This is a genomic window from Streptomyces canarius (assembly GCF_014650735.1).
In the GTDB taxonomy this organism is placed as follows: domain Bacteria; phylum Actinomycetota; class Actinomycetes; order Streptomycetales; family Streptomycetaceae; genus Streptomyces; species Streptomyces olivaceoviridis.
Map to the genome: position 1 here is coordinate 1 of NZ_BMVN01000016.1, position 111,677 is coordinate 111,677.

The 111,677-nt window shown below is 72.5% G+C and carries 109 protein-coding genes and 6 pseudogenes (1 of these 115 running past the window's edge); 58 read left to right on the top strand and 57 right to left on the bottom strand.

The window, feature by feature from the left end:
* Nucleotides 1-423 (bottom strand): annotated as a pseudogene (locus IE294_RS22540) (hypothetical protein); the annotation flags it as partial.
* Nucleotides 424-808: 385 nt separating this feature from the next.
* Here IE294_RS22540 and IE294_RS22545 point away from each other — a divergent pair.
* The 15 genes from IE294_RS22545 to IE294_RS22615 all read left to right on the top strand — a co-directional run bounded on the left by IE294_RS22545 (nt 809) and on the right by IE294_RS22615 (nt 15,250).
* On the top strand, nt 809-2,374 hold the full coding sequence (locus IE294_RS22545) for a phage tail sheath family protein (protein WP_189888897.1): 1,566 nt from the start codon (nt 809-811) through the stop codon (nt 2,372-2,374).
* A 50-nt stretch (nt 2,375-2,424) separates the two neighbouring features.
* On the top strand, nt 2,425-2,868 hold the full coding sequence (locus IE294_RS22550) for a phage tail protein (protein WP_189820284.1): 444 nt from the start codon (nt 2,425-2,427) through the stop codon (nt 2,866-2,868).
* Nucleotides 2,868-3,308 carry a hypothetical protein gene (locus IE294_RS22555; RefSeq protein WP_189888899.1) on the top strand — a complete coding sequence of 147 codons (441 nt, stop codon included), beginning with the start codon at nt 2,868-2,870 and terminating at the stop codon, nt 3,306-3,308. The genes IE294_RS22550 and IE294_RS22555 overlap by 1 nt, the downstream gene beginning before the upstream one ends.
* The gene (locus IE294_RS22560) at nt 3,305-3,448 is read left to right on the top strand and encodes a DUF6760 family protein (protein ID WP_014671027.1); all 144 of its coding nucleotides are present in this window, start codon (nt 3,305-3,307) and stop codon (nt 3,446-3,448) included. Before IE294_RS22555 ends, IE294_RS22560 begins: the two co-directional genes overlap by 4 nt.
* Before the next feature lie 125 nt (nt 3,449-3,573).
* Nucleotides 3,574-5,193: a hypothetical protein gene (locus tag IE294_RS22565; protein ID WP_229917312.1), complete on the top strand. Its 1,620-nt coding sequence runs from the start codon at nt 3,574-3,576 to the stop codon at nt 5,191-5,193.
* A 25-nt stretch (nt 5,194-5,218) separates the two neighbouring features.
* Complete coding sequence (locus tag IE294_RS22570) at nt 5,219-5,650, top strand: phage tail protein (RefSeq protein ID WP_014671029.1); 432 nt, start codon at nt 5,219-5,221, stop codon at nt 5,648-5,650.
* A gap of 3 nt (nt 5,651-5,653) precedes the next feature.
* A complete protein-coding gene (locus tag IE294_RS22575) occupies nt 5,654-6,451 on the top strand; it encodes a CIS tube protein (protein ID WP_189888903.1) in 798 nt (265 codons plus the stop codon).
* A gap of 8 nt (nt 6,452-6,459) precedes the next feature.
* On the top strand, nt 6,460-8,370 hold the full coding sequence (locus IE294_RS22580) for a VgrG-related protein (protein WP_189888905.1): 1,911 nt from the start codon (nt 6,460-6,462) through the stop codon (nt 8,368-8,370).
* A gap of 76 nt (nt 8,371-8,446) precedes the next feature.
* The gene (locus tag IE294_RS22585) at nt 8,447-8,722 is read left to right on the top strand and encodes a PAAR domain-containing protein (protein ID WP_189888907.1); all 276 of its coding nucleotides are present in this window, start codon (nt 8,447-8,449) and stop codon (nt 8,720-8,722) included.
* 3 nt (nt 8,723-8,725) lie between these two features.
* A complete protein-coding gene (locus tag IE294_RS22590; RefSeq protein WP_014671033.1) occupies nt 8,726-9,133 on the top strand; it encodes a GPW/gp25 family protein in 408 nt (135 codons plus the stop codon).
* The gene (locus IE294_RS22595; RefSeq protein WP_189888909.1) at nt 9,130-11,097 is read left to right on the top strand and encodes a putative baseplate assembly protein; all 1,968 of its coding nucleotides are present in this window, start codon (nt 9,130-9,132) and stop codon (nt 11,095-11,097) included. The genes IE294_RS22590 and IE294_RS22595 overlap by 4 nt, the downstream gene beginning before the upstream one ends.
* The gene (locus IE294_RS22600; protein ID WP_189888911.1) at nt 11,098-11,658 is read left to right on the top strand and encodes a phage tail protein; all 561 of its coding nucleotides are present in this window, start codon (nt 11,098-11,100) and stop codon (nt 11,656-11,658) included.
* A gap of 590 nt (nt 11,659-12,248) precedes the next feature.
* A complete protein-coding gene (locus IE294_RS22605; RefSeq protein WP_189889194.1) occupies nt 12,249-12,773 on the top strand; it encodes an NADase-type glycan-binding domain-containing protein in 525 nt (174 codons plus the stop codon).
* Nucleotides 12,774-13,104: 331 nt separating this feature from the next.
* Nucleotides 13,105-14,475 carry a COG1361 family protein gene (locus tag IE294_RS22610; protein WP_189888913.1) on the top strand — a complete coding sequence of 457 codons (1,371 nt, stop codon included), beginning with the start codon at nt 13,105-13,107 and terminating at the stop codon, nt 14,473-14,475.
* A gap of 250 nt (nt 14,476-14,725) precedes the next feature.
* Nucleotides 14,726-15,250 carry a manganese efflux pump MntP gene (locus IE294_RS22615; RefSeq protein ID WP_229917297.1) on the top strand — a complete coding sequence of 175 codons (525 nt, stop codon included), beginning with the start codon at nt 14,726-14,728 and terminating at the stop codon, nt 15,248-15,250.
* A 5-nt stretch (nt 15,251-15,255) separates the two neighbouring features.
* On the opposite strand, the gene pqqE is transcribed toward IE294_RS22615, so the two are convergent.
* From pqqE to IE294_RS22655, 8 genes are all read right to left on the bottom strand, one after another.
* The gene (gene pqqE / locus IE294_RS22620; protein WP_189888918.1) at nt 15,256-16,359 is read right to left on the bottom strand and encodes a pyrroloquinoline quinone biosynthesis protein PqqE; all 1,104 of its coding nucleotides are present in this window, start codon (nt 16,357-16,359) and stop codon (nt 15,256-15,258) included.
* Complete coding sequence (gene pqqD / locus IE294_RS22625) at nt 16,352-16,681, bottom strand: pyrroloquinoline quinone biosynthesis peptide chaperone PqqD (RefSeq protein ID WP_189888920.1); 330 nt, start codon at nt 16,679-16,681, stop codon at nt 16,352-16,354. The genes pqqE and pqqD overlap by 8 nt, the downstream gene beginning before the upstream one ends.
* 5 nt (nt 16,682-16,686) lie before the next feature.
* Nucleotides 16,687-17,385, bottom strand: a complete 699-nt coding sequence (pqqC, locus tag IE294_RS22630) for a pyrroloquinoline-quinone synthase PqqC (RefSeq protein ID WP_189888922.1) — start codon at nt 17,383-17,385, stop codon at nt 16,687-16,689.
* Nucleotides 17,386-17,491: 106 nt separating this feature from the next.
* Entirely contained in the window at nt 17,492-17,587 is a 96-nt protein-coding gene (pqqA, locus tag IE294_RS22635) for a pyrroloquinoline quinone precursor peptide PqqA (RefSeq protein WP_030651866.1), read from the bottom strand.
* 47 nt (nt 17,588-17,634) lie between these two features.
* Nucleotides 17,635-19,344, bottom strand: coding sequence for a PQQ-dependent dehydrogenase, methanol/ethanol family (locus tag IE294_RS22640; protein ID WP_189888924.1), 1,710 nt, complete (start codon nt 19,342-19,344; stop codon nt 17,635-17,637).
* A gap of 22 nt (nt 19,345-19,366) precedes the next feature.
* Nucleotides 19,367-19,831 carry an MSMEG_3727 family PQQ-associated protein gene (locus tag IE294_RS22645; RefSeq protein ID WP_030651877.1) on the bottom strand — a complete coding sequence of 155 codons (465 nt, stop codon included), beginning with the start codon at nt 19,829-19,831 and terminating at the stop codon, nt 19,367-19,369.
* A 275-nt stretch (nt 19,832-20,106) separates the two neighbouring features.
* Nucleotides 20,107-22,314 carry a catalase/peroxidase HPI gene (katG, locus tag IE294_RS22650; RefSeq protein WP_189889196.1) on the bottom strand — a complete coding sequence of 736 codons (2,208 nt, stop codon included), beginning with the start codon at nt 22,312-22,314 and terminating at the stop codon, nt 20,107-20,109.
* Nucleotides 22,315-22,383: 69 nt separating this feature from the next.
* Nucleotides 22,384-23,724: a DNA-binding protein gene (locus IE294_RS22655; protein WP_229917298.1), complete on the bottom strand. Its 1,341-nt coding sequence runs from the start codon at nt 23,722-23,724 to the stop codon at nt 22,384-22,386.
* A gap of 527 nt (nt 23,725-24,251) precedes the next feature.
* Here IE294_RS22655 and IE294_RS22660 point away from each other — a divergent pair.
* The 8 genes and pseudogenes from IE294_RS22660 to IE294_RS22685 all read left to right on the top strand — a co-directional run bounded on the left by IE294_RS22660 (nt 24,252) and on the right by IE294_RS22685 (nt 32,130).
* The gene (locus IE294_RS22660) at nt 24,252-24,587 is read left to right on the top strand and encodes a hypothetical protein (RefSeq protein ID WP_189889198.1); all 336 of its coding nucleotides are present in this window, start codon (nt 24,252-24,254) and stop codon (nt 24,585-24,587) included.
* A 521-nt stretch (nt 24,588-25,108) separates the two neighbouring features.
* Nucleotides 25,109-25,633, top strand: coding sequence for a PadR family transcriptional regulator (locus tag IE294_RS22665; RefSeq protein WP_153546902.1), 525 nt, complete (start codon nt 25,109-25,111; stop codon nt 25,631-25,633).
* Nucleotides 25,630-26,316 carry an ABC transporter ATP-binding protein gene (locus tag IE294_RS22670; RefSeq protein WP_189888927.1) on the top strand — a complete coding sequence of 229 codons (687 nt, stop codon included), beginning with the start codon at nt 25,630-25,632 and terminating at the stop codon, nt 26,314-26,316. Before IE294_RS22665 ends, IE294_RS22670 begins: the two co-directional genes overlap by 4 nt.
* On the top strand, nt 26,313-28,565 hold the full coding sequence (locus IE294_RS22675; protein ID WP_189888929.1) for an FtsX-like permease family protein: 2,253 nt from the start codon (nt 26,313-26,315) through the stop codon (nt 28,563-28,565). The genes IE294_RS22670 and IE294_RS22675 overlap by 4 nt, the downstream gene beginning before the upstream one ends.
* A 251-nt stretch (nt 28,566-28,816) precedes the next feature.
* Nucleotides 28,817-28,951: pseudogene (locus IE294_RS47755) on the top strand (DUF6191 domain-containing protein); the annotation flags it as partial.
* 121 nt (nt 28,952-29,072) lie between these two features.
* On the top strand, nt 29,073-30,227 hold the full coding sequence (locus tag IE294_RS22680) for an alpha/beta hydrolase family protein (RefSeq protein WP_229917310.1): 1,155 nt from the start codon (nt 29,073-29,075) through the stop codon (nt 30,225-30,227).
* A gap of 84 nt (nt 30,228-30,311) precedes the next feature.
* A pseudogene (locus IE294_RS50130) lies at nt 30,312-30,544 on the top strand (IS630 family transposase); the annotation flags it as partial.
* Between the two features lie 209 nt (nt 30,545-30,753).
* Nucleotides 30,754-32,130, top strand: a complete 1,377-nt coding sequence (locus IE294_RS22685) for an MFS transporter (protein ID WP_189888933.1) — start codon at nt 30,754-30,756, stop codon at nt 32,128-32,130.
* Between the two features lie 84 nt (nt 32,131-32,214).
* Here IE294_RS22685 and IE294_RS22690 read toward each other — a convergent pair whose 3' ends face one another.
* The 4 genes from IE294_RS22690 to lnt form a co-directional block, all read right to left on the bottom strand.
* Nucleotides 32,215-34,134: a helix-turn-helix domain-containing protein gene (locus IE294_RS22690; RefSeq protein WP_189888935.1), complete on the bottom strand. Its 1,920-nt coding sequence runs from the start codon at nt 34,132-34,134 to the stop codon at nt 32,215-32,217.
* 76 nt (nt 34,135-34,210) lie between these two features.
* Complete coding sequence (locus tag IE294_RS22695) at nt 34,211-35,032, bottom strand: 3-hydroxybutyrate dehydrogenase (RefSeq protein ID WP_189888937.1); 822 nt, start codon at nt 35,030-35,032, stop codon at nt 34,211-34,213.
* Between the two features lie 54 nt (nt 35,033-35,086).
* Nucleotides 35,087-35,566 (bottom strand): NUDIX hydrolase, encoded by a 480-nt coding sequence (locus tag IE294_RS22700; protein WP_189888939.1) that lies wholly within the window; start codon nt 35,564-35,566, stop codon nt 35,087-35,089.
* Nucleotides 35,567-35,668: 102 nt separating this feature from the next.
* Nucleotides 35,669-37,279, bottom strand: coding sequence for an apolipoprotein N-acyltransferase (gene lnt / locus IE294_RS22705; protein ID WP_189888941.1), 1,611 nt, complete (start codon nt 37,277-37,279; stop codon nt 35,669-35,671).
* 347 nt (nt 37,280-37,626) lie between these two features.
* On the opposite strand from lnt, the gene IE294_RS22710 reads away from it, so the two are divergent.
* Complete coding sequence (locus tag IE294_RS22710) at nt 37,627-38,598, top strand: O-antigen polymerase (RefSeq protein ID WP_189888943.1); 972 nt, start codon at nt 37,627-37,629, stop codon at nt 38,596-38,598.
* 60 nt (nt 38,599-38,658) lie between these two features.
* Here the strand turns inward: IE294_RS22710 and IE294_RS22715 are convergent, their stop codons facing one another.
* Nucleotides 38,659-39,204, bottom strand: coding sequence for a hypothetical protein (locus IE294_RS22715; protein WP_189888945.1), 546 nt, complete (start codon nt 39,202-39,204; stop codon nt 38,659-38,661).
* A 105-nt stretch (nt 39,205-39,309) separates the two neighbouring features.
* On the bottom strand, nt 39,310-40,095 hold the full coding sequence (locus tag IE294_RS22720; RefSeq protein WP_189818539.1) for a glutamate racemase: 786 nt from the start codon (nt 40,093-40,095) through the stop codon (nt 39,310-39,312).
* 39 nt (nt 40,096-40,134) lie between these two features.
* Between IE294_RS22720 and IE294_RS22725 the strand changes: the two genes are divergently transcribed.
* Nucleotides 40,135-41,328 (top strand): glycosyltransferase, encoded by a 1,194-nt coding sequence (locus IE294_RS22725; protein WP_189888947.1) that lies wholly within the window; start codon nt 40,135-40,137, stop codon nt 41,326-41,328.
* Nucleotides 41,329-41,334: 6 nt separating this feature from the next.
* Here IE294_RS22725 and IE294_RS22730 read toward each other — a convergent pair whose 3' ends face one another.
* Nucleotides 41,335-42,558: a TerD family protein gene (locus IE294_RS22730; protein ID WP_189888949.1), complete on the bottom strand. Its 1,224-nt coding sequence runs from the start codon at nt 42,556-42,558 to the stop codon at nt 41,335-41,337.
* A 276-nt stretch (nt 42,559-42,834) separates the two neighbouring features.
* On the opposite strand from IE294_RS22730, the gene IE294_RS22735 reads away from it, so the two are divergent.
* The 4 genes from IE294_RS22735 (at nt 42,835) to IE294_RS22750 (ending at nt 47,623) form a co-directional block, all read left to right on the top strand.
* On the top strand, nt 42,835-43,275 hold the full coding sequence (locus IE294_RS22735; protein WP_189888951.1) for a DUF6643 family protein: 441 nt from the start codon (nt 42,835-42,837) through the stop codon (nt 43,273-43,275).
* Between the two features lie 45 nt (nt 43,276-43,320).
* On the top strand, nt 43,321-44,145 hold the full coding sequence (locus IE294_RS22740; protein ID WP_189888953.1) for an MOSC domain-containing protein: 825 nt from the start codon (nt 43,321-43,323) through the stop codon (nt 44,143-44,145).
* Nucleotides 44,146-44,348: 203 nt separating this feature from the next.
* Nucleotides 44,349-44,954: an Rv1733c family protein gene (locus IE294_RS22745; RefSeq protein WP_189888955.1), complete on the top strand. Its 606-nt coding sequence runs from the start codon at nt 44,349-44,351 to the stop codon at nt 44,952-44,954.
* Between the two features lie 230 nt (nt 44,955-45,184).
* Nucleotides 45,185-47,623: a right-handed parallel beta-helix repeat-containing protein gene (locus tag IE294_RS22750; RefSeq protein ID WP_189888957.1), complete on the top strand. Its 2,439-nt coding sequence runs from the start codon at nt 45,185-45,187 to the stop codon at nt 47,621-47,623.
* A gap of 39 nt (nt 47,624-47,662) precedes the next feature.
* Here the strand turns inward: IE294_RS22750 and IE294_RS47760 are convergent, their stop codons facing one another.
* Nucleotides 47,663-50,761, bottom strand: a complete 3,099-nt coding sequence (locus IE294_RS47760) for a hypothetical protein (protein ID WP_229917300.1) — start codon at nt 50,759-50,761, stop codon at nt 47,663-47,665.
* A gap of 260 nt (nt 50,762-51,021) precedes the next feature.
* Between IE294_RS47760 and IE294_RS22765 the strand changes: the two genes are divergently transcribed.
* Complete coding sequence (locus IE294_RS22765; protein ID WP_189888959.1) at nt 51,022-51,855, top strand: DeoR/GlpR family DNA-binding transcription regulator; 834 nt, start codon at nt 51,022-51,024, stop codon at nt 51,853-51,855.
* A gap of 82 nt (nt 51,856-51,937) precedes the next feature.
* A complete protein-coding gene (locus tag IE294_RS22770) occupies nt 51,938-52,411 on the top strand; it encodes an SRPBCC family protein (RefSeq protein WP_189888961.1) in 474 nt (157 codons plus the stop codon).
* Here IE294_RS22770 and IE294_RS22775 read toward each other — a convergent pair whose 3' ends face one another.
* The 8 genes from IE294_RS22775 to cds1 form a co-directional block, all read right to left on the bottom strand.
* Complete coding sequence (locus tag IE294_RS22775) at nt 52,412-53,200, bottom strand: enoyl-CoA hydratase/isomerase family protein (RefSeq protein ID WP_189888962.1); 789 nt, start codon at nt 53,198-53,200, stop codon at nt 52,412-52,414.
* A 78-nt stretch (nt 53,201-53,278) separates the two neighbouring features.
* Nucleotides 53,279-54,541, bottom strand: coding sequence for a cytochrome P450 (locus tag IE294_RS22780; RefSeq protein WP_189888964.1), 1,263 nt, complete (start codon nt 54,539-54,541; stop codon nt 53,279-53,281).
* Nucleotides 54,542-54,644: 103 nt separating this feature from the next.
* Nucleotides 54,645-55,958, bottom strand: a complete 1,314-nt coding sequence (locus tag IE294_RS22785; RefSeq protein ID WP_189888966.1) for a cytochrome P450 family protein — start codon at nt 55,956-55,958, stop codon at nt 54,645-54,647.
* A gap of 246 nt (nt 55,959-56,204) precedes the next feature.
* Nucleotides 56,205-56,807, bottom strand: coding sequence for a GTP-binding protein (locus IE294_RS22790; RefSeq protein WP_189818550.1), 603 nt, complete (start codon nt 56,805-56,807; stop codon nt 56,205-56,207).
* Complete coding sequence (locus tag IE294_RS22795; protein WP_189818551.1) at nt 56,782-57,156, bottom strand: DUF742 domain-containing protein; 375 nt, start codon at nt 57,154-57,156, stop codon at nt 56,782-56,784. The genes IE294_RS22790 and IE294_RS22795 overlap by 26 nt, the downstream gene beginning before the upstream one ends.
* Nucleotides 57,153-57,554, bottom strand: a complete 402-nt coding sequence (locus IE294_RS22800) for a roadblock/LC7 domain-containing protein (protein WP_014671109.1) — start codon at nt 57,552-57,554, stop codon at nt 57,153-57,155. Before IE294_RS22800 ends, IE294_RS22795 begins: the two co-directional genes overlap by 4 nt.
* The gene (locus IE294_RS22805) at nt 57,551-58,756 is read right to left on the bottom strand and encodes an ATP-binding protein (protein ID WP_189888968.1); all 1,206 of its coding nucleotides are present in this window, start codon (nt 58,754-58,756) and stop codon (nt 57,551-57,553) included. The genes IE294_RS22800 and IE294_RS22805 overlap by 4 nt, the downstream gene beginning before the upstream one ends.
* Nucleotides 58,757-58,986: 230 nt before the next feature.
* Nucleotides 58,987-60,111: an L-cysteine desulfhydrase Cds1 gene (gene cds1 / locus IE294_RS22810; RefSeq protein ID WP_189888970.1), complete on the bottom strand. Its 1,125-nt coding sequence runs from the start codon at nt 60,109-60,111 to the stop codon at nt 58,987-58,989.
* Between the two features lie 304 nt (nt 60,112-60,415).
* Between cds1 and IE294_RS22815 the strand changes: the two genes are divergently transcribed.
* Together IE294_RS22815 and IE294_RS47765 are read left to right on the top strand one after the other, a co-directional pair.
* Nucleotides 60,416-60,739 carry a hypothetical protein gene (locus tag IE294_RS22815; RefSeq protein WP_014671112.1) on the top strand — a complete coding sequence of 108 codons (324 nt, stop codon included), beginning with the start codon at nt 60,416-60,418 and terminating at the stop codon, nt 60,737-60,739.
* Between the two features lie 374 nt (nt 60,740-61,113).
* Nucleotides 61,114-61,632: pseudogene (locus IE294_RS47765) on the top strand (ATP-binding protein); the annotation flags it as partial.
* Nucleotides 61,633-62,205: 573 nt separating this feature from the next.
* On the opposite strand, the gene IE294_RS22825 reads toward IE294_RS47765, so the two are convergent.
* A complete protein-coding gene (locus IE294_RS22825; protein WP_189888972.1) occupies nt 62,206-62,496 on the bottom strand; it encodes an SHOCT domain-containing protein in 291 nt (96 codons plus the stop codon).
* A 166-nt stretch (nt 62,497-62,662) separates the two neighbouring features.
* Here IE294_RS22825 and IE294_RS22830 point away from each other — a divergent pair, with 166 nt between their 5' ends.
* From IE294_RS22830 to IE294_RS22855, 6 genes are all read left to right on the top strand, one after another.
* Nucleotides 62,663-63,253 (top strand): TetR/AcrR family transcriptional regulator, encoded by a 591-nt coding sequence (locus IE294_RS22830; protein WP_189888974.1) that lies wholly within the window; start codon nt 62,663-62,665, stop codon nt 63,251-63,253.
* A gap of 5 nt (nt 63,254-63,258) precedes the next feature.
* On the top strand, nt 63,259-63,648 hold the full coding sequence (locus IE294_RS22835; RefSeq protein WP_189888976.1) for a cupin domain-containing protein: 390 nt from the start codon (nt 63,259-63,261) through the stop codon (nt 63,646-63,648).
* A 39-nt stretch (nt 63,649-63,687) separates the two neighbouring features.
* Nucleotides 63,688-64,272 (top strand): DUF4865 family protein, encoded by a 585-nt coding sequence (locus tag IE294_RS22840; protein WP_189888978.1) that lies wholly within the window; start codon nt 63,688-63,690, stop codon nt 64,270-64,272.
* Nucleotides 64,269-65,180 (top strand): phosphotriesterase family protein, encoded by a 912-nt coding sequence (locus IE294_RS22845; RefSeq protein WP_189888980.1) that lies wholly within the window; start codon nt 64,269-64,271, stop codon nt 65,178-65,180. The genes IE294_RS22840 and IE294_RS22845 overlap by 4 nt, the downstream gene beginning before the upstream one ends.
* 85 nt (nt 65,181-65,265) lie before the next feature.
* Nucleotides 65,266-65,469, top strand: coding sequence for a DUF1272 domain-containing protein (locus IE294_RS22850; protein ID WP_306433460.1), 204 nt, complete (start codon nt 65,266-65,268; stop codon nt 65,467-65,469).
* Nucleotides 65,470-65,546: 77 nt separating this feature from the next.
* Nucleotides 65,547-65,969, top strand: coding sequence for a hypothetical protein (locus tag IE294_RS22855; protein WP_189888983.1), 423 nt, complete (start codon nt 65,547-65,549; stop codon nt 65,967-65,969).
* Here the strand turns inward: IE294_RS22855 and IE294_RS22860 are convergent.
* Nucleotides 65,966-67,213, bottom strand: a complete 1,248-nt coding sequence (locus IE294_RS22860; protein WP_189888985.1) for an ROK family protein — start codon at nt 67,211-67,213, stop codon at nt 65,966-65,968. The two genes, IE294_RS22855 and IE294_RS22860, sit on opposite strands and share 4 nt — an antisense overlap.
* Before the next feature lie 48 nt (nt 67,214-67,261).
* Nucleotides 67,262-67,912, bottom strand: a complete 651-nt coding sequence (locus IE294_RS22865; protein ID WP_189888987.1) for an alpha-ketoglutarate-dependent dioxygenase AlkB family protein — start codon at nt 67,910-67,912, stop codon at nt 67,262-67,264.
* A 67-nt stretch (nt 67,913-67,979) separates the two neighbouring features.
* On the opposite strand from IE294_RS22865, the gene IE294_RS22870 reads away from it, so the two are divergent.
* A complete protein-coding gene (locus tag IE294_RS22870) occupies nt 67,980-69,113 on the top strand; it encodes a methyltransferase (RefSeq protein WP_189888989.1) in 1,134 nt (377 codons plus the stop codon).
* Between the two features lie 41 nt (nt 69,114-69,154).
* Here IE294_RS22870 and IE294_RS22875 read toward each other — a convergent pair whose 3' ends face one another.
* Both IE294_RS22875 and IE294_RS22880 read right to left on the bottom strand, forming a co-directional pair.
* Nucleotides 69,155-70,015, bottom strand: a complete 861-nt coding sequence (locus IE294_RS22875) for a class II fructose-bisphosphate aldolase (RefSeq protein ID WP_189888991.1) — start codon at nt 70,013-70,015, stop codon at nt 69,155-69,157.
* A 31-nt stretch (nt 70,016-70,046) separates the two neighbouring features.
* Nucleotides 70,047-70,928, bottom strand: coding sequence for an SIS domain-containing protein (locus IE294_RS22880; protein WP_189888993.1), 882 nt, complete (start codon nt 70,926-70,928; stop codon nt 70,047-70,049).
* Nucleotides 70,929-71,053: 125 nt separating this feature from the next.
* On the opposite strand from IE294_RS22880, the gene IE294_RS22885 reads away from it, so the two are divergent.
* Nucleotides 71,054-71,833 (top strand): DeoR/GlpR family DNA-binding transcription regulator, encoded by a 780-nt coding sequence (locus tag IE294_RS22885; RefSeq protein ID WP_189888994.1) that lies wholly within the window; start codon nt 71,054-71,056, stop codon nt 71,831-71,833.
* A 42-nt stretch (nt 71,834-71,875) separates the two neighbouring features.
* Here the strand turns inward: IE294_RS22885 and IE294_RS22890 are convergent, their stop codons facing one another.
* On the bottom strand, nt 71,876-72,271 hold the full coding sequence (locus tag IE294_RS22890) for a luciferase domain-containing protein (RefSeq protein ID WP_189888996.1): 396 nt from the start codon (nt 72,269-72,271) through the stop codon (nt 71,876-71,878).
* 231 nt (nt 72,272-72,502) lie between these two features.
* On the opposite strand from IE294_RS22890, the gene IE294_RS22895 reads away from it, so the two are divergent.
* Complete coding sequence (locus tag IE294_RS22895; RefSeq protein ID WP_229917301.1) at nt 72,503-73,864, top strand: C1 family peptidase; 1,362 nt, start codon at nt 72,503-72,505, stop codon at nt 73,862-73,864.
* 310 nt (nt 73,865-74,174) lie between these two features.
* On the top strand, nt 74,175-74,915 hold the full coding sequence (locus IE294_RS22900; protein ID WP_189888998.1) for a maleylpyruvate isomerase family mycothiol-dependent enzyme: 741 nt from the start codon (nt 74,175-74,177) through the stop codon (nt 74,913-74,915).
* Nucleotides 74,916-75,009: 94 nt separating this feature from the next.
* Here IE294_RS22900 and IE294_RS22905 read toward each other — a convergent pair whose 3' ends face one another.
* Entirely contained in the window at nt 75,010-75,411 is a 402-nt protein-coding gene (locus IE294_RS22905; protein WP_189889000.1) for a MarR family winged helix-turn-helix transcriptional regulator, read from the bottom strand.
* A gap of 86 nt (nt 75,412-75,497) precedes the next feature.
* On the opposite strand from IE294_RS22905, the gene IE294_RS22910 reads away from it, so the two are divergent.
* Together IE294_RS22910 and IE294_RS22915 are read left to right on the top strand one after the other, a co-directional pair.
* Nucleotides 75,498-76,988: an MFS transporter gene (locus IE294_RS22910; protein ID WP_189889002.1), complete on the top strand. Its 1,491-nt coding sequence runs from the start codon at nt 75,498-75,500 to the stop codon at nt 76,986-76,988.
* A gap of 86 nt (nt 76,989-77,074) precedes the next feature.
* Entirely contained in the window at nt 77,075-77,359 is a 285-nt protein-coding gene (locus IE294_RS22915) for a DUF6332 family protein (RefSeq protein ID WP_189889004.1), read from the top strand.
* Here the strand turns inward: IE294_RS22915 and IE294_RS22920 are convergent.
* From IE294_RS22920 to IE294_RS22935, 4 genes are all read right to left on the bottom strand, one after another.
* Complete coding sequence (locus IE294_RS22920; RefSeq protein ID WP_189889006.1) at nt 77,320-77,985, bottom strand: response regulator transcription factor; 666 nt, start codon at nt 77,983-77,985, stop codon at nt 77,320-77,322. The genes IE294_RS22915 and IE294_RS22920 overlap by 40 nt on opposite strands.
* Nucleotides 77,982-79,202, bottom strand: a complete 1,221-nt coding sequence (locus IE294_RS22925; protein ID WP_189889008.1) for a sensor histidine kinase — start codon at nt 79,200-79,202, stop codon at nt 77,982-77,984. Before IE294_RS22925 ends, IE294_RS22920 begins: the two co-directional genes overlap by 4 nt.
* 540 nt (nt 79,203-79,742) lie before the next feature.
* Complete coding sequence (locus IE294_RS22930; RefSeq protein WP_189889010.1) at nt 79,743-80,033, bottom strand: hypothetical protein; 291 nt, start codon at nt 80,031-80,033, stop codon at nt 79,743-79,745.
* A gap of 238 nt (nt 80,034-80,271) precedes the next feature.
* The gene (locus tag IE294_RS22935; protein WP_189889012.1) at nt 80,272-80,964 is read right to left on the bottom strand and encodes a TetR/AcrR family transcriptional regulator; all 693 of its coding nucleotides are present in this window, start codon (nt 80,962-80,964) and stop codon (nt 80,272-80,274) included.
* 145 nt (nt 80,965-81,109) lie between these two features.
* On the opposite strand from IE294_RS22935, the gene IE294_RS22940 reads away from it, so the two are divergent.
* The gene (locus IE294_RS22940) at nt 81,110-81,559 is read left to right on the top strand and encodes a nitroreductase family deazaflavin-dependent oxidoreductase (protein WP_189889014.1); all 450 of its coding nucleotides are present in this window, start codon (nt 81,110-81,112) and stop codon (nt 81,557-81,559) included.
* Here IE294_RS22940 and IE294_RS22945 read toward each other — a convergent pair.
* A complete protein-coding gene (locus IE294_RS22945; protein ID WP_189889016.1) occupies nt 81,549-82,790 on the bottom strand; it encodes a geranylgeranyl reductase family protein in 1,242 nt (413 codons plus the stop codon). The genes IE294_RS22940 and IE294_RS22945 overlap by 11 nt on opposite strands.
* A 128-nt stretch (nt 82,791-82,918) precedes the next feature.
* Between IE294_RS22945 and IE294_RS22950 the strand changes: the two genes are divergently transcribed.
* Nucleotides 82,919-84,274: a dipeptidase gene (locus IE294_RS22950; RefSeq protein ID WP_189889018.1), complete on the top strand. Its 1,356-nt coding sequence runs from the start codon at nt 82,919-82,921 to the stop codon at nt 84,272-84,274.
* A gap of 62 nt (nt 84,275-84,336) precedes the next feature.
* A complete protein-coding gene (locus tag IE294_RS22955; RefSeq protein WP_189889020.1) occupies nt 84,337-85,071 on the top strand; it encodes an MBL fold metallo-hydrolase in 735 nt (244 codons plus the stop codon).
* On the opposite strand, the gene IE294_RS22960 is transcribed toward IE294_RS22955, so the two are convergent.
* Together IE294_RS22960 and IE294_RS22965 are read right to left on the bottom strand one after the other, a co-directional pair.
* Nucleotides 85,041-86,084, bottom strand: a complete 1,044-nt coding sequence (locus IE294_RS22960; protein WP_189889023.1) for an NUDIX hydrolase — start codon at nt 86,082-86,084, stop codon at nt 85,041-85,043. The genes IE294_RS22955 and IE294_RS22960 overlap by 31 nt on opposite strands.
* Before the next feature lie 154 nt (nt 86,085-86,238).
* Nucleotides 86,239-86,430, bottom strand: a complete 192-nt coding sequence (locus tag IE294_RS22965) for a hypothetical protein (RefSeq protein WP_041664988.1) — start codon at nt 86,428-86,430, stop codon at nt 86,239-86,241.
* Between the two features lie 197 nt (nt 86,431-86,627).
* Here IE294_RS22965 and IE294_RS22970 point away from each other — a divergent pair, with 197 nt between their 5' ends.
* Entirely contained in the window at nt 86,628-88,658 is a 2,031-nt protein-coding gene (locus IE294_RS22970) for an NPCBM/NEW2 domain-containing protein (RefSeq protein WP_189889025.1), read from the top strand.
* Between the two features lie 134 nt (nt 88,659-88,792).
* On the opposite strand, the gene IE294_RS22975 is transcribed toward IE294_RS22970, so the two are convergent.
* Nucleotides 88,793-89,746: an ROK family protein gene (locus tag IE294_RS22975; protein WP_189889027.1), complete on the bottom strand. Its 954-nt coding sequence runs from the start codon at nt 89,744-89,746 to the stop codon at nt 88,793-88,795.
* A gap of 207 nt (nt 89,747-89,953) precedes the next feature.
* Here IE294_RS22975 and IE294_RS22980 point away from each other — a divergent pair, with 207 nt between their 5' ends.
* Nucleotides 89,954-91,003 carry a LacI family DNA-binding transcriptional regulator gene (locus tag IE294_RS22980; RefSeq protein WP_189889029.1) on the top strand — a complete coding sequence of 350 codons (1,050 nt, stop codon included), beginning with the start codon at nt 89,954-89,956 and terminating at the stop codon, nt 91,001-91,003.
* Between the two features lie 107 nt (nt 91,004-91,110).
* On the opposite strand, the gene IE294_RS22985 is transcribed toward IE294_RS22980, so the two are convergent.
* From IE294_RS22985 to IE294_RS23005, 6 genes are all read right to left on the bottom strand, one after another.
* Nucleotides 91,111-92,409 (bottom strand): DUF6986 family protein, encoded by a 1,299-nt coding sequence (locus IE294_RS22985; protein WP_189889031.1) that lies wholly within the window; start codon nt 92,407-92,409, stop codon nt 91,111-91,113.
* Between the two features lie 186 nt (nt 92,410-92,595).
* Nucleotides 92,596-93,558, bottom strand: a complete 963-nt coding sequence (locus IE294_RS22990; RefSeq protein ID WP_189889033.1) for an electron transfer flavoprotein subunit alpha/FixB family protein — start codon at nt 93,556-93,558, stop codon at nt 92,596-92,598.
* A 52-nt stretch (nt 93,559-93,610) separates the two neighbouring features.
* The gene (locus IE294_RS22995) at nt 93,611-94,408 is read right to left on the bottom strand and encodes an electron transfer flavoprotein subunit beta/FixA family protein (RefSeq protein ID WP_189889035.1); all 798 of its coding nucleotides are present in this window, start codon (nt 94,406-94,408) and stop codon (nt 93,611-93,613) included.
* Nucleotides 94,409-94,635: 227 nt separating this feature from the next.
* Nucleotides 94,636-95,145: a flavin reductase family protein gene (locus IE294_RS23000; RefSeq protein WP_189818590.1), complete on the bottom strand. Its 510-nt coding sequence runs from the start codon at nt 95,143-95,145 to the stop codon at nt 94,636-94,638.
* 44 nt (nt 95,146-95,189) lie between these two features.
* Complete coding sequence (locus IE294_RS49725) at nt 95,190-95,270, bottom strand: putative leader peptide (protein ID WP_359834543.1); 81 nt, start codon at nt 95,268-95,270, stop codon at nt 95,190-95,192.
* Nucleotides 95,271-95,352: 82 nt separating this feature from the next.
* The gene (locus IE294_RS23005; protein ID WP_189889037.1) at nt 95,353-95,751 is read right to left on the bottom strand and encodes a TlpA family protein disulfide reductase; all 399 of its coding nucleotides are present in this window, start codon (nt 95,749-95,751) and stop codon (nt 95,353-95,355) included.
* 313 nt (nt 95,752-96,064) lie between these two features.
* Between IE294_RS23005 and IE294_RS23010 the strand changes: the two genes are divergently transcribed.
* Nucleotides 96,065-96,799 (top strand): lysophospholipid acyltransferase family protein, encoded by a 735-nt coding sequence (locus tag IE294_RS23010; RefSeq protein ID WP_189889039.1) that lies wholly within the window; start codon nt 96,065-96,067, stop codon nt 96,797-96,799.
* A 419-nt stretch (nt 96,800-97,218) separates the two neighbouring features.
* Here the strand turns inward: IE294_RS23010 and IE294_RS23015 are convergent, their stop codons facing one another.
* The 4 genes from IE294_RS23015 to IE294_RS23030 all read right to left on the bottom strand — a co-directional run bounded on the left by IE294_RS23015 (nt 97,219) and on the right by IE294_RS23030 (nt 101,152).
* A complete protein-coding gene (locus IE294_RS23015) occupies nt 97,219-97,809 on the bottom strand; it encodes a transglutaminase-like domain-containing protein (protein ID WP_189889041.1) in 591 nt (196 codons plus the stop codon).
* 90 nt (nt 97,810-97,899) lie between these two features.
* Nucleotides 97,900-98,970 (bottom strand): threonine aldolase family protein, encoded by a 1,071-nt coding sequence (locus tag IE294_RS23020; protein ID WP_189889043.1) that lies wholly within the window; start codon nt 98,968-98,970, stop codon nt 97,900-97,902.
* Nucleotides 98,967-99,716: an SDR family NAD(P)-dependent oxidoreductase gene (locus tag IE294_RS23025; RefSeq protein ID WP_189889045.1), complete on the bottom strand. Its 750-nt coding sequence runs from the start codon at nt 99,714-99,716 to the stop codon at nt 98,967-98,969. Before IE294_RS23025 ends, IE294_RS23020 begins: the two co-directional genes overlap by 4 nt.
* 38 nt (nt 99,717-99,754) lie before the next feature.
* Entirely contained in the window at nt 99,755-101,152 is a 1,398-nt protein-coding gene (locus tag IE294_RS23030; RefSeq protein ID WP_189889047.1) for a DUF6421 family protein, read from the bottom strand.
* A gap of 355 nt (nt 101,153-101,507) precedes the next feature.
* Here IE294_RS23030 and IE294_RS23035 point away from each other — a divergent pair, with 355 nt between their 5' ends.
* Nucleotides 101,508-102,191, top strand: coding sequence for a glycerophosphodiester phosphodiesterase (locus IE294_RS23035; RefSeq protein WP_189889049.1), 684 nt, complete (start codon nt 101,508-101,510; stop codon nt 102,189-102,191).
* Nucleotides 102,192-102,231: 40 nt separating this feature from the next.
* Here the strand turns inward: IE294_RS23035 and IE294_RS23040 are convergent, their stop codons facing one another.
* A complete protein-coding gene (locus tag IE294_RS23040; protein WP_189889051.1) occupies nt 102,232-102,771 on the bottom strand; it encodes a GNAT family N-acetyltransferase in 540 nt (179 codons plus the stop codon).
* Nucleotides 102,772-102,841: 70 nt separating this feature from the next.
* On the opposite strand from IE294_RS23040, the gene IE294_RS23045 reads away from it, so the two are divergent.
* On the top strand, nt 102,842-103,234 hold the full coding sequence (locus tag IE294_RS23045) for a VOC family protein (RefSeq protein ID WP_189889053.1): 393 nt from the start codon (nt 102,842-102,844) through the stop codon (nt 103,232-103,234).
* 551 nt (nt 103,235-103,785) lie between these two features.
* Here the strand turns inward: IE294_RS23045 and IE294_RS23050 are convergent.
* Complete coding sequence (locus IE294_RS23050; protein WP_189889056.1) at nt 103,786-103,989, bottom strand: hypothetical protein; 204 nt, start codon at nt 103,987-103,989, stop codon at nt 103,786-103,788.
* Nucleotides 103,990-104,123: 134 nt separating this feature from the next.
* Complete coding sequence (locus tag IE294_RS23055) at nt 104,124-104,363, bottom strand: hypothetical protein (RefSeq protein ID WP_229917302.1); 240 nt, start codon at nt 104,361-104,363, stop codon at nt 104,124-104,126.
* 429 nt (nt 104,364-104,792) lie between these two features.
* Here IE294_RS23055 and IE294_RS23060 point away from each other — a divergent pair, with 429 nt between their 5' ends.
* Complete coding sequence (locus tag IE294_RS23060; RefSeq protein WP_229917303.1) at nt 104,793-106,103, top strand: cytochrome P450; 1,311 nt, start codon at nt 104,793-104,795, stop codon at nt 106,101-106,103.
* Between the two features lie 36 nt (nt 106,104-106,139).
* Here the strand turns inward: IE294_RS23060 and IE294_RS23065 are convergent, their stop codons facing one another.
* Together IE294_RS23065 and IE294_RS23070 are read right to left on the bottom strand one after the other, a co-directional pair.
* Entirely contained in the window at nt 106,140-106,694 is a 555-nt protein-coding gene (locus tag IE294_RS23065) for a GNAT family N-acetyltransferase (RefSeq protein WP_189889058.1), read from the bottom strand.
* 97 nt (nt 106,695-106,791) lie between these two features.
* A pseudogene (locus tag IE294_RS23070) lies at nt 106,792-107,257 on the bottom strand (transposase); the annotation flags it as partial.
* Between the two features lie 261 nt (nt 107,258-107,518).
* Here IE294_RS23070 and IE294_RS23075 point away from each other — a divergent pair.
* From IE294_RS23075 to IE294_RS23095, 4 genes and pseudogenes are all read left to right on the top strand, one after another.
* Nucleotides 107,519-107,860: a PadR family transcriptional regulator gene (locus IE294_RS23075; protein ID WP_189889060.1), complete on the top strand. Its 342-nt coding sequence runs from the start codon at nt 107,519-107,521 to the stop codon at nt 107,858-107,860.
* A complete protein-coding gene (locus tag IE294_RS23080; protein ID WP_189889062.1) occupies nt 107,857-108,813 on the top strand; it encodes a hypothetical protein in 957 nt (318 codons plus the stop codon). The genes IE294_RS23075 and IE294_RS23080 overlap by 4 nt, the downstream gene beginning before the upstream one ends.
* 94 nt (nt 108,814-108,907) lie before the next feature.
* The gene (locus IE294_RS23085; RefSeq protein WP_189889064.1) at nt 108,908-109,828 is read left to right on the top strand and encodes a phosphatase PAP2 family protein; all 921 of its coding nucleotides are present in this window, start codon (nt 108,908-108,910) and stop codon (nt 109,826-109,828) included.
* A gap of 234 nt (nt 109,829-110,062) precedes the next feature.
* A pseudogene (locus tag IE294_RS23095) lies at nt 110,063-110,266 on the top strand (alpha/beta hydrolase); the annotation flags it as partial.
* A 471-nt stretch (nt 110,267-110,737) separates the two neighbouring features.
* Here IE294_RS23095 and IE294_RS23100 read toward each other — a convergent pair.
* Together IE294_RS23100 and IE294_RS23105 are read right to left on the bottom strand one after the other, a co-directional pair.
* Nucleotides 110,738-111,331: a MarR family winged helix-turn-helix transcriptional regulator gene (locus IE294_RS23100; protein ID WP_189889066.1), complete on the bottom strand. Its 594-nt coding sequence runs from the start codon at nt 111,329-111,331 to the stop codon at nt 110,738-110,740.
* On the bottom strand, nt 111,328-111,677 hold the final stretch of the coding sequence (locus IE294_RS23105; RefSeq protein ID WP_189889068.1) for an FUSC family protein. The gene runs 1,363 nt beyond the window's last position; the window shows 350 of its 1,713 coding nt (coding positions 1,364-1,713); the start codon falls outside the window, past its right edge; the stop codon is at nt 111,328-111,330. The genes IE294_RS23100 and IE294_RS23105 overlap by 4 nt, the downstream gene beginning before the upstream one ends.

Consider the following 111,677-nt stretch of genomic DNA (forward strand, 5'->3'; position numbering starts at 1 on the left):
CTTGCCGTCGACCGCCCCCTTGACCTTCTCGGCCTTGCCGGAATCGGCGAACTTGTCCGCCTCGTCGAGGTTCTTGGGGGCCTGCGCGGCGATCGCCTCGTTGACCGCCGCGATGAAGGCCGCCTTGTCGAACTCGCCGGGCTTGGCCGCGTTCATCTTCTCCGCGTTGGCGGCCTTGCCCTGGGCCTCCTTGTCGTCGGGCGGGGCCTTCGCCGCGTCCTGGGCCGAACGGGACTCGGCGGTCGCGGGTCTGTGCTGGGCCAGCTTCTGCTTCTTGGCGGCGATGTCGGCGGTGACCCTGCGCATGCCCGGCGCCTGTGACGGCGGCGGCTTCACCGGGGCCGTGTAGCGCTGGGCCACGAGACGCGAGACGGCCGCGTTGCCGGCCGCACCCTGGAGACGCCGCAGACTCTGGGGGGTCATCTCCCGCCCTGGAGGCGCGGGCGGAGGCGTCCGGTCCGGCGCGGGAGCGGTGCCCGCCTGCCGCGGGGGCGGGGCGGGGCGGACCGCCTGCGACGCCTTCCGCGGGGCCGGCGTCACCGCGTCACCCGCTCGGCCGGGCGGCGGTGGGACGGCGGTGGTGGCGGCAGTGGCGTCCGCGGCATGCTCCTCAGGGTGCCGACTCACCGCGGGCATGCCCGTGACACGCGGTGTAGCGGCGAGGGCAGAGGGGCCTGCCCGATGGGGAAGGGACGTGCGCTGCCCCTTCGGGCACGGCGATCTGTACGCCGGTGCGGCCGAAAGCCCCTCTACGCGGATCGTCCGCCCGGGAAGAATCGCTGTCGTTTCCCCGGTCAAGGAGAGTGGTATGCCGTCGTACCTGTCCCCGGGTGTCTACGTCGAAGAGGTGGAATCCGGGTCACGGCCGATCGAGGGGGTCGGGACCTCGGTCGCCGCCTTCATCGGGTTCGCGCAGAAGGGCCCGTTCAACGAGCCGACACTGATCACCAACTGGACGCAGTTCACCACTGTCTTCGGTGATTTCGTCGAGGGGACGTATCTCGCCTCCTCCGTCCACGGGTACTTCTCCAACGGCGGCGGTATCTGCTACGTCATACGGATCGGCGAACCGGAGGGAGACCGGGACGAGGCGGGTGCGGGAACGGCGCGGGAGTTCGCCGCGGGGTCCACGGCGCAGCTCGGGCCGTATGCCGTCAAGATGTTGCCCGGTGTCACGGGGGAGATCACCGTCGAGGTCGCCGATCCCGAGGGCGAGGACCCGCCGCAGGACGTCTTCACCCTGATCGTCAAGCGGGACGGGGTGGTCGCCGAGACGTATCCGTCCGTGACCACCAAGCGCAGCAAGGACAACGTGGCCACCCAGGTCAGGGCCCGCTCGCAGCTCATCCGGCTGGAGGAGTCCGGCAAGGGGGCGGCGCCCGCCCGCCCCGAGGCGCAGTCCGTGACGCTGCTTGCGGCGCCGGGAGCCGGGCCGGGCGCGGGGGCCGTCGCGGTGCCCGACACGCTGTCGGCGGACGCGTACGTCGGCGACCCCGACCGGCGCACCGGGTTCGGCGGCCTGGAGGCCGTCGAGGAGGTCACGATGGTGGCCGCACCCGACCTGATGAGCGCGTTCCAGCGCGGGGCGCTGGATCTGGAGACGGTCGTCTCGGTGCAGCGGGGACTGATCACCCACTGCGAGGCGATGGGTGACCGGATCGCCATCCTCGATCCCCCGCCCGGACTGAGCCCGCGTCAGATCAAGACCTGGCGGGAGGAGACGGCGGGGTTCGACTCCAAGTACGCCACGCTCTACTACCCGTGGATCAAGGTGTTCGACCCGGCCGTGGGCCGCGACGCCTTCGTGCCGCCGAGCGGGCATGTCGCGGGTGTCTGGGCCCGCAACGACGAGACACGCGGGGTGCACAAGGCGCCGGCGAACGAGGTGCTGCGCGGCGCGGTCGGGTTGCAGACGCAGATCACCAAGGGCGAGCACGACCTTCTGAACCCCATCGGGCTCAACTGCATCCGTGCGTTTCCCGGCCGGGGTATCCGGGTGTGGGGCGCGCGCACGCTCGCCGACGACACGTCGTGGCGGTATCTCAACGTACGGCGGCTCTTCAACTACCTGGAGGAGTCGATTCTGGCGGGCACCCAGTGGGTGGTCTTCGAACCGAACGACGACGCGCTGTGGGCCCGTATCAGGCGCACCATCTCGGCGTTCCTGGTCAACGAGTGGCGCAAGGGCGCTCTCTTCGGGCTGACGCCGGACGAGGCCTTCTACGTGAAGTGCGACCGCGAGACCAACCCTCCGGAGTCCATCGAGGCGGGCCAGGTCATCTGCGAGGTCGGGGTGGCCCCGGTCAAGCCGGCGGAGTTCGTGGTGTTCCGGCTCGCACAGCTGTCAGCGGGGTCGGGCGGGATCGACGAGTGACGGTGGGTGCTGCGAGGGCCCTCACGACGGACGGATTCTAGGAGGCTTGCATGCCGCTCCCCGAGCTCGACAGTTCCGTGGGACATTCCTTCGGCCTTGAGTTCGACAGCGTCCTCATCAAGCAGATCACCGAGGTCAGTGGTCTGAAGATGGAGCAGGACGTCATCGAGTTGAAGCAGAACACGGCCGACGGGAAGTACGCGATCAAGAAGTTGCCCGGCCGTCCCAAGGCCGGTGAGGTCACCGTGACCCGCGGTCTGACGGAGGACAACAGCTTCGAGCGGTGGATCAAGGATTCGCGGTTCGGGAAGATGGTCAACGCCCGCCGCAACGGCTCGATCATCGTCTACGACTACGAGGGCATCCCGATCAAGCGCTACAAGCTGATCAACGCATGGCCCAAGTCGCTGGAGATCAGCACGCTCAAGGCGGGTGACACCTCCGTGCTGACGGAGAAGCTGTCGATCACCTACGAAAGCGTGGAAGTCGACTGATGCGGCGTACGATCACGGCGTCCGCCCCCGCCGGCACGGAAGCGGACGGCAGCGGGCCGGCCGACACACTGCGTACCGAGTTCCCCTTCGAGCTGCCGCGGGGGTACGTGGACGAGTCCGGGACCGTGCACCGCGGCGGGGTCATGCGGCTGGCGACCGCCCGCGACGAGCTGGTACCGCTGCGGGACGACCGGGTCCGGGAGAACTCCGCCTATCTGTCGGTGGTGCTGATCTCACGGGTGATCGTGCGCCTCGGCACGATCGAGGACGTCCACCCCGGCGTCGTCGAGGACCTGTTCGCCTCCGACCTCGCCTTCCTTCAGGACTTCTACCGCCGGATCAACGCCGAGGGGCACACCCGCGCCGCGGTCACCTGCCCCGCGTGCCGGGAGAACTTCGCGGTGGACCTGTCCGGTGGTGGTCGCCTGGGGGAATCATGACGTACGCGGCCGACCGGATCCATGAGGAAGTCGCGTACCTCGCCTACCACTTCCACTGGTCCCTCGACCAGATCCTCGATCTCGAACACCCGGACCGGCTGCGGTACGTCGAGTACGTCGCCCGCCTGAACGAGCGGTGACGGCGATGGGATGGATTTCCTGGCTCACCGGTGGGCGTGGTCGCGGCGAGGGTGCGCAGCGCCCCGCGGCGCCGAGCACACCGGAGACGAGCGGTCCCCCCGCGCACGCCCCGGGGTGGCGCGAGGTGCCGCCACTCCAGCGTACGGTCGGCGCTCCCGCCCTGGTGACGGATCCGGCGGGGTTCCGCGGTTCCCTGGGCACCTGGCGGGACGCGTCGTTCCTCAGCCCGCTCGGCCATCTGATGAGCCCTCAGGCGCCGTCCGGGCTGGGCCACGGGCTGGCGGCGCCGAGCGCGTCCGCAGAGGTGCCGACGGTGAGCCGTGAGGTGTCCCCGGCTGCCCGGGGCGCGGTGGCGGCGAAGAGTGGCATGCGGCTCCCGGTCGTTCCGTTGCAGCGCGCAGTGGACGGGGGTGGGTTCGACGGCCCGCCCACCCCGCACGACGCGAGCGGCGGCGTCAGGGTGGAGACGTCCGCGCCGCTGGTCTCGGCCGCGCCCCCGGACATGCCGCTGCGTCAGCTGGCGCGTGTGCCGGTCGAGGGGCCGCGGCCCGGTGTGCGAACGGACGGGCTCCCGGCACCGTCCGCACCGGCGTCCGCGTCGCCGCCGGTCCAGCGGGCCGTGGAGCCGGGCTCCGCACGCCCGCACGGCTTGGGTCTGGGAGAGCCGTTGGCCGAGCTGCCGCCCACGGCCCAGCGCAGGCCCGCCGCGAGCACCAGTGGTCCCCTGGCACCGGACGAGCCCGCCGCCGCCCTGCCGGACCCGCCGTCCCGGCCGCTGCTCGCCGACGACCCGCTCGTCGTGCGTACCGCGGACACCGGCCCGGCACGGGAGCCGGAACCGGCCGTCACCGCCACCACCACGCCCGTACGGATCCAGCGGGCCACGGCCGCCGGAACGCCGGTGGCCGCCGAACCGGCCCCGGCGGAGCCGGTGGTGCCGCTCGTCGCGCAGCGGCAGGTGCCGCTCTTCTCCCGGGTGCCGCCCCCGGGAGAAGAGGGCGCGCCGGAAGTCCGCGGGGGCGAGGCCGAGGTGCGCGTCGTACCGCTGCGGTGGTCCTCCGGGACCAACGACGGTCCGGCGGCGACAGCGGGAGCGGATCCGGCTCGCGCGGAGGGGACACCGTCCAGGTCTGCTCCGGTGCCGTCGGCCCAGCGGACCGTCGCTCCGCCGGCCGCTGCCCCGCCCATGGCCGCACGGGAGCCGTCCCGTCCCTGGCCCGGGACCGCACGGGAACCGTCCCCTCCCGGGTCCGGCCCGGTGCCGGATGCGGGCGCGGTGGCCGTCGCCGCAGGGGTGGCACAGCGCAGGGCCGACGGCTCGGTGGTGTTCCACCCGCCGTCCGTGTCGTCCGCACGTCCCGCGCCGCCGTACGGTCCGCGGCCGGCCTCGGTGCCGCTCCCCCCAGCCGTCCAGCGCATGCCGTCCGCCCCGTCGTCCGGGGTCGTCCAGCGTGACGTAACCGGTTCCGAGCCGCCTCCCCCGGATCCGCCCGGCCCGCCGGCTCCGTCCGCCGAGCCGTCGCCCGAGCCCCTTCCCGAGAGCTCGGGCCCCGCATCCTCCGCCGCCCAGGAGCGGCCCGGGGAACAGGCCCACGGCGCGGCGTCCGGCGGCTCCGGGCACGGTGCTCCGAACGTGGACGACGCACTGGTCCGCGCCCTGTTCGCACCGCTGAGCCGGCTGCTGAAGGCGGAGCTGCGGCTGGACCGGGAACGGGCCGGCCATCTGATCGACACCAGGCACTGACAAGTGCGGAGAGGAGGGGTACGGCATGGCCGTGACCGATGACCCCGCGGTCAGCGTCTGCTTCGTCGTCACCGTGGACGGCATCGAACTGGGCTCGTTCAACACCTGCGAGGGCCTGGGCTGCGAGGTGGTGCTCGAACAGCGCGAGGAGGGCGGCAACAACGGCCATGTGTGGCAGCTGCCGACCCGTCTGAAGTACCCGAACGTCAAGCTGTCCAGGCCGCTGACCCGGGACACCGAGAAGGTGGCCAAGTGGTTCGCGAGCATGACCACCGGCATCAGGCGCAGGACGGCGCACATCGAGGCGCGTACCGGCGACGGCCGCAAGGTGGCGCAGTGGGGGCTGCTGGAGGTGGTGCCGGTGCGCTGGACCGGCCCCTCGTTCAACCCGGAGTCCCCCAAGGTGGCGACGGAGACCATCGAGATCGCCCACCACGGCTATGTGATGGAGGGCTGAGCGGTGAGTTCGCCGGTGGCGTTCAGCGCGGCGGGCGCGGGGACGAGGGCCGCCCAGGGGGGCGGTGGCGGGGCCCGGCCCAAGCTGGAGCACGCGTACCTGGAGCTGCGCACCCCGCCGCCGGGCGGCAGTCTGACACCGGGCGCGCCGTGCGGACGGATCGACTTCCAGTTCAACCCCAAGGAGCTGTCGCTGGCCAAGGCGGCGGCCTGGAAGCGGACTCCGGCGAAGGGGGCGAAGAGCGCGGGGCCGCCCGAGTACCAGGGGCCGCAGCCCAGCAAGCTCACCGTGGAGATGTTCTTCGACGCGAGCGACACCCAGGACACCAGCGTGGTGACCGCCGTGGAGAAGCTGTTCGCCTGCTGCGTGCCGACGAGTGAGACGCGGCAGCAGCAGCGGGCCTCGCCGCCGTGGGTGGTCTTCCACTGGGGCGGACTCACCGGCTTCCCCGGTTACGTCAGCCAGGTGCAGGCGAAGTACACCCTGTTCACCACCTCGGGGGTGCCGATCCGCGCGGTGTGCCAGGTCACCATGGAGGAGATCACCGGGGAGACCCCCGGTCAGAACCCCACCTCGGGAGCGCTGCACGCGCGTCGTGTGCACCGGGTGCGCGCCGGCGACACGCTGGCGTTGCTGGCCTGGCGGGAGTACGGCGACCCGGCGGCCTGGCGGACGATCGCGGAGGCGAACGGGATCGACGATCCGATGCGCCTGCCCGAGGGGCGCGAGCTGCTGCTGCCCGCGCTGGACGAACTGGAGCGCGGCAGTGACGGCGGCGACGGACACGACGGGGGTCGGTGAGGCCGGTCATGGTCAATCAGAGCGTCGCCAAGGTGCTGGTGGTGGAGTTCGACGGCCGTCCGCTGCCGCCGGCCGTGGCGAACACCCTGGTCGAGGGGTACGTGGACGACAGCCGCACGTTGCCGGACCTGTTCGTGCTGCGTTTCCGTGACCCCGGTCGGGTGCTGCTGGAGCAGGCGCAGGTGCGGATCGGCACCCGGGTGCGGCTGCTGGCCGGCGCCGGTGGAGGTCCGTCGCCGCGGCCGCTGTTCACCGGGAGCGTGACGGCGCTGGAGGTGGAGATCGATGACACGGGCACGTTCACGGTGGTGCGGGGTCTGGACGATGCGCACCGTCTCTTCCGCGGCCGTCGGGTGGCCAGCTACCAGAACATGACGCTCGCCGACATCTGCGTGCGGGTGGCGCGGCGGGCGGGGCTGCGACCGGGCACGGTGGAGGTGGCGGGCCCCGTGCTGGAGCACGTGGCCCAACCGAACGTCAGCGACTGGGAGTTCCTGCGCTCGATGGCCGAGGAGGCGGGTGCCCAGATCCATGTGGCGGACGGTCGGCTGCACGTCGTCAGGCCCACGGGGGCGAGTGCCGCTCCGGACACGTCCGCGCGGGCCGACCGCGATCCTCTGGTCCTGGAGATGGGTGACAACCTGCTGCGCTGCCGGGCCGGGGTGTCCGCCGCCGAACAGGTGTCGGCGGTCGAGGTGCGGGGGTGGGACGTACGGGCCAAGCAGCCGCTGGTCGGCCGCGCCGACGCCGGCGGGACGGCGACGCTGGAGCTGGGGGTGACGGCGGCCGAGGTGGCGCGGCCGTTCGGCGAGGCGGACTTCGTGGTGTCGGACGTGCCGTACGAGAACCAGGCCCGGGTGGACCAGGCGGCGAAGGCCCTCGCCGCGCGGATCGCGGGGTCGTTCGCCGAGCTGGAGGCGGTGATCCGGGGCAATCCCGAGGTGCGGGCGGGTGGCGCGGTCGCTCTGGCCGGGGTGGGCGCGCCCTTCGAGGGCCGGTACACGGTGACGTCCTCTCGGCATGTGTTCGATCCGGTCCGCGGCTACGAGACCTGGGTGACGGTCTCCGGGCAGCAGGAGCGTTCGCTGTTCGGGCTGACCGGCGGCGGCCCGGGGGGCGGCGCCGGTGGGGGTTCGCGGTGTTCCGGGCTGGCGAACGGCACGGTGACGGACACCAAGGACCCGGAGGGCCTGGGTCGGGTCAAGGTGCGGTTCCCGTGGCTGTCCGACGAGTACGCGAGCGACTGGGCGCGGACCGCGCAGTCGGGCGGTACCGGAGGCGGGGAGGCGTTCATCCCCGAGGTCGGCGACGAGGTGCTGGTCGGGTTCGAACAGGGTCATCTGGACCGTCCCTACGTGCTCGCCGCGCTCTACAACGGCCAGGACAGGCCAGGGCAGGCGCAGGGCGGACAGCCACAGGCCGGAGGCCAGGGCGGCCAGGGGGACGGTCAGGAGGCGGAGGCCGTCGACCCCACGAGCGGGGCCGTCAACAAGCGCGCGTTCGGCTCGCGCGGCGGAAACAAGCTGGAACTGCTGGACGCCGCGAACGGCCCGCAGGGCGTACGGCTGGTGACGGGCGACGGCAAGCTGAGGATCAATCTCGACCGCAGGGGCACCACCATCGTGGTGCACAGCGACGGCACGGTGGAGATCGAGGCGAGAGAGCAGGTCTCGATCAAGGCGGGCAGCGGCGTCGCGCTGGACGCGGGCAACGGCACGCTGGAGCTGACCGGCGACTCGGTGAAGCTCACGGCCCGCACCGGGGTCCAGGTGGACGGCGGCACCGGAGAGGTGCGGTTGTCCACGGGTGGCGCGGTGGAGGTGCGGGGCGGCCAGGTGTCGGTGAACGGCAGCAGCCGCACCGAGCTCCGCGGCGGCAACACGCTGACCGTCAACGCGCCCATGGTGCGCATCAATTGAACGGCATGGCAGGAACAGCCACGGCACGGACAGGCACGGCACCGGACGGATCAGGACCAGGCAGGGGGCACAGCACATGCCAGCAGCCGCACGCGTCGGCGATCCCACCGGGCATCCCGGGGTGATCGGCCCGCCGGGAGAGCCCACGGTGCTGATCGGCGGGCGGCCCGCGGCCACGGTGGGCACCGCGCACCAGTGCTCCTCGCCCGCCGCGCACGCCCCGAGCGTCCTCGCCCCGCCCGGCAGTTCCACGGTGCTCATCGGCGGCCGGCCGGCCGTCCGGGTGGGCGATGCGGCGGGCTGCGGCTCGCCGGTCACGTCCGGGTGCCCGAGCGTGCAGATCGGAGGGTGAGGCATGGGCCGGCAGTTCATCGGCGCGGGCTGGGCGTTCCCGCCGCGTACGGACGCCACCGGCAGCGTCGCACTGGTCCGGGACGAGCGCGAGATAGAGGAGTCGATCCGGCTGATCCTGGCCACCTCGCCCGGTGAGCGGCCGATGCGCCCGGAGTTCGGGTGCGCGCTCGGCGACTACGTGTTCGCACCCGCCGATGCCGGCACGGCCGGACAGCTGGCCTACGAGGTGCGGCTCGCCCTGGAACGGTGGGAGCCGCGCATCGAGGTGGCGGAGGTCGCCGTACGGTTCGACGAGGCGGACGACGGGGTGCTCTACATCGACATCGGGTACACGGTGCGGGGCACCAACGATCCGCGCAACCTGGTCTTCCCGTTCTACGTGATCCCGGACGACGAGGGGTCCGCATGACGCTCCCCAGTCCCAACCTGGACGACCGGCGCTTCCAGCAGCTGGTGGACGAGGCCAAGCGGCTGGTGCAGCAGCGCTGCCCCGAGTGGACCGACCACAACGTCTCCGATCCCGGTGTCACGCTGATCGAGGCGTTCGCCACCATGGTCGACCAGCTCGTCTACCGGCTGAACCGGGTGCCGGACAAGAACTACCTGGCCTTCCTGGACCTCATCGGGGTGCGGCTGTATCCGCCGACGGCCGCACGCACCGAGGCCACGTTCTGGCTGTCCGCGCCGCAGCCCGACACCGTGCGCGTCGCGGCCGGAACCGAGGTGGCGACGGTGCGCACCGAGACCGAGGAGGCGGTGGTGTTCACCACCGGCCGGGACCTGTCGGTCGTACCGTGCGCGCTCTCCCAGCTCGCCACCTGGCCGGCCGTCGGCAATGCCGCCGACCGGTCGCAGGAGCTGGCCCTCGGCCGCGACGTGCCGTGCTTCAGTCGCACGCCCACCCCCGGGGACTGTCTCTACATGGGGCTGTCCCGACCGGTGCCCCGCTGCGCGGTGGTACTGCGCCTGGACTGCCGGGTGGACGGCGTCGGTGTGGACCCTCGCCGCCCGCCGCTGGTCTGGGAGGCGTGGGACGGCGCCGCCTGGGCACCGTGCGAGGTCGAGAAGGACGACACCGGCGGGTTCAACAAGGCCGGGGAGGTCATCCTGCATGTGCCCGCCGCGCACACCGCCTCGGTGGTGGCGGGGCACTCCGGCGGCTGGCTGCGCTGCCGTCTGGTGGAGGCCGCGGCGGACCAGCCCGCCTATGTGGCGTCCCCGACGGTCCGCCGGGCGAACGCGTTCACCATCGGCGGCACGGTGGAGGTCGCGCACGCCGAGACCGTCGTGGCTGAGGTCCTGGGCCTGTCGGAGGGGGTGCCGGGGCAGGGCTTCCGGGTGGCCCGGCCGCCGGTGGTGGCCGGCGAGGCGCCGTTCGTGGTGGAGGTCGCCGAGGGCCAGGGCTGGGTGGAGTGGACGCGGGTGGACGACTTCGCGCACTCCACGCCCTACGACCGCCACATCACGTTGGACCCCAACTCGGGCCAGGTGGACTTCGGGCCCGCCGTGCGGGAACCCGACGGCACCCTGCGGCTGTACGGCGCGGTGCCGCCGAAGGGCGCCCCGGTACGGGTGCGGTCCTACCGTACGGGCGGCGGACGGCGGGGCAACGTGGCCCGGGGTGCGCTGCGCGTGCTGCGCAGTTCGCTGCCGTTCGTGGCGCGGGTGGAGAACCGCCGTCCGGCGCTGGGCGGGGTGGACGGCGAGACGGTGGAGAACGCGCGGGTGCGGGGGCCGATGGCGCTGCGCACCCTGCACCGGGCGGTGGTGCCACACGACTACGAGTTGCTGGCGCGTGAGGTGGCGCCGGACGCCGCCCGTGTGGCGTGCGTCCCGGCGAGGCCGGCCGAGGGCGGGCAGTCGCCCGAACAAGGGTCTGGGGTACGGCTGTTGGTGGTGCCGGCCGGTGGCGAAGACAAGCAGGGCCGGATCCGGTTCCAGGAGCTGATCCCCCCTCAGGACACCCTGGCGATGATCGCGTCGTACCTGGACGAGCGGCGTCCGATCGGCACCCGGCTGGTCGTGGAGCCGCCCTACTACCAGGGCGTCACCGTGGTCGCCTCGGTGGTGCCGGGCCGCGGGGTGGCGGCCGACCGGCTGCGGGAGGCGACGCTGGCCGCCCTGTACGGCTACTTCAACCCGCTGTCCGGCGGCCCGGAGGGGAAGGGCTGGCCGTTCGGCCGGCCGGTGCACTCCGGTGAGGTGTTCGCGGTGTTGCAGCGGGTGCCCGGCGTCGACCTGGTCGAGGACGTACGGCTGTTCCCGGCGGACCCGCTCACCGGAGAGCGCGGCGAGGCCTCCACGAAGATCGAACTCGACCGTCACGCACTGGTGTTCAGCTATGAACACCAGCTGCGGGTGAGGGAGGCATGAGTGCGCGGAACACTTCCCGGACTGCCGACACCGCACCCCCTGCTGCACCAGCTGCCCGCGGTCTACCTGGACCGGCCCTTCGTCGCGGGGTTCCTGAGCGCGCTGGACGAGGTGCTGGCACCCGTGCTGCTCACTCTGGACAACCTGCCCGCGCACCTGGATCCGCGCACCGCGCCCGAGGACCTGCTGACCTGGCTGGCGGGCTGGGTGGCGGCAGAGGTGGACGGGGAGCGGCCGGTCGACCGGCGCCGCGCCGTGGTGGCCGGCGCGGTGGCCCTGCACCGGAAGCGGGGTACCCGGGCGGGGCTGGCCGCGGCGATCCGGGCGGAGACGGGCATCGAACCGGAGATCAGCGAGAGCGGCGCCACGTCCTGGTCCAGTGAGCCGGGGTCGGCACTGCCCGGTTCGGCACGGCCCTGGGTACGGGTACGGCTGCGGCTGCCGGACGCACGGGCCCTGGCACCGACCCGGGCACGGCTGGAGAAGCTGATGGCCGACGAGGTGCCCGCGCATGTGGGGTACGAGGTGGAGGTCCTGACGGCGGAGGAGGCGGGCGCGTGATGGTCTGCCCCGACTGCGGCCACCGCAATGTGCCCGGTACCCGCTTCTGCGGGTCCTGCCAGACGTTCCTGGAGTGGGAGGACCAGGAGCAGGGCGGGGAGCCGTCACCCACCACGGGCCCGGCCACGCCGCGGCCCCCCGAGGCTCCCCCGTCCGCGACGTCCGGGCCCGAGGCCCCCACCGCGGCCGCGGCGGCGCCACCCCCGCCCGCCCACCCGCCGGCCACGCCGCCCGCCGCGCCGCCCGCGGTCGTCCCGCGGCGGCCCGACGACCCGCCGCACCATCCACCGGGTGAGGCACCAGCCCACCACGCCGGCACACCCGCGGTCCCGCCGCCCCGGATGCCGCCGCGGCCGGACGCTCCGCCGCGGCGCCACGGCCGCCCCTGCCCGAGCTGCCGTGCGGAGAATCCACACGAACGGCGGTTGTGCGTACGCTGCGGGACCCTGCTCGACCCCGCGCAGCCACCCGACCAGGCTTCCCGGCCGCCGTGGTGGCGCCGGATCCTGCCGAGCCGCGATCCGCGCCCGCCGGCCGCCGGGGACCGGCCCAGGCTCCGGGTGTGGCGCCGGCCGCGACTGACACTGCCGGTGTTCCTGATCGTCCTCGTCGTCGCGGCATGGCTCGCCCGTGCCCAGCTGACCGAGCTGTTCACCTTCGCGCAGGACAGCACCGGCGATCCGAAGCCCCTGCACCCCGTCCACGTGCGCGCCTCCAGCCAGGCGTCGGCCCACCGGGCGCAGGCGGCCTTCGACGGCTTCAACAACCGCTACTGGGCACCGGCCGCCCGGGGCTCCGGTACGGGTCAGTACCTGGAAGCCGACTTCGAGCACCCGGTACGGATGCGGCAACTGCTGGTCACTTCCGGGATCTCGACGAAGCCGGACGAGTTCCTCAGCCAGGCCCGGCCGTCGGAGATCACCGTCACCCTCGTCTCGTCGCGGGGCGAGCACACCACCAAGAACCTCAGTCTCAACGACGCACCCGGCCAGCAGAGCTTCGAGGTCCAGGGGGCGGATGTGACGCGGGTACGGCTGACGGTGGACGCCGCGTACGGCACCCGGCCGGACCGCCGGGTGGCCATCGCCGAGGTGGAGTTCTTCGGCCGCCAGTGACGCATGGTGCACCAGCACGAGCCGCCCGGCGCACGCCGCTTGAGGTGCCGGATCCGACGCGCCCGGCCCCGGCCCTGCACGGCGGTACCCGGACGTCCTCGCCGCCCGACCGTCGGCGCGGCAGCGTGCTGACTGATCTGCCGGTTCACGAGCAGCATGCCGGACACAAAGCTGGTCAAGAGACTGCCCCCGATCACAGCGTCGGCACAGCCCCGCACACCGCCAAAGGGGGCTGGAAAACCAGGGCGCGGCCGACCCACTTGCCATGTCATGATCCTGACGCGTCGGAGCTGCCGGCGCGTCAGTGCGTTCCCACACCCTGGGGGTAGCAATGAGACTGTTCTCCGCTGGACGCCCGGTACGTCTCAGATCCGGCGCCGCCGTCGCGGTGGCGGCCGGTCTGCTGACTGCGGGCCTCGCCGCGCCGGCGTTCGCCGACGACGATCCGCCGCAGACCGACCAATTGTGGATCAACGAGCCGTACAAGCAATCGCTGCCGCTCGCCACCGACGGCGGTCAGCCACAGTCCCGCACCCTCGGCGTCGGCATCTACCACGACAACGAGAACTTCACGGTGACCGACGGCAAGCTCACCGTCGACGTCTCCGACCTCGCGGGGGTCGCCGAGGTGACCTGGCCGGACAACTGCACGCCGAGCGGCACGAGCGCGGTGTGCGACATCCCCGTGGTGCCCGCGATCGGAAGCGACTACGAGGACCAGGTGTTCCTGACGGTACGCGCGGCCGACGGCGCGGAAGCCGGTGCGCAGGGCAGGATCACCTACGAGGCGACGGCCACCGGCGGCCCCGACGGCACGCTCACCGCGCCGCACGAGAGTTTCGACACCACCCTCACCGTCGGCACCGGACCCGACCTCGTCATCGCCCCCGTCGCCGACATCGAGGACGGTCAGCCCGGCGACGAGCGGACGATCCCGTTCAAGGTCACCAACAAGGGCAACGAGAGCGCGAACGGGATCACCGTCAAGCTGTACGCCTCGTACGGCCTGACGGACCTGACCCGGTACGACGCCTGCACCTACACCACGACGAACGGCGACGACTACGCACCTTCGAACAAGGCGATCTGCACCTTCGACCGGGTGCTGGCGCCGGGTGACTCCTTCGAACTGCCCGAGCCGCTGACGGTGCGACTCGCCCCGCACGCGCTGAAGGAGCGGCTCGACATCGATGTCGAGCCGGGCGACGGCGCCCAGGACCTCGACTCCGAGAACGACTACGCGGCCCTCCAGATCGGCGCGGACAGCGCGGCGGACTTCTCGGTGACGGGTGACGCGATCTCCGGCGCGGCCGGCCAGACGGCCACGGCCGAGCTCACGTTCAAGAACAACGGCCCGGCCTGGTTCGGCAACCTCGGCTCCGGCGACCCGGTCGCCGAGGTCCGGCTGATCGTGCCCCAGGGCACCACAGTCACCGGCGTACCGTCCGGCTGCTACCCGCGCACTCTCTCCGGCGGCTACTACCCGAACCAGAAGGGCGCCCCGCGCTACGACTGCGACATGCCGTACTGGGTGCTGGAGAACACCCGGCGCACCTTCGCCTTCTCCGTGCGCGTCGACACCGTCGTCCCCGGCGCCACCGGCGCCGTGAGCATCCACCCCCCGTACGGCGAGTTCGGCCAGTACCCCTTCACATTCGACCCTGACCTCACGAACAACACGGCGGCCCTGACCGTCAACTGACCAGCCCGCGGGTGCGGAGCAGCCGTCCGAGCGGCTGCTCCGCACCCGCGTGTCACAGCGTGCAGGCTGTATCAAAAAATGAGGTGAACAGGTTCAATGAGCTAGCCTTGTGTAAGTGTCCGCCACTGTCGGGCGAGCAATGTAGGAAATCCCCCGAGAACGGCTTGCCACGTTTATTTCGCGGACCGTCTGAGATATTCTTTAGAATTATGGTGCATGCGGCAGCTGAGTCGCCATGATCTGGGAAATAGTGGTCCTGGGTTTTGTACTCAGTCTCGACAATCTCCGAGTATCGATCGCGCTCGGCACGCTCCCCTTCGGTGTGAAGCGCGCGGTGCAGGTCGCGCTGACCTTCGGGCTGTGGGACGCGGTCATGCCCCTGGTCGGGATGCTGATCGGTCACCGGATCGGGGAGGCCGTCGGGGGCGTCGCCGATGTGGTGGGCGCGGCCGCGCTCGGCGGGTACGGTCTCTACCTCGTCATCTCATCCCTCCGGAACCCCGAGCCGGAGGAGCTGGACCACCCGTGGGCGTTGTTCGGCATCCCGTTGACACTGAGCCTGGACAACTTGCTCGCCGGGGCGAGCCTGGGGGTCCTTGGGCTCTCGCCATGGTTCTCGGCCGCCGTCTTCGGCGGCATGACGGCAGTGTTGTCGTTGGTCGGGCTGCAACTCGGGCGGGCCGCGGCGCGCCTCATCCGGATCCGCTCGGACCTGATGAGCGGGGTCACCTTGATCATCGCCGCCGCGACGCTGCCGTTGTGGCTCGGCAACTGACCCCGTTACCGGGCGACAGGTGGCAGACCCGGTCGGTGCGGGCGGGGAACCAGCGGAAGGTCGTCGTCCCGCGAGTCGGCGTTGGCGGCCTCGACCGCCCGGACGACCAGGTCGTGGTCGGGCGACAGGTAACAGACCGGGTCGGTGCGGGCGGCGTCGCCGGTGAGCAGGAACGCCTGGCAGCGGCACCCGCCGAAGTCCACCTCCCGCCGGGGGCAGCTCCGGCAGGGTTCCGGCATCCAGTCGGTCCCGCGGAACGCGGTCATCACGGGGGCCTCGGACCAGATCCGCTCCAGCGGGTCCTCCCGCACACTGGCCCGCGGCAACGGCAGGGACTGGGCGGCCGGGCAGGGCAGGACGTCGCCGTTCGGCGTCACGGTCAGCTGCCGGGAGGCCCAGCCGCCCATGCAGGGCTTCGGGTAACGGCTGTAGTAGTCGGGGATGACGTAGATGATGTCCATACGGTCCCGCAACCGCTCGGCGGCGGCCCGTACGACGGCCTCGGCCGCTTCGAGCTGGGCCCGGCTCGGCAGCAGCGCGGCACGGTTTCGCCAGGCCCAGCCGTAGTACTGGGTGTTGGCCAGCTCCACCCGGTCCGCGCCCACCTCCTCGGCCAGGGCGAGCACGTCGGCGACGCGGTCGATGTTGTGCCGGTGCAGCACCACGTTCACAGTGAGCGGCCAGCCCAGCTCCTTGACCACACCCATCGCCTCGATCTTGCGCCGGAAGGACGGGATCCCGGCGATCCGGTCCGACACGGTCGGTTCGTCCGCCTGGATGCTGATCTGTACGTGATCCAGACCGGCGGTCCGTAGCTGCTCGGCCCTCGGACGCGAGAACCCGAGGGCGCTGGTGATGAGGTTGGTGTAGAGGCCCAGGGCATGGGCGTGCGCGACGAGCTGCACCAGGTCGCGCCGCAGCAGCGGTTCCCCGCCGGACAGGTGGCACTGTAGAACTCCCAGGTCCTCGGCCTCGGTCAGCACCCGCAGCCACTCGTCGGTGGTCAGCTCGTCCTGGTAGTCGGCCAGGTTCAGCGGGTTGGAGCAGTAGGGGCAGGCCAGCGGGCAGCGGTAGGTCAGCTCGGCGAGCAGCCCGAGGGGGCTATCCATCGGTGAGCTCCACCCAGCGCCGGGCGACGAGCCGGGCCAGGAACTGCCTGACGTCGTCGTCGGGGACGGTCTCGTAGCGCGCGCCCAGTTCGCCCACGATCTCGGCCACGGTGTGCCGCCCGTCGCACAGTTCGAGTATGGCCGCGCCGCTGCCGTTCAGAACCACCACCGCCTCGGGGTGCAGCAGAACCTTACGCTGCCTGGTCCGGCAGAAGGTGAGCCGGACGTGGGCCGCCAACCGGGGCCGGTCATAGCCGGACACCCCGGCGCCGGGCCGGGTCGTGCTGGTGCTCCGGGTCGTGCCGGTACGGGTCGGGTCCATGGTGGTCACTCCACGTAGGCCTGGTCGATGGCGTCCATGAGGCTCCACAGGACATCGCACTTGAACGACAGCGCGTCGACGGCGCGCGCCTGGGACTCGGCGGAGAGGCAGTGCGCGGTGACCACCTCCAGGGCGTGCTCACAATCGCGGGGGGCCTGCTCCAGGCGGGCCCGGAAGTAAGCGAGGCCCTCGGGGGCGATCCACGGGTACCACCGCTCGAACGCGGCGAGCCGCGCCGCCATCAGGTCGGGCGCGAACAGCTCGGTGAGCGAGGACGCCACCGCCTCCACCCACGGGCGGGTCCGGGCGAAGTTCACGTAGGCGTCGACGGCGAACCGCACCCCCGGTACCAGGTGCCGGTGATCCCGGACCTCCTCACGGGTCAGCCCGGCGGCCTCGGCGAGGCGCAGCCACGCCTCGATGCCGCCCTCGCCCGCGGCAGTGCCGTCGTGCTCGACGATCCGTCGGATCCAGCGGCGACGAACCTCCAGGTCGGGGCAGTTGGACAGGATCGCGGCGTCCTTGCGGGGGATGTTCTCCTGGTAGTAGAAGCGGTTGGCCACCCAGCCCCGGATCTGCCGGCGGCTCAGTCGGCCGGCGTTCATCCGGACGTGGAACGGGTGCTGGTCGTGGTATCGCCGCGAGTGGGCGCGCAACGTCTCGACGAAGTCGTCGGCGCCGGTTGTGATGGTTGTCGTCGTCACGCTTCCACACCTGGACCTCAAGGCCGTGCATGGCCACTTCCAGAATCCCCCCGGCGAACGAGCCGTCGGGCGGCGCCGGACCGGGTCCGGCGCCGCCCCGCATCCGCTAGTCCTCCAACCGAGCGAGGTACATGGTCACCTCGGCCGCGACGGTGATCTCGTCGAACTCGGGCGTCTCCCACACAGCGAGCTGAGACTCCATGGATTCACCTCCTCTCCGCCGGGATCACGGCAGGCTCCGGGCACGCGCTACGACGGCTCCGGAAGGGCGAACACGATCAGGGCGCTTCCGTGCCCCGCGCCGAGCATGCCGGGGAGGAATCCCTCGGCCCATCCGCCCCAGCCGACGGGCACGGCCACGTACTGCCTGCCGTCGACCATGTAGGTGGTCGGGCTGCTGTGGTGGCCGCTTCCGCACTGGAACTGCCACAGCAGTTCCCCGGTGCGGGCGTCGAGCGCGTTGAACTCCCCGGAGGCCTCGCCGGCGAACACCAGGTCACCGCCGGTGACCAGCGTCGAGGCACACATCGGGAGCTCGTTGCGCCAGCGCCACTTCTCCTCGCCATCGGCGTCGAACGCGCTGATGGACCCCGCCATGTCCTCGATGTCCACCTGAACGCCCGCGCCCCAGTAGGGAATGCTCTCCTTGAACTCCCGGCGCCGCCGGGTGGCCGTGGCACCGGTGTCCTGGACCGGGACGTAGAAGAGCTCGGTCTTCGGACTGTAGGCCGCATGGGTCCATTCCTTGGCACCGGCCGGACCCGGGTAGAAGTGGACCGGTTCTCCCTCCTTGTCCGGGTACACCTTGGCCGTCACCTGACCGTCCCTCGTGATCGCCCCCCATGTGATGCGGTCGACGAAGGGAGTGATCCGGACCCTCTCGCCGTTCGTGCGGTCGAGGACGAAGAAGTAGCCGTTCTTGTCGAAGTGCCCGAGCAGTTTGCGCCCGTCCTGCTCGAACAGAATGCACTCGCCGATGCTGTCGTAGTCCCACACGTCGTGCGGGGTGCACTGGTAGTGCCAGCGGATCTGACCGCTGTCCACGTCCACGGCGATGATGCTGTCGGTGAAGAGGTTGTCGCCCTCGCGGACCTCTCCGTCGAAGTCGGGCGCCGGGTTGCCGGTGCCCACGTACAGCAGGTTCGTCTCCGGGTCGAAGGTGCCGGTGATCCAGCAGTTCGCCCCGCCCCGTGCCCAGGCCTCGCCGTCGGCGGGCCAGGTCTCCGAGCCGGGCTCCCCGGGCTTGGGCACCGTGTAGCAGCGCCACTGGTGCTCACCGGTTTCGAGAGCGAACGCGTCGAGGTGGCCGCGTACGCCGAACTCGCCACCGGAACTTCCGACGATGACCATGTTCTTCACGACCAGCGGGGCGAGCGTGGCGCTCTCCCCGGCCCGGACGTCCCCGTAGGTCTTGTCCCAGACCCGCTTGCCGGTGGTGGCGTCGAGCGCGAGCACACGAGCATTCGCCGTGACGAAGAAGACCTTCCCCTGAGCCACGGCGACCCCACGGTTCACGTTCCCGCAGCACAAGGAGACGTCGAACGGGACCGCGTGCTTGTACCGCCAGATCTCCACACCCGTCTTGGCGTCGAGCGCCCAGACCCAGCCGTCCCAGCCGGAGAGGAACATGACCCCGTCGACGACGATCGGGGCGGCCTCGAACGAGTAGGTCGACGCGCCCGCGATCAGTCCGGTCGTACCGGCCTGGAAGACCCAGGCGGGGACCATCCGCTTGACGTTCTCCGTGTTGATCTGGTCCAGCGGGCTGTACCGTTGCCCGTCGTAGGCGCCGTAGTAGGTGAGCCAGTTCTGGGGTTCCTGGCGGGCGTTGAGTATGCGCTCGTAGTCGACACCGGCCACTACCGGCGGCGCGACGTCCCCGCCCGCGACCTTGCCGCTCAGGCTTCCCTGATCGACAGCCTCACCCGCGTCGACGTAGTCGGCGTAGTCGACGGTCATTTCCTCCACCTCCTGCTTCTGCCTACGGCCGCGGCTGTTCGGGACGGTCGAGGCGAGCCTCCGGCGGAGCGTCTCCCAGGACCACTATGGACCCGGTCAGCCCCCGGCCCTCGTCATTGCCCGTGGGCGAGCCGAACCAGTAGTAGCCCGGACCGTCGAGGTTGAGGTGCGCGTGCCCGTGCGAATGGTTCACCAGCCAGATGAACTTCCTGTCGCCATTGCTCGGCAGCAGTGCGCAGTGCGTGTTCTTGTCGTCATTGACGAGCTCCAGCTCGATATCACCTCCGTGGGGCATGACCAGAATAGAAGGATCCCAGGACAGCTCATCCGGGTGTATGCGAATGGTGGCCTTCATACGGCCGTCCGGTTCCTCGGTGGCCTGCCCGATGCTTCCGGTTCCCAGCACTTGCCCCAGCGCTGCTTTGTTCTGTGTGGCCAACCCGAGCTTGTCCAGCAGGTCGGCTCGCTCGTGCGCGGTCGTCGTCATCGGGGTTTCTCTCCCCTCATCCGATTCCCTGTATTTCCCTCTTTGCGTCGCGTGGTGCCCGGCTGCAATCGGTACTCAAGGAGCGCACCACGCCGAATGGATAACAGCGGAAAGGATGTGAAATCTGTAGTCAAGAAACACGCTACGCCGGACGGATCACACCGACAAGGCGCGTCCTGGTGCGGGCCGACTCATGCCGTTCGTCCGCGACCGTCCGCCGTTCGTCACCGATGTGCCACCGTTGAGAGCAGCCGGGCCGCACTGCGACGCGTCGATCAAGCGAGGTCGTACCGGTCGAGGTTCATGACCTTGGTCCATGCGGCGACGAAGTCCTGCACGAACTTCTCCCGTGCGTCGTCGCTCGCGTAGACCTCCGCGACGGCACGCAGCTCGGAGTTCGAGCCGAAGACGAGGTCGACGCGGCTACCGGTCCACCTGACCTCGCCGGTGGCGCGGTCGCGCCCCTCGAAGGTTTCCGCATGCGCGGATGCCGGCTTCCATTCCGTGCCCGGGTCGAGCAGGTTCACGAAGAAGTCGTTGGTCAGCGACCCGGGCTCCGAGGTGAGGACACCCAGCGGCGACTGCTGGTGGTTGGCGCCCAGCACCCTCAGGCCACCCACGAGGACGGTCATCTCGGGCACGCTCAGGTCCAGCAGGTTCGCGCGGTCGACCAGCAGGTGCTCCGACGGCAGCCGGCTGCCCTTGCCACGGTAGTTGCGGAACCCGTCCGCGGTCGGCTCAAGCGCGGCGAAGGACTCCACATCGGTCCACTCCCCCGTCGCGTCCGTGCGTCCCGGAGTGAAGGGGACCTGGACGTCGTGGCCGGCGGTCCTGGCGGCCTGCTCGACGGCGGCGGCTCCGCCGAGCACGATGAGGTCGGCCAGCGAGATCTTCTTGTTCCCGGTCTGGGAACCGTTGAAGGACTCCTGGATCTCCTCCAGTGTGCGCAGCACTCGTGCCAGCGTTTCGGGGTCGTTGACCTCCCAGCCCCGCTGCGGCTCAAGGCGGATGCGCGCGCCGTTCGCCCCACCCCGCTTGTCACCGACGCGGAACGTGGAGGCCGACGCCCACGCGGTCGAGACGAGCTGGGAGACGGACAGCCCGGAGGCGAGGATCCGGCTCTTGAGCGCGGCGATGTCCGCGGCCCCGACGAGCACGTGGTCCACGGCCGGGACCGGGTCCTGCCAGAGCAGCGTCTCCCGGGGAACCAGCGGTCCGAGGTAGCGCTGGATCGGGCCCATGTCGAGGTGCGTCAGCTTGAACCAGACCCGGGCGAACGCATCCGCGAGCTGGTCCGGGTTCTCCAGGAAGCGGCGCGAGATCGGCTCGTAGACGGGGTCCGACCGAAGCGCGAGGTCCGTCGTCAGGATCGTCGGGGCGTGTGTCGCCGACGGATCGTGGGCGTCCGGCACGGTGCCGGCCCCGCCGCCGTCTCTCGGTATCCACTGCCACAGGCCAGCGGGGCTCAGCTCCAGGTCCCACTCATAGCCGAACAGGGTCTCGAAGAAGCTGTTGTCCCATCTCGTCGGGGTGGGTGTCCACGTACCCTCAAGCCCGCTGGAGACGGCGTCCCTGCCCTTTCCGGTGCCGTAGCTGCTCTTCCACCCCAATCCCTGCTCCTCAAGGGGGGCGCCCTCGGGTTCGGGGCCGAGGCAGGCGACCGGGTCGGCCGCGCCGTGGGTTTTGCCGAACGTGTGACCGCCCGCGATCAGCGCGACGGTCTCCTCGTCGTTCATCCCCATGCGCCGGAACGTCTCGCGAATGTCCCGGGCCGCGGTGACCGGGTCCGGGACGGTGTTCGGGCCCTCCGGGTTGACGTAGATGAGGCCCATCTGGTCGGCGGCCAGCGGGCTCTCCAGCTCCCGGACACCGCCGTGACGTTCGTCGCCGAGCCAGGCGTGCTCGGGACCCCAGTAGACGTCCTCGTCGGGCGCCCAGACGTCCGCCCGGCCACCGGCGAAGCCGAAGGTCGTGAGACCCATCGTCTCCAGGGCGCGGTTGCCCGCGAAGATCATCAGGTCGGCCCAGGAGATCGTGCGGCCGTACTTCTTCTTCACGGGCCAGAGCAGCCGGCGCGCCTTGTCGAGATTGCGATTGTCCGGCCAGCTGTTCAGCGGCGCGAAACGCTGCATGCCGGCTCCGGCGCCACCACGGCCGTCGTGGACGCGATACGTACCCGCGCTGTGCCACACCATCCGGATCACGAGCGGCCCGTAGTGGCCGAAGTCGGCCGGCCACCACTCCTGCGACGTCGTGAGCACCTCGTCGACGTCCCGCGCCAGGGCGTCGAGGTCGAGCGTCCGGAACTCCGCGGCATAGTCGAAGTCCTCGCCCATGGGGTCGGCCATGGCGGGGTGTTTCCGGAGAATCGCCAGGTTGAGCCGGTCCGGCCACCAGTCGCGGTTGCCCGGGCCCCCCATCGCGTGACTGCGGTGCCCGGCAGGGGCGGGGAGGCCGAGGCCGCCCGCGCCCCCGACGTTCATCCCGCCGTCAACGGCGTCCGCACTGTCAGACACGGGACTCTTCCTTCCGGGAACAGAGGTCCGGGGCACTCAGATGCCCAGCGCACGACGCACGGCCGGCGCGTGCCGCCGGGAAACCGGCACCATGGCGTTCGTCCGGTCGTCCATGACCAGGGACAGCTCGCCCTTGAGCCCGCGCTCCACCTCCCTGATGCGGCTGAGGTTGACCACATACCGGCGGTGAACCCGCAGGAAGCCGACATCCGCCAGGTCACCTTCGAGTTTGTCCAGACTCAGTGAGGTGGCTCGCAATCGCCCCCGGTCGGTGGAGAGCCAGACGTCGTTCCCCTGCGATTCGGCGACGGAGACTTCCGGCAGCCGCAGCAGCACCATCCGGTTGTCCCGCACCGCGACCAGTCGGCGCGGCTGCGCCCGAAGGTGCACGACCCGCTCCGCCTGGGGCAACTGCGCCCCGTCGGTGGCTCCGAAGAAGACCAGGTTCCCGATCAGGCGTCCGGATGAGAAGACGGGTCGGATGCTGATCGATGTCGGTTCGTCGGCGAGGTGGGCGAAGATCTGCGTCGAGCCGACCCAGTCAGGATTGTGGACCGCCTGCCCAGTGGCATACCGGGCGGCAGTGATCAGTTCGGGCAGCCCGGGGTTCCATCGCAGCGTGGGGTCGACCGCCGGGGTGCATGCCGGCACGCCCAGGAGCACGCTTGCCATGTCGTCGGCGATCACCACCTTGCCCGCGGTGTCGACCGCGGCGAGAGCCGCACTGGACTGCGCCCTGGCCTGGGTGTAGGCCGCGACCAACTCGGCACCGCTGTCCCGGGCGCGCCTCTTGAGGGGGCCCTGGGTCATGGCGGCCGCGTTCGCCAGCCAGCTCTCCGTCGACGCGGGAAGCCGGCTGCGCCAGCGGCACACGTTCAGGACCGCGATCGGTTCTCTGGTCACCACGTCGCGCACCGCGATGCCCGCGCCGACCCAGTCGTGGAGCACCTGGCACCAGTGCTCCGCACCCCTGATCGTCACCGGGCCGTGCGCCTCCAGCGCCGTGCCCATGCCGTTCGTGCCGACCGCGCACTCGGACCAGCAGAACCAGGGCGCCAGATTGGGGTCGCCGGCTCTGGCGAGCGTGGCTTGGTCACCCCACTCGGCCAGGATCCGGCCGGTGGCGTCGGCGACAGTGACGACGCCACCGAGGTTGCCCACTTCGTGTGCCAGGGAGGCAGCACGAAACCCCAGCTCGGCGAAGACGACATCGCGCTCCGGCGTGTGGTCGAGCTCCGCGACGGCCACCGGAGCCTCTGTGAGGTGAGGATCGACCCGGTATTGCTCTCGGCAGCGATGCCAGGAGATCGCCACCAGGGGCCGGACATCCGGGACCTGATCCTCGCCCTGCACGAACCGTTGCCACGCCGCGAGCACGGTGCCGCCGTCCAGGTTCGCCGAGCTGCGCTCAAGCCGATGTACATCGCTCATGGTTCAGAACCACCCTGGTCCATCCCCGACACTCGACGGCGCGCGCACCATGCGCCGGTCACCGCTCGTCACGGCCGGCCCTGCGGCGGACTCGGGCCCTTCGGCGCGCGTCTTCGTGCTTCGTCACTCGTTCCAGACTGTGCCACAGACCTGCACTCCCCACCCTAGGTACCGTTGTCGGCCTGCGCACGTCCCTCTCCAGGCCGCGTGCGGGAGAGTGTCGCTTCCTGGCCGGCCGTCAGCACACGCGCGGGCGAGGCGCGCGGCTCACATCACTCGGTCCACCCGGTGGACCGGCACCTGAAGCTGTCCTGCCGATCATCGGCTTCGCCCTGTGTCCGCTGCTCAGACCTCTCCTGACAAGCGTGGTTTCGGCGGGGCAGTAGGCGATGGAGTAGGAGATCTCCTCGGGTCGGGCGACGCTGCGGCGGGCGAGGACCCCGTGGCGGCGGTCCTCGCGGTGCCAGGGCCGCATTCTTGGAGTCGATCCGAACTCGGTGCCTGGTGTGGACGGGGGCGCCGTCCGCGCGGCCCTCGACCAAGAGCTGGCACGTTTGAGTGCCCATGCCATCGATGCGTCCATGACGCTGATCGCTCTGGACGAGTCGGCAGAGCCCACGGTGATCGCGGCACTGTCCGAACGCGAGTGGGACGTCGTCGTCATCGGTGGCGGGATTCGCAAGCCGGAACCTCTCCTCCCTCTCTTCCACCAGGTCGTGAACCTGGTCCGACGACATGCGCCGAAGGCCGCGGTCGCGTTCAACACCAGCGGCGGCGACAGCGTCGAAGCGGCCCGACGCCGGCTGTGAACGAGCAATGTCCAAGACCTGTGGATCGGCCTCGGGTTGAACGCAGCCCGGGGCGGGGAAGGCGATGCAGGAGATCCACAACGCCGAGGACCGCGCCCACGCGGAGAAGGCCATCAAGCCGAGCATGCCGAACGCCTCGCCGTGGCCGGCGTCACCGGCAGCCCGGAACAACCGACCTGAGCGGCCAGACCATGAGCAGGCTCGCGCGGTCGGCCGACGGCCCCTGGCCCGGCACCGTGCGCCGCCCATTCCAGCCGAGTCACCGGCTGGCCCGGCGAGACCGCGTGCTGTCGGCTACGGCCTGAAACGGGCGGCCTTCCAGATCACGAAGCCGGCACCGCCGTCGCGCGAGCCGCCAACCCGGAGCCGGCCAAAGCTCTGAACCAGCGTCCCTGACAGCCGACTCCGGGCGACACGACGCTCACCGGTGACAGGCCGGCAACCGGGTCCGAGATCCCCGGACCAGAACGCACTCTCAGCAGATATATACTCGGTGTATATCTCCGGTGTACGGTCCTCGCATGAGTGTTCCTCTCACCCTGTTGGGGCTGCTGGAGCGAGAGCCGAGCCATGGCTACGACCTCAAGCGCGACTACGACGCCTTCTTCAACCGCGGCAAGCCGCTGCCGTACGGGCAGGTCTACACAACCCTTGGCCGGCTGGCGCGGGACGGGAAGGTCATCGCCGGCGAGGCGGAGCCCGGCGTCGGCCCCGAGCGCAAGCGCTATGTGATCACCGAGGCGGGAGCGACGGAGTTCGAGACCTGGCTCACCGAGCCGGTAGCCCCCGAACCCAATTTGCAGACCGTGCTGTTCACCAAGGTCGTACTGGCCCTGATGCTCGGCCGCGACGCACAGCAGTACCTCGACACCCAGCGGGCCGCCCACTTGCAGCGGATGCACGAGCTGACGAAGCTGCGCCGCAACGGCCCGATCATCGACGCCCTGCTCGCCGACCACGGCCTGTTCCACCTGGAGGCCGACCTGCGATGGATCGAGCTGACCACGGCCCGGATGGACACGCTGGCAGCGGCGGTGCGCACATGACCGCCCTCATAGAGGCCCGCGACCTCACCCTCTCCTTCGGCGAGACACCCGCCCTGCGCGGCGCCAGCCTGAGCATCGAGGCCGGCGAAGTGTTCGCCGTCATGGGTCCGAGCGGCTCGGGCAAGTCCACCCTGCTGCACTGCCTGGCCGGCATCCTCACCCCCGACTCGGGCGAGGTGCACTTCGACGGACGCCGCATCGACACCCTGAACGAGGCAGAGCGCAGCGCCCTGCGCCGCGACACCTTCGGTTTCGTCTTCCAGTTCGGCCAGCTCGTCCCCGAGTTGACCGCCGAGGAGAACGTCGCCCTGCCGCTGCTGTTCGCCGGCGTGCGCCGGGCGGCCGCGCTCGCCGAGGCCCGGCCCTGGTTCGCCCGGCTGGGCCTGGACGGCCTGGAGCGGCGCCGCTCCGGGGAGTTGTCGGGAGGGCAGGCGCAACGGGTGGCGCTGGCCCGCGGTCTGGTGGCCCGGCCCAAGGTGCTGTTCGCCGACGAGCCGACCGGGGCGCTGGACTCGCTGACCGGCGAGCAGGTGATGGACCTGATGGTGGATGCGGCGCACGAGGAGGGCACCTCCATCGTCCTGGTGACCCATGAGCCCCGGGTGGCCGCGCACGCCGACCGGGAGGCCATCGTCCGGGACGGCAAAGCCAGCCTGCTCACGACCGGACGGATCGCCTCGTGATCGCCTTCGCGCTCCGCCTCGCGGTCAGCGGCGGCCGGGAGGCCCTCGCCCGGCTGGCCATGATCGCCGCCGCGGTCGCCGTCGGCGTCGGACTGCTGCTGTCGACCTTCGCCAGCATGAACGCCGTCGAGCGGACGAACCAGCGGCAGGTGTGGCTCGACACCGGCGCCGCGAGCCGTACCGAGCAGGCATCGACGCACCCGCTGTGGTGGTGGCCGCACGGCGACTACTACGACGGCAAGTCCCTCACCGAGGTCGACGTCGCCGCGACCGGCCCGGCCTCGCCCGTCCCGCCCGGCCTGACGCGCCTGCCGGCGCCGGGCGAGTACTACGCCTCACCCGCGCTGGCGAAGCTGATCCGCGACACCCCGGCCGACCAGCTGGGCGACCGCTTCCCCGGGCGGCTCACCGGCACGATCGGCGACGCCGCTCTGGCCTCCCCCGACTCGCTGATCGCTGTCATCGGCCGTACTCCCGCCCAGATCAAGGGCGCACCAGGCGCGAGGGCGGTCACCACCATCGCCAGCACCCGGCCCCCCACGTGCGACAACGCGTGCTGGGACAAGGCGGTGCGCGGCGACGCGCTGACGCTCATCTCCTCCGTGGTCGCCGGGGCCCTGATCTTCCCGGTGCTGATCTTCATCGCCACCGCGACCCGCCTGTCCGCCGCCACGCGCGAACAGCGCTACGCGGCGATGCGGCTGGTCGGTGCCACTCCCCGGCAGGTGTCGGTGATCTCGGCGGTGGAGTCCGCGCTGGCGGCGGCCGTTGGAACGGTGGTCGGCTTCGGGCTCTACGCCGCGCTGCGCCCGCTGGTCGCCACCGTCCCGCTCACCGGGCAGCAGCGGTTCTTCCTCGCGGATCTGACGCTCAGCGCCCCGCAGGCCCTCGGCGTCGTCGTCGGCGTGCCCGTGGCAGCGGCGATCGCGGCGCGCCTCGCACTGCGGCGGGTCACCGTCTCCCCGCTCGGCGTGAGTCGCCGGGTGACCCCGCGCCCGCCGCGCGCCTGGCGGCTGATCCCGTTGCTGGCGGGCCTGGCCGAGTTGGCGTACTTCGTCTTCGTCGGCCGCCGCCCGGCGACCGGGAACGGCCAGACGGCGGCCTACCTCCCCGGCTTTGTGGTGGTGATGCTGGGCCTGGTGATCGCCGGGCCGTACCTGACCATGATCGTTGCCAGGGCGGTCGCCCGGCGCACCCGACGCCCGGCCACCCTGATCGCGGTGCGTCGGCTCGCCGACGACCCGAAGGCCGGCTTCCGCGCGGTCAGCGGCCTCGTCCTGGCCCTGTTCGTGACCACCGCGACCGTCAGCATCATCGGCACCATCAACGACTACCGCGGCACGCTGGGCGGCGACCGGCAGACCCGGACGGTGGTGGAGGCCGGCAGCGACGGCCAGGCGCCGCTGGCCGGGGCCATCCCGGCACGGCTGCTGACCGAGGTGCGGGCGATCCCGGGCGTGCGGGGCGCGGCGGTCGTCCACTCCAACCCCGACGGCATCGGCAAGGTGGTGCATCGGAGAGTCCACCCGGGCGATCCGCCCCCGCAGGCGCCGGCCCTGGTGACCTGCTCCGACCTGGCGCAGACTCCCATGGTGGGCCGCTGCCCGGCCGGCGCGGGCGTCGCGGCCGTCGACTCCTACGCGTTCGGCAGCCTGCAATCGCATCCGAGTCTGCCGTGGCCCGCCGCCGAGATCAGCACCGCAGCCGTCGCCAAGCTGCCCGTACAACTGGTCTACGTGGCCACCGACGGGTCGACAGCCGCCATGGAACGCGTACGGACTGTGCTCACCACCGCCTACCCGCATCAACAGGTCCGCACGGTGGGCGACTGGGGCACCGACTTGCAGCAAGAGCTGGCCGGTTGGCGGCAACTGGCCGACGTGGTGCTGCTGACCACCCTGCCGATCGCGGGTTGCAGCCTGGCGGTGAGCGTGGTTGCGGGCCTGTCGGATCGCCGACGCCCGTTCGCGCTGCTGAGGCTCACCGGCGCGCCGCTGCGGTTGCTGCAACGGGTGATCGGCCTGGAGAGCACACTGCCGCTGCTGGCAGTGGCCGCGATCTCGATCGGTGCGGCCTTCGCCGCCTCGGCCCTGTTCCTGAAATCGCAGATGCGCTACGACCTGGTGTCGCCGGGCGTGGCGTACTACGCGCTCGTCGCTGCCGGCCTCGTCGCCTCGCTGGGCATCATCGCCTCGACTCTCCCCCTGCTCAAACGCATCACCGGCCCAGAGGCCGCCCGCAATGGCTGACACGCCGACTCTCCGCTACGGCCCCGGACATCCTTCCCACCGTGTCCGGGGCTGATGGAGCTCTTAGCGACCGACGGCGGTTGTCGCTGTATCCGCAGCCAGGAGCCTTGACGATGTGCATGCCTTCAGCCCATCCGTCTCGCTGTCGGGAACCCTGGCCCGATCAAGGCAGTGTCCTGCGGTGAACATCGTCGAAGAGGTCTTCGTTCCGAGCGCCCGCCACCTTCAGGCGGGAGCCACAGCGTCCTGGGTGGATGCGCGACGACGAGGGCGAGTGCGACCCCTGCCGCGGGCCGATCGACCTCGACACCGGCATCGTTCACGTCAGGACCGGCCCGAAAGCAGCCGCCCCGGCGGAACGACCTGGACCGGACGCGAGGCCATGACGATGCCGCCCCACACCAGATCCACGGGTTGCGAGCCCGGTTCCGACCAGGAAACCCAGACTCGGGAGGATTGATGACCGTCACGGCGTCCGACAGCCAAAAGCCAATGACGCGCCGTCGCATGCTCGGGGCCGCGCTGACCGCTGGAATCGGGACCGCCCTGCCGCTCGGCGTCGCATCCCGCGCGTGGGCGGCTCCCACCGCCTCCAGCCCAGCGCGACTCATCCTGCCTCCGCCCACCGGGCCTCACCCGGTGGGCACGGTGCCGCTCCACCTCATCGACACCTCACGTCCGGATCCCGTGGCCGGCCCGGGGCATCACCGCGAGTTGACGGCCGGCATCTGGTACCCCGCCCGCGGGGCACAGGACCTGCCGCACGCCCCCTGGATGGCCGAGGGCGCGCTGCGGGCGTTCCTGACGGACGTCGGCTTCCCCATCGACCCCGCCCTCGGCCCGCTCACCGCCGGGCACGTGGGCGCGCCCGTGCTCCGTACGAGCCACCGCCTGCCCGTCATCGTGTACTCGCACGGCTCGGGCAGCCACCGCGGCGACCACACCATCATGGTCCAGGAACTCGCCAGCCGCGGCTACGTCGTGGTCACCGTCGACCACACCTACGACACGTTCACCGAGTTCCCCGACGGCCGGGTGCTCACCCCGGGCGAGGTCCCGATGTTCCCGAGGGACTTCGCCGCGGACCTCCGGTTCCTGCTCGACTGCGTGGAGGAGCTCGCCGCCGGCCGTAACCCCGACGTCGACGGCAAGGCACTGCCGCAGGGCCTGCCCGGCGCCCTCGACCCGCGGTGCATCGGCGCTTTCGGGTGGTCGAAGGGCGGCACCGCCACCGCGCTCACCATGCTCGCCGACCGGCGCGTCAGGGCCGGGCTCAGCATCGACGGTCCGATGCAGCCGACCATCACCGCCGACCTGGACCGGCCGTTCATGATGATGACCGCCGTGTTCACCCAGGCCACCATGCCGGACGTCGCCGAGTTCTGGACCCACCTTCGCGGCTGGCGGCTGGACGTCCAGGCCGACGGGGCCGTCCACAACTCATACGGTGACAACGCGACGCTGATCCCGCAGGCGGGCAAGATCCTCGGCATGACCGACCAGCAGATCCAGGACTTGATCGGCACTCTCGACCCGGCCCGTTCGGTACGGATCCAACAGGCTTACCCGCTCGCCTTCTTCGACCTGCATCTGCGGCGCCGCCGAGGGCATCTTCTGGACGGCCCGAGCGCAGCCTTCCCAGAGGTGGAGTTCCTTCCATGAAGCCGTGGACCGCGGCGCTCGCGCCCCGCCCCGGGGTCCGCGCGCTGGACGCTGACGGTCCGTGATCCCTGCGATATGCCCCGCCTGAGGTATGCGCAAGGGGGCGGGCTGACCGACGAGCGGTGGGCCTTTCGCGAGAAGTCGAGGATGGAGGCGGCTGAGCACAACGCCGGCGCAAGGCCTGGTCCCAGGACGGGCCGAGAGCCCTGGCCGCCAAAGGGCCCGCGTCATCGCCGCTGCTCAGTGCCGAGCTGTTCGCCGTACTGGAGCAGGAGCTGGCCACGGGTCCGGTGGCGCACGGCTGGCCGGACCAGACACCGCCGAATCGCCCCTAATTGTGCATTCCGGACAGCGCTGGTCTCGACCACTTCCGGGTCCTTGAAGCAGCCTCCATGGCCCGGCATGGTGGCTGCACGCATAGCCGACCCCATAACTATGTTGCCCCACCACATGTGCGGCTGACCTGCATGTTTCTACGGTGTGCCGACACGTACCCGTCCCCACCGCACACGAGGAAGTGGCGCACATGGCCTCCGGAACCACCGCTCCCCCACCCCCCGCCAGTCTCCCCAGGATCGTCGCCGCCAGCCTCATCGGGACCACGATCGAGTGGTACGACTTCTTCCTCTACGGCTCCGCAGCCGCCCTGGTGTTCAACAAGCTGTTCTTCCCGGACTCCGACCCGCTCGTCGGCACGCTGCTGTCGTTCCTGACGTACGCCGTGGGCTTCGCGGCCCGCCCGCTGGGAGCGCTCGTCTTCGGGCACTACGGTGACCGGCTGGGACGGAAGAAGCTGCTGGTGCTCAGCCTGCTGCTGATGGGCGGGGCCACGTTCGCCATCGGTCTGCTGCCCACCCACGCCACCGTCGGCAGCGCCGCGCCCGTGCTGCTCACCGTGCTGCGGCTGGTGCAGGGCTTCGCGCTCGGCGGCGAGTGGGGCGGTGCCGTCCTGCTGGTGTCGGAACACGGGGACGCGCGGCGGCGCGGCTTCTGGGCCTCGTGGCCGCAGACCGGCGCGCCCGCCGGGCAGTTGCTCGCGACCGGTGTGCTGTCGCTGCTCACCGCCGTACTGTCCGACGACGCCTTCGGCACATGGGGATGGCGGATCCCGTTCCTGCTCTCCGGGGTGCTCGTGCTCGTCGGTTTGTGGATTCGTCTGTCTGTCGACGAATCGCCCGTCTTCAAGGAGGCGCTGGAGCGGGCCGAGGCACGGCGGGACGGCGTGCAGGAGAAGCTGCCGCTCGTCTCCGTGCTACGGCACCACTGGCGGGACGTACTCGTGGCGATGGGCGCCCGCATGGCGGAGAACATCAGCTACTACGTCATCACCGCCTTCATCCTCGTCTACGCCACCACCTCGGCCGGCGTCTCCAAGCAGACCGCGCTCAACGCCGTGCTCATCGGCTCGGCCGTGCACTTCGCCGTCATCCCGGCCTGGGGCGCGCTGTCCGACCGGGTCGGCCGGCGTCCCGTGTACCTGCTGGGCGCGGCCGGTGTCGGGCTGTGGATGTTCCCCTTCTTCGCGCTCGTGGACACCGGCTCCTTCGGGTACCTGATCCTCGCCGTCACCGTGGGACTCGTGCTGCACGGCGCCATGTACGCGCCCCAGGCCGCCTTCTTCGCCGAGATGTTCGCGACGCGGATGCGGTACTCGGGCGCGTCCATCGGCGCGCAGTTCGCCTCCGTGGCGGCCGGCGCGCCCGCCCCGCTCATCGCCACCGCGCTGCTCAAGGACTACGGCGACTCCACCCCGATCGCGCTGTACGTGATCGCCGCCGCCGTGCTGACCCTGATCGCGGTGGGTCTCGGGCGGGAGACGCGGCACCGCGATCTGGCCCAGGTCGACGGTGAGGACGGGGAGACCTCCGAGACGAGTCCGGCCGCCGAGGCGCGCACCGTCTGAGCTACGCCGCCGCCTTCCCGCGTCCGTGCCGACCGGCCCGCGCCGGCACCGTACCGACCTGACCGGCCCCCGCGCGGGGGCCGGTCAGTGGCGTCCCGGGGTCGCCAGCCGGTGCAGTCGCAGGGCCAGTTGGATCTCCAGGGCCCGCGCGGGCGTCTGCCAGTCCTCGCCCAGCAGGCGGCCCACGCGCTCCAGCCGCTGCGCCACCGTGTTCACATGGACGTGCAGCGCGTCCTTGGTGCGCGCCGGGCTCATCCCGCCCTCGAAGTAGGCGTCCAGGGTCCGCAGCAGTTCCGTGCCGCGCCGCTCGTCGTACGACACCACCGGGCCGATGGTCCGCTCGACGAACCCGGCGATGTCCCGTTCGCCCGCGAGGAGCAGGCCGAGGAAGCCGAAGTCCTCGGCCGCCGCGCCGTCCCCGGCCCGGCCCAGCAGGTGCAGCGCGTCCAGGCAGCGGCGGCCCTCGGCGTAGGCGGCGGTCACGGCCTCGGGGTGCCCGGCGAGGTCGGTGACGGGTGCGGAGGCTCCGACCGTGACCGGCTGGTGGACGGCCGTGCCCAGATGGCGGGCGGTGCGGCGGGCCACGTCCGTGGCCGTGTCGCCGGCGCCGAGCGGCAGCAGCAGGACCGTGCCGCCGTCGCGGGCCGCGGCCAGACCGTGCCGGGTGGCCGCGAGGTGGGAGGCGGCGGACCAGAGCCGGCGGCGGGCCGCGGCCTCCTCGTCGGCGTCGGCCGCCGGGCCGTCGAGGCGGGCGGCGAGGACGACGTGGGTGGCGTCCAGGTCCGCCTGGAGACGGCTGGCGCGCTCGCGCAGCAGTCGTGGGTCCCGGTCGCGCGCGTCCAGCAGATCGTCCAGCAGCTCGCCGCGCACGCGCTGTTCGGCCTCGGCGGCGGAGCGGCGGGCGAGCAGCAGCAGGGAGGTGACCATCGCCGCGCGCTCGAAGGTGCGCTGGTCGACGGGGTCGAGGCCGGGGTGGCCGCGCAGGACCAGCGCGCCGAGGAGTTCGCCGCCGGCGGCCACCGCGGCGATCCAGTCGCTGCCGTGCCGTACCGCGTGCCCCTCGGCGCGGGAGGCCTCCAGCGCCTCGGCCGGTGCCGCCGTGGCCTCGGTGAACTCGACGGTTCCGGCGAGGACCTGGGAGACGGCGGCGGCCACGTCGTGGACTCCCCCGCCGCGCAGGACGAGTTCGGCGAGCCGGTCGTGGACGTCGGACGCGCGCTCGATGACGGCGCTGCGGTCGCGGATGATCTCGTTGGCGTGCTCCAGGCCGGCCAGGGCGGCGCGGGTCTCGGTGAGCAGGTTGGCGGTGTCGATGGCCGCCGCGGCGAGCGCCGCGAAGGAACCGAGCAGGGCGATCTGCCCGCGTTCGAAGACCCTCGCGCGCCGGTCCGCCGCGAAGAGGACGCCGATCACGTGCGGGCCGAGCATCAGGGGGACGCCGAGGATGGCGACCAGCCCCTCGTCGCGGACGCCGGCGTCGATGGAGAGGGTGTGCTGGAAGCGGCCGTCCTGGAAGTAGTCGTCGGTGACGTACGGCCGCGCGGTCTGGGCGACGAGGCCGCCGAGCCCCTCCCCCATGCCGAGGCGCAGTTGCTGGAAGCGGGCGGAGACGGAGCCCTCCGTGACCCGCATGTAGGTGTCGCCGCGGGCAGGGTCGTTGAGGCTGAGGTAGGCGACGTCCGTGCCGAGCAGGGAACGGGCGCGCTGCACGATCGCCTGGAGGACGGCGTCCAGATCGCGCAGTCCGGCCAGGTCGTGGGCGGTCTCGAAGAGCGCCGACAGCTCCGCCTCGCGCCGTCGGCGGCCCTCCAGTTCCGCGCGTACGCGCAGGGCGAGCAGTCTGGCCTCTTCCAGCGCGGCGATGCGGTCGGCCGGCTCGCCCTCGGCCCGGGCGCGCAGCACGGGCTGCTCGTAGGCCTCGACGGAGGCGTCGCGGGCCAGCAGGCCGAGGTACGGGGCCTCGGCGCTGCCGCTGGGTGCCGACTGCAAGTGATCGCGGGACATGGTCACAGGATTCCGTATGGGCCACCCGGCCCGGCAGCCCTGTGGAAAACTCCCGGAGCCGGTGCCGCCGGGCCGGTCAGTGGGCCGTCCACCCGCCGTCCAGGACGAGCGAGGTGCCGGTGACGAAGGACGCCTGCGGGCTGCACAGGTAGGCCACGGCCTCGGCGACCTCCTCGGGTTCGATGAGCCGCCGCACGGCGCTGTCCTTCAGCAGGATCTCGGAGAGCACGCGGTCCTCGGGGATGCCGTGCGCCTGTGCCTGGTCGGCGATCTGCTTCTCGACCAGTGGGGTGCGCACATAGGCCGGGTTCACACAGTTCGAGGTCACTCCATGGGCGGCGCCTTCCAGGGCGGCCGTCTTGGACAGCCCTTCAAGGCCATGTTTGGCGGCCACATAGGCGGACTTGAAGGCCGAGGCACGCAGACCATGGACGGAGGACACATTGACGATCCGGCCCCAGCCCTGCTCGTACATGTGCGGGAGGGCGCCGCGGATGAGGCGGAAGGGTGCCTCCAGCATCACGGTGAGCACCGTGTGGAACACCTCGGGCGGATACTCCTCGATGGGGCGCACGAGTTGCAGGCCGGCGTTGTTGACCAGTACATCGGTGCCGGCGGCGGCGCGTTCGGCGGCGTCCAGGTCGGTGAGGTCCACGACCAGGGGGACGACGGTGCCCGCGAGGTCGCCGGTCCGCTCCGCCTGCTGGGCCAGCTCGGCCAGGCCGGCCGCGTCCCGGTCGACGGCGCGCACCTCGGCCCCGGCGGCGGCGAGCCGTAGCGCGCAGGCGCGGCCGATGCCACTGGCGGCACCGGTGACGAGGGCGGTGCGGCCGCCGAGGTCGAGGCTGAGGGGCTGGGATCGGGGGCCGGGCCCCGGAAGGGGGGTGGGCGAGGTCATGTGCCGACCCTAAGCGGAGCCCCACGGTCACCACATGTGGTGACCACCCATACTTCAGCTGGCAGCCATAGGGTCAAACCATGTGGGTGCATCCGACATGGCTTGCTTGATCCGGAAGAGCCCGAACTCATGCAGTTCAGGCAGCGCGTCGACCGTGAACCAGCCGACCTCCAGTGACTCGTCGTCGTTGACCCGGGCCTCGCCGCCCACGGCCCGGCAGCGGATGGTGATGTCCATGTACTGGCACGTGTCGCCGTTGGGATAGGTCATCGGCTCCAGCGCCTGGACCAGGACGACCCGCTCGGCGACGCAGTGCACCGCCGTCTCCTCGAAGACCTCCCGCACCGCACAGGCCGCGGGCTGCTCACCCGGCTCCGGGATGCCGCCGATCACCGACCACTTGCGTGTGTCGGACCGCCGGCCGAGCAGCACCCTGCCCTCGTCGTCGAAGACGATCGCGGTGACCCCGGGGAGCCACAGCAGCTGTTGACCGGCGGTTGCCCTGAGCGTACGGATGAAATCGGGAGTAGCCATGATCCCGACCCTAGCGGGCCGGTGTGCCGCGTCGGGGCCGGTCCAGAGGTCGTATGACGGTCATATGGCGGTCGTACGGCACGCGTACGACACAGCTACGGGCTACGCGTCACCGGCGCGCCGGGCGCGCAGTCCGGACCCGATCGCCCAGCCGATCCCGCCCGCGGCGACCAGCACCAGGGCGATCTCCGGGAGGATGCCCAGCTCGGTGGCGGGCGTCATGGACGTGCGCAGCGGCACCTTCTGGACGAGATAGGCGGGCACGAACATGCCGGTCTTCTGGGTGATGCGCCCGTCCGGCATGATGACCGCGCTGACCCCGCTGGTCACCGGCACGGTCACGGTGCGGCTGTGCTCGACGGCGCGGATGCGGGACATGGCGAGCTGCTGGTAGGTCATCTGGCTGCGGTCGAAGGTGGCGTTGTTGCTCGGCACGGAGATCATCTCCGCGCCGTGCGTCACCGTGTCCCGCACGGCCCAGTCGAAGGCGGCCTCGTAGCAGGTGGCCAGGCCCACCTTGGCGCCGTCGATGTCGAACACGCCCGGCTCGGTGCCCCGGCTGAAGTCCTGGCGGGCCATCTCGGTCCAGCTCTTGTTGATCGCGCCGACCAGCGAGCGCAGCGGAAGGTACTCGCCGAAGGGCTGGATCTGCCGCTTGTCGTAGGTCTGCGTCGCTCCCTTGGCCGGGTCCCACAGGATCTGTTCGTTCAGCAGCTTCCCGTCCCGCTCGACCACGCTGCCGACGGAGATGGGCACGCCGATGTCCTTGGCCGCGTCCTCGATGACGGCGGCGGCGTCCGCGTACTCGAAGGGGTCGATGTCGGAGGAGTTCTCCGGCCACAGGACGTAGTCGGGCTTGGCGACCTTGCCCGCCCTGACGTCGGCGGCGAGCTTGTGCGTCTCGCGCGCGTGGTAGTCGAGCACGGCCCGCCGCTGGGCGTTGAACTCCAGCCCGGCGCGTGGCACGTTGCCCTGGATGAGCGCCACGGTCGCGGTGCCGTCCTCCGCGGAGTCGCTCACCAGCGCGCGGGCGGCGACCGCGCCCACCACCGGTACCGCCACGCTGAGCAGGGCGGCGGTCGCGGCGGCACGTCGCACGACCCGGTTCCGGCGCCGCTCGGCGATCAGCCGGCCGGCCTCGTACAGGCCGAAGCCGCACAGGACGACCGCGAAGCCGAGCACGGGGGTGCCGCCCACCGCGGCGAGCGGCAGGAAGACGCCGTCCGCCTGACCGAACGCGACCTTGCCCCACGGGAAGCCCTGGAAGGGCACGCGCGCGCGTGCCGCCTCGCCCGCCGTCCACACGGCCGCGGCCCACACCGGCCAGGCGGGCAGCCGGGAGACGGCGGCGACGCCCACGCCGACCAGCGCGACGAAGACCGCCTCGATGGCGACGAGCGCCAGCCAGGGCAGGGGGCCGACCTCCACGCTCGTCCACACCAGCAGCGGCAGCAGGAAGCCCAGCCCGAAGAGGTAGCCGAGGCCCAGGGCGGCCTTCCAGCTCCGGCCGCGCAGCACCCAGCCGAAACCGGCGAAGGCGGGCAGGGCCAGCCACCACAGGGGGCGTGGCGGGAAGCTGACGTAGAGCAGCACTCCGCAGAGCGCGGAGGCGGCGGCCGGGACCAGGCGCAGCAGCCGGCCGCCGCGCGCGCCGGAGGTGCGGCGCGGCTGGAGCTGGTCCGACTGGTCCACGGAAGTTGCGGTGACGGTCACCCGGGTGAGTGTACGGCGGGTGACGTCACCGCCGACAGCGCGGTCAGGCCCCCGTAGACCGGCGTTCGCCGCTGGTCGGCGCCTGTTCCCGCCGGTGGTGGGGTGGTCCTCGCGACGCCGCGGTATCGCGGTGTTGCTCCGCGCACGTCCCCAAACCGGCCATGAGCCGTTACGGTGTGCCCAGCTTCGGCGGCGCGGCCGGATCCGGCCCGCGGCCGTGGCCTGCCACAGGCCGGGGAACCGGGTACGAGGGGCGGCGGGTGGGGTCGACGGGGACGGGGTCCGCGACCGGTGCGTACGGTGCGGACGCCCACAGCACGCGAAGAAGCGTTTCCGACGGGACGGGCATGATCCTGCTGGGGGCCTGCGCGGGGTGGTCGCTGATCACCGCTGCGGCCCACGACGGGCGGCCCGAGGGCATGCTGCTCGCGGTGCTCGCCGTGGCCGCCGGGTATGCCGCGGGCCGGGTCTCCGGTGCGCTGCTGCCGGTGGCGGCGCCCTGCGCCGGTGCCGCGGCGGGACTCGCCCTGGCCGTGACGCTGCCGGCGCTCTCCCCCGGTCCCTGGTACGCCGCCCCGCTCGGGCGCGCCGGTGCCACGGCCTCCCTGCTGACGCTGGCCACCGGGGCCGCGTGCTGTGCCGCCTGGGCGACGTCCGTACCGGCCCTCCGGCTGGGGCTGCGGGCGCTGGCCTGCGCCGTCGTGGCGGCCGGGGCGGTGCTGGGGTCGACGGCGGGCTGTGGGGCCGGCGTGGCGGTCCTGCTGTGCTCACTCGCCGCCGGCTCGGCGCGCAGCCGGGGCGCGTGGCTGGCGGGGACGGCCGTGGCGGCGGGTCTGGTGGCGGCGGCGATCTGGGCGGTCGCCGGGGAAGCGCTGCCCGGCCACCTCACCGGGGCGATCGAAGGGCGGTTCAGCGCGCACCGGGTCCTGTTGTGGCGGGACGCCCTGGGGCTCGCGGGCCGCCACAGCGGTCTCGGGATCGGACCCGGCCGGTTCGGTGATCTGAGCCCGGGGGCACCGCGGACCCTGCTGTCCGACGGCAAACCGCACTCGGCTCCCCTGCAACAGGCGGTCGAGCAGGGCCTGGTCGGGGTGGTCCTGCTGGTCGCCGTGTTCTGCTGGGTCCTTCACGCGCTGTGGCGCAGCCCGCGCCCCACCCCCGTCGCCGTCACCGCGGGCGCGGCCCTGACGGCGCTGGCCGCACTCGCCTCGGTGAGCAACGCCCTCAGCTTCACGACGGTGACGTCGGGCGCGGCCCTCCTGGCCGGCTGGGCCACGGCCCGCCCGTGGTCGGGCGAGACGGCGACGCCGGGACTCTGAGCGGAGGCCGGTGGGCGCCATGGGTGCCGACGGCCTGCGCGGGTGTGACGGCGCGACGGGTCAGGCCGCCGTCCCCGGCTTGATCGTCCGCAGGCGGTCCCTGATGACCCGTACCGCCGTTTCCGCGTTGTCCACGGTGACCGTGAACGTGTGGCCGTCCCACAGGCGCAGCACGATGCCCTCGCCACGGCGTACGACGACCGCGGTCCCCTTCTCGGGGCGCCAGCGGTAGCCCCAGCCGCCCCAGTGCCGGGGGGTGACGAGAGCGGTGAAGTCGGCGCCGGCCACGTGGGAGAGCGGGATGCGGCGGCGCGGCAGACCCATGTGCCCGCAGCGCACTTCGACGCACTCCTTGTCGAGCTTGAGGTCGACGTGCACGAAGGCGAGCGTGCCGAAGAGGACCAGCAGGCCGGCCGCGATGCAGCCCACCACGGACATCACGAGCGGTGCGATGCCGGAGCCCCAGGCCGAGTCGACGGCGAGCTCGATGCCGAGCGCCATACAGGCGGCACCGACCAGCGCGAGCAGCCACTGGACCCGGTTGGTGGCGCGTCCCGTCCAGACGTCCGGGCGCGGGGTGTCGTCGGCGTCGGGGTGGTCCCTCATGTCTACGAGGTTACTCAGGTTTCGCACCGCGGGTAGGGCGCGGCACGGGGTGACTGGCCCGGCCGGGGCACGGCGGACCGCACGGCCGGGCCGGTTCCGCGCCGGTCAGCGCACGGGGCTGACGGCTTTGAGGAAGCGGCCCTCCTCGTAGGACAGCGCCGTGTCCGGGAGGGTCGCCTCGCGTCCGCTGAGCAGCACCGTGAGCGTGGTGTCGGCGACGGCGGCCGGGACCGAGTCCGCTCCGATCCGGCGCAGGGCCTGGGCGGCCACCGCGCCGGCGGTGCCGTGCAGGATGAGCGGCGGGCGGCCGGGCCGCTGGACGGCCGCCCGGATACGCTCGGCGACCAGCTCGTAGTTGGTGCAGCCGAGGACGAGCGTGGTGACGTCGTCGGGGGTACGGGCGGCGGCCGAGGCGATGGCGGCGTCGATGGCCGCGTCGTCCGCGTGGTGCACGGCGTCCGCGAGGCCGGGGCAGGCCACCTCGGTCACGGCCACACCGGCGGCGAACTCCTCGATCAGACCGCGCTGGTAGGCGCTTCCCGTGGTGGCCGGGGTCGCCCAGATCGCGACGGGCCCGCCACCCGCGGCGGCCGGCTTGATCGCCGGTACGGTACCGATGATCGGCAGGTCCGGCTCGAAGCGGGCCCGCATCGCCGGCAGGGAGTGCACCGACGCCGTGTTGCAGGCGACGATCAGGACATCGGGCTCGTGCGCGGCGGCGGCCGCGGCGACGGCGACGGCCCGCTCGGTGATGTCCTCCGGGGTGCGCGGTCCCCAGGGCATGCCGTCCGGGTCCCACGACAGTACGAGATCCGCGTCGGGTCGCAGTCGACGTACCGCGGCGGCGGCGGGCAGCAGGCCGATTCCGGAGTCCATGAGCGCGATCTTCACCCGGCCACGATAGACGATCCGTCCTCGTGAGCCGGTCGGGTGGGGCAGACTGCGGCCGTGAGCGCCTTCCTGTGGATCACCGTCGTATCACTGGCCGCCTGGTGCTGGCTGCTGCTGGGCCAGGGCTTCTTCTGGCGCACGGACGTCCGGCTGCCGGGGCGCCGGGACCCGGACGCGTGGCCGTCGGTCTGTGTGGTCGTACCGGCCCGTGACGAGGCCGCCGTGCTGCCCGTCGGCCTGCCGTCGCTGCTAACGCAGGACTATCCGGGGCGGGCGGAGGTCTTCCTGGTGGACGACGGCAGTACGGACGGCACCGGGGACCTGGCCCGCGAGCTGTCCCGGCGGCACGGCGGGCTGCCGCTCACGGTGGGATCGCCGGGGGAGCCGCCGGCGGGCTGGACGGGCAAGCTGTGGGCGGTGCGGCACGGCATCGGGCTGGCACGCGCGCGTGACCCCGAATACCTCCTGCTGACGGACGCCGACATCGCGCACGCGCCGGACAGCCTGCGTGAGCTGGTGGCGGCGGCCGGCACCGGCGGCTTCGACGTCGTGTCACAGATGGCGCGGCTGCGGGTGGCGAGCCCGTGGGAGCGGCTCGTGGTCCCGGCGTTCGTGTACTTCTTCGCGCAGCTGTATCCCTTCCGGTGGATCGGCGGGCCGGCCTCGCGCACCGCCGCGGCGGCGGGCGGCTGCGTCCTGCTGCGCACGGACATGGCCGAGAAGGCGCGCATCCCGGAGGCCATCCGGCACGCCGTCATCGACGACGTCGCGCTCGCGCGCGCGGTGAAGCGTTCGGGCGGTCGCGTCTGGCTGGGGCTGGCCGACCGGGTGGACAGCGTGCGCCCCTATCCCCGGCTGCGCGACCTGTGGCGGATGGTCTCGCGCAGCGCCTACGCGCAGTTGCGGCACAGTCCCGCGCTGCTCCTCGGTACGGTCGCCGGGCTCGCGCTGGTGTACCTGGTCCCGCCGGCCGCCGTGGCGGTGGGCGCGGCCGGCGGCAGCGGGGCGGTCGCGCTCGCCGGGGCCGTGGCATGGGCGGTGATGGCGGGGACGTACGCGCCGATGCTGCGCTACTACCGGCAGCCGCTGTGGCTCGCCCCGCTGCTGCCGTTCACCGCGTTCCTCTATCTGCTGATGACGGTCGACTCGGCCGTGCAGCACTACCGCGGGCGCGGGGCCGCGTGGAAGGGCCGCACTTACGCCCGCCCGGACGCCGTGGCCGACGAGGGCTGAGCCCGGTCACTTGCGGCCGGGCGTCCAGTTCATGCCCCAGCCGTAGGCGCGGTCTATGGTCCGCTGCGGGCTCGATCCGCGTTCCGGCACCAGGTACCGCGCCTCGCGCTGGACGAGGAGGTCGCCGCCGGTGTTGGTGATCAGCGCGAGCGCGCACACCGGGGAGTCGACGGTGCACTCGTCCAGCGAGAACTCGATGGGTGCGCCGTGCTGCGGCTGGAGGGTGACGGTGGCGTGCAGGTCGGCGAAGGAGCGGGCGCCCTCGTAGATGGTGACGAAGACGAGGACGCGCCGGAAGTCCTGCCTGTGGTCGAGGTTGATGGTGAGGTTCTCGCCGGCCGCCACGGCTCCGGTGCGGTCGTCGCCGTCGAGGTGGATGTAGGGCGGCCGGTGGAGCGAGCCGAAGGCGTTCCCGAGGGCCTGTACGACTCCCTTGCGGCCGTCGGTGAGTTCGTACAGCGCGCACAGGTCGAGGTCGATGTCGCCACCGCCGCCCCAGCGGCCCCAGCCCGTGGACTGTTTGCGCGTCTGCCAGTTGAGGTTCACCCGCATCGTCCCCGAGGTGCCGCCCTGCTTGGCCAGCGAGACGGAGGGGGCCGCCTTGGTGAGGGTGACCTTGGAGAGGCGGACGGGCTGGGCCGGGGGCGGCGGGGTGGGGGCCGCGGCGGGCGCGGTGGGCGGCGCGGTGCGCTGCGGTTCGTCCACGCTGATGCCGAAGTCCGTTGCCAGGCCTTCGAGTCCGCTGCTGTAGCCCTGGCCGACGGCACGGAACTTCCAGCCGCCCTGGCGGCGGTAGAACTCGCCGAGCACGAAGGCCGTCTCGACGGTCGCGCCGGGACTGTCGAAGCGGGCGACCACCTGGCCCGAGGCGGCGTCGGTCACCTCGATGTAGAGGTCCGGGACCTGCCCGAAGGTTCCGCCGTCGGCGGAGGCGGCGAGGACGATCCGTTCGACGGCGCCCTCCACGCGCGCGAGGTCGGCCCACAGCGTGTCGGTGACCCGTCCGCCGTCCGTCCGCTTGCCCTCGTGGCGTACCGCGCCGGAGGCGTGGGCGGGCTGGTTGTAGAAGACGAAGTCCCCGTCGGAGCGCACCTTTCCGGCGACGAGCAGCAGCGCCGACACGTCGGCGTCCGGGACCCCGGAGCCGGAGCGCCAGCCCACTTCGACGCGCAGCCCCGTGGCGGGCACCGGTGTGTTGGATCCTTTGGGCATTGACATGTCCGCCCCCATCACGTGTCGGCTTCCGGGTCTCGCCCCGCGTCCGTGTCATCCCTACCCGCACAACCTAATCCCGGGTGCCTCGCACGCCCACGAACGGCACAGGAAGTCCGCCGGTCAACTGCCGGTAACCCGGGACGAACTCGGCCTTTACGTGATCCAAACGTGGATCGGCGTCCCTTTTTGCCAAGTTCGCTCGTATTGGGGATCCCAGGCTCCTACCGACACGGAAAACAACCCTCTTATCGGTCTCCCCAACCAGCACATCGTGGGCTTAACTTATGTGCCATGACCTCCCCCCGCTCCACTTATGGTGGCGGCTACTACTCCGCCTCCTTCCCGGAGACCCCGATCTACGACTCCCTCGTCGCCGAGCGGGGCACCCCGCAGATCGCCCCGATCCGGGTCCCCGCCGCCTACGACACGGGCAGCAGCCTGCCCGCCCTGCCGTCGGCCCTCCCCGCCCTCCCGGCGGCACCGGCCCAGCAGCAGCCCCCCGCCTACGGCTACCCGCAGCCTCAGCAGCCCGCACCGCTCCAGCAGGCGCCCACGGCGTACATCCCGCAGCAGGCGAGTGCCCCGCGCGGCTACCCCGGTCCGCAGGCCCCGCAGCAGCAGCGGCCGATGGCGCCGGGCAACGGGTACGAGGCCATGCGTCCGGCCGCGCCGCGGCCCGCGCCGGCTCCCTACCAGGACCCGTACAACAACCAGCAGTACCGCGGTTACTGACCGCTCGCGCCCCGGCTGTCCGTGCCGCCTGGCAGGATGGACGGCATGGGACATGCCGAAGTGGATTCGATCCACGTCCACCCGGTCAAGGCGTTCCGGGGCCTCTCGCCCCGGGAGGCCGTCGTGGAGCCCTGGGGCCTGGCCGGTGACCGACGCTGGGCGCTGATCGACCACGGGGGAAAGGTCGTCACGCAGCGCGAGCAGCCGCGTCTCGCCCTGGCCGCCGCCGAGCCTCTGGCCGGCGGCGGCCTTCGGCTGTCCGCGCCCGGTCGGCCGCCGCTGACGGTGGAGGTGCCGGAGCCGGCGGCGACCGTGCCGGTGAACGTGTTCGGCACGAAGGTGGAGGGGGTCCCGGCCGACCCGGCGGCGCACGCCTGGTGCAGCGCCTACCTGGGGTTCGAGGTCCGCCTGGTCCACATGGACGACCCGGCCACCCGCCGCCCGGTCGACCCCGAGTACGCCCTGCCCGGCGAGATGGTGAGCTTCGCCGACGGTTACCCCCTGCTGGTCACCACGGTGGCCTCGCTGGCCGCCCTGAACTCCCTGATAGCGCAGGGGCCGAACGCCCACGAGGGCCCACTGCCCATGAACCGCTTCCGGCCGAACGTCGTCGTCGCGGGCACCGAGCCGTGGGCCGAGGACCACTGGACGCGGATCGCCGTCGGCGACGTCGTCTTCCGGGCCCCGAAGCCGAGTGGACGGTGTGTGGTGACCACCACCGACCAGGCCACGGCCGAACGCGGCCGGGAACCGCTGCGCACCCTGGCGCGCCACCGCAGGATCGACGGCAAGCTGCTGTTCGGTCAGAACCTGGTCCCCCTCTCCCCCGGCACGATCAGGGTCGGCGACCCGGTGCGGGTGCTGGAGTAGGGACCGGCCCGCGCACAGCCGTCGGTGATGATCGGCCGGACCGGGAACCAGGGGGCGGGTGCCGGTCGTTGAGCAGGCGTGAGAAATTCGTGAAGGTCCGCCTGCGTCAGGTACCGCGGCGGACGTGAGGCGCTCTCACCCGGTCCGGTCCGGGGGCGGGCGCGGATGCCGGGGATCATGGCGGACCGGGAGGGGGTGGGGACATGCGAGCACTCAGTGGGCTGTGGCGCTGGCGGCGCAATCCGCTGTGCCGCGCGACCGATCTGGCCGAGGCGTGGGTGGCCCTGGTGGCCCTGCTGCTCATCGCCGTGGCCGCACCCGTGACCGGCTGCCTGGTCGGTGCCGCCGCCCAGGACTCGCTCCAGCGGTCCGCACGACAGCAGCAGCACACACGCCATCCGGTCGAGGCCACCGTGGTGCGGGGCATGGGCGGGGTCCTGCCGGAGACCGACCCCGACGCCACTTCCGCGCGCGAGACCGGCAGCCGTGTCCTCGCGGACTGGACCGCGCCGGACGGCACCCCGCGGCACGGCCCGGTCCTCGCGGACCTCAAGTCCCCGCACCAGGGGGACCACTTCCGGCTGTGGACCGATCCGCACGGCCGAATAACGACCCGCCCGCTGGACTCCGCCACGGCGACGACACACGCCGTCCTCGCGGGATCAGGCGCGGCCCTGCTGACCGCGGCCCTGGTCGAGGGCGGCCGGCGCCTGACCGTCTGGCGCCTGGTCCGCCGGCGGTACGCGCGCTGGGACCAGGCATGGGACCGGGCGGGCCCGGACTGGGGCAAGGCGGGCACCGGGAGCTGACGGCCTTCCGGCTCTGGTCAACCCGGCATGCACGCACGCGCTACGGTGGACCGGCCGAAGCGCATTCGGCGACAACCCGCGGGTGCGTGAACCCCGGGGCGCACAGGTCTCCAGGGGCGCGGACGCGCTGACGCCCCGGGAGCCGAGCACGGTCGCGGTCCGGGCACCGGCGGCAGCGCCCCGGCGGGCAGCGAGCCATCAGTACGACGAGGTGGGGGCACAGCAACGCCATGGCACAGGGCACGGTCCAGGTGACGCACACCGGTACTTCGCGGTGGCGGCGCCGCACGGGTGAGTACGCTTCGCTCGCCGCCGCCCTGGAGGCCGCCGCCGACGGCGACGTCCTCACCATCACCCCCGGCACCTACCGGGAGAACCTCGTCGTCGAGCGGGCGGTGACACTCCGGGGGCCCGAGGGCTCATCCGGCTCGGTGCGAATCGCGCCGGTGGACGGCGTTCCGCTCACCGTGCGGGCCTCGGCCGTCGTGCAGGACCTGCACATCGAGGGGCAGGACGCGGCGGCGCCCGCACTGCTGGTCGAGGAGGGCACGCCCGAGCTGATGGACGTGCGGATCGTCACGCGGTCCGCCGCCGGCATCGAGGTGCGCGGCGGCGCCCGCCCGACCGTGCGCCGGTGCACCGTCGACAACCCGGCCGGCATCGGCATCGCCGTACTCGACGGCGGGGGCGGGGTGTTCGAGGAGTGCGAGGTCGTCGCGGCCGGGCAGGCCGGCGTGGCGGTGCGCGGCGGGGCCCATCCCCGGCTGGAGCGCTGCCGGGTGCACCACGCCTCCGGTACCGGGCTGACCGCGACCGGCGAGAACTCCTCGCTGGAGGCGGTGGGATGCGAGATCTACGAGGTGCGCGGCTCCGGGGTGCAGGTCACCCAGCGGGCCACCGCGCACCTGACGGACTGCGAGGTGCACCGCACCACCGCCGACGGCATCACCCTGGACACCGACGCGGTGCTCACGCTCGCCGACTGCCACCTCCACGACATCCCGGAGAACGCCGTCGACCTGCGCTCCCGCTCGGTGCTCACACTGACCCGGACGACGGTCCGTCGGTTCGGACGCAACGGCCTGTCGGTGTGGGACCCGGGGACCCGGGTGGACGCCAACCAGTGCGAGATCTTCGACAGCACCGGCGACTACCCGGCGGTGTGGGTGAGCGACGGGGCCACCGCCGTACTGGAATCCTGCCGGGTGCACGACGTGCCGGACGCGCTGTTCGTACTGGACCGCGGTTCGCGCGCGGACGTCGTCGACAGCGATCTGTCGCAGGTGCGCAACACGGCCGTGTCGGTGAGCGACGGGGCGACCGCGCAGCTGGACGACTGCCGGATCAGGGAGGCGGCCACCGGTGCCTGGTTCCGCGACCACGGCAGCGGCGGCACGCTCAACAACTGCACCGTGGACGGCACCCAGACCGGTGTGATCGTCACCAAGGGCGCCGACCCGACCATCGAGCGGTGCACGGTCGACTCACCCTCGGAGGCCGGTTTCTACGTCTCCGCGGGCGGCCGGGGCAGCTTCCTGAACTGCCGGGTCACCGGCAGCGGCGGCTACGGCTTCCATGTGATCGACGGCTGCCGTACGACGCTGCGCAAGTGCCGTACGGAGCGGTGCGCGCGCGGCGGGTACGAGTTCGCCGACGGCGGCCCGGACGCGGGGCCCGGGACCGGACCGGTCGTGGAGGACTGCACCAGCGACGAGAGCGGGAGTGTCCGGGCGCCCGCGGTCCGGGAGACGGCCGCGGAGACGGCGACGCAGCCCACCAACCTGCTCGGCGCGCTCCCCGGGCAGCGGGCGGCGGAGCAGGCTCCGCCCGTCTTCGTGGCGGAGCCGGTGAAGCCGCAGCGCACCTCGAAGGACGTGCTCGGGGAACTCGACGCGCTGGTCGGCCTGGAGAGCGTCAAGCGCGAGGTGCGGGCGCTGATCGACATGATCGAGGTGGGCCGGCGCCGGCAGCGGGCGGGGCTGAAGGCGGCCTCCGTCAAGCGGCACCTGGTCTTCACCGGCTCCCCCGGCACCGGCAAGACCACGGTCGCCCGGCTCTACGGCGAGATCCTCGCCTCGCTGGACGTGCTGGAGAAGGGCCATCTGGTGGAGGTGTCCCGGGTCGACCTGGTCGGCGAGCACATCGGTTCCACGGCGATCCGCACCCAGGAGGCCTTCGAGCGGGCGCGCGGTGGTGTGCTGTTCATCGACGAGGCGTACGCGCTGTCCCCGGAGGACGCCGGGCGGGACTTCGGCAAGGAAGCCATCGACACGCTGGTCAAGCTGATGGAGGACCACCGGGACGCGGTGGTGGTGATCGTCGCCGGGTACACCGCGGAGATGGAGCGCTTCCTGTCCGTCAACCCGGGCGTGGCCTCCCGCTTCTCCCGCACCATCACCTTCGGCGACTACGGTCCCGAGGAGCTGCTGCGGATCGTGGAGCAGCAGGCCGACGAGCACGAGTACCGGCTGGCGCCGGGTGCGTCCGAGGCGCTGCTGAAGTACTTCACGGCGCTACCGAAGGGCCCGGCGTTCGGCAACGGCCGCACCGCCCGGCAGACCTTCGAGGCGATGGTGGAGCGCCACGCGAGCCGCGTCGCCCAGTTGCCGGACCCGACCACGGACGACCTGACCCTGCTCTTCGCGGAGGACCTGCCGGACCTGCCCTGAGCCGTCACGCGGGCGGGTCGGGGCAGGCCTGCCGGCCACTCACGCCGAGGGTCCGGCGGCCTCGGCCCGATGCTCCGGATCCGGATCCGGCTCCGGATCCGGCTCCGGGCGCTGGCCCGGCAGCTCCGGGTGCAGGCGGGTCAGCAGGCAGGCCCGTTCGCGGGTGAAGGCGGGGTCCGTCTGGTAGTCGGAGTGGCCGAGGATCGGGGCCGGCAGCGGGTGGTCCGGGGTGCGGCCGTAGGCGAGGGGGTCCCGCAGGGGCTCGTGGTCCACGTCGGGGGAGGTGTCGTCGGGGACGCGGACGGGGCCGCCGATGGGGTCGGTGCGCCGGTAGAGGTTGCGCCAGCAGTCGATGTCGTGGTGCAGGGCGGCCAGGGCCGGCGGGCCGAAATGGGCCGGGAACCAGCGGCCGTACAGGCGCTCCAGCGGAGAGCCGTAGGTGAGCAGGGCGACCCGCCCGCGTACGGACGGTGGTAACTGCCAGGCCGCCGCGGCGGCGAGGACGCTGCCCTGGGAGTGGCCGGACAGCACCAGCCGGCCTCCGGTGCGCCGGGTCCAGGTGGCCATCCGCCAGGTCAGGTCCGGCACCGCGCGCTCGGCGTAGCAGGGCGGTGCGAAGGGGTGGGCGGCGCGCGGCCAGAAGGTGCCGACGTCCCAGAGGATGCCGATGGTGCGCCGGGCCGAGGCGTCCTTGTAGGCCCGCCTGCCCCAGGTCACGAACAGCAGGAAGCCGAGGCCGACCAGCCAGGAGCCCAGCGCCTGCGAGGTCTCGGCCACGGCCTGCACGAGGTGGTGGGTGCGGTGGGCCGCCCCGTCGGGCGTCTTCCTCGTGGCCAGCGCCCCGGCCAGCGCCACGGAGCCCAGGACGAGGGTCGCGGCGGTGAGTACGGCGACGACGAGCGGCGCCCGGTCGGTGAGGGTGGCCATGGCCCGCGCATGGGCGATGGCACGGGTACGGGCCGGGTCCTCGGGCTCGCCGGGGTGCTCGCGGCGGACCCGGTCGCGTTCGGTACGGGCGAGCCGGGCGGTGTGCAGGGCGAGCCCGGCGACCAGGAGCAGCAGGACCACGAGGAGCGGCGGGATGACGGACGCCTGCCAGGTCAGCAGGACGGGCGGGCCGGTGAGCAGGGCACGGGTGCCGTCCAGCCAGTCGGCGACGCGCTGGGCGACCCCGCCGGAGATCACGCCGCCCAGCGCGCAGGCGAGCAAGGCGACGGCGGGACCGCCGAGGCCGCGTATCCCGGCGCGTGGGTCGGGGCGGCGCCGGTGCAGGTACCCGGCCACGGTGGCGAGGGCGACGACGAGCAGGCCCTGGGCCAGCATGAGGGCGCCGAAGGAGGGGTCGCCGGGCAGCCGGCCGGTGGACTGCCAGCCGGGCCGGGACCAGCCGGCGTACACCAGCCCCAGCAGCAGCAGGGCGAGTGCGGCGAGGGGCAGGCGGCGTACGAGGTGCCGGTCGAGCCGCTGGTCGAGCCGCCACTCGCTGCGGCCCCGGCGGCAGACCACCACGACCACCGCCGCCCCGCAGAGGAACAGGGCCGCCGCCAGCCCCAGGCCGAGGACGTCCAGGACCGCGGGGCCGCCGGGCCGGTGGTCGAAGCGGGCCGCCGGGGTGGTGACGGCGGCGGCCACCGTGAGCAGGCCGGCCGCGGTGTGGGCCGCGCGCAGCCGGGCGACCAGGCGGCGCCCGTACCAGAATCCGGGCCGGGCCAGCGCACTGCCGTGGGCGGCGGGCTCGGCGTCATCACCGCCCGGCTCCGACCCACCCCTGCCCGGCTCCGCTCCACCGCCGGCCGGCTCCCGTCCGCCCCTGTCCGGCTCCGACCCACCGCAGACCAAGGCCGGTCCACCGCTACCCGACTCCGCCTCGCCACTCCCCGGCCCCGGTCCGCCCCGGGCAGGGACGGGCCCACCACCAGCCGACTCCGCTCCACCCCTGCCCGACTCCGCTCCACCGCCGGCCGGCTCCCGTCCGCCCCTGACCGGCTCCGACCCACCGCAGACCAAGGCCGGTCCACCGCTACCCGACTCCGCCTCGCCACTCCCCGGCCCCGGTCCGCCCCGGGCAGGGACGGGCCCACCACCAGCCGACTCCGCTCCACCCCTGCCCGACTCGGGTCCACCCCCGGCTGCCTCCAGTCCACCCCTGCCCGGCTCGGGTCCGCCCCCGGCTGCCTCCCGTCCACCGCTGCCCGGCTCCAGCCCGCGCCCGGCCGGGGCGGATCCTCCGCCGGCCCGTCCGCCACTCCCCGGCTCCGGTCCGCCGCTGGTCAAGGAGGATCCGCCGCTCCCCGACTCCAGTCGGCGCCTGGTCGAGCTGGGCCCGCCGCCGGCCGACTCCGCTCCACCGCTCCCCGGCGCCGGTCCGCCGCTGGCCGGCGCCTGCTCGTCGTCGGTCGGCCCCCGCTCGTCACCGGTCGGCACCGGGGTGGAGGTCAGGGGACGGTAGGACTCGTAGGCGCGCCAGGTGCGGTGGGAGAGGTACCACAGCAGGCCGGTCAGCGTGACCGGCAGTATCGCCGCGAGGGCCAGTCGGCGGCCGGGGGCGCTCCACCAGCCGCCGGCGGCGGGGGACAGGAAGTCCAGCCAGGAGTGGCGGCGGGCGCAGGCCTGGGCGCCCGCGCACTGCCAGGCGACCAGGTCGAGCGCCACCTCGCAGGCGGCGGCCACCAGCAGCACGGTCAGGGTGAGGGCGGACAGACGCACCAGGAGGCCGTAGAGCCGGACCACGCGCGGCCGGCCGGGTGCGGCGGGGCGCATCCAGTGCGCGAGGTTCACCACCATGAACGGCAGCAGCAACAGCCACAGGGCGCGACTGCCGTCGCCGGAGGTCAGGTTGCACCAGACGTACGCCTCCCGGACCGGTCCGCTCCGGCGCTCCCGCCAGCGCTCTCCCCCGGCCCCGCTCCCGTCCGGGGTGCCCTCGGTGTCCTCGGCGCGCCGGAAGACGGCGGCCGTGTCGTCGCCGGTGACCCGGACCGTGCGCGGATCGCCGAGCATCTTCTCCGGCGTGCTCCCGCCGACCCCGTGCACCAGCAGTTCCAGCTCGGTCTCCGGTGACTCCCCGGACCGGTCCACGTACGGCCCGGCCGGACGCTGCTCCCGCTGCCCCGCCGAGCGTTCCCGCGCGCGTTCCACTGTTCTCGCACTTCCCCCGTGCCGCCTGACGCCTGTGTCGTGCGCGCTCCAGGATCTCCGGTCCGGCGGTCGCGTACACCTCTCGTCACGGAATCTCCCCGAACCGTGTGGCGGCGGACGGGCCACGACGCGGTGGCGCAACCGGTCCCGACCCGTGAAAGGATGGAACGCCCGCGCACTGTCGGACAGAGGGAACTTCCTGGTCGGAGCCGGTGCACCGGGCGTGTCGGACGGATGGCGGCGAAAGGACCGGAGCGTACGTGAGCGAGAATCAGAACCTCCTCGCGGAGCAGCGCCGCGCCCTGATCGTGGACGAGGTCCGGCGCCGGGGCGGGGTACGGGTCAACGAACTGACCCGCAGGCTCGGTGTCTCGGACATGACCGTGCGCCGCGATCTGGACGCGCTCGCCCGCCAGGGTGTGCTGGAGAAGGTGCACGGCGGCGCGGTGCCGGTGGTCGAGGCGAGCACGCACGAGCCGGGGTTCGAGGCGAAGTCGGGGCTGGAGCTGACCGCCAAGGAGGACATCGCGCGCGCCGCGGCCCGGCTGGTCAGCCCAGGGGCGGCGATCGCGCTGTCCGGCGGTACGACGACGTACGCGCTCGCGCAGCAGCTGCTGGAGGTGCCCGACCTGACCGTGGTGACGAACTCGGTGCGGGTCGCGGACGTCTTCCACTCGGCGCAGCGCACCTCGGGGCAGCGGCAGGGGGCGGCGACGGTGGTGCTGACCGGCGGGGTGCGCACCCCGTCGGACTCGCTGGTGGGGCCGGTGGCCGACCAGGCGATCGCCGCGCTCCACTTCGATCTGCTCTTCCTCGGGGTGCACGGCATATCGCTGGAGGCCGGCCTGTCCACGCCGAACCTCGCGGAGGCCGAGACCAACCGGCGGCTGGTGCATTCCGCGCGCCGGGTCGTGGTGGTCGCCGACCACACCAAGTGGGGTGTGGTGGGCCTGAGTTCGTTCGCCGCGCTGGAGCAGGTGGACACGCTGGTGACCGACGCCGGCCTGCCCGCCGAGGCGCGCGCGGAGATCTCCGAGCACCTGCGGGTGCTGGTGGCGGGCGAGCCCGGGGACGAGGACGCCACAGACATCTGAGAGCCCGTCAGCTAAGGTGACGATGCCCGGTTGACGATGTCTGTCCAACCGCCTGCGGGAGTGTCACGAGGGGGTTTCGTCCATGGCTCGTCGTCTGCGCCCGGTGGATCCCGGCTTCATCGGGACCGCCCCCGTACGCCTGGTCTTCGCACGGAACATCGCCGCCTCGCCCGAGCAGGTCTTCCGCGCGCTCGCCGAGGACGTGCCGGGCTGGGCCGAGTGGTTCGCGGCGGTGACGCTCGCCCGGGTCACCGACGGCGGCTCCCGGCGGGAGATCCGGCTCCGGGGCGGGACGCGGTTCGCGGAGACGGTGCTCCTCGCGAAGGCGCCCGAGGTGTACGCCTACCGCATCGACAGCACCAACGCGCCCGGGGCCCGTGCCCTGGCCGAGGAGTGGCGCCTCACCCCTCGGGGCACCGGCACGCGTGTGCAGTGGACGTTGGCCGCCGATGGGACGGCGCCGTTCCGGCTCTTCCTCACGCTGGCCCGGGCGGGCCTGGGGCGCGCCTTCCGCGACGCGGTGACGTCCCTGGACGGGTACGTGTCCCGGCGGTGATCAGTCGCCGTGGGCGTGGTGCGCCTCGGACACGACCGCTGCCATCAGTTCCGCGTCCAGCGCCGAGACGTCGGCCAGGCGGGAGGCTGCGGACAGCGAGTTGAGCAGGGTCTTGGTGACGCGCAGTGCCGCCGGGGGGCGGCGGACGATGGGCCTGGCCCAGGCGTCGACGGCCGCGTCCAGTTCGTGAGCCGGCACGACCTTTTGCAGAATGGACAGGGAGTGGGCTTCCGCCGCGGTGAACGCCCGGCCGGTGAGCACGAGTTCGCGGACGCGGGCGGCGCCGACCTCGTTGATGAGGCGGGGCAGCAGCCCGCCCCAGGCGGTGGGGAGTCCGAGGGCGAGTTCGGGCAGCCGGAAGGTCGCGTCCTCGGAGCCGACCCGCAGGTCGCAGGCGAGTGCCAGGGCCATGCCCGCCCCGATGGCCTTGCCGTGGACGCGGGCGATGGTGACGGCCGGGTTCCCGGTGAGGGCGTCGCAGACGCGGCGCGCCTTGGTCCCCGACACGCGGATGCCGCTGCCGGTGGGGTCGGCGGCGACGTGCCGGGCGAACTCGCCGCGGTCCCCGCCGAGGCTGAAGTCGTCGCCGCTCCCGGTGAGGATGAGTACGCGGACCGCCGGGTCCTGGTCCTGGAGAACGGCCAGGAGGTCGTCCAGCAGGGCGTCGGTGACGGTGTTGCCGTGCTCGGGGGTGGTCAGCTCGATGGTGAGGACCGGGCCCTCCCGGTGGGTCCGCAGGGTCTGCCGTACGGAGCCGGACGGGAGGGCCGTGAGGGGGAGGGCGGTCATGTCGTCGCTTTCGGAGGAGTCGTGTCGTCGATGTCGGCAGGTCGTCTCGTCAGGTGCGCGAAGGCCGCCTCCGGGAGGTCACGCCGTCACCGTGAGGGAGCTGACGCGCCGGAAGACCATCCGGCTCGCGTACGTCGGGCCCGCGGTCGGCCGCAGAGTGGTGAATCGTTCCAGCAGCTCGCCGAGGAGTAGGCGGGCCTCCAGTCGGGCCAGGGCCATGCCGAGGCAGTAGTGGGCACCGCCGCCGAAGGCGAGGTGGGCGCCCTTGCGGCGGATGTCGAACGCGTGCGGGTTCCCGTTGCGGCGCGGGTCGTGGTTGGCGGCGCCGTAGAGGACGTGGACGGGGGTGTCCTTGGCGACCGGGACGCCGGCGAGGACGGTGTCATCGGCGGCGTACCGGGTGTTGAGGTGGATGGGCGGGTCGTAGCGCAGCACCTCGTCGATCGCGTCGTCGAGGTGTTCGGGGTGCCGGCGCAGCCAGTCGGCCCGGGCCGGGTCCCGGGTGAGGAACCACACGGCGTTGGCCAGCAGCGTGGCGGTGGTCTCCAGGGACGCGATGGTGATGAACATCGTCAGGTCGTAGAGCGTCTGGTCCGCCGCCGCGCGGTCCTCGGGGTACTGGGCGTCCCAGTAGCGGATCCAGCCGGAGAGGACATCGTTGCCAAGGTGGCGGCGCCGGTGGGCGATCAGGCGGGTGAAGAAGTCCCTCATCTCCAGGGTGGCCTGGGCGGAGACGGCCAGTTCGCTCTTGGTGGGCAGGAGTTCCTGGGCGTGGACCTGGCGGTGGGTGAAGTCCAGGATCCGCGGGTAGTCCTCGGCCGGGATGGCGAGCCACTGGCCGACGGTGTGGATCGGGAGCCGGTCGCCGACCGTGTCGACGAAGTCGGCCTCGCCGTGGGTGCGCAGCTGTGAGGCGAGGCGGTCCAGGAGCCGGGTGACGTGGCCGGCGATCCGGGGCCGCATGGCCTCCAGGGTGCCGCGGTCGAAGAGGTTGCCCAGAGCGCGCCGCTGGAAGGTGTGCACGGGCGGGTTGAGTCGGGAGAGGGTCCGTGTCATCTCCCGCGTCGCCGGCTCCCGCCAGCGCGTCGGGTCGGGCCGGCGCTCCTGCCAGTCGAAGTCGGGGACGAGCCAGTTCCTGCCGCGCAGGACCTGGCTGCACGCCTCGAATCCGGTCACGAAGTAGCCGCCCCAGGGCGCGGGCACCACATCGCCCAGGGCGCGCAGTTCTTCCCAGACGGGGCGGGGGTCGGCCAATCCCTCGCCGGACCTCAGGCGGCGAAGGAGGGGGATGACGACTCGGCGGTCGGGGGTGGTACCGCGTATGACGCCAACGGCGGTCACGCAAAGCTCCTCTGTGCTGGGCGCTACCGTTACCGCCGGAACCTACCCTTCCCCTCTCCTTCGTCATGCGCCTGACAGTGTTGCTCCTGTCACATGCCGTACATCACACCCGGAAAATGTCCAGGAAACTGCTCCAGAATCCCTTCTTCCTGGTCGGCTCCTGTCGGCCGACGGAGGCGGCGGAGGCCGGGACCGAGGGCAGCGGCTGCTCCCCCGCGGCGGGGCCGGTGCGGTTCTGGAGGGCGGAGACCATACGGGTGGCCGGGGTCGGGCTGAAGGTCACGGGCAGCGCGACCAGGGCCCGGTGGAACGGCCCCGGGCGCCATGCCAGCTCCTTCTCGGGAACGGCCAGCGTGAGGTCGGGCAGGGCGTTGAGGATCTTCTCGATCGCGGTGACGGCGATGACCTGCGCCGGGTCCTTGGCCGGGCACGCGTGCGGACCGGCTCCCCAGGCCAGGTGGGCGCCCTTGCTGTGCTTCCGGCGGGCCTCGGCCAGCGCCGGATCGCTGTTGGCCGCGGCGAAGCTGATGACGACCGGGGTGTTGGCCTCGGCCACCACTCCCCCGAGGTCCACGTCCTGCACCGGGAAGTGGGTGGCGTAGTTGGCGATGGGCGTCTCGTTCCACAGCACGTCGTCGATCGCCTCCTCGACGAGCAGCCCGGAGTCGCGCCCGCTGGTGTCGGGCGACAGCAGCAGGAGCAGCGCGTTGCCGATGAGGTTGCGCTCGGGTTCCACGCCGGCGCCCATCAGCATGACGAGCTGGTCCTTGAGTTCCTCGTCGGTGAGCCCGGCGGGGTGCTGGATCAGCCAGGAGGTGACGTCGTCGCCGGGCCGGCGGCGCTTGAGGGCGATCAGCTCCATGAGGCAGGCGGTGAGTTCCTCGTTGGCGCGCAGGGCGTCCTTGCCGTCGAAGATCGCCGACATGGCGCTGGTGAGGGTGTCACCGATGTCCGCCGGGCAGCCGAAGAGCTTGTTGAACAGCAGCAGCGGCAGCAGCTTGGCGTAGTCGTTGAGGAGGTCGGCCCGGCCTCGCTCGCTGAACTGGTCGATGAGGTAGTCGGCGATGGGCTCGACGTCACGGCGGATGCGGGTGACGTTGAGCCGGGCCAGGCTGTCCGTGACGGCCTTGCGCAGCCGCAGGTGCACGGCGCCGTCGGTGAACAGGCAGTTGGGCCGGTACGCCATCATCGGCAGCACCGGGCTGTCCAGCCCGATAGCCCCTTCGTTGAGGGCCTTCCACCGGCGGGCGTCCCGGGCGAAGAGCGTGGAGTTCTGCAACACGCGTAGCGCCATCTCGTGGCCGACGACCAGGGTCGCGTCGACGCCGGGGGCGAGTTCGACCGGTCCGGCCGGACCGTGGGCGCGCAGCCGGTCGTAGACCTGGTGCGGGTCGGCGGCGAACGCGGCGTCGTGCATGGGGCATCTTGCGCCGGCGGGGGCGGGGGCTGACTGGCGGTCCATGAAGTTCCTTCTGCTGGCTCCGGGCCGAGGCTCCGGGCGGATGGTTCCGGGCCGGGGCCGGGGCCGGGGGGCGGCCCGGGCCCGGCGCCGGGGGATGGTGCCGGGCCGGGGTCCCGGCAGAGGGTCCGGGCCCGGGGCCCGGGCGGAGGTCCGGGCCGGGGGTCGGGGGGATGGGCGGATGAGACGACTGCGGACGGGCGGTCAGGCGGCCCGGGCGAGCAGGTGACGCACGAGCGCGATCAGCGCGTGGGCGGAGGACTGCCGGTCGCGGGCGTCGCAGTAGACGACGGGGGTGTCCGGGAGCAGGTCGAGGGCCTCGCGCACCTCCGCCTCCTCGTACACCGTGCCCGCCTTGAAGCTGTTGACCGCGATGGCGTACTCCAGGCCGTACCGCTCGACGAGGTCGATGACGGGGAACGTCTCCTCCAGCCGGGCGGGGTCGACCAGGAGCAGCGCCCCCAGCGCGCCGCGGGCCATGTCCTCCCACAGCTGCATGAAGCGCTGCTGTCCGGGGGTGCCGAACAGGTACAGCACGAGGTCGTCGCTGAGCGTGAGCCGGCCGAAGTCCAGCGCCACGGTGGTGGTGGTCTTGTCGGTCACGCCCCTGAGGTCGTCCACGTGGAGCGACGCCTGCGTCATCTTCTCCTCGGTGCGCAGCGGGGTGATCTCCGACAGGGAGCCGATGAAGGTCGTCTTGCCCACGGCGAAATGCCCGACGACCAGGATCTTGGCAGCGTTGGTCACCGCGCTGGAGACATAGATGGAGCCGGGGGCCGTCTCAGCCGATGAGAGATTGGAGTCCATTCAGAACCTTTTCCAGGGTCGCTCTGTCAACGTTCTGAGCCCGGGGCGGCTCGGCTCGGCGCAGGAGGTGTCCCTGCTCGAATAAATCGGTCAGCAGCAACCGGGCCACTCCCACCGGCAGTCCCAGGTGTCCGGCCACTTCGGCGACCGACAGGTAGCCGCCCGCGCACAGCTTCCAGATCGCCATCACCTCGGGGCCGGCTCCCAGCGGGGGTGTCCGGTCGGGAGCCAGGATGACCAGGGTGTGCAGCGCCAGGTCGTCCGAGTCCGGCAGCGTCCGGCCGCCGGTGATGACGTAGGAACGGACGAAGTCGCTGGTGACGGCGGCTTCCTCGCCGGGATTCGTCATGCGCCGGCACCGTTGTCGGAGCGGGGCGCCACACTCATCGCCTTGCTCAGGCCCGTGACCGTCTTCTGCATGCGGAAGGACATGGCCTCCATGTCGACGTCCAGCGCGGCGGAGACGGCGAGGTAGGAGCCCTGGCCGGCGGCGATCAGGAAGATCCAGCCGCCGTCGTACTCCAGCAGCGTCTGCTTCCAGATCCCGTGTCCCGCTCCCACGAACCCCGCGACGGCCCGGCTCAGCGACTGCATGGAGCTCATCGCGGCGGCGTTCGTCTCGGCGTCGTCCCGCCCGATGTCGTCCGAGCGCTGCAACAGCAGGCCGTCGCCCGAGACGAGGATCGCGTGCCGGGCTCCGCGCACCTCAAGCACGTCGTTGAGCACCCAGGACAGGTCGATGTTCACTTGGTGTCAGGTCCTTCCGTGGTGTTCGTGGTGCGCCCAAGCTGTGTTCCGCGCGCGAACGCCCCGAGCCGTGACGCCGTCACCTCGCTGGCGGGCTCGGGCGTGCCTTCCTGACCGGCGGTTTCGTCGAGTGCCGGGACCACCGTGACGGGGCCGCTCCGTCGCCGGCGTTTGGGCAGACCTCCCGTGGTCGTCCCCACCACGTGGGTGGGGCCCACCACCGGGACCGGCGCCAGCCGCTGGGGGGCCGCCTCCGGTGCCGCGGTGTCCTGGGCGTCGACCGCGGGGGCGGGCACGTCGGCCGCGAGGAGACTTTCGGGCACACGAATCACTGCACGCACTCCGCCGTAGGGGGACACGGAACCGACGGAGACGGCGAAGCCGTAGCGGGCGGCGAGCATGCCGCACACGGCGAAGCCGAACCGCGGCGGATCGCCGAGACCGGTGATGTCGACCGGGCCGTCGACCGACAGCAGGGCCGCCGCCCGGTCCTTGGTCTCCTGGTCCATGCCGAGTCCGGCGTCGTCGACGATGAAGCACACACCGGTCGGCACGGCCTGGATGTTGACCTCGACCGGGGTTCCGGGCGCGCTGTAGTTCGTCGCGTTGTCCAGCAGCTCGGCCAGCACGACGGCCACCGGCTCGACCGCCTTGCCGACGAGGGAGACGTTCACCTGCGAGTGAACGCTGACCCGGCTGAAGTCCCTGATCCGGCCCTGGGCGCTGCGCGCGACGTCGTAGACCGTGGCGACGCTCTCCCGCCGGCCCAGCCAGCCGCCGCACAGCACGGAGATGCCCTTGGCACGGCGGCCGAACTGGCTGCCGGTGTGGTCGACCGTCATCAGGTCGGCCAGGATCTCGGTGGTGTCGCCGTACTTCTTCAACAGGCTGTCGAGGAGTACCTGCTGCTCCTCGGCGAGCGACTGGAGCGTTCCCATCGCGGACTTGAGCACCGCTTTGGTCCCCGCCTCCGCGTCCGCCCGGACGTCCGCGAGGGCGTGCTGGTGCTGGGTGGTCAACGTGGCGATGTGCGCGTGGAGCTCTCCGACATCGCCGCGGGCCTCACCGAGTCCTGCCTCCAGATCCTTCTTCGTTCTTCGGAGCGCCATATTGGTTCTCCGGGCCCGCATCACTGCGACGACCGCAGCGATGAGCACCACAAGCAAGATCCACAACAGTGGATCCCGAGTCAATGACGTCATGAGACTCTCTTCAAGTCGCATCGCGCCGGGAACGTGAACAGCGCGACGGTGCCTTCGAGACTGTCCCCCAGACGCGTTTATGACACGCCGTCAGTCCGCTGAAAAGTGGGATGATCTTATCAGCCGCTTAGGCGCAACCGGCTTGCCGAGGGCCTCAATTGAGACGTCACCAAACCCACACAACCCCGCCACCCGCCTGTCGCGCGCGACCTGCCCGAGGAGGGGGCGACTCAGTCCGGCCACACGCCCGTGGCCAGGAACGTGGCGACCGCGGCGGCGTACGGCGCGATGTCCAGACCCTGCTCCGCGAGCCACGCGTCCGAGTAGTACTTGTCCAGGTACCGGTCACCAGGGTCGCACAGCAGCGTGACGACGCTGCCCGTACGCCCCTCGGCCACCATCTCGGCGACGATCTTCAGCGCGCTCCACAGGCCGGTGCCCGTGGAGCCGCCCGCCTTCCGGCCGATGGCCGCCTCCAGGGCCCGCACGGCGGCGACGCTGGCCGCGTCCGGGACCTTCATCATCCGGTCGATCGCGCCGGGCACGAAGCTCGGCTCCATGCGCGGCCGTCCGATGCCCTCGATCCGGGAACCGCAGGCGCAGGTGACGTCCGGGTCGGCGGCCGTCCAGCCCTCGAAGAAGCAGGAGTTGTCCGGGTCGGCGACGCAGATGCGGGTGTCGTACTGCATGTAGTGGACGTAGCGGGCGAGGGTCGCCGAGGTGCCGCCGGTGCCCGCCGTGGCGACGATCCAGGCCGGCTCCGGGAACCGCTCCAGTTGCAACTGCCGGAAGATCGACTCGGCGATGTTGTTGTTGCCGCGCCAGTCCGTCGCGCGTTCGGCGTAGGTGAACTGGTCCATGTAGTGGCCGCGGGTCTCCACCGCGAGGCGGGCGGACTCCTCGTACATCTTCCGGGAGTCGTCCACGAAGTGGCACCGTCCGCCGTGGAACTCGATCAGGCGGATCTTCTCGGCGCTCGTCGTGCGCGGCATGACCGCGATGAAGGGCACGCCGATCAGCTTGGCGAAGTAGGCCTCGGAGACCGCCGTCGAGCCGCTGGACGCCTCGATCACCGGACGGTCCGGGCGGATCCAGCCGTTGCAGAGGCCGTAGAGGAACAGGGAACGGGCGAGCCGGTGCTTGAGGCTGCCGGTGGGATGGGTGGATTCGTCCTTGAGGTAGAGGTCGATACCCCATTGCTCGGGCAGCGGGAAGCGCAGCAGGTGCGTGTCCGCCGATCGGTTCGCGTCGGCCTGAACCTTGCGGACGGCCTCTTTCAGCCAGTCACGGTAGGCGGGGTCGCTGCGGTCGACGTCGAGGGTGGCGCCGGTGCTGATCTGGGGAGTGGTGCTCACGGCGGGGCTCCTTCCACTGCTCGCCGACGGCGCCTCGCGCGGGCCGGCAGATCGAGCATAGGCACCTTTCACACCGGGTCCCACCTGCATAAACGCATCTTTGAGCCACCCAAAGACGCGCTGGGGCACGGATGTGCGAGCCGACGGGGGCGCATGGGCGCGAGTGCTCCGGGCGGCTGTCTCGCGCGCCCCACGCGTACTGGTGCTCCGGGCCGAGCCGGGGCAGACTGCACGCGACGGGACGACCGTCCCGAACGGGGGCGCACCAGGGAACCACGGGAACACCGCGAGGGGGCGGCCAGACATGGCGGAACCGGAGTTCACGGCCACAGGCGTGCGCATCGGCAAACGCCTGCGTTCGCTCACCCGGGCCGGACAGGTCCGGATCAGCGACGGCAGGCTGCAACTGCTCACCAGCTACGGGAGCGAGATAGACAGCGCACCGGTGCAGGCGGTGCGCGCGTCCAAGCCGTGGTTCGTACCGGACGACCGAGCGCTCGCCGACGTCAACGGCACGCGGTATCTGCTGACGATGGGCGCGCACGATCCCGCACCGGGCCGGCCGGGGCCGCCCGCGGCACGGCGGTTCGTCGAGGCGGTCCGCCGGGCGGCGGGGCGCGGCGGCTGAGGAGCGCGTGGCCGCACTCGGCCGGGGGCGGTCAGCCGCACGCGCCGAGCGGGGATCGGTCGCCCACGCGGGGGGCAGCCGGTCGCACAGGCCGAACAGCGGCCGGTCGCACACGCGCGGGAGGGCGGCCGGTCACACAGGCCGAGCAGTGGCCGGTCGCACACGCCGGGCAGCGGTCGGTCGCGGCGAGTTGCGGGAGCGCATCCGCTGCGCCACGCTGGTCTCACGTCACTCTGGGTTTACCGGCGATAACGCTGCGAACCAGCCCGCCGGCCACGACAGCAGGCGGACGTTTGGACGCAAGCACCCTGCTGGATCCGTTGTTCTCCGTGTTCTTCCGGTTCCTCCGGACCTCACATCGGGGAGTCGCAGCCGTGATCAGTCACCCAAGCAGGCACTGCACGGTGGAGCTCCAAGCCCTGCCGTCGCGGATCGGCCAGGTCCGCAGAATCGTATCTGCGCAGTTGCGCTACTGGCATATGGACCCGTTGATAGACCGGGCCGCGCTCGGTGTGACGGAGTTGCTGAGCAACGTCCACCGGCACGCCCGGCCCGACAAGTCGTGCACCGTCGAGCTGGAGCTGCTGCCGGACCGGCTCACGGTCTCGGTGCGCGACCACGATCCGCGTCTTCCGGTGCCGGCCGACGCCAAGGAGACGACGACCGCCACCCCGCTGGCCACCTGTGGGCGGGGCCTGGCCATGGTGGCCGCGGTCAGCGAGAGCTGGGGCGCCCGCCCGGACGGCGAGAACGGCAAGGTCGTCTGGTTCACCCTCCCGGCCCCGGCAACGGCCCGCAGCCATCCGTCGGGGTCGCCGCGGGGGGCGGTACGGAGCACGCCGGCACCGGCTGCGACGAGGGCGGCCGTCCCCACGAGGGCGGCTGCTCCGGCGGAGGTGACTGTCCCGGCCGGGGCGGTCCTCCCGGCCGGGGCGGTTCTCCCGGCGGGGTCGACCGGTCCGGGGCCGTGCGTGACCCCGGCAGCCCCTGTACCGGCGAGTGCCGCGCCCCTCACGAGTCCCGCACCCCCATCCCTCCGACGTACCGCACCCGCCGGAGGCACGGCGCCCGTCGCCGCCACGGCCACGGCGCCGGTCGGGGCGCCCGCCCCCGCCACGGGGTCCGCCCCCACCCCGACCGGGACAGCAGCACCCGCCCGGTCGGCCGTCCCTTCCTGACCCGCGAAGCCTCCCGGCCGGCCACTGGGTCGCCCAGCCCACGGGTGGCCTCCCGGCCCTCCGCGCCTGTGGCCAACCGGGAGCACCAGGCCCGTCACGAGTCGGCTGTTCTTCCTCCCCGGAACGCCGCAGCAGCGCGGGCCGGCCCCCAGGGGCCGGCCCGCCTCGGTGCCCCCGCTGATCCCACCGGGAAACCAGACCCCGGCCGAGGAACGCACCCCCTCCAGGTGACCCGCCCCCCGCCAAGCCCCGGCGAACTTGCCCGAGCCAAACCGGGCCACGTCGTTGTCAGGCCGCGCCGCCCTTTCCGGCGCGGCCGAACTGCTCCTCCAGGACGGACAGACGGCGCCAGTACTCGTCCTCGTCGATCTCGCCGGAGGCGAAGCGGCGGCCGAGGACCGCGAGCGGCGAGTCACCCGCCGGGCGTCCCGCGTCCATCGGCCGCCAGGGACCGCGCCCGCGCCGGGCGGTGCGGCGCAGCACGGTGACGGCGCCGGTCACGACGGCCGCCCAGATCAGCGGGACGAACAGGATCCACGGGCCGGGTCCGCCGCCGTCCCAGTGCGCCAGGGTCTGCATCTCGGGTCTCTCCCTCGTCGGTTCGCATCTTCGGGTGATGTCCCGAGGCTCCCTCCGGCACGGGGTCCTGGTCGTCGTGCGGTCGGCGGCAGTGCGCGTACCTCGCGGGGAGTACGGCCCTGACGCCGGGCTGCTCCCGGACTGGAGGGCGACTGTAACTACTAGTATGTACAGTGGGCGCATGAGCACCTCGGAACGACTCATCGAGTCCACCCGCGAGCTGCTGTGGGAGCGCGGGTACGTGGGCACCAGCCCCAAGGCGATCCTGGAGCGCGCCGGGGCCGGTCAGGGCAGCATGTACCACCACTTCAAGGGCAAGCCGGACCTCGCCCTGGCGGCCATCCGGCGCACCGCCGACGAACTGCGGGCCACCGCCGAGGCGGTGCTCGGCGGACCGGGCACGCCGTACGAGCGCATCGAGGCGTATCTGCTGCGCGAGCGGGATGTGCTGCGGGGCTGTCCGGTCGGCCGGCTGACCATGGACCCGGACGTGATCGCGAGCGAGGAACTACGCGCGCCGGTCGACGAGACGATCGCCGCCATCCGCGAGCGGATCGCCGGGATCGTCGAAGAAGGCAAGCGGCAGGGGCAGTTCGCGCCCGGCCTGCACGGCCAGGAGATCGCCGCGGCCGTCCTCGCTACCGTGCAGGGCGGCTACGTCCTCGCCCGCGCGTCCGGATCGCCGGCCGCATTCGACGCGGGCGTACGCGGTCTGCTCTCCCTGCTGGCACCTCCGGCTCCCCGGCGGGGGAACTGAGTCACGTGCACATCACCAGACGGCGTCCCGACACCCGGCGGGGTCCCGCGGAGAACTCCACCGGCACGGTCTGGCTGGACGGGACAGCCGCCCCGCCGGTCCCGTCCCGGCCGCGCGTGTTCCCCGTCCACTTCGCGCCCGGCGCGCACACGGCCTGGCACCGGCATCCGAACGGACGGGTGCCGCACGTGCTGGAGGACGAGGGGCTGGTGCGGCGCAGCGGCGGCGAGGTGAAGCAGATCCGCGCGGGCGACACGGTGTGGATCGAGCCGGACACATGGCACCGGCACGGCGCCGGGCCCCGCACCTTCATGACCCACCTGGCGGTGGTGGAGGCCGCCGCGGACGGCACGACGACCGAGTGGCACGCGCACGTGACCGACCATCCCGCCTGAGCAGTGGCCGACTCCCCCGCCCGAGAAGGGAAGTGCGAGATGCACGCCATGCAGTACGAGTTCACCTTGCCCGCCGACTACGACATGGGGGTCATCCGCTCCCGTGTCGCCCGCGTCGGTCATCTGCTGGACGACTGGGACGGCCTCGGCATCAAGACGTACCTGATGCGCGGACGCGGTGTGAACGGCTCACCGGTGAACCAGTACGGCCCGTTCTACCTCTGGAACACCCTGGAGGGCATGAACAGTTTCCTGTGGGGCGGAGCCTTCCAGGGACCCGTCAACGACTTCGGACGGCCCGCGGTCCGGCAGTGGACCGGCCTGGCCTTCGAGGAGGGCACCGCCGCCGCCTCCGCGCCCGCGTTCGCCGTGCGCCGGCGCCAACCGGTGCCGGACGGCGTGCGGTTGGCGTCCTTCATGGCGGACGCGGCGGCCGAGACCGAGGGGCTGGCGGCGCAGGACGGCGCGGTGCTCGCTGCGGCGGCCGTGGACACCCACGCCTGGGAGCTGGTGCACTTCTCCCTCTGGGAGCACGAGGCGCCCAAGGCCGGCGGGGACGTCTTCGAGGTGCTGCACCTGTCCGCACCCGGCCGGGACCGACTCGCGCACGGACGGCAGTGGTGACCCGCGTCCGTACGGTCCTCGGTGACATCCCGGCCGGGGAGCTGGGCGTGTGCGACGCGCACGACCATCTCTTCCTGCGCAGCCCGCGGTTGCCGGGTCAGGAGCTGGACGACCTCCGCGCCGCGCGGTCCGAACTGGCGGCCTTCCGCGCGGCGGGCGGAGCGGCCGTCGCGCAGTGGACGCCGTACGGCATGGGCCGGCGCGCGGCGGACCTGCCGGGGCTGTCCCGCGCGACCGGGGTGCGGATCGTCTGCGCCACCGGACTGCACCAAGCGGCGCACTACGACCCCGAGTCGCTCGCCCGGCTGCGCGGCGGCCGGCTCGCCGACCTGTTCGTCTCCGAACTCACCGAGGGCATCGGCACGACCGGTGTGCGGGCCGGTTTCATCAAGGTGGCGGGCGGTTTCCACGGGCTCGACGCACATGCCCGCCGGACCATGGCGGCGGCGGCCGAGGCGCACCACGCCACCGGCGCCCCCGTCGCCGTACACCTGGAGCTGGGCACCGGTGCCCTGGACGTACTCGACCTGCTGTGCGGTGAGTTGGGCGTGCCGGGTGAGCGGGTGATCCTCGGGCACCTGAACCGCTCCCCCGACCCGGTGACGCACCGGCAGGCCGCCGCGTCGGGCTGCTGGCTGGCCTTCGACGGCCCGTCCCGCGCCCATCACGCCACCGACTGGCGGATGCCGGAGGCCGTACGGGCCCTGGCGGAGGCCGGGTTCGGGGACCGGCTGCTGCTCGGCGGCGACACGGTGACCGCCGGGGCCCGCTCGGTCGACGGCGGGCCGGGGATGCCGTACCTGCTGCGCCGGGTACGGCAGCGGCTGGTTCAGGCGGTGGGCGCGGACCTGGTGGACCGCGTCCTCGCGGAGCACCCGGGGCGGGCTTTCGGGGCCGCCTGGACCTGAGCGGGCCCTGGCCCCATCCGCTGGATCCCTGTCCCACCGGACGGTTTCCCCGCCGGACGTGGCCGGGAGGACGCGAGGGCGGGAGGTGCGCGCCCGCTGCGAGCGCTGCGCGACCACCGCGCTGCCACCGGACGGTCCGGCCCGCGTCTGCTCGTACGGGTACACCTTCTGCGAGGCATGCGGAGCGGCCCTGGGCCAGGTCTGCCCCGACCGCGAGGGCGAACTCGTGCCGAGACCGCGCCGCGCGTCCACGGCCACCCCTGGTCGCGCGGGCCCCGGCCGCCCGTGACTCCGGCGGCGGGGCCCGTTGTCAGTGCCGCGTCCTACGCTGGCCGTGATCGGTGAACGCAGGGCGGGAGGTCTGTGATGGGTGGCAACGCATGGAGCCACGTGGGGCGGTACCAGCCGGATCCGGCGGCGGCGTTCCGGCAGGAGCAGGAGGCGGAACTGGCGCGGGACGACCACGGCTTCCCGGGCCGTACCGTCGAGGAGCTGTGGAGGGACAGGGAGTGGATGGAGTACATCTACACCGGCGGTACGGCCACGGTCCTCGACCAGTCGATCATGGTGGAGCCCACGGACACCGGAGGCGGGCCGTACATGCGGCCGTTGACCGACGCCGAGATCAGAGCCTGGGCACCTGACGGCCGGCCGACGCACGCCGCGTGGCGCGCCGCGCTGGGCTCGGACCGGCTGCCCTTCCCCGGCCGCGCCTGCGGCAACTGCACGGTGCTGTTCGACGACGACGGCCCGGCGGGGATGGCGTACTGGGGCGTCACCGCGGACTAGTCGCTCCCGGCCAGCGCCTCCAGTGGATCGTCCAGCACCGGCTGCCAGGCCAGTTCCGCCGCGCCGACCAGGCTGTTGTGGTCCAGGGTGCACGGCAGGATGGGGACGCCCCCGCTCTGGCCCCACAGGCTGCGGTCGGCGACCACCGCGCGCAGCCGATCGGGGTCCGCGTCCAGCAGGGTGCGGTGCAGACCGCCGAGGATGATGCGGTCCGGGTTGAGGATGTTGACCAGGCCGGCCAGGCCGAGGCCGAGGCGGTCGATGAGGACCTCGGCGGCCCTGCGGACGGCCGGGTCGTCGTACTGGGTGCGCAGCAGGTCGCCTGCCTGCTGGACCAGCGACACCTCGGGGCCGGGCTCCCGTCCCGCCTCCACGAGCAGGGCCAGCGGGTCCGCCTCGACGTCCAGGCAGCCCCGGCTGCCGCAGTGGCAGGGGCGGCCCTCGGGGTTGACGGTGAGGTGGCCGACCTCCAGCGCGAGCCCCGAACTGCCCGTGTGCAGACGGCCGTCCAGGACGAGCGCGCCGCCGACGCCCCGGTGCCCGGTGGCCACGCACAGCAGGTCCCGCGCGCCCCGGCCGGCGCCGTGCCGGTGTTCGGCGAGCGCGGCGAGGTTGACGTCGTTGCCCGCGAACGCGGGTCCGCCGATGCCGGCGGCGCGCACGCGCTCCGCGAAGATCTCCCGGACGGGGGCGCCCACGGGCCAGGCCAGGTGCAGGGGGTTGAGGGCCAGGCCGGCGGGTTCGGCGACGGCGGACGGCACGGCGAGTCCGGCGCCGACACAGCGCCGTCCGGTGCTGCGCAGCAGCTCCGCGCCCGCCTCGACCACGGAGCCGAGCACCTTCGCCGGGTCGGCGTCGACGGTCTCGCAGCCGGGCGCGGTCGCCACGATCCGTCCGCCGAGGCCGACCAGCGCGGCCCGGAAGCCGTCGGCGTGGATCTGGGCCGCGAGCGCGACGGGACCGTCCTCGGCGACCTCCAGCCGGTGCGAGGGGCGCCCCTGCGAGCCGGCCGCCGAGCCGGGCCGGGCGTCCACGCGGATCAGGCCCAGCGCCTCCAGCTCGGCGGCGACCGCGCCGGCCGTCGCCCGGGTGACGCCGAGTTCGGCGGTGAGCACGGCGCGGGTCGGCGCCCGTCCGGTGTGCACCAGCTCCAGCGCCGGTCCGAGCGCCCCGCGCCCGCGGTCCAGCCGCGCCCTCGACGTGGTCCTCTCCCCCGTTGCCCGGGGATCCGCCTTGCCGCTCATGAGGGCGAGTCTCCCATGATCCGCACCCTGGGTGGCCTGCGCCGGCGGCTACAGGCCGCTCACCCGCAGGGTGATGTTCAGCCGTCCGGCGAGACCCAGCCAGGCCGGGGCCGTGCCCGGGCGGACGCGCGGCACTCCGTGGTAGGCGAACCGGGACGGGCCGCCGAAGACGAACAGGTCTCCGCTGCGCAGTTCCACGTCGGTGTAGGGCTTCGCGCGTGTGCCGGTGTTGCCGAAGCGGAACACGCAGGTGTCCCCGAGGCTCAGCGAGACCACCGGCGCGTCGGTCTTCTCGTCGCCGTCGCGGTGCATGCCCATGCGGGCGTCACCGTCGTAGAAGTTGATCAGCGCGATGTCGTACGGCGCGGCCGGTACGGCGTCCGGGCCGAGCGCGTCGGCCACCGCGCGGCGGCCCAGCGCGCCGAGCCAGTCCGGGAACGGCTTCACGGGGCTGCCGTCGCCGTCGACGACGGTGCGGGCGTAGGCGTACGGGTACCAGTGCCAGCCCAGGCAGACCTGGCGTGCGGTCATCGTGCCGCCGCCCGGTGTGCGGACCGTGCGCAGCCCGGCGGGGGGCCGGGCCCAGTCCCGGCAGGCGGCGAGCAGGGCGCGCTGCCGCTCGGCGTCCAGCCAGTCCACGACGTGCACGGCGCCCGGCGCGACCTCCGCACGCTCCCGGGGGAACAGCTCGTCCTCCATGCCCCCATCCTGCCCCACGCCCTCTGATCTGCGGCTCCGCTAGCCTGGACGCACGATGAGCGACCGTATGACGACACCGTGGGGCGAGGTCGAGCTGACCCGCTTCCCCGACGACCCCCGCGACCGGCTGCGCGCCTGGGACGCCTCCGACGCGTACCTGCTGCGCCACCTCGCGGAGGAGAAAGTACCGCTCACGGGCACGGTCGTGGTGGTCGGGGATCGCTGGGGCGCGCTGGTGACCGCGCTGGCGGAGCACCGGCCGACGCAGATCACCGACTCCTTCCTCGGCCAGGAGGCGACCCGGGCGAACCTGGCGCGGGCGGGCGTGGAGCCCGGTGCGGTACGGCTGCTCACCACGCAGGACCCGCCGCCGGAGCGGGTGGACGTGCTGCTGGTGCGGGTACCGAAGAGCCTGGCGCTGCTGGAGGACCAGTTGTTGCGGCTGGCGCCCGCCGTGCACGCGGGCACGGTCGTGGTCGGCACCGGCATGGTGAAGGAGATCCACACCTCGACGCTCCAGTTGTTCGAGCGGATCCTCGGCCCGACCCGGACCTCGCTGGCCCGGCAGAAGGCCCGGCTGGTCTTCTGCACCCCGGACCCGGCGCTGGAGCGGCCCGCGAACCCGTGGCCGTACAGCTACGCCCTGCCGGACGGCGTCGGCGCGGTGTCGGGGCGCACGGTGGTCAACCACGCGGGCGTGTTCTGCGCGGAGCGGCTGGACATCGGCACCCGCTTCTTCCTGCGGCACCTGCCCGGTCCCGGCGCCGGCCGCGTGGTGGACCTCGGCTGCGGCAACGGCGTGGTCGGTACGGCGGTGGCGCTGGCCGATCCGGCGGCCGAGGTGCTGTTCGTGGACGAGTCGTACCAGGCGGTGGCCTCGGCGGAGGCGACGTACAAGGCGAACGGGGTGCCGGGGCACGCCGAGTTCCGGGTCGGGGACGGGCTGGCCGGGGTGGCGCCCGGCAGTGTGGACCTGGTCCTGAACAACCCGCCGTTCCACTCCCACCAGGCGACGACGGACGCGGTGGCGTGGCGGATGTTCACCGGGGCGCTGCGGTCACTGCGGCCGGGGGGTGAGCTGTGGGTGATCGGGAACCGGCACCTGGGGTATCACGTGAAGCTGAGGCGGTTGTTCGGCAACAGTGAACTGGTGGCGTCGGACCCGAAGTTCGTGGTGCTGAGGGCGGTCAAGAGGGGTTAGGCGCTCCGCCGGGAGCCGAGCCGGTCAGCCCCCGGCCCCCCTCAGCCCCCGGCCCCGGAGAGGACCCCGATGATCCGCCGTACCTCGGAAGCCATCGCCTCCCGCCCCGCACCGAGGTAGGTGCGCGAGTCGACGGCCTCGGGACGGGCGGCGAGGAACTCCCTGATCGCCCCGGTCATGGCGGCGTTGAGCGCGGTCCCGACGTTGACCTTGGCGATGCCGCGGCCGACCGCCGCGACCAGGCCGTCGTCCGGCACCCCGGAGGAGCCGTGCAGGACGAGCGGCACGGTCAGCGCGGCGGACAGCCGCCCCAGCAGGCCGAGGTCGAGGACGGCGGTGCGGGTGGTCATGGCGTGCGTGCTGCCGATGGCGACGGCCAGGGCGTCGACGCCGGTGCCGGCGACGAAGTCCCGCGCCCGGCCGGGATCGGTACGGGCGCCGGGCGCGTGCGCGTCCAGCGGGGGCCGGCCGTCCTTGCCCCCGATCTGCCCCAACTCGGCCTCGATCCAGAGGTTCTGGGCGTGTGCCCAGTCGACGGCGGCCCGGGTCGCGGCCAGGTTGCCGGGGTACGGCAGGCGGGCCGCGTCGTACATGACCGAGCTGAACCCGGCGCCGGGCGCCTGGCGCAGCAGGTCGTCGCTCTGCACGTGGTCCAGGTGCAGAGCGACCGGTACGGCGGCCCGTTCGGCGGCGGCGACGGCGGCACGGGCCAGCGGCAGCAGCCGTCCGTAGCGGAACTTGACGGCGTTCTCGCTGACCTGGAGGACCACGGGTGCGCCGGCCGACTCGGCGCCGGCGATGACGGCCTCGATGTGTTCCAGGGTGATGACGTTGAACGCGGCGACGGCGGAGCGGGCGGCGGCGGCCCGGGTGATCAGCTCGCCGGTGGACGCGAGGGGCACGTGAGGTGTCCTTCCGGGAGGGCCGGCGGGTTCAGGGGGCGAGGATCACCGAGCGGGTCAGGTGCCGCGGCCGGTCGGGGTCGAGGCCCCGGGCGGCGGCGACGGCGACGGCGAGCCGCTGGACCCGGACGAGTTCGGCGAGCGGGTCGAGCCCGCCCTCGATCCACAGGCCGCCGGTGGCGCGCACCTGCTCGGCGAGTCCGTCGGGCGCCTCGCCGAGCATCAAGGTGGCCGTCCCCTCGGTGGTGACGCTGATCGGGCCGTGCCGGTACTCCATCGCCGGGTAGGACTCGGTCCAGGAGAGGGACGCCTCGCGCATCTTCAGCCCGGCCTCGTGGGCGAGTCCGACGGTCCAGCCGCGCCCGAGGAAGGCGAACTGCGTGCACTCCACGAGCCCTTGGGGCAAGGGAGCGGCGAGGGCGGTGCGCGCGTCGGCGACGACGGCGTCGGTGTGCAGGCCGAGATGGGCGCGCAGGAGGGTGAGCGCGGTGGTCGCGAACCGGGTCTGGACGACGGAGCGTTCGTCGGCGAAGTCCAGCACGACGAGGTCGTCGGCGGCCGACACGACCGGGGTGTCCGGGTCGGCGGTCACGGCGGTGGTGCGGGTCCGCCCCGCGGGCCCCGCGAGCAGTTCCAGTACTTCGGTGGTGGTGCCGGAGCGGGTGAGGGCGAGGACCCGGTCGTACGACCGCCGGTGCGGGAACTCGGAGGCGGGGAACGCATCGGTCTCGCCCTGTCCGGCGCCCTCGCGCAGGGCGGCCACGGCCTGGGCCATGAAGTACGAGGTCCCGCACCCGACGACGGCGACCCGCTCGCCGGGCTCCGGCAGTGCTCCGCGGTAGTGCTCCGCCTGCTCGGCCGCCCGTATCCAGCACTCGGGCTGGCTGTTCAGCTCGTCCTCGACATGTGTCATGCCCAGACCCTCCCCTGGCTGATTGTTCTTGCAAGGTATAGCGAGCTTTCGAGCACAATCAAGCATTCGGACGCCAGGCCGGGTGCGTTAGGGTCGCCGGAGATCGAACGGAAGGGAGGCGGCGGATGTCCCGGGACGCCCGCTGGCAGGCGCTGCTGGAACTGCTCGTCGAACGCGGCCGGCTGGAGGTCGAGGACGCGGCGGCCGAGCTGGCGGTGTCGGCGGCGACGATCCGCCGGGACTTCGACCAGCTCGCGGAACAGCAGATGCTGGTCCGCACCCGGGGCGGGGCCGTGGTGCACGGGGTGTCCTACGAACTCCCGCTGCGCTACAAGACGGCCCGGCGCGCCTCGGAGAAGCAGCGCGTCGCCAAGGCGGTGGCCGAACTCCTCGCTCCGGGCGAGGCGGTGGGACTGACCGGCGGGACGACCACCACGGAGGTGGCCCGGGCGCTGGCCGTGCGCGGTGACCTCGCCACCGGCTCACCGGCGCTCACCGTGGTCACCAACGCGCTCAACATCGCCAACGAGCTCGCCGTGCGCCCGCAGTTCAAGATCGTGGTGACGGGCGGGGTGGCGCGTGCGCAGTCGTACGAGCTCGTCGGCCCGCTCGCGGACGGGGTGTTGGGCCGGATCACGCTCGACGTGGCGGTGCTCGGTGTCGTCGGCTTCGACGTGGTGCACGGGGCGGCGGCGCACGACGAGGCGGAGGCCGCGATCAACCGGCTGCTGTGCGAGCGCGCCGAGCGGGTGGTGGTCGCGGCCGACTCCAGCAAGCTGGGCCGCCGGGCGTTCGCCCGGATCTGCGGGACGGAGCTGGTGGACACGCTGGTGACGGACACGGCGGCGGAGCGGGAGACGGTACGGCGGTTCGAGGAGGCGGGCGTCCGGGTGCTGACGGTGTGAGATGGCCCCGGCCCGGCCGGCCTCCCGGCTCCCGGTGCCGCCTCAGAGCCCGCCGAGGTCGGCCTTCACGAACCCCGCGCCGCGCTGGTCGTTGCAGCCCACGACCGCCCGGTCCGCCGGATCGGGCCACAGCTGCTGGGCCTGGAGCGCCACGCTGACCAGCGTCAACAGCAGGTCGACGTCGCTCGCGGCGTCCAGGCGCAGGGTGACCCACTGCGAGCCGGGCACGACCCTGATGGCGTCCGAGCCCCTGAGGTCCTTGGCGAACCGCCGGACGGCCCGGTCGGTGAGCCGCAGGTCGACATCACGCTCGGAGTGGAAGTGCGCGATCTCCCCCTGGGCCGACCGCACGGCCCGCCCCAGACCGCAGCTCGGGACGGCCTGTCTCAGGTCCGGCCAGGTCGCCAGTTGCGCGAACGCGCGCGAGGCCAACGTCATGCGCCCATCATGGCGCGCTCACCCGCCCGCAACCAGCTCGTGAGCAAGCATTAACCGACCTGTATCCGCCGTGCGTTCACGCATCCGCACAGGAATCCACCCGTCGTACAGACCGGCGCCCCGGACAGCGGGCAGCTGAGCTTCGACACTCCGTTGACTCCGGCCGAACCGCCGTGCGACGGTGAGGGCGCGCTCCTCTCACGAAGCCCCGGGAACTGGAGGCAGACCGCTGTGACCTTCGGAAACGATGACTCCCGCCGGCCCATGGAGCGCGGTCTGACGCCGGACCAGCTGGAGCTGTTCGAGAAGGAGTTCACCGCGCGCCCGGTGAACCGGCTGATGCAGAACGCGGTCACCCGGACGCCCGTTGACGATGTCGCCCTCGACCGGCGGATACTCACCGGTATCGACCACTCGGTCTCCCACCACCTGGACGACTGGAAGGCCACCGACCAGAAGCAGAGCGGGCGTTGCTGGATGTTCGCCGGACTCAACCTGCTCCGGGTCGGCGCCGCACGGAAGCTGGGCGTGAAGGACTTCGAGTTCTCCGAGAACTACCTGCTCTGGTGGGACAAGTTCGAGCGGGCGAACCACTTCCTGGAGGCCGTCGTCGAGACCTCGGACCGGGACGTGGACGACCGCACGGTGGCCCACCTGCTGGCGGACCCGATCAGTGACGGCGGCCAGTGGGACATGTTCGTCGCCCTCGTCGCCAAGCACGGCCTGGTCCCCAAGTCGGCCATGCCGGAGACCGACAGCTCCTCCTCGACCCGGGCGATGAACCGGGCCCTGGGCACCCTGCTCCGCCAGGGCGCCCGCGACCTGCGCGCACTGGCCGCCGAGGGGGTCGAGGCACAGCGGGAGCACAAGCGGGAGGTGCTGGCCGCCGTCCACCGGGTGCTCGGCATCCATCTCGGCACGCCTCCGCGGCGGTTCCTGTGGCAGTGGGAGGACAAGGACAAGGAGTTCCACCGCGACGGCTGGCTCACCCCGGCCGAGTTCGCCGCCTCCTATGTCCAGCTTCCGCTGGACGAGTACGTCTGCCTGGTGCACGATCCCCGGGAGTCGAGCCCGGTCGGCCGCACGTTCACCGTCGAGTACCTGGGCAATGTCGTGGACGCCCCGCCGGTCGTCTACCTCAACGCGCCGATGGAGCTGCTGAAGCGGCTGGCCATGGAGGCGATCGTCGGCGGCGAGCCGGTGTGGTTCGGCTGCGACGTAGCCAAGATGATGCGCGCGGACGCCGGCGTCTGGGACGCCGCGCTCTTCGACTACGCCGCCGTCTACGACGCCCCGTTCACCCTGGACAAGGCCGACCGGCTGCTGCACCACGACACGCAGATGACCCACGCGATGCTGTTCACCGGCGTCGACGTGGTGGACGGGAGCCCGCGCCGCTGGCGGGTGGAGAACAGCTGGGGCGAGAAGAATGCCGACAAGGGCTTCTGGACCATGAACGACTCGTGGTTCGGCGAGCATGTCTTCGAGATCGCCGTGCGCCGCTCCGCGCTGCCGCCGGAGCTGGCCGCCGCCCTCGGCCAGCCGCCGATCGTCCTGCCCGCCTGGGACCCCATGGGCGCCCTCGCGGACTGAGTGCGCCGGCGGAGGCCGCCGCCGCACCGCCTGTCGATGCCGTCAGCGCTGGTGGCCGACCCGCGCGCCACGCGGATCGCGTGCAGCGTGATCGCCGTACCGCCGCCGTCGTCGTCACGGTCGGCGAACCCCGGCTCGCCGCCGCGCCCTGCGGGGGCCGAGCCGAGGCGCCGGGCGGCGCGGGCGTGTCCGAGCCTTGCCGCCCGGAGGCGCCCGAGGCCGGCGGAACGGTCGTCACCGGCGTCTTGCCGGCCGCTCGCGCCGTGCACGCATGCCCGCTGGAGCCCGCTCCATCCGGCACACTCAGCCCATGGAGACTGCCGAGTTCCTTCAGATCCTGGACCGCGAGGGTGGACTGCTGGCGACGGCCGCCGCCGCCGCGGGGACCGAAGCCAAGGTGCCGACGTGCCCGGAGTGGCAGGTGCGGGACCTGGTACGGCACACCGGCACGGTGCACCGGTGGGCCGCCGCCTTGGTCGCCGAGGGGCACACCACCCCCCGGCCCCCGGGCGAGCCGCCGGCGCGGGACGGGGCCGAACTGGTGGCCTGGTACCGGGACGGTCACCGCCTGCTGGTGGAGACGCTGGCCGCCGCGCCCGTCGACCTGGAGTGCTGGACCTTCCACCCCGCGCCGAGCCCCTCGTCGCTGGCGTTCTGGACCCGGCGGCAGGCGCACGAGACGACCGTGCACCGCTACGACGCCGAGGCGGCGCGCGGCGGCACGCCGTCCCCGATCGCGCCGGAGTTCGCGGTGGACGGCATCGACGAACTGCTGCGCGGCTTCCACGCCCGCCCTCGCAGCCGGATGCGCACCGAGGAGCCGCGTACGCTCCGGGTGCGCGCGGTGGACGCGGGGCCGGACGCGGTGTGGACGGTGCGGCTCGGTGACGGGCCGCCGGTGACCGTACGGGCGGAGCAGGGCCCGGCCGAGGCCGAACTCTCGGGGCCGGCCGATCAGTTGTACCTGGCGCCGTGGAACCGGACGGCGGTGCCGCACATGACCGGCGACCCGTCACTCGCGGCCCTGTGGCGGGAGCGGTCCCGGATCTGACGACCGTCGACGGCCGCTCGTTCCGGCCTCCCGGGTCCGGGCTTCAGGGTCCGGTGTCCGACCACCCGACAGCCCTCACCGCCACCGAGACCCCTCAGTCCGCCTCGGCCAGCATCCTGGCCAGCACCGCGCGCTGCACCGGCCGTACCTCGCCGTGCAGCGCGCGTCCCTTCGCCGTGAGGACCACCCGCACCCCGCGCCGGTCCTCCGGACACATGGCGCGCTCGACCAGGCCGTCCTTCTCCAGGCGGCCGATGAGCCGGGACAGCGCGCTCTGGCTGAGGTGGACCCGGTCGGAGATCTCCTGCACCCGGTAGGCGGAGCCGCCGTCCGCGGCCGTGCCCTCGGCCAGCAGGTCGAGCACCTCGAAGTCGCTCGCGCACAGTCCGTGCCCGTGCAGCGCCCGGTCCACTTCGCACTGGGTGCGGGCATGCAGGGCCAGGATGTCCCGCCACTGCTCCACGAGCGCCTGTTCGGGCTGCTTCTTCGCCGCCATGAGCGCACCGTAGCAGACAAACGCATTTATTGCATCATCATTAAATGCACTTGCATCTCATGCATGTGCATGTAAGTGTTCGCCGCATGACCTCTCCGCTCACCACCTCCGCGACCCCGTCCGCGGCGGTCCGCTGGACACCCGGACTGTGGGGCACCCTGCTGGTGCTGTGCGCCGCGATGTTCCTGGACGCGCTGGACGTGTCGATGGTCGGCGTCGCGCTGCCCTCCATCGGTTCCGATCTCGGCCTGTCCACGTCGACCCTGCAATGGGTCGTCAGCGGCTACATCCTGGGCTACGGCGGCCTGCTCCTCCTCGGCGGCCGGACCGCGGACCTGCTCGGCCGGCGCCAGGTGTTCCTGGTGGCGCTGGGTGTCTTCGCACTGGCCTCGCTGCTCGGCGGACTCGTGGACTCCGGCCCGCTGCTGATCGCCAGCCGCTTCATCAAGGGCCTGAGCGCGGCCTTCACGGCACCGGCGGGCCTGTCGATCATCACCACGACGTTCCCGGAGGGCCCGCTGCGCAACCGGGCCCTGTCGATCTACACCACCTGCGCCGCCGCCGGCTACTCCATGGGCCTCGTCTTCTCCGGGCTGCTCACCGAGGCCAGCTGGCGGTTCACCATGCTGCTGCCCGCCCCGGTCGCACTGCTCGCCCTGCTCGTGGGCACGAGGCTGCTGCCGCGCACCGCGCGCGAACGCGACCACGGCGGCTACGACATCCCGGGTGCCGTCCTCGGCACCGCCTCGATGCTGCTGCTGGTGTTCACCGTCGTCGAGGCGCCCGGGACCGGCTGGGCCTCGGCCCGGACGCTCCTGTCCTTCGTCGCCGTCGCCGTCATGCTGGTCGCCTTCGTGCTCGTCGAGCTGCGCAGCCCGAGCCCGCTGGTCCGGCTCGGGGTGCTGCGCTCCGGGCCGCAGGTCCGGGCCCAGCTGGGCGCGTTGACGTTCGTCGGCAGCTACACGGGGTTCCAGTTCCTGGTCACGCTCTACATGCAGCAGGTGCTGGGCTGGTCGGCCCTGCACACGGCGCTGGCGTTCCTGCCGGCGGGCGCGCTGGTGGCGCTCTCCGCGACCAAGGTCGGGGCCGTCATCGACCGGTTCGGCACCGCGCGGCTGATCGTGCTCGGCTTCGTCCTGCTGGCGGTCGGGTACGCGCTGTTCCTGCGTGTCGACCTGCACCCGGTCTACGCGGCGGTGATCCTGCCGACCATGCTGCTGGTCGGCTCGGGCTTCGCGCTGACCTTCCCGTCCCTCAACGTCCAGGCCACCAACGGCGTGGACGAGCACGAGCAGGGCATGGTCTCCGGTCTGCTCAACACCTCGGTGCAGGTGGGCGGCGCGCTCTTCCTGGCCGTCGTGACGGCGGTGGTGACCGCGCACGCTCCCGCGCAGGCCACCCCGCAGGCCGTCCTGGACAGCTACCGGCCCGGTCTGGTCGTGGTCGCGGCCATGGCCGTCGTGGGGCTGCTGCTGTCGCTCACCGGGCTGCGCCGGTCCCGCCAGGGACGGTCGGTCGTGGTCGCCAGGTCCACCGTGCAGGAGGCGGACGTGGACCGCGTACCGGTCGGTGACTAGCGAAGACCGGGAAGGGGGGCGCCTCCGCGCGTGCGCCCGGCGGGAACCGCTTGTCCCGCCGGGCGCACGCCTGCGAAACTGACGGAATGTACGCATACGGGGGCCGCCGGACCAAGGCGGAGCAGGACGCGGCGACGGTCGAGACCGGCTACGCGCTCGTCAGCGCCGCGTTCGCGGCGGCGGTGCTGTTCGGGGCCGTGGCCGGGCCCACGCTCCTCTTCGACCTGCCCGACCTCCCTTCGAAGGTCCTGCTGCGGCTCGGCATGACGGTCGCGTCGGTCGTGTTCGTGGCCCGGGTGGTCAGCGTGCTGGTGCGCTTCCGGCGGACGTCTCAGCCTAGCCAGCCGGGCCGTACCAACCCCGACTCGTAGGCGAGGACGACGAGTTGGGCGCGGTCCCGGGCGCCCAGCTTCACCATGGTCCGGCTCACGTGCGTCTTGGCCGTGAGCGGGCTGACCACCAGCCGGCGGGCGATCTCCTCGTTGGACAGGCCGATGCCGACCAGCGCCATCACTTCCCGCTCCCGCTCGGTGAGCCGGGCGAGCGCGTCCGCAGCCGCGGGTTGCTTGGACCGCGCCGCGAACTCGGCGATCAGCCGGCGCGTGACGCCCGGCGACAGCAGCGCGTCCCCCTCGACCACCGCCCTTACGGCGCGCAGGAGTTCGTCCGGCTCGGTGTCCTTCACCAGGAAGCCGGAGGCACCCGCGCGGATGGCCTCGAAGACGTACTCGTCCACTTCGAAGGTGGTGAGCATGACCACCTTCACGTCCGCCGGCGCCGGGTCGGAGGTGATGCGCCGGGTCGCGGCCAGACCGTCCAGCAGCGGCATGCGGATGTCCATGAGCACGACGTCCGGCCGCAGTTCGCGCACCCGGCGCAGCGCCTCCTCGCCGTCGGCCGCCTCGCCGGCCACCTCGATGTCCGGCTGGGCGTCGAGCAGCGCCCGGAAACCTGCGCGCACCAGCGACTGGTCGTCGGCCAGCAGTACCCGGATCACTGGTCCTCCCCGAGGTGCGACGGCAGGACGGCGAGCACCCGGAAACCGCCGTCGGGGCGCGGGCCCGCCTCGATGGTGCCACCCAGTGCGGCGGCCCGCTCCCGCATGCCGGCCAGCCCGTTGCCGCCGCCCCCGGCGTCCGCGCCGGTCGCCGGTCCGTCGTCGTCGATCCGCAGCCGCAGAACGCCGTCGGCGTACGCGAGGCGCACGCGCGCGTGCCGTGAACCGGAGTGGCGTACGACGTTGGTGAGGGCCTCCTGCACGATGCGGAAGGCGGCCAGGCCGGCGCCCGGTGGCAACCGGGGCGGCTCGCCCTCGGTGTCGACGGTCAGGCCGGCCGCCGCGGCCTGCTCCACCAGTTCCGGCAGCCGGTCCAGACCGGGCGCGGGAGCGCGCGGCGCGGCGCCCGGGGCGCGCAGGGTGCCGAGGACCTGGCGCACCTCGCCGAGCGCCTCCTTGCTGGCGGCCTTGATCGTGGTGAGCGCGGCCCGCGCCTGCTCGGGGTCGCTGTCCAGCAGCGCGAGTCCCATGCCGGCCTGGACGTTGATGACGGAGATGCTGTGGGCGAGGACGTCGTGCAGCTCGCGGGCGATGCGCAGCCGCTCCTCGTCCGCGCGCCGTCGCGCCGCCTCCGCGCGGTCCGCGCGCTCCCGTGCCCACTGTTCGCGCCGCACCCGGGCCAGCTCGGCGAGGGCGACGACGGCCAGCACCCAGGTGACGACGACGATCTCCTGGCCGATGCCCGCGCCGCGGTCCCCGGCGGGCGGGAGCCATCGGTACAGCCAGAGCGCGACCAGGACGTGTCCCGCCCACAGCAGGGTCACGGCGGCCCAGGCCGCCCGCCGGTGTCCGGCGACGACCGCGCCGAAGCAGCCGACCGCCACGGTGAGGAAGACCGGTCCGTACGGGTGGCCGAGGGCCAGATAGGCGAGGGTCGCGGCGGACGTGCCGAACGCCACGGCCACCGGGTGGCGATGCCGCCACAACAACAGGGCCGAGGCGACGAGCAGCAGCACGCGCGCGTAGCCGTCGAGCGGCACCCGGTCCGGCTGGGCGTGCGCGGCGAAGTCGCTGCCGGCCAGCACGAACGCGGTGAGCAGCACGGTGGAACGCCACGGCGGCCGGGCGCGGTGCGTCGCGGCCTGGTCCGGGCGGTTCCACCCCGGCGGCCCGTACCGCCACCAGTGCGAGGGGCCGCCGCCGTGCTGCTCGTTCATGCGGGCCACGCTAGACGCCGACGCACCGGGACGACGTCAGCCGGGCGAGGTGCTCACAGATACTCCCGGGGGAGTACGCGCCTTAAGGACGCCGGGGTGACGCGGTCCACGGGGGCGTCGCCGGTCGGGACTCCGCGCCCAGTACGCCGAACGGACTCCGCATCCCCGACGCCAGGCGGGACTCCCCGGCCCGGACGCGAGGCGGGACCCCGCATCCCCGACGCCAGGCGGGACCCCACGCCCCGGACGCCGGACGGGACTCCGCATCCCGGACGCGAGGCGGGGACTGCCCGTCCCCGACGCCAGGCGGACTCCCCGCCCCGGACGCCAGGCGGACCCCGCATCCCGCACACCGGACGGGACCCCGCATCCCGGACCCCGGCGGAAGCAGCGGCGGGGCGAGCCGGGCGGCCGACCGGCGCCGGGTCGGGACGGTCCACGGTGGGCGTGGTCCGGCACCGGGGCACCCCGCCGCGGTCCGGTGCCGCCCGCGTCAGCGCGCAACCCGACCCGGCCCCGGCCGGGGAGAGGCCCGGGCGGTCAGGTGACGTCCTTGCAGGGCAGCCCCACGGAGGTGTACCTGCCGTTGTCCAGCTCCCAGCCCTCGGCACAGGTCTGGCCGGTTCCCCGGCCCTTCCCCGCGACGCCGGGGTAGGCACTGTCCTTGCCTTCCACCCTCATGCCGGGGCCCCACACGTCGATGTGGCCGTAGAACCGGTTCGCGCCGCTGTAGTAGCCGCTCGTCGTGTAGCCGGACGCGTTGCCGACCACGTTGACGCAGACCTCGTGGTTGCATCCGTGCGCGTCCCTGTGCCCAGGGGTCTTGCTCACCCGGAGGCACACGTCCCGCGCGCACTCCCAGGCCGCGCTTTCGTGGGCCGTCTCGGCGGCGCCGGCACCGGCGCTTGCCGTGATCAGGGCGAATGCCGCTGCCGCGACGAGCAGAGAACGCTTGGAATCTCCTGTGTGACCGGCTCGGAGAGCACCCTGGTGCTCAGTCGAGCCACGGCCGCGACCGGCCCGGCAGGAGATCCGCCGCCACACCACCCTGAAGGGGGCGACGCCCCACTCACCCCCGCCCCAGCCCCACCCCCTCCGCCAGCCGTCCGGCCGCGTGGCGGAAGAACGTCTCCCGGTCCTCCACCACCCGGTTGAACTGGCCGAACAGTTCGAAGCCGATCAGTCCGAACAGCTGGGCCCAGGCCGCCACCAACGCCACCGCGGCCTCCGGCGGTACGTCGGCGGCGAAGTCGGCGACCATGCGCGCGCCCTCGGGACGCAGGTCGGCCGGGACGGAGAGCGCGGACAGGCCCGGACCCTCGCGGGCGTCCCGCACGATGCCGATGAAGACCATGCCGACGCGGGCCGCGGCCGGGACGGTGGTCTCGGGGGCGGAGTAGCCGGGCACGGGCGAGCCGTAGATCAGCGCGTACTCGTGCGGATGGGCGAGCGCCCAGTCGCGTACCGCCTCGCACACGGCGATCCAGCGGGCCGGCGGCGGGGCGTCGGCCACGGCGTCCCGGGCCCGCTCGGCCGCCTCGCCGACAGCGTCGTAGGCGTCGATGATCAGGGCGGTCAGCAGGTCGTCCCGGCTGGGGAAGTAGCGGTACAGGGCCGACGAGACCATGCCCAGCTCACGGGCCACGGCCCGCAGGGAGAGCTTGGCCGCGCCCTCCGCCGCGAGCTGTCTGCGCGCCGCCTCCTTGATGGCTGCGGTGACTTCCTGCCTGGCCCGGGCGCGGGCACCTTGTGCGGTGGTCATGCCAGCAGTGTGCCATGCGGGAGAGCGGTGCACACAGACGAGAGCGGCGGACAAAAAAGAGAGCACTGCTCTTGCTCCGGAGCACCTCTCTCCCCCACACTGGAGTCGAGCGAGAGCACCGCTCTCTCAAACCGTGGGGGTCACCATGTCGACACACGTCGTACAGCCGGGCTGGTTCACCGTCAACGTCTTCAACCGGGCCGTCTCCTGGCTCACCCGGCGCGGCATCAGCGTCTGGGGCTCCCGGGTCCTCGCGGTGCGGGGGCGCAAGAGCGGGCAGTGGCGCACCACGCCGGTCAACCTGCTGACGGTGGACGGGCAGCAGTACCTGCTGGCCCCGCGCGGCCACGTCCAGTGGACCCGGAACATGCGCGCGGCCGGCGGCGGCGAACTGCGGCTCGGCAAGAACGTGGACGTCTTCACCGCGACCGAGGTCGCCGACGACGACAAGGTCCCGCTGCTGCGGGCCTACCTCAAGCGCTGGAAGGCGGAGGTCGGGGTCTTCTTCAACGGCGTCGGCCCCGACTCCCCGGACGCGGAGCTGCGCCGGATCGCCCCCGACCACCCCGTCTTCCGCATCACCGTCACGAACTGACGGACTCCTCCGCCGAGGCGGCCTGGCCCCGGTCGAACGCGCTCAGGGCGCGCTGGGCGATCGGGTGGGAGCGGACGAGCTCGCCCAGCGAGGTGGAGCCCTGGGTGATGTCCCGGAACGCCCGCCAGGCCGGGCGGAACCCGGTGAGGGCCGCGTGGAAGAGGCCGGGGCGCTTCTCGAACACCGCCAGCATCCGCTTGCCGACGCTCATCTCGACGCCGAGCCCCGCCTTGATCGCGAACGCGTAGTTCAGGGCCTGGCGGCGGGTGTCGACGGCGTCGTGCGCCTCGGCGATCCGGACCGCCCACTCCCCCGCCAGCCGGCCCGAGCGCAGCGCGAAGGAAATGCCCTCGCGGGTCCACGGCTCCAGCAGGCCGGCCGCATCCCCGCAGACCAGCACCCGGCCCCGGGACAGCGGCGAGTCGTCGGCGCGGCAGCGGGTCAGGTGCCCGGAGGAGATGGCGGGCTCGAAGCCGGCGAGACCCAGCCGGGCGATGAAGTCCTCCAGGTACCGCTTGGTGGCGGCGCCCTCACCGCGCGCGGAGATCACGCCGACCGTCAGCGTGTCGCCCTTCGGGAAGACCCAGCCGTAACTGCCCGGCATCGGGCCCCAGTCGATGAGGACCCGGCCCTTCCAGTCCTCGGCGACCGTCTCCGGCACCGGGATCTCCGCCTCCAGGCCGAGGTCGACCTGGTCGAGCTTCACGCCGACGTGGGCTCCTATCCGGCTGGCGCTGCCGTCGGCGCCGACGACCGCGCGGGCCAGCACCGTCTCCCCGCCCTGGAGGACGACGGCGACCGTGCGCCGGTCCGGCACCGCCGAGCCGTGCTGCTCGACCCGCTGCACGGTGACGCCCGTACGCAGCTCGGCGCCCGCCTTCTGGGCGTGCTCGACCAGTTGCTGGTCGAACTCGGGGCGGTTGATCAGCCCGAACAGCATCTGCTTGGAACGGCGGGTGCGGGTGAAGCGGCCGTTGTTGGAGAAGGTGACCGCGTGCACCCGGTCCCGGAAGGGCAGCTCGAAGCCGGGCGGCAGCGCGTCGCGCGAGGGGCCGATGATGCCACCGCCGCACGTCTTGTAGCGGGGCAACTCGGCCTTCTCCAGCAACAGCACGCGCCGTCCCGCGACCGCCGCCGCGTAGGCGGCCGAGGCGCCCGCGGGGCCCGCGCCCACCACGACGACGTCCCAGACCCGCTGCACGTCGTCCGCCGAAGAGTTCTCGCCGCTCACGATGGTCTACCGCTCCGATCAAGCCGTTGCCGAGTGTCCTGTCGCATCCTACGGCGGCCTTCCGCGCAGGCCACTGTGGGAGGATCGGTCCCACCCCGTACAACGTCGCACCTACGAGGAGCGTGCCCATGCCGTCGAATCCGGTCGCCGAGACCGTCGCCTCGCTGCTGCCCCGGGCGAAGGCGGAGCTGGCCGAACTGGTCGCCTTCAAGTCGGTGGCGGACTTCGCGCAGTTCCCGAAGAGCGAGAGCGACGCCGCCGCGGACTGGACAGCCGACGCACTGCGCGCCGAGGGCTTCACGGACGTGGCCCTGCTGGACACCCCGGACGGCACGCGGTCCGTGTACGGCCACCTCCCGGGCCCGGAAGGTGCGAAAACGGTTCTGCTGTACGCGCACTACGACGTGCAGCCCCCGCTGGACGAGGCCGGCTGGGCCACCCCGCCGTTCGAGCTGACCGAGCGCGACGGCCGCTGGTACGGCCGTGGGACCGCCGACTGCAAGGGCGGCTTCATCATGCACCTGCTCGCGCTGCGCGCCCTCAAGGCGAACGGCGGCGTCCCGGTGCACGTGAAGATGATCGTGGAGGGCTCGGAGGAGCAGGGCACGGGCGGCCTGGAGCGGTACGCCGAGCAGCACCCCGAGTTGCTGGAGGCGGACACCATCGTCATCGGCGACGCGGGCAACTTCCGGGCCGGCCTGCCGACGGTGACCACCACGCTGCGCGGCATGACCATGGTCCGGGTGCGGATCGACACCCTGGCCGGCAACCTGCACTCGGGCCAGTTCGGCGGCGCCGCGCCGGACGCGCTGGCCGCGCTGATCCGGGTGCTGGACTCGCTGCGCGCCGAGGACGGCTCCACCACGGTCGACGGCCTGGACGCCACGGCCCGGTGGGACGGTCTGGAGTACGCCGAGGAGCAGTTCCGCACGGACGCCAAGGTGCTGGACGGCGTCGAGCTGATCGGTGGCGGTTCGGTCGCCGACCGCATCTGGGCCCGCCCGGCGGTCACCGTCCTCGGCATCGACTGCCCGCCGGTCGTGGGCGCCACCCCGTCGGTGCAGTCCAGTGCCCGCGCCCTGATCAGCCTGCGGGTGCCGCCGGGCGTGGACGCGGCGGAGGCCACCCGGCTGCTCCAGGCGCACGTCGAGGCGCACACCCCGTGGGGCGCCCGGGTCAGCACCGAGCAGATCGGCCAGGGCCAGCCGTTCCGCGCCGACACCTCCAGCCCCGCCTACCAGGCGATGGCCGACGCGATGGCGGTGGCCTACCCGGGCGAGACCATGAGTTACGCGGGCCAGGGCGGCTCCATCCCGCTGTGCAACACGCTCGCCGGCCTCTACCCGAAGGCGGAGATCCTGCTCATCGGGCTGAGCGAGCCGGAAGCGCAGATCCACGCGGTCAACGAGAGCGTGTCCCCCGAGGAGCTGGAGCGGCTGTCGGTCGCGGAGGCGCTGTTCCTGCGCAACTACGCGGCGAGCTGAACCGTTCTGCCCATGGCAGAGGGACCTCGTCCCCGGCCGGAGGCCCTCCCTACGGTCGGCGCATGGACGTCATCGAACTGCTGCCCCGCCTGCACCTGTTGCGCTTCCCGGTCGGCCAGGCCTACCTCTGGCGCGACGGCGGCGAACTGACCCTGGTCGACGCGGGTCTGGTCGGCTCCGGCCGGACGATCGCCGACGCGATCACCGCTCTGGGCCGCGCCCCGCAGGACGTACGACGCATCGTCCTGACCCACTTCCACGAGGACCACGTGGGCGGGGCGGGCGAGTTCGCCGCGCTGAGCGGGGCGGAGGTGCTGGCGCACCCGCTGGACGCACCGTTCGTGCGGGGTGAACGGCCGGGTCCGCCGCCACGGTTCGAGGAGTGGGAGCTGCCGATCTGCGCGGAGGCGGCCCGGCGCCTGCCCGAGGGCCCGCCGGTGCCCCCGCCCGCCCTCACCGAGGTGACGGACGGGGACGTCCTCGGCTTCGGCGGCGGGGCGCGGGTGGTGCACGTCCCGGGGCACACGGACGGCAGCATCGCGCTGTTCCTGCCCGCGTACGGGGTGCTCTTCACCGGGGACACGGTGGCGGCGGCACCGGACGACGGAACGCCGATGGCCGGGGTGTTCAACCTGGACCGGGCCCGACTGCTCGCCTCGATCGGCCGTCTCGCGGACCTCGGGGCGGAGGTGGCCTGCTTCGGCCACGGCGATCCGGTGCTGAGCGGCGCCACCGCCGCACTCCGCTCGATCGTCGCGGCTCCGGGTCAGCCCACCGGCACGCCCGCCTCCAGGTAGAGCGCGCTGCCCCGCTCCCGGGCGCGCAGCGCCCAGCGCAGCCGCTCATAGCGGACGGGTGGCAGCATCGCGGCGGCCTCCTGCTCCGTGGCGAACCGCCAGGCGCGCAGTTCCGGGCCGGGCAGCAGCACCCGGGACGCCTCCCCGGACTCCAGCCGGCCCCCGTCGAACAGCAGCCGCAGCCCGCCGAACCCGGGTGGCACGGGCCGCTCCCAGTCCACGACGAGCAGCCGGGGCACCTCGCGCAGGTGTATCCCGGTCTCCTCGGCGACCTCGCGCATCCCGGCGCGGGCCGGGGCCTCGCCCCGCTCCACCACGCCACCGGGGAACTCCCAGCCGGGCTTGTAGGTGGGGTCGACCAGCAACACCCGGTCGTCCTCGTCGAAGAGCAGCACGCCGGCGGCGAGCGTCTCGGCGGTCGGCTCGGGGGTCTGGACGATGTCGCAGACGGGTACGGCCCCGCTGCCGACGGCGTCGGCGATGCGGACGGCGGTCTCGTACGGGGTGAGGCCGCTGGTGTCGACCGGGTGGGCGTCGGCGGTGAGCCAGGAGGCGAGGGCGGCGCGGTAGGGCTCGATGTGGTCGTAGGACCACTGGCGTACGCGTATCTCGCCGTCGGGCAGGTCGGGCGGGAGCTCCCGCTCGGCTATCCGCTCGCGCAGGATCGTTTCGGCCGGGGCGAGCAGCAGATGGTGCACGGTGATCCGGCGGGCGGCGAGGCCGCCGAAGATCTCGTCCCGGTACTCCTGGCGGAGCAGGGTCATGGGCACCACGAGGGTGCCGCCCAGCTCGGCGAGCATCGCGGCGGCGGTGTCGACCACCAGCCGGCGCCAGATCGGCAGGTCCTGGAAGTCGCCGACCTCGGCGAGGTGCTTGGGCGGCAGCAGGTGCGTGAGCGCCCCGCCGAGGACCTCGGGGTCGAAGAGCGCGCTGTTCGGGATCAGTTCGATCAGTTCGCGTGCCGTGGTGGTCTTCCCCGCGCCGAACGCGCCGTTGATCCAGACGACGGTCACGGACTCCCCCTCCTGTGTCGGCCCCCTGAGGCTTGCCCGCTCCACCCTGCCACGGAAACCCCCTCCCGTTGAGGGCGCCTGTCCGCGCGCACACGGGAGTGCCGGCGCCCCCCACGGCGGGGGCACCGGCACGCACGCCGTACGCGGCCGGGGGTTACTCGTGTCCGAGGGCGCCGTGGTCGACGTCCAGGCTGTCCTGGGCGACGAGGTGGCCGGCCGAGTCGAGGGTGTCCGAGACGTTGAGGTCGCCGAGGGGTGCCTCGTCCGCCGCGTGGGACGGGGTGACGGCGGCCACGACGAATCCGGCGGCGAGGGTGGCGATGGCGAGCATGCTGCGCTTCTTCATGCGCTGATCAACTGCGCGGAGGGTCCGCGAGTCACGCCGCGGCTCGTGCACACCAGACCGCGGCCCCCTCCCAAGCGAACACACCTGAACATCTGGCAGCCCTCTTCCAACACAGTCAGACAGGTCCTACCGTAAACGCGCACCGATGACGCGTACATGCAGTCATCCCGGTTTCGCGAGTCGGAGGAACGTCAACGATGCGTCACCCTCACACCCGCACGACCCGCACCACGCGCCGAAGAGTGGCCGGAGCGCTCACCGCCGGCCTGCTGTGCGCGGCGGGCCTCGCCGCCCCCGCCCTGGCGGCCCCCGCCGAGACCCCCGCCGCGCCCGCCCTCGCCGACGGGCTCGCCCTCACCCCGCCGATGGGCTTCAACAACTGGAACTCCACCCACTGCCGCGCCGAGTTCAACGCGTCCATGGTCGAGGGCATCGCGGACCTGTTCGTGGAGAAGGGCCTGAAGGACGCGGGCTACCAGTACGTCAACCTGGACGACTGCTGGGCCCTGCCGGACCGTGACGCGAACGGCAAGCTGGTGCCCGACCCCGCCCGCTTCCCGGACGGGATCAAGGCGGTCGCGGACTACGTCCACGCCAAGGGGCTCAAGCTCGGCATCTACACCAGCGCCGGCACCAAGACCTGCGACAGCACGGGCTTCCCGGGCGCCCTGGGCCACGAGTACAGCGACGCGCGGCAGTTCGCCGACTGGGGCGTGGACTACCTGAAGTACGACAACTGCAACAACCAGGGCGTGGACGCCCAGCAGCGCTACCGGACCATGCGGGACGCGCTGGAGGCGACCGGGCGGCCCATCGTCTACAGCATCTGCGAGTGGGGCCAGAACAAGCCCTGGGAGTGGGCCTCGGACGTCGGCCACCTGTGGCGGACCACCGGTGACATCAGCGACAGCTGGAGTTCGATGCTGTCGATCCTGAAGCAGAACCTCCCGCTCGCGCCGTACGCCGGCCCCGGGCACTGGAACGACCCCGACATGCTGGAGGTCGGCAACGGCGGCATGACGGACACCGAGTACCGCTCGCACTTCTCGCTCTGGTCGGTCATGGCCGCGCCCCTGCTCATCGGCACCGACCTGCGCAAGGCATCCCCGGCGACCTACGACATCCTGGGCAACAAGGAGGTCATCGCCGTCGACCAGGACCCGCTCGGCAAGCAGGGCACCGTCGTCTCCTCCGGGGGCGGGCGCTGGGTCGTCGCCAAGGAGATGAAGGACGGCAGCCGCGCGGTGGCCCTCTTCAACGAGTCCGGCACCGCCCAGCGGATCGCCACCAGCGCGCGTGCCGTCGGCCTGCCGGACGCCGACGCCTACGCCCTGCGCGACCTGTGGCAGCACCGCACGTACAACACCGCCGGCACCATCGCCGCCACCGTCCCGGCGCACGGCACGGTCCTGCTGCGCGTCGCGGGCGACCCGCGCTGGGCCACCCACCCGCCGGCCGTCGAACTCGGCCTGGACGGCAGCACGTTGCTGGAGGCGGCCGAGCCGGCCACGCTCACCAGCACCGTCACCGACCTCGGCCGGACACCCGCGCGACGGGTCTCCGTGTCGCTGACCGGCCCCGCCGGCTGGACGGTACGGCCCACCTCGGCGACCTCGGCCGCCACGCTCGCCCCCGGCGGGACGCTGCGCACCGGCTGGCGGGTGACCGCGCCGTCCGGCACCCCGACCGGCTCCTACGGCCTCACGCTCACGACGAACTACCGCTCGCCGTCCGGCACACCGGTCACCAGCACCCTTCCGCTGACCGCGTCCGTCGTCGTGCCGCCGCCCGCCGGGACGTCGTACCTCGGCGATCTGCCGTGGCTGTCGGCGACCAGCGGCTGGGGGCCGGTGGAGCGGAACACCAGCAACGGGGAGAGCGCCGCCGGTGACGGGAATCCGCTCACCATCGGCGGGACGGTGTACGCCAAGGGGCTCGGCGTCCACGCGCTCAGCGACATCTCCTTCTACACCGGCGAGGCCTGCGAGAAGGTCACCGCGGAGGTCGGCGTGGACGACGAGAAGGGCACGAAGGGCACCGTCGCCTTCGAGATCTGGGCGGACGGCACGAAGGCCGCGTCCACCGGCGTCCTCACCAACGCGATGCCCGCCCAGTCGCTCACCGCCGACGTCACCGGCGCCCAGGTGGTCCGGCTGGTGGTCACCGACGGCGGCGACGGCGTCGACTCGGACCACGCGGACTGGGCGGACGCCCGCCTCACCTGCTGACCCCCGGGGCTCGGCTCCGGGCCCGCCCGGAGCCGGGTCCGCGGCTTCACCGGGAGCCGGGGCCGGGGCTTCGCCGGGTCGTCTGCCTGATCCGGCGAGCCCCTGGCCCGCCCCGCCGCCGGAACCGGCGAACCCTAGCGGCTCGCCGCCGTCGCGTCCGGGGTGCGGATCAGGGCCGCCGCAGCCGCGCCGACCAGCCCCGCGTCGGTGCCCATCTGCGCGGGCACGACGGTGAGGTGCCGCACGAAGGACAGGGTCGCGTAGTCGGTGAGGGCCTTGCGCAGGGGCGTGAACAGGACGTCGCCCGCCTTGCCGACGCCCCCGCCGATCACCGCGATGTCGATCTCGACCAGGGTCGCGGTGGCCGCGATACCGGCGGCGAGCGCCTGCGCAGCCCGCTCGAAGGAGGCCACGGCCACCGGGTCGCCCGCGCGGGCGGCGGCGGCCACCGCGGCGGCCGAGGTGTCACCGTCCGGCCCGGGGCGCCAGCCGTGTTCCAGCGCCCGGCGGGCGATGTTCGGGCCGCTGGCGATCCGCTCCACGCAGCCACGCGAGCCGCACGGGCAGGGATCACCGTCCAGATCGACGCTGATGTGGCCGATGTGCCCGGCGTTGCCGGTCGGACCGGGATGCAGGCGTCCGCCCAGCACCAGGCCACCGCCGACCCCCGTCGAGACCACCATGCACAGCGCGTTGTCGTGACCGCGTGCGGCGCCCTGCCAGTGCTCGGCCGCGGTGATCGCGACACCGTCGCCGATCAGCTCCACCGGCAGGCCCCCGGTGACCGTACGCACCCGGTCCACCAGTGGGAAGTCGCGCCAGCCCGGCACGTTCACCGGGCTCACGGTGCCCGCGGAGGCGTCGACCGGCCCGGCGCTGCCGATGCCGATCGAGCCCGCGCGTTCCCACAGGGGCGACCCGGCGAGGTCGCCGAGCACCTCCGTCACGGCCCGCATGACCGTTTCGCCGTCCTGCTGGGCGGGCGTGGCGCGCTGGGCCCTGGCCAGGATCCGGCCGCCGCCGTCCACCAGCGCGCCGGCGATCTTGGTGCCGCCGATGTCCAGGGCCGCCACGAGGTCGGTATGCATCAGAGTCAGATCTCCCCGTTCAAGCTTGAAAAAACCAAAGAGAGGCAGGCCGGTCAAGCGGTGGGGCGCAGGCCGGAGACAGCGGTGGACAGTCTCTCGCGCTTCTGACAACGTTGTCCAGGCTCTATGCTCGACGCCACATCCTCATACAAGCCCACGGTCCGCGCACCACCCCCGTGGACGGACGAGAGACAGGACAGACGCATCGTGCCCGAGACCAGCCGCCGCGCAGACCGCCTCCCCGGAAACCGGTACGGCAACCGGCCGACGATGAAGGACGTGGCGGCGCGCGCCGGGGTCGGGCTGAAGACGGTCTCCCGGGTGGTCAACGGTGAACCCGGGGTCACCCCGGACACCGAGCGCCGGGTGCAGGAGGCGATCGAGGCGCTCGGCTTCCGCCGCAACGACAGCGCCCGGGTGCTGCGCAAGGGCCGGACGGCCAGCATCGGCCTGGTGCTGGAGGATCTCGCGGACCCGTTCTACGGCCCGCTCAGCCGCGCCGTCGAGGAGGTGGCCCGCGCGCACGGCGCCCTGCTGATCAACGGCTCCAGCGCCGAGGACCCCGAGCGGGAGCAGGAGCTGGCGCTGGCGCTGTGCGCGCGCCGGGTGGACGGTCTGGTGGTGATCCCGGCCGGGGACGACCACCGCTATCTGGAGCCGGAGATCAGGGCGGGTGTGGCGACCGTGTTCGTGGACCGCCCGGCCGGACGGATCGACGCGGACGTCGTGCTGTCCGACAACTACGGCGGCGCCCGCGGCGGGGTCGCCCACCTCATCGCGCACGGCCACCGCCGGATCGGGTTCATCGGCGACATGCCCCGCATCCACACCGCGGCGGAGCGGCTGCGCGGCTACCGGGCGGCCATGGAGGACGCGGGCATAGCCGTCGAGGAGCGCTGGATGTCCCTCGGCGCGACGAACCCGGAGCGGGTGCGCCGGGCGACGGAGGAGATGCTGTCCGGAGCCGACCCGGTGACCGCGATCTTCGCCGGCAACAACCGGGTGACGGTCACCGTGATCCGGGTCCTCGCCGAGCAGTCCCGCCCGGTCGCGCTCGTCGGCTTCGACGACATCGAGCTGGCCGACCTGCTCCAGCCCGGCGTCACGGTCGTCGCGCAGGACGCGGCGGCCCTCGGCCGCACCGCCGCCGAGCGCCTCTTCCGCCAGCTCGACGGCACCCTCCTCGCCCCCGAACGCATCGAACTGCCGACCCGTCTGGTCACCCGCGGCTCGGGCGAACTGCCACCGGCGGTCTGAGGGGGGTACCTGCGGCGGGTCTCGCAGCCGTATGCCTGGACGGAGCCCCGCAGCCCGGGAGGAGGGGCCCGGTCGCCGGACGCCCTCCTCCCCCGCATGGCCCCTCGCTACTGCGCGGACGCCGTCAGGTCGCCGCGGCGGGGGGACGCGAAGCTCTCCAGGTCGGTGCGGGTCAGGCCGGTGAGGCGGGTGACCTCGGGGAGGTCGAGGGCACCGCAGTCCAGGCCGCGCAGCAGGTAGCCGCTGAGGGCCTTGGCCGTGGCGGGCTCGTCCATGACGTCGCCGCCGGCCCGGTTGGCGTACCGGGCGAGGCGGGCCGCCGCCTGCTCCAACCCCTCGCGGTAGAAGGCGAAGACCGCCGCGTAGCGGGTGGGGAGGTGACCGGGGTGCATGTCCCAGCCCTGGTAGTAGGCGCGGGCGAGGGCGCGGCGGGTGAGGCCGTAGTGCAGGCGCCAGGCGTCGTGGACCTTGGCGGTCGGGCCGACGGGGAGGACGTTGGTGGAGCCGTCGGACACCCGGACGCCGGTGCCGGCCGCCGCGACCTGCATGACCGCCTTGGCGTGGTCGGCGGCCGGGTGGTCGCTGGCCTGGTGGGCGGCGGAGACGCCGAGGCAGGCGCTGTAGTCGAAGGTGCCGTAGTGCAGCCCGGTGGCGCGGCCCTCGGCGGCCTGGATCATGCGGGCGACGGTGGCGGTGCCGTCGGCGGCGAGGATGGCCTGGCTGGTCTCGATCTGGATCTCGAAGCCCAGGCGTCCGGCGTCCAGGCCGTGCGCCTTCTCGAATGCCTCCAGGAGCCGGACGAAGGCGCCGACCTGCTCGGGGTAGGTGACCTTGGGCAGGGTGAGGACCAGGCCCTCGGGCAGGCCGCCGGCCTGAACGAGGCCGGTGAGGAAGACGTCGAGGGTCCGGATGCCCCGGTCGCGTACGGCGGCCTCCATGCACTTCATGCGGATGCCCATGTACGGCGCGGCCGTGCCGTTCGCGTACGCCTCGGCGATCAGCCGGGCCGCGCGGGCGGCCGTTACGTCCTCCTCGGCGTCGGGCCGGGGGCCGTAGCCGTCCTCGAAGTCGACGCGCAGGTCCTCGACGGGCTCGCGCTCCAGCTTGGCGCGGACGCGGGAGTGGACCGGCTCGGCCAGTTCGTCGGACAGGCCGAGGACCGCCGCGAAGGAGGCGGCGTCGGGGGCGTGTTCGTCGAGCAGGGCGAGCGCCTGGTCGCCCCAGGAGCGAAGGGTGCCGGCGGCGAAGGCGTCCCCGGGGACGTACACGGTGTGGACGGGCTGCCGGGTGCCGGGGTCCCCGGGGTAGCGGCGTTCCAGCTCCGCGTCGACCGGTGCGAGGGAGGCGCTGATCTCCTCGCTGACGGCACCCGCGAGGCTCGTCGCCACCTTCTCCTGCTGACCCATCCCACACCCTCCAAGTTTCCGCTCTACGGAATCAACAATCCGTAGAATGAAGTTATCCGGGTGATTCTCACGGGTCAACACCCCGTCCGGACCCTGGCCGCCCGCGCCCGCCCGCCGGCACCAGGATGCACCGAGGCCCCGGTGACCGGGTCGGTCACCGGGGCCTCGGGCGCGCCCTGGGCGGACTCAGCCCTTGCGGGCCTTGATCTCCTCGGTCAGCTGCGGGACGACGTCGAACAGGTCGCCGACCACACCGAAGTCGACCAGCTCGAAGATCGGGGCCTCGGCGTCCTTGTTGACGGCCACGATCGTCTTCGAGGTCTGCATGCCGGCACGGTGCTGGATCGCACCGGAGATGCCGTTGGCGATGTAGAGCTGCGGCGAGACCGACTTACCGGTCTGGCCCACCTGGTTGGTGTGCGGGTACCAGCCGGCGTCGACGGCGGCACGCGAGGCACCGACGGCCGCGCCGAGCTGGTCCGCGAGGGCCTCGATGATCGAGAAGTTCTCGGCGCCGTTCACACCGCGGCCACCGGAGACCACGATGGCGGCCTCGGTGAGCTCCGGGCGGCCCGTCGACTCACGCGGCGTACGGCCGGTGATCTTCGTGCCGGTCGCCTTGTCCGAGAAGGTCACGGACAGGGCCTCGACCGCGCCCGCGGCCGGGGCGGCCTCGACGGCGGCCGAGTTCGGCTTGACCGTGATGACCGGGGTGCCCTTGATGACGCGGGACTTGGTGGTGAAGGACGCGGCGAACACCGACTGGGTGGCCACCGGGCCCTCGTCGCCGGCCTCCAGGTCGACGGCGTCGGTGATGATGCCGGAGCCGATGCGCAGCGCCAGGCGGGCGGCGATCTCCTTGCCCTCGGCGGAGGACGGCACCAGCACGGCGGCCGGGGAGGCGGCCTCGTAGGCGGCCTGAAGGGCGTCCACCTTCGGCACGACCAGGTACTCGGCGTACTCGGACGCGTCGTGGGTGAGGACCTTCACCGCGCCGTGCTCGGCGAGCGTGGCGGCGGTGTCGGCGGCGCCGTTGCCGAGCGCGACGGCGACGGGCTCGCCGAGGCGGCGGGCCAGGGTCAGCAGCTCCAGGGTGGGCTTGCGGACGGCACCGTCCACGTGGTCGACGTAGACGAGGACTTCAGCCATGGGATTGCTCTCCTGCGAAACGAAGTTGAGGGGCGGTCAGCGGGGGCGGGCCTCAGATGAACTTCTGGCCCGCGAGGAACTCAGCGAGCTGCTTGCCGCCCTCGCCCTCGTCCTTGACGATGGTGCCGGCCGTGCGGGCCGGACGCTCGGTCGCGGCCTCGACCTTGGTGAACGCGCCGTCCAGGCCGACCTCCTCGGCCTCGATGTCGAGGTCGGACAGGTCCCAGGACTCCACCGGCTTCTTCTTGGCCGCCATGATGCCCTTGAAGGACGGGTAGCGGGCCTCGCCCGACTGGTCGGTGACGGAGACGACGGCCGGGAGCTGCGCCTCAAGCTGCTCCGAGGCGGCGTCACCGTCGCGGCGGCCCTTGACCGTGCCGTCCTCGACGGAGACCTCGGACAGCAGGGTGACCTGGGGGACGCCGAGGCGCTCGGCGACCAGCGCCGGGACGACACCCATGGTGCCGTCGGTGGAGGCCATGCCGGAGATGACCAGGTCGTAGCCGGCCTTCTCGACGGCCTTGGCCAGGACCAGGGAGGTGCCGATGGCGTCGGTGCCGTGCAGGTCGTCGTCCTCGACGTGGATGGCCTTGTCGGCACCCATCGAGAGGGCCTTGCGGAGCGCGTCCTTGGCATCCTCGGGGCCGACCGTCAGGACGGTGACCTCGGCGTCGTCCCCCTGGTCCCGGCGGTCTTCCGCGATCTGGAGGGCCTGCTCGACCGCGTACTCGTCCAGCTCGGAGAGCAGACCGTCCACGTCGTCGCGGTCGACGGTCAGGTCATCGGCGAAGTGCCGGTCGCCAGTGGCGTCGGGCACGTACTTCACAGTGACAACGATCCTCAAGCTCACGCCGGCTCTCCTACTGCATCGTCATTTCGGGCTGCCTCTTGCAGGCAGCATAGGCGCCTCAAGCGGGCGATCCCGGTCGGGGCGTCCGCACGCTCCGAACGAAATATTACTCGCCAGTACACCTAGTCCATGCCCGCTAAGCAAGCGCTTTGAACTGTGACCTTCGCAACGCAGCGTAACCGGAACTCGACGGCCTCGCAGGAGGGGGCGGCACGGTCAGGGCGTGATCAATCCCGCAGGCCGTTGAAGCGGCCCTGGTGGTAGAGGAGCGGGCGACCGGCGCCCGAGGGGTCGCCGAGGACCACCTCGGCGAGCACGATCCGGTGATCACCGGCCGGGACCCGCCCGACGATCCGGCACACCAGCCAGGCGAGCACGCCGTCCAGCACCGGGACGCCCTCCGGGCCCTCCCGCCAGACGGTGGGCGCGCCGAAGCGGTCGGCACCGCTGCGGGCGAAGGTGGCCGCCAGCTCGCTCTGGTGCTCGCCGAGTATGTGCACGCCGACATGGCCGGCCTCGGCCACCGCGGGCCAGCTCGAGGCTCCGGTACCGATGCCGAAGGAGACCAGGGGCGGGTCGGCGGAGACGGAGGCCAGGGAGGTGGCGGTGAAGCCGACCGGGCCGGAGGCGCCGCGCGCGGTGATCACCGCCACACCGGCGGCATGCCGGCGGAAGGTGGAGCGCAGCAGGTCGGGGGAGGCGAGCCGGGCGGTGCCGAGGTCGGGCGTGGCCGTCATGGAACTGTCCTTCTGCGAAAGTCGGGGCGTGGGTCCGTGGCAGCTCAACGGCCCGGACAGCACGCGCTCGCGGTGCGGGCCAGGTCGACGTGGACCCGGCCGTAGAGAAGGACTTCGGTCGGCATACGGTCAGGCTGACGATAGGTGGCGCGTACAGTCAAGCCGGTTCCGGGATCTGGAAGATGTCCCACCGTCCCTGACACCCGCTCACACGGCCTCCCCGAGGGCGGCGATGACGTCGGCCTTGCGCGGCTGTCCGGCGGCGCGCCGCACCACCCGTCCGGCGGCGTCGAGGACCAGGACGGTGGGTGTCTTGAGGATCTCCAGTTCGCGTACGAGGTCCAGGTACGCCTCCGCGTCGACCTCGACGTGGGTCACGCCCGGGACCATCGCGGCGACTTCGGCGAGGACCCGCCGGGTGGCCCGGCAGGGAGCGCAGAAGGCACTGGAGAACTGTACGAGCGTGGCGCGCTCCCCCAGTTCGCCGCCGAGTTCGGCCGCACCGAGCCGCCTGCCGTCTTCGTGCCCGCGCACCCGCGTTCTCCCCTTCCGCCGCTCGTACGGCTCCGCCCGGGCGCCCGCCGCCGCGAGCACCGCCCGGCACACCGCCGGTCATCCACACAGAAGCGTTCCGGGGACCGCAAAGATTCCCGGGCCGTGCCGGACGCGGCGGCCGCCGTCACGGTCCGGCATGTCTTCTCCTCCTCGGGGAACGAGGACACGTATGGAGTAAGGGGACATGAGGATCCACGGTGGGATGTAGGCCGACGTGACGAGGATCTCGCCGCCGCGGGGCACCAGGACTGGCCCCCCGTCCGTTCTTCGGGCACGATCTGCGAGACGCCGTAAACCTACGGCTGCGTAACTTTCCCGCCGGGAGCCCCTTTCCCGAGCAGAGCAGAAAGGGTCCACCCCGCCCATGGCAGAGTTGGTCTACCGTCCCGTCATCGGTTTCGCCAAGACGATGTTCAAGGTCTGGGATCTGCGGATCGACTGCCAGGGGTCGGAGAACATCCCGCGCGCGGGCGGCGCGGTGCTGGTGAGCAATCACATCAGCTATCTGGACTTCATCTTCAACGGCCTGGCCGCGCTGCCGCAGAAGCGTCTGGTGCGGTTCATGGCGAAGGAGTCGGTCTTCCGGCACAAGGTCTCCGGGCCGCTGATGCGGGGCATGAAGCACATCCCGGTGGACCGCAACCAGGGCGACGCGGCGTACGCGCACGCGCTGGACTCGCTGCGCTCCGGTGAGGTCATCGGGGTGTTCCCGGAGGCGACGATCTCGCAGTCCTTCACGCTGAAGAGCTTCAAGTCGGGCGCGGCCCGCCTGGCCCAGGAGGCGGGCGTCCCGCTGGTCCCGATGGCGGTGTGGGGCACGCAGCGGCTGTGGACCAAGGGCCATCCCCGCAACTTCAAGCGCAACCACCTGCCCGTCACCGTCCGCGTCGGCGAGCCGGTGGAAGCACCGCGCGACCAGTACGCCGGCGCGATCACCCGCCGCCTGCGCGAACGCGTCCAGGAGCTCCTGGACGCCGCCCAGCGCGCGTACCCGGGCCGCCCCAAGGGCCCCGAGGACACCTGGTGGCTCCCCACCCACCTGGGCGGCACGGCGCCGACGACCGAGGAACTGCGCACGGCCGCGGCCGAGGCACACTGAGGCCTGCGGCCGGCCCGGCGCCCGCGGACCAAGGAGGTCACGACAGGCCGTCGCCCGATCCCCAGCCGGCGCTCCCCCCGACCGGCTCACGCACCTCGATGCGTGCGCCGGGGCTGAACCTCTCCAGGAGTGCGGGGAGTTCGGTGGCAGCGACGCGGGCCTCCTCGACCGGCACAGGACGAAGGCGGAGGCCACGCTGATGGCGACGTACGGGTCCACGAGCAGGCCGATCGGGGATCGGGCGCCCGAGGCGGTGTGCACCTCGCGCCAGGCGGACAGGTGCGGACCTCGTGCGGCGCACGCCCGGACAGGCGGGCGGCGGGGCGGCGGGCGACGTCGTCCCGCAGAGCCGAACTCGCCTGGCTGCCGGACCCGTTGACGATACGGCACTCTCGATCGCACAGGCCATCCGTCCCGTCTCAGAGGGTGCCGGGGAGCGTCTTCCACAGGTACGGCCGGTCGGGTGCGGCCCGCAGGGCAGCGAGAACGGCCGGATGTGGTGCGGCGTACAGCACGGGATGGTCCGTCTCGCCGGACGAGGGGTCCGCGGTCCACGCCAGCCGCTCGCCCTCCAGCGAGAACCGGGCGTCGACACCCGGCTTGTTGCCGCGGGGGTCCTGCCGGTGCCAGGCACCGCGGAAGCGGACGGCGGCCAGACCGTGGACCACGTGCCCGCCCTCGCCGTCCGCCAGCCGCTGGTAGCACAGGGCGGCCGGGATGTCCTCGGCCCGCAGCAGGGCGACCAGGGCGTGGGACTTGGCGTAGCAGATGCCCGTACCGAGGGCCAGCACGTCGGAGGCGCGCCAGGTGACCCGGAGGTCGCCGGAGTCCTGGGAGTGCGGGATGGCGTCCCGGACGTATTCATAGGCGACCCGCGCATATTCATACGAGTCGGCGACTTCAGTCGCCAGGCGGGCGGCGGTCTCCCGGACCACCGGATGATGGTGGTCGATGGCCTCATCAGCGGCCAGGTAGGCGGACAGGTCGGCGACGTCCTGGGTGAGCTCCATGCCCGCAGAGCATAGGAACGCGATCACGCGAGAGTCAATGGACTTTCGAGTGATCGCATACCTATGCAGAGTGGGAGGGAGAATCGACGGCTAGCGCGCCATCTCCTCCTTCAGGGCCGCCACGAACATGTCGACGTCGTCCTCGGTGGTGTCGAAGGAGCACATCCAGCGCACCACCCCGGCGCCCTCGTCCCAGAAGTAGAAGCGGAACCGCTTCTGGAGCCGCTCGCTCACGTCGTGCGGCAGCTTGGCGAAGACACCGTTGGCCTGCACCGGGTAGAGGATCTCCACGCCGTGCACCGCGCGGACGCCCTCGGCGAGCCGCTGGGCCATGTCGTTGGCGTGCCGGGCATTGCGCAGCCACAGGTCCTTGGCGAGGAGCGCCTCCAGCTGCACGGAGACGAAGCGCATCTTGGAGGCCAGCTGCATCGACATCTTCCGCAGGTGCTTCATCTGCCGCACCGCGTCCTGGTTGAGCACGACGACCGCCTCGCCGAACACGGCGCCGTTCTTCGTCCCGCCCAGGGAGAGGATGTCGACGCCGACCGCGTTGGTGAACGTCCGCATGGGCACGTTCAGGGAGGCGGCGGCGTTGGCTATCCGGGAGCCGTCCAGGTGCACCTTCATGCCGTGCGCGTGGGCGTGCTCGCAGATCGCGCGGATCTCCTCGGGCGTGTAGAGGGTGCCCAGCTCGGTGCTCTGGGTGATCGACACGACCTGGGGCATCGCCCGGTGCTCGTCCTCCCAGCCCCAGGCCTGCCGGTCGATCAGCTCGGGCGTGAGCTTGCCGTCCGGCGTGGGCACGGTGAGCAGTTTGAGCCCGCCCATGCGCTCGGGCGCACCGCCCTCGTCCACGTTGATGTGGGCGCTCTCGGCGCAGATCACCGCGCCCCAGCGGTCGGTGACCGCCTGGAGCGCGACGACGTTCGCGCCGGTGCCGTTGAAGACCGGGAATGCCTCGGCGGTGGCCCCGAAGTGGCTCCGGATGATCCGCTGGAGGTTCTCGGTGTAGTCGTCCTCGCCGTACGCCACCTGATGGCCGCCGTTGGCCAGGGCCAGGGCGGCCAGCACCTCCGGGTGGGCGCCGGCGTAGTTGTCACTGGCGAAACCGCGGACCTGCGGGTCGTGGTGGCGACGCGCGTCGGTCTTCGGAGGGTTCACGGCTTCTCGGTCAGCCACAGACGGTTTCCGTTCACTTCCGCGGCGGGCTTGTTCCAGACGCCTTCGATGGCCTCGGCCAGGTCCTTGACGTCCGTGAAGCCCGCGAACTTCGCGTTGGGGCGTTCGGCGCGCATCGCGTCGTGCACCAGCGCCTTGACCACCAGGATGGCAGCCGCCGAGTGGGGGCCCTGCTCGCCCCCCGCCTTGCGGAAGCCGTCGGCCATGGCGAGGGTCCACGCCTCGGCGGCGGCCTTGGCCGCGGAGTACGCCGCGTTGCCGGCCGTCGGCTTGGACGCCCCGGCCGCGCTGATGAGCAGGTACCGGCCGCGGTCGCTGCGTTGCAGGGCGTCGAAGAAGGCGAGCGAGGTGTGCTGGACGGTGCGGATGAGCAGCTTCTCCAGCAGGTCCCAGTCGGCCAGGTCGGTCTCGGCGAAGGTCGCGCTGCCGCGCCAGCCGCCGACCAGGTGGACCAGACCGTCGATCCGGCCGTGCTCCTTCTCGATGCGCGCGGCCCAGTCGCGGACCGAGCGCAGGTCGAGCAGGTCCACGGTCTCGCCGGTGACTACGGCGCCGCCGCGGGCGTAGCGGGCCGCGTCCACGGACTCCGCCAGCCGCTCCGGGTTGTTGTCCGCGCCGACGACGACGGCACCCGCCTCGGCGAGCCGGATCAGCGTCGCGTGCCCGGCGGGTCCGCCCGCGCCCGCCACCGCGATCACCGCACCGCTGAGAGACCCGTTCCCCACCATGTTCTTCCCCTTTTGAGCAGTGTTCCGGACGCGGTCGCTCACGCGGCGATCCGCTCGGCGGTGTCCGCCGTGATGCCCTTCGTCGAGGCGATCACATTCTTCAGCTTCTTGGACAGCGCCTCATAGAACATGCTCAGCGGAAACTCGTCCGGAAGCACGTCGTCCACGAGTTTGCGCGGGGGCTGGGTCAGGTCCAGGGCGTCCGGACCCTTGGCCCACTTGGAGCCGGGGTGCGGGGCGAGGTAGGTGGAGACCAGCTGGTAGCCGGCGAACCAGTGCACCAGCTTCGGGCGGTCGATGCCGTCCCGGTAGAGCTTCTCTATCTCGGCGCACAGCTGGTTGGTGACCTGCGGAGCGCGCTCCCAGTCGATGGAGAGCTTGTTGTCGGTCCAGCGGACGACGTCGTGCCGGTGCAGGTAGGCGAAGAGCAGCTGGCCGCCGAGGCCGTCGTAGTTGCGGTTGCGGTCGCCGGTGACCGGGAAGCGGAACATGCGGTCGAAGAGGACCGCGTACTGCACGTCACGGGCCTGCGGGACGCCGTCCGCCTGGAGCTTGACGGCCTCCTTGAAGGCGGTGAGGTCACAGCGCAGCTCCTCCAGGCCGTACATCCAGAACGGCTGGCGCTGCTTGATCATGAAGGGGTCGAACGGCAGGTCGCCGTGGCTGTGGGTGCGGTCGTGGACCATGTCCCACAGCACGAAGGCCTCTTCGCAGCGCTTCTGGTCGTGGACCATCGCGGCGATGTCCTCGGGCAGCTGAAGACCCAGGAGGCCGACGGCGGCCTCGGTCACGCGGCGGAAGCGGGCGGCCTCGCGGTCGCAGAAGATGCCACCCCAGGAGAAACGTTCCGGCGCCTCGCGGACGGCGATCGTCTCCGGGAAGAGAACGGCGGAGTTGGTGTCGTAGCCCGAGGTGAAGTCCTCGAAGGTGATACCGCAGAAGAGCGGGTTGTCGTACCGGGTGCGCTCCAGCTCGGCCAGCCAGTCCGGCCAGACCATGCGCAGCACGACCGCCTCCAGGTTGCGGTCCGGGTTGCCGTTCTGCGTGTACATCGGGAAGACGACGAGGTGCTGGAGGCCGTCGGCGCGGTTCGCGGCCGGGTTGAAGACCAGCAGGGAGTCCAGGAAGTCCGGCACCTGGAACCCGCCCTCGGCCCAGCGGCGGAGGTCCTTCACCAGCGCCTGGTGGTAGGCGGCGTCATGCGGGAGGAGCGGGGAGAGCTGCTCGACCGCGCCGGCGACACGCTCGACGGCCGCGACGGCGTCGGCCCGCTCCGGGGCGCCCTCGGCGTCGAAGTCGATCGATCCGTCCTTCGACTGCCATGGCCGGATGTGCTCCACGGCATCCTTGAGCACGGGCCAGGCCGGGTGCTCCACCACCCTGGTCAGCGAAGAAACCTGGTCCTCCGCACCCGACTGCACAAGAATTTCCGTCATGTCCCATCCTCCACAGGAGAACCTCGCGTATGGACACCGTATGCATACCCGGTTTCTCTCAGCAAGACCGGGATCGGGAAATTATTCTGTCCACCCCCTTGGTCACAGATGTTTTTCCTGTCGTAAACCGTGACGACGCTCACTTCGGCGACAACATGCGAGCCGGGGGAGGTCATGATCCGATGGATACCGGCCGGCGGGCGGCCGTCCGGGCGCCGGATGCCCGGTGCAGCCACGGGTTCAACGCGCGGCCCGGCCACTAGGCTGCGAGCCTGCCGCGTGGACGACGACGTCCGGTACGGGGGCCGTCGGTCCGCGCGTCCCCGAGCCGCCGTCGACGGAAGCGAGTTGAACCTTGAACTTCCTTACCATCGGTCACCGCGGTGTCATGGGCGTCGAGCCCGAGAACACCCTTCGTTCCTTCGTCGCCGCGCAGCAGGCCGGCCTGGACCTGATCGAACTCGATCTGCATCTCAGCAAGGACGGCGCCCTGGTCGTCATGCACGACGCAGAGGTGGACCGTACGACCGACGGCTCGGGACCGGTCGCCGAGAAGACCCTTGCGGAGCTGCGCGCCCTGGACGCGGGCCGCGGCGAGCGGGTGCCGGTGTTCGAGGAGGTCCTGGAGGCGGTGGACACGCCGTTGCAGGCCGGGATCAAGGATGTCGCGGCGGCGCGGGCACTGGCCGAGGTGATGCACGCGCGTGACCTGACCGCGCGGATCGAGGTGTCCTCGTTCCACGACGAGGCGGTCGCCGAGATCGCGCGGCTGGTGCCGGGCGTGCGCACCGCGCTGGTCGCGAGCCGGTACGGCACCGACGTGGTGGACCGAGCCGTCGCCGTGGGTGCCGCCACCGTGTGTCTCGACATCCGCCGGCTCACCCTGGAGATCGTCGAGCACGCGCGCGCTTCCGGGCTGCGGATCGTCGGCTGGGTGGTCAACACACAGGACCAGCTGCGGCTGGTCCGCGCCCTGGAGCTGGACGGGGCGACGACCGACTATCCCGAGATCAAGCGCACGGGCCGCTTCACCGCGTGACCCAGGCGTCCGGGCCCGCGCCCGGACGCCTGCCACGACGTCACACCAGCGGCTTGACCAACACCTCGAACCGCAGGTCGGCGCGGCGCGGAACGCCGAAGCGCTCGTCGCCGTACGGGAACGGCTGCGTCCGGCCCGTACGGCGGTAGCCGCGGCGCTCGTACCAGGCGATCAGGTCCTCCCGCTGGGAGATCACCGTCATCTGCATCTCGGTGACGCCCCAGGTCTCCCGGGCCAGGCGCTCGGCCTCCGCCATGACGGTCTTGCCGAGGCCCGCGCCCTGCACGGCGGGGCTGACCGCGAACATGCCGAAGTAGGCGTGGGCGCCACGGTGTTCCAGCTGGCAGCAGGCGACGATACGACCGTCCCGCTCGACGGCCAGCAGCCGGCTCCCGGGGGCCTTGATCACCTCCAGCACGCCCTGCGGATCGGTCCGCTGCCCCTCCAGGAGGTCCGCCTCGGTGGTCCACCCGGCCCGGCTGCTGTCCCCCCGGTACGCCGACTCGATCAGCGCGACGAGGGCGTCGACGTCGGCGTCGGTGGCATCCCGGAAGGCGAGTCCGGTGGCGAGGGTGTCCATGGTGCGGTCTCCGATCTCGGGCGTGGCTGAGCCACGGACGAGAGTAACCCTGCCGCTAGGCTCCCCCCGCATGGTGCATGTACTCAGCAGCCGGATCCTGCTCCGGCCCACCGACCCCGAGCGCTCCCGCGCCTTCTACGGCGAGCAGCTGGGGCTGTCCGTCTACCGCGAGTTCGGTACCGGCCCCGAACGCGGCACGGTCTACTTCCTCGGCGGCGGCTTCCTGGAGGTGTCCGGCCGGTCCGAGGGCCCGCCCTCGCCCGCGGTCCGGCTGTGGTTGCAGGTCGAGGACGTGAAGGCCGCGGGCGAGGAACTGCGGGCGCGGGGCGTCGAGATCGTCCGGCCACCGGTGCGGGAGCCGTGGGGCCTGGCCGAGATGTGGATCGCCGATCCGGACGGCACCCCGATCGTCCTGGTGGAGGTCCCGTCGGACCATCCACTGCGGTACCGGCCGGGGATCTAGGACGACCGACGGGTACGGGGCGGGTCGGGCGGCGGGGCTGGTGTTCCCAGCCGCGGTCCGTGCGGGTCGGTCCGTGCGGGTCGGTTCGTGGAAGCCCGCGTCGAGGAGGCGTTCGATCGCGGTCGTGTCCTCGGCGGGCTCGCAGGCCGGCACCCGGTCCGTCCCGCACGGACAGCCGCAGCCGGTCGGCGGCGTGGCCCACGGGCTCGACGTGCGGGTCGGCGATGTCGGCCCGGCCGGCGCCGCGCGCGTGGCGTTCGGGGCGGGCCAGGGAGATGCCGGCCTCGACGTAGCCGACGATGCCCGCGTCCGTGGGGGCGGTGAAGCGGGTGCCGCACTCCCCCGGCGTGCGCTCGACCGTGCTCCGGGGCACGGCTCGGCCCCGGGCGGGTCGGCCGTGTCCCCGGTGTGCCGGAATCCGGGGCGCTCGCAGAGGTCCCGGACGTGCGGCCGGGGTCGGGGCGGGCCGTACACGACCGGGGCGGGCAGGGCTCCGCCAGGCGCGCCGACGCGGCCCCGGCAGCGGGCCAGGCAGGCCGGACAGGCACGCATCAGCGGGTCGGCCGCCTGCTCGGTCCCCCCGGCCGGAAGGATGCGGGCGGGTGCCGGAGGAACCAGTCGGTCTCGCCGGCGTCCCGGTGGTGCGGGCCGGCCTCCTCGTCGGCGCGGTACCGCTTCGGGCGGGCCGCCGCGACGACGTGCCCGCGCTCCTCGGCGACGAGCGTGATCCGCTCGCCCACCCGCGGATCGGTCACGAACTCCTCGGGCCTGGGTGGCCTCCGGTCTCGGAAGGGATCGGGAGGGCCGCCGTGCGATGCGGTACGACGCCGGTGCGGGCGGGACGGAGCGGTGTTCTCCGGCGCCGTGCTTCTCCTCGCCGGTCTCCTCGTCATGATGGTGGGTCAGGTCTCCGGTGGTGACCGGAGGGGCGGCGGCCGGTCAGCAACCCGAAGACCAGTTGCCAGCACAGCGCGAAGGCCACCGCCAGCTGACCCCAGCCGTAGGTCCGCGGGGCACGGACATGGCGCCGGTTCATGGGGAGTACCCAGCCGCTGGTGACCGCCGCAACGCCGGAGGCGGCGATGAGCAGCGCCAACAGGACCAGAGGCACGGCGACATACAGCTTCACGGCTTCTCCCCCCTGCGCACCGGACCCACGCCCGACGACAGCCTGATCATGGCACCGGACCACCATGCGGACCAGGCGAGCGCCGCGCGGATCGACCTCGATCACGCGGCTTATGCCCTGAATATGACATATATGGCATGTGTGAGAAAATGGCGAATATGGCATCTGGTGCTGGGGGGTTCATCGGAACCCTCGGCTGGAAGGGATCAGACAGGCGAGAGGAGCGCATCATGATCGCCAAGCTGCTCGGCAAGCTGTCCTTCAGCCGCCACTACGGCGCGTACGGGGCCCACGAGTGGGACGCGTACGCCGGTGACGACCGCTGACGGCATCCCGGCGGGCGCCCCGGGCGTCCGCCGGCTCTGAGCCGCGCTGCCGACGACATCGGCCAGGACAGGTGCGAAGGTCGGGGACGATCTCATGGGCCGGATGAATGTGCCGCCGCGGCTGCCGGGGGGCGGCTTCGCAGCCTGGAGCCGTGACCGGCTGGCCGTGGCACGCCGTGGCGCTGACGAGTGCGGGGACGTCTGGCAGCTGGAGCCGGGTGTCTACGTAGCCGCCACGGCCGCACCGTGCGAAGCGGTGCTGCGCCGTGCGGAGGACTTCCCCAAGGCGCCCTCGCCCCTCTTCCCGCCGTTGAGGGGGTCGAACCGAGCGCCGACGGCTGAGGAGCGTGCGCACGCCCACGCCGCCCGCATGCGCGGCCTGCGCGCACAGGCGGTCGCGGCCCGGGTCGGCGAGATCGCGCCCGGAGCCGCACGCTTCGCTGAGCAGTGGCCCACGGGCCAGGACGTCGAGGTCCTGCCCGCGGCCCGGCACGCCCTGGCGGAGATCGGCGTCCGCTACCTCTTCTCCGAGGACGCCCCGACCCTGCTGCCCTTCGCCGCACAGCTCTTCCTGGCCCGGGAAGTGCTCGCACGCCCCTCCCGCTGGGAATGGCCGCGGTGGGTCCCCACACCGGCACGGCGGTTCCGCACACGGCAACAGGCCGCCTTCACCGAGGCCTTGCGGCCCATCGTCCGCCGACGCCGTTCGTCGGGCCGGCTCGGCGACGACGTGCTCGGGCAGATGCTCCAGCCCGCCGCCCGCTACGGCCCGCTGCCGGAAGGGGCCGTCCTCGACACCCTCCCGGGCATCACCGTCGCCACCTTCGAGGCACCCACCCGGGCAGCGGGATGGATCCTGCTCCACCTGGCCCGGCACCCGCGGGCCGCGGACCGGGTCGCGGCCGAAGCCGCCTCGCTGCCCGCGGACCCGGCCGCGACGACCAGTGCCGACCTCGACGACCTGCGGTACACCCAGGCACTGGTACGCGAGGTGCTCCGGCTGCACCCGCCGAGCTGGCTGCTGACCCGGCGGACCGCACGGCAGACCGAGCTCGCCGACTACACCATCGACGCCGGGTCCACCGTTCTCGTCTGCCCCTACACCGCGCACCGGGACGCACGGGAACACGCCGAGCCGGACGAGTTCCGGCCCGAGCGCTGGCTCGACGATTCGGGCTCGCCGGCGGACCCCGGGGCGTTCCTCTCCTTCGGCACCGGGCCGCACGGCTGCGAGGGAGCCGCTCTGGCCATGACGATGCTGACGCTCCTGACCGCGCACACGGCCCGCTGCCACCGCCTGAGCGAGCCACCCGGACCACCCGGCTTCCAGGTCACCACCTTCGAAGGTCTCGCGACCGCCGGCTTGCGCCTGCGTGCCACCTCGCGTGTCCCGGAGCGGTCCCGCTTCCGGTGACCGCGCGCTCGTCACCGTTCGTTCTTCGTTCGTTCGTCACGGTCGGCCCGCCGTGGGCCGCCGGCCGAACTCGTCGGCGAGCAGGCCTATCATGACGAGGTCGTGGTACCGGCCGGCGAAGAAGACGTGTTCCCGCAAGCGCCCCTCCTCGGTGAAGCCGAGACGGCGTATGAGTGCCAGCGATGCCTCGTTGTGGGCGAAGACCACGGCCAGGCACTTGTGGTAGCGGCGCTCGGCGAACATGAAGCGCAGCAGCAGCGTCAGGGCTTCCGCCGCGTAGCCCCGGCGCCGGTGCTCGGCGCCGATCGTGACGTCGAATTCGAACCAGCCCGAATGACGGCCGGTGCGGTGCGAGGCGACCGTGCCGACCAGCTCTTTGCCGGCCGTCGTCTCGACTGCCAGCCGGAAGCGGTCGCCGTCGCACTCGGCGACGGCCTGCTGCTTCGCCCAGGCACGGTAGCTCTCGGCGGACCGAGGAAGGTCCAGCCGGCCCCCGCGCCACCCGTCGTCGGCGAAGCGCGCGAATGCTGCCCAGTCGTCGGGCTCGATGGCACGCAGGCGTACCCGTTCACCGGTCCAGGACGTTGCCATGCCCGATTTCAACACGCCGCGGTGCGCGCGGGGCCGAGAGGCACGCCGGGACAGGTACGGCCCACCGTTCCCGGACGACAGATCATGCTGCCCTGCTCAGGTAACGGCAACTCCAGGAACCTGGTCCGCTTCTTCTTCGGTTTGATGTGACCCCGTAGAGCTTGCCCTTGGCCAGGTCGTAGGCGGCGAACAGGTGCCGGACCCCGTGCGGGCGGGTGTGGGCCGCCCGCCGGCGGGGCCTCGGTTCCCGGGCGGGGTCCTTGTGGCGGCCGCCGCGTTCGGTCCACTGCCGCCCGGGGCGGGGCTGGAGGTTGAGCGGCCCGAACTCGTCCATGCAGAGGACGACTTCGGGCTCGCCCTCCTCGGGTATGACCTCACCGTCGGCGATCGCGTAGAGGTGTTCGACCTGGGCCTTCTTGGCCGGGTAGTCGTGTGAGGTCTTCCAGGTCTTCATGCAGTGGAATCAGACGCCTTCCTCGCGGAGCCGGCTTGGCCGGGCTCCAGGTCGAGAACGGCAGGCCGTGCTCGGCCGGCTTGGATTTGGCGATCTTCTTGATCTCCCGGCCGGTCCGGGCGAACAGGGTCTGGTCCATGGAAGGTTCAACGGAGGCGAGACGGGTCCGGCGGACACGGTGGGAACGACATTCCGCTCGGCCCGGACCAGGTCGCGGTGAGCATCCGCCAACGCCGCGCGGGTGCGTCGAGGAGATCGCCGGCGCGCCCGCCGGCCGGGAGAGGGTGACGCTCGCCGCGGGCGTGGAGGTGCTGCCGCTGATCATCCAGGGATGGCGGATATATCTCGTAGCTCGATATATGCTCGATGCATGACCAGACAGAATCCGCCCTTGACGGAACCGCAGTACTTCATCCTTGCTGCACTCATGGATGGTCCGTTGCACGGTTACGGCATCATCAAGGCCGCCGAGCAGGCCACCGACGGACGGCTCCGGATCGCTGTCGGCACTCTCTACGGCGCGCTGGAGCGGATGGAGCGGGCCGGGCTGGTGGCCGCCGGCCATGAGGAGATCGTGGACGGGCGGGCGCGGCGCTACTACCGGCTCACCGAGGACGGCACCGAGGCGCTCGGCCGGGAGGCGCTGCGGATGCAGCAGGCGGCGGCCGTCGTCATCGGACACGCGCGGGATGCCGGAGCGGCCCCGGCATGAATCGTCTGCTGCTCGCGGCCTATCCCGAGCCCTACCGTTCCCGTCAGGGAGAGGAGGTGCTGGCCTGCCTGTCCGAGGCGTATCCCGGCCGCTCCTGGCCCCCGCCGCGGGAAGTCGCCGCCCTGGTGCGCGCCGGGGTGCAGGCCCGCGCCCGTGCCGTCGTCGACGACACGGCCCGGCCGTGGTGGCTGGACGGCATCCATCTGGCCGCCCTGGCCCTCGCCGCGCTGGCGCTGGTCCCGTACTTGCAGGATGTGTGGCACTGGGCACTGCACATCGACCCCGGACAGCACGCCATCGCCTTCCACTTCTCCGGCTGGTACCCGTGGGCCGAAGGTCCCACGCGGATACGGCTGCTGCCCTACGGGCTGCTCCCGCTGGGCTGCCTGATCGCCCTGCTGCGCGGCAGACCGTGGATCGCGCTGCCGGCCGCGGCAGCCATGATCTGGGCCGGCGCCACGTCCCACGGCCGCACCCTCTTCGGCGACGAGGGCAAGGCGGGCCTGGGCTACTACGGTCTCGGCGCCCCGATAACGGCCCGTGACCTGGTGCTGTCGGGGGCACTGTGCGCCGCGTGCGCCGCGCTGGCGCTCTGCCGTCCCAGCCGTCTGCGACGCCGCTCGTACCGCTGGCTGGCCCCCGTCGTGCTCGCCATGTTCGTGGCCGGGGGCCTGCACATCATCTCCGTCAGTCCGGCTTTCCAGCGCGGTTTGTTCGTCCTCGAAGGCGCCGCGCTGATCGCCGCGTGGGTGGCGACGGCCGCCACCGGCGACCACCGGTGGCTGATCCCCGTCGCGGCGTTCGCGATCGTCCGCATGCAGGCGATCGTCGTCCGGCCGGACGCGTTCATGCAGTCCTTTCCGGACCTGGTCGTCCTCATCCTGCTGATCGCACCCCTCCCCGCCCTGGCGATCGCCGCCCAGCGCCGACAGGGGCAGGCGCTCGCCGAATAGGAGCGGACCCCCGGTGGGCCGGCCGAGCCCGGCGGCCCACGTCGTGCCGGAAGACGTGCGTGACCGAACTCCCCCCGACGGAAGAAACAGAGCGATGACTCAGCACGATTCTCAGTCCCTGCCCGCGCACCGTCCGGGGGCCTCAAGGCAGGCCCCCGAGGCCCCCGGCGACCCCGGCCCGTCGCGTACGACACGGCCGTGGATGCCGGCCCTGCTGTACACCCTGGGATTCCTGACGGTCTACCTGCTCGCCATCTGCACCCCGTGGGGGCAACGAGCTGAGAACGCCCTGTTCGACCTCGGCAAACAGGGCGGCGAAGAAGCATGGATCTACCCCCTGTCAGGAGCGGCCTACGGCTCGACGCCCCTGCCGCCGATGGAATTGAGCGCCAAGCCCACCCTGATGGTGGGCCTGGCCGTCATCGTGGTCCTCACCCTGGTGCGGCGGTGCTGGTGGCAGGGGTGCGCGGCGCTCGGGGTCGTCATTCTCACGACCGGAGGCAAGGAGGTGCTCAAATCGACCATGCCCCGCCCCGATCTGGTGGGCGCGCCCGAGAATCTCCTTGATCAGGGTTTCCCCAGCGGGCACACGGCCATCCCCGCCGCGCTGACCCTCGCCGCCGTCCTCGTGGTTTCCCCCCGCATCCGCCCCTACGTCGCCACGGCCGGCGTGCTGTGGCTCGCCTGCATCGCCGCCGCCAGCGCGACCATGGGCGGCCACCGGCCCAGCGAAGTGCTGGGAGCCACACTGTTGGCCTGTGCCTGTTACGGCCTCGCAACCTGGCTGCTGCCGCCGGCCGCCGTGCCAGGCGCCACGCGGAACCCCCGTGCGCTGCCCGTCATCACCCTGACGCTGGCACTGGCCGTCGCCCTCGTTTCCGGCGCACGGAACGACACCCTCACAAGGTCACTGGTCTCCGCGGCGACGGCCTTCATATGTGCGGCCCTGGTCTGGTACGCCGCAGTCGGGCGGCCCGTACACACCGCACGCCGCACACGCCCCGCACGGGACTGACCACCCGGCCGGCTCCGGGCGGGAACCGGCGCATCCTGGCAAAACGGCGGTCCGACGCCACCGCCCAGTCGTAGAAGCCGTCGACGCCCGAGCGGGGATGCGCTACCGCCCGGCGTGTCCTCCCGTAGTCCGGTCAACGGGCCGGTGTCGCCCGGCGCGGCAACCGGACGGCCGGAATGATCACGTGGCTGAACGAGTGCAGGTCCGGGAGATCGACGATGACGAGGGCCGGCGGCTGCTGCGGATATCCGCAGGGGCACCGGGTCGGTGGTGACCTGGCGGCGGGCCCAGATGGTTCCGCGGGACCAGAGCCTGGCGCTGTTCGACGCGCTGGCCTCATCCGAGAAGACGCTGCACGCCAACACCGGCAGGCACGGGGACGTGCCGTCGTTCGAAGTGGACAGCTCACTGAGGTTCTTCACCCGGCATCTGAGCTGACATCGCGTCACTGTGCCCGGCGCGCCGGCCGGAACGCCGTTCCCGGCCCGGCGTGTTCGGTCCAGACTGTCCGGCATGGCCGCGCGGGTGCAGGGGCGGGAGATCGAGCCTCGACTCGCTCTACCCGACGTACAAGGGCGGCCGGCCCAAGACCTCACCCTGCCCGAACGCCGGGAGATCAAGAGGATCGCCAAGTCCAGGCCCGCCGTTCGACGAGTTCGGCCCGCTCAACCTCCAGCCCCGCCCTGGCAGGCAGTGGGCCGAGCGCGGCGGGAAGCACACGGACCCCGACCGCGAGCCCCGCCCCCGCCGGCGGGCGGCGTACACCCGCCCGCACGGGGCCCGGCACCAGTTCCCCCCGCACCTGACCACGAAGAAGGACACCCGAGTAGGTGACTGGCCGCGGCGGCAGCATGATCCGCCGCTACGTCATCCGGCGCACCAAGCACGCCGCCGACGAACGCCTCCGCACTAGCCGGGTGTACCGACCCGAAGGCCGCTCATCCGGCCCTCCAGGCGGCTGAGCAACTCGGCGAGGAGGCCCGCGAGTTCGCCCTGGCCTGCCGGGTCGAGGACGGACAGTACGGCCGTCTCGTAGGCGAGTTGCTCGGGGAGGATGCCGTCGACCAGGTCGCGGCCGGTGTCGGTGAGGCGGACGTGGGCCACGCGGCGGTCGCGGGTGTCGCCGCGCCGTTCGACCAGGCCGCGCTCGGTCAGCTGCTTGATCCGCTTGGTGACGGCGGCGCCGGAGGAGAAGGTCTCCCGGGCCAGCTCGCCCGGGGTCAGCTCGTGTCCGGTGCGGCGGAGCGCGCCGAGCAGGTCGAACTCGGCGCGGCTCAGGCCGGCCCGGCGCAGCGGGGCGTCCTCGGCCTGCTGGAGCAGGGCGGCGCAGCGGTTGATCCGGCCGATGATCTCCATGGGTCCGGTGTCCAGCTCGGGGTGGACGGACCGCCACTGGCGGACGACGGCGGAGACGGTGTCGCCGCGCGCGGGGTCGGTGCCGGCCCCGGGCCGGGTGCCGGTCGCATCGCTTCCGGGCGTCGGTCCGCCGTTCGTCGCCGTCATGGCCGTATGTCCTCCGTCGTCCTGCCCGGGTCCTGGACCCGGTCCCGTTCCTGGTCACGGCCCGGGGCCTGGCGGCTGTCCCGGTCCTGCGGCACGAGGCCCTGACGCCGTACCGTCGCCGCGAGCGTACGGTGTCCGGCCTGCTCGGTGAGCACGACCCGCTCCTCGGGCAGGGCGCGCTGCCACCACTCGCCGGCGGCGGCGTCGGCCGTGGCGCGCAGGTCGACCAGGGCGGCGGCGAGGGCGCGGCGGGCGGAGTCCAGCGCGCGGGGCTCGGAGTGCGGCTCGGCGAGCAGGCGGGCGGCGTGCTCGCGGGCCCGCTCCGCCGTGCTCAGCGCACGCTCCA

What these genes read in the sequence shown, in the direction of transcription:
- IE294_RS22545 (WP_189888897.1), top strand. Translation starts at nt 809, where the DNA reads ATGCCGTCGTACCTGTCCCCGGGTGTCTACGTCGAAGAGGTGGAATCC.
- IE294_RS22550 (WP_189820284.1), top strand. Translation starts at nt 2,425, where the DNA reads ATGCCGCTCCCCGAGCTCGACAGTTCCGTGGGACATTCCTTCGGCCTT.
- IE294_RS22555 (WP_189888899.1), top strand. Translation starts at nt 2,868, where the DNA reads ATGCGGCGTACGATCACGGCGTCCGCCCCCGCCGGCACGGAAGCGGAC.
- IE294_RS22560 (WP_014671027.1), top strand. Translation starts at nt 3,305, where the DNA reads ATGACGTACGCGGCCGACCGGATCCATGAGGAAGTCGCGTACCTCGCC.
- IE294_RS22570 (WP_014671029.1), top strand. Translation starts at nt 5,219, where the DNA reads ATGGCCGTGACCGATGACCCCGCGGTCAGCGTCTGCTTCGTCGTCACC.
- IE294_RS22580 (WP_189888905.1), top strand. Translation starts at nt 6,460, where the DNA reads ATGGTCAATCAGAGCGTCGCCAAGGTGCTGGTGGTGGAGTTCGACGGC.
- IE294_RS22585 (WP_189888907.1), top strand. Translation starts at nt 8,447, where the DNA reads ATGCCAGCAGCCGCACGCGTCGGCGATCCCACCGGGCATCCCGGGGTG.
- IE294_RS22590 (WP_014671033.1), top strand. Translation starts at nt 8,726, where the DNA reads ATGGGCCGGCAGTTCATCGGCGCGGGCTGGGCGTTCCCGCCGCGTACG.
- IE294_RS22595 (WP_189888909.1), top strand. Translation starts at nt 9,130, where the DNA reads ATGACGCTCCCCAGTCCCAACCTGGACGACCGGCGCTTCCAGCAGCTG.
- IE294_RS22610 (WP_189888913.1), top strand. Translation starts at nt 13,105, where the DNA reads ATGAGACTGTTCTCCGCTGGACGCCCGGTACGTCTCAGATCCGGCGCC.
- pqqE (WP_189888918.1), bottom strand. Translation starts at nt 16,359, where the DNA reads ATGGATAGCCCCCTCGGGCTGCTCGCCGAGCTGACCTACCGCTGCCCG.
- pqqD (WP_189888920.1), bottom strand. Translation starts at nt 16,681, where the DNA reads ATGGACCCGACCCGTACCGGCACGACCCGGAGCACCAGCACGACCCGG.
- pqqA (WP_030651866.1), bottom strand. Translation starts at nt 17,587, where the DNA reads ATGGAGTCTCAGCTCGCTGTGTGGGAGACGCCCGAGTTCGACGAGATC.
- IE294_RS22640 (WP_189888924.1), bottom strand. Translation starts at nt 19,344, where the DNA reads ATGACCGTCGACTACGCCGACTACGTCGACGCGGGTGAGGCTGTCGAT.
- IE294_RS22645 (WP_030651877.1), bottom strand. Translation starts at nt 19,831, where the DNA reads ATGACGACGACCGCGCACGAGCGAGCCGACCTGCTGGACAAGCTCGGG.
- katG (WP_189889196.1), bottom strand. Translation starts at nt 22,314, where the DNA reads ATGAACGTCGGGGGCGCGGGCGGCCTCGGCCTCCCCGCCCCTGCCGGG.
- IE294_RS22665 (WP_153546902.1), top strand. Translation starts at nt 25,109, where the DNA reads ATGAGTGTTCCTCTCACCCTGTTGGGGCTGCTGGAGCGAGAGCCGAGC.
- IE294_RS22670 (WP_189888927.1), top strand. Translation starts at nt 25,630, where the DNA reads ATGACCGCCCTCATAGAGGCCCGCGACCTCACCCTCTCCTTCGGCGAG.
- IE294_RS22680 (WP_229917310.1), top strand. Translation starts at nt 29,073, where the DNA reads ATGCTCGGGGCCGCGCTGACCGCTGGAATCGGGACCGCCCTGCCGCTC.
- IE294_RS22685 (WP_189888933.1), top strand. Translation starts at nt 30,754, where the DNA reads ATGGCCTCCGGAACCACCGCTCCCCCACCCCCCGCCAGTCTCCCCAGG.
- IE294_RS22690 (WP_189888935.1), bottom strand. Translation starts at nt 34,134, where the DNA reads ATGTCCCGCGATCACTTGCAGTCGGCACCCAGCGGCAGCGCCGAGGCC.
- IE294_RS22695 (WP_189888937.1), bottom strand. Translation starts at nt 35,032, where the DNA reads ATGACCTCGCCCACCCCCCTTCCGGGGCCCGGCCCCCGATCCCAGCCC.
- IE294_RS22700 (WP_189888939.1), bottom strand. Translation starts at nt 35,566, where the DNA reads ATGGCTACTCCCGATTTCATCCGTACGCTCAGGGCAACCGCCGGTCAA.
- IE294_RS22710 (WP_189888943.1), top strand. Translation starts at nt 37,627, where the DNA reads ATGATCCTGCTGGGGGCCTGCGCGGGGTGGTCGCTGATCACCGCTGCG.
- IE294_RS22715 (WP_189888945.1), bottom strand. Translation starts at nt 39,204, where the DNA reads ATGAGGGACCACCCCGACGCCGACGACACCCCGCGCCCGGACGTCTGG.
- IE294_RS22730 (WP_189888949.1), bottom strand. Translation starts at nt 42,558, where the DNA reads ATGGGGGCGGACATGTCAATGCCCAAAGGATCCAACACACCGGTGCCC.
- IE294_RS22735 (WP_189888951.1), top strand. Translation starts at nt 42,835, where the DNA reads ATGACCTCCCCCCGCTCCACTTATGGTGGCGGCTACTACTCCGCCTCC.
- IE294_RS22740 (WP_189888953.1), top strand. Translation starts at nt 43,321, where the DNA reads ATGGGACATGCCGAAGTGGATTCGATCCACGTCCACCCGGTCAAGGCG.
- IE294_RS22745 (WP_189888955.1), top strand. Translation starts at nt 44,349, where the DNA reads ATGCGAGCACTCAGTGGGCTGTGGCGCTGGCGGCGCAATCCGCTGTGC.
- IE294_RS22750 (WP_189888957.1), top strand. Translation starts at nt 45,185, where the DNA reads ATGGCACAGGGCACGGTCCAGGTGACGCACACCGGTACTTCGCGGTGG.
- IE294_RS22770 (WP_189888961.1), top strand. Translation starts at nt 51,938, where the DNA reads ATGGCTCGTCGTCTGCGCCCGGTGGATCCCGGCTTCATCGGGACCGCC.
- IE294_RS22775 (WP_189888962.1), bottom strand. Translation starts at nt 53,200, where the DNA reads ATGACCGCCCTCCCCCTCACGGCCCTCCCGTCCGGCTCCGTACGGCAG.
- IE294_RS22785 (WP_189888966.1), bottom strand. Translation starts at nt 55,958, where the DNA reads ATGCACGACGCCGCGTTCGCCGCCGACCCGCACCAGGTCTACGACCGG.
- IE294_RS22790 (WP_189818550.1), bottom strand. Translation starts at nt 56,807, where the DNA reads ATGGACTCCAATCTCTCATCGGCTGAGACGGCCCCCGGCTCCATCTAT.
- IE294_RS22795 (WP_189818551.1), bottom strand. Translation starts at nt 57,156, where the DNA reads ATGACGAATCCCGGCGAGGAAGCCGCCGTCACCAGCGACTTCGTCCGT.
- IE294_RS22805 (WP_189888968.1), bottom strand. Translation starts at nt 58,756, where the DNA reads ATGACGTCATTGACTCGGGATCCACTGTTGTGGATCTTGCTTGTGGTG.
- IE294_RS22815 (WP_014671112.1), top strand. Translation starts at nt 60,416, where the DNA reads ATGGCGGAACCGGAGTTCACGGCCACAGGCGTGCGCATCGGCAAACGC.
- IE294_RS22825 (WP_189888972.1), bottom strand. Translation starts at nt 62,496, where the DNA reads ATGCAGACCCTGGCGCACTGGGACGGCGGCGGACCCGGCCCGTGGATC.
- IE294_RS22830 (WP_189888974.1), top strand. Translation starts at nt 62,663, where the DNA reads ATGTACAGTGGGCGCATGAGCACCTCGGAACGACTCATCGAGTCCACC.
- IE294_RS22840 (WP_189888978.1), top strand. Translation starts at nt 63,688, where the DNA reads ATGCACGCCATGCAGTACGAGTTCACCTTGCCCGCCGACTACGACATG.
- IE294_RS22855 (WP_189888983.1), top strand. Translation starts at nt 65,547, where the DNA reads ATGGGTGGCAACGCATGGAGCCACGTGGGGCGGTACCAGCCGGATCCG.
- IE294_RS22860 (WP_189888985.1), bottom strand. Translation starts at nt 67,213, where the DNA reads ATGAGCGGCAAGGCGGATCCCCGGGCAACGGGGGAGAGGACCACGTCG.
- IE294_RS22865 (WP_189888987.1), bottom strand. Translation starts at nt 67,912, where the DNA reads ATGGAGGACGAGCTGTTCCCCCGGGAGCGTGCGGAGGTCGCGCCGGGC.
- IE294_RS22870 (WP_189888989.1), top strand. Translation starts at nt 67,980, where the DNA reads ATGACGACACCGTGGGGCGAGGTCGAGCTGACCCGCTTCCCCGACGAC.
- IE294_RS22880 (WP_189888993.1), bottom strand. Translation starts at nt 70,928, where the DNA reads ATGACACATGTCGAGGACGAGCTGAACAGCCAGCCCGAGTGCTGGATA.
- IE294_RS22885 (WP_189888994.1), top strand. Translation starts at nt 71,054, where the DNA reads ATGTCCCGGGACGCCCGCTGGCAGGCGCTGCTGGAACTGCTCGTCGAA.
- IE294_RS22890 (WP_189888996.1), bottom strand. Translation starts at nt 72,271, where the DNA reads ATGACGTTGGCCTCGCGCGCGTTCGCGCAACTGGCGACCTGGCCGGAC.
- IE294_RS22900 (WP_189888998.1), top strand. Translation starts at nt 74,175, where the DNA reads ATGGAGACTGCCGAGTTCCTTCAGATCCTGGACCGCGAGGGTGGACTG.
- IE294_RS22905 (WP_189889000.1), bottom strand. Translation starts at nt 75,411, where the DNA reads ATGGCGGCGAAGAAGCAGCCCGAACAGGCGCTCGTGGAGCAGTGGCGG.
- IE294_RS22910 (WP_189889002.1), top strand. Translation starts at nt 75,498, where the DNA reads ATGACCTCTCCGCTCACCACCTCCGCGACCCCGTCCGCGGCGGTCCGC.
- IE294_RS22915 (WP_189889004.1), top strand. Translation starts at nt 77,075, where the DNA reads ATGTACGCATACGGGGGCCGCCGGACCAAGGCGGAGCAGGACGCGGCG.
- IE294_RS22925 (WP_189889008.1), bottom strand. Translation starts at nt 79,202, where the DNA reads ATGAACGAGCAGCACGGCGGCGGCCCCTCGCACTGGTGGCGGTACGGG.
- IE294_RS22935 (WP_189889012.1), bottom strand. Translation starts at nt 80,964, where the DNA reads ATGACCACCGCACAAGGTGCCCGCGCCCGGGCCAGGCAGGAAGTCACC.
- IE294_RS22940 (WP_189889014.1), top strand. Translation starts at nt 81,110, where the DNA reads ATGTCGACACACGTCGTACAGCCGGGCTGGTTCACCGTCAACGTCTTC.
- IE294_RS22950 (WP_189889018.1), top strand. Translation starts at nt 82,919, where the DNA reads ATGCCGTCGAATCCGGTCGCCGAGACCGTCGCCTCGCTGCTGCCCCGG.
- IE294_RS22955 (WP_189889020.1), top strand. Translation starts at nt 84,337, where the DNA reads ATGGACGTCATCGAACTGCTGCCCCGCCTGCACCTGTTGCGCTTCCCG.
- IE294_RS22965 (WP_041664988.1), bottom strand. Translation starts at nt 86,430, where the DNA reads ATGAAGAAGCGCAGCATGCTCGCCATCGCCACCCTCGCCGCCGGATTC.
- IE294_RS22970 (WP_189889025.1), top strand. Translation starts at nt 86,628, where the DNA reads ATGCGTCACCCTCACACCCGCACGACCCGCACCACGCGCCGAAGAGTG.
- IE294_RS22975 (WP_189889027.1), bottom strand. Translation starts at nt 89,746, where the DNA reads ATGCATACCGACCTCGTGGCGGCCCTGGACATCGGCGGCACCAAGATC.
- IE294_RS22985 (WP_189889031.1), bottom strand. Translation starts at nt 92,409, where the DNA reads ATGGGTCAGCAGGAGAAGGTGGCGACGAGCCTCGCGGGTGCCGTCAGC.
- IE294_RS22990 (WP_189889033.1), bottom strand. Translation starts at nt 93,558, where the DNA reads ATGGCTGAAGTCCTCGTCTACGTCGACCACGTGGACGGTGCCGTCCGC.
- IE294_RS23000 (WP_189818590.1), bottom strand. Translation starts at nt 95,145, where the DNA reads ATGACGGCCACGCCCGACCTCGGCACCGCCCGGCTCGCCTCCCCCGAC.
- IE294_RS49725 (WP_359834543.1), bottom strand. Translation starts at nt 95,270, where the DNA reads ATGCCGACCGAAGTCCTTCTCTACGGCCGGGTCCACGTCGACCTGGCC.
- IE294_RS23010 (WP_189889039.1), top strand. Translation starts at nt 96,065, where the DNA reads ATGGCAGAGTTGGTCTACCGTCCCGTCATCGGTTTCGCCAAGACGATG.
- IE294_RS23015 (WP_189889041.1), bottom strand. Translation starts at nt 97,809, where the DNA reads ATGGAGCTCACCCAGGACGTCGCCGACCTGTCCGCCTACCTGGCCGCT.
- IE294_RS23025 (WP_189889045.1), bottom strand. Translation starts at nt 99,716, where the DNA reads ATGGTGGGGAACGGGTCTCTCAGCGGTGCGGTGATCGCGGTGGCGGGC.
- IE294_RS23030 (WP_189889047.1), bottom strand. Translation starts at nt 101,152, where the DNA reads ATGACGGAAATTCTTGTGCAGTCGGGTGCGGAGGACCAGGTTTCTTCG.
- IE294_RS23040 (WP_189889051.1), bottom strand. Translation starts at nt 102,771, where the DNA reads ATGGACACCCTCGCCACCGGACTCGCCTTCCGGGATGCCACCGACGCC.
- IE294_RS23045 (WP_189889053.1), top strand. Translation starts at nt 102,842, where the DNA reads ATGGTGCATGTACTCAGCAGCCGGATCCTGCTCCGGCCCACCGACCCC.
- IE294_RS23060 (WP_229917303.1), top strand. Translation starts at nt 104,793, where the DNA reads ATGAATGTGCCGCCGCGGCTGCCGGGGGGCGGCTTCGCAGCCTGGAGC.
- IE294_RS23065 (WP_189889058.1), bottom strand. Translation starts at nt 106,694, where the DNA reads ATGGCAACGTCCTGGACCGGTGAACGGGTACGCCTGCGTGCCATCGAG.
- IE294_RS23075 (WP_189889060.1), top strand. Translation starts at nt 107,519, where the DNA reads ATGACCAGACAGAATCCGCCCTTGACGGAACCGCAGTACTTCATCCTT.
- IE294_RS23080 (WP_189889062.1), top strand. Translation starts at nt 107,857, where the DNA reads ATGAATCGTCTGCTGCTCGCGGCCTATCCCGAGCCCTACCGTTCCCGT.
- IE294_RS23085 (WP_189889064.1), top strand. Translation starts at nt 108,908, where the DNA reads ATGACTCAGCACGATTCTCAGTCCCTGCCCGCGCACCGTCCGGGGGCC.
- IE294_RS23100 (WP_189889066.1), bottom strand. Translation starts at nt 111,331, where the DNA reads ATGACGGCGACGAACGGCGGACCGACGCCCGGAAGCGATGCGACCGGC.